Origin of the sequence: Xanthobacter cornucopiae (assembly GCF_043195065.2) — a bacterium.
Lineage (GTDB): Bacteria > Pseudomonadota > Alphaproteobacteria > Rhizobiales > Xanthobacteraceae > Xanthobacter.
Window position 1 is genome coordinate 1,655,811 of the sequence record NZ_CM195531.1, and the last position, 115,343, is coordinate 1,771,153.

The window sequence follows — 115,343 nt, forward strand, 5'->3', positions numbered from 1 at the left end:
AATATGCCGACCGCTTCGACGCCGCCCTGCGCGGCAAGCTCGCCTATCGCGGGCCGGAGCTGCTGGCAGCGGCGCTCACCACCGTGGCGGGGCCCGACCGGCGTTTCCGGCACGCCCTGGACCTGGGCTGCGGCACCGGTCTTGCCGCACCGCTGTTCGCCCCCCGGGTGGACGCGCTGGACGGGGTGGACCTCTCCCCCGCCATGCTGGCGCGGGCGGAGAAGCTCGGGCTCTATGGGCGGCTCGAGGCCGCCGACATGGAGCAGGCCCTGGCGGCGCGGCCGGCCGCCAGCCTCGACCTGCTGATCGCCGCCGACGCCCTGTGCTACCTGGCGGACCTGGCGCCGCTGTTCGCGGCGGCGGCGCGGGCGCTGGCGCCGGGCGGTCTGTTCGCCTTCACTGTGGAAACCCATGCCGGCAGCGGCGTGCTGCTGCGCGACACCCTGCGCTTTGCCCACCCCGCCCCCACCGTGCGCGCGGCCGCCGCCGGCGCCGGCCTTGCCGTGCGACGGCTGGACGAGGCCTCCACCCGCCGGGAAAAAGGCGTGGCCGTGCCGGGCCTGGTCGGAGTGATGGAACGGCCCTAGGTTGTGTCTGCATTTCGCGTAGCCAGATCATTGGGCATGCGAGATGGACGAACCCCATGAATGCGGAGATCGTTTTGTCGCAGCGCAGGGCAATCCGACGGAAGCGTTTGATACCATCGGCCCCGGTCTTCGACCGGTGCCAAGTGGGTCCGCTCAAGCGCCGCGCGGGCTTGACCAAAGGCCCATGAGTCACGCTCATGGGCCTTTGGTTTGAGTTTGTTGAAGAAGCATTCGACCTGATGGCGCTCTTTGTAGAGCCGCCAGTCGATTGTCGGCTTTCGGGTCCGGCTGGGATTGGCCTTGATCTGCGCCGTTGCGCCGAGATCATCGGCAATGAAGATGCGCAGCGGATCGGCAGCGGAGGCAGCATCGGCGATGACGTGACCGACGCCACGCCGGCCTTTCAGGAGATCCAGCGCCTGTGGAGCGTCGCCACGTTGTCCCGGCGTCGGGTGAATACGGATCGGCAGTCCGATGGCATCGACCGCAGCGTGCAGCTTGGTCGTCAGCCCGCCACGCGAACGGCCAATCGCGGCAGCTTCAGCCCCCCTTTTGCGCCACTTGCATCGGCGTGGACCTTCGAGATCGTGCTGTCGATCAGGACGTATTCGAAGTCCGGCGTGTCGGCCATCGCATGGAACAGCTTCTCCCAAACGCCAGCGTGCGACCAACGGCGGAACCGCGCATGGACCCCGCTCCATGTGCCGAACACCTCCGGCAGATCACGCCGGCGTGCTGCATTGCCCGCCATCCACAAAATGGCATCCACGAACAGCCGATTGTCGACCCCGCTGCGCCCACGCAGCCCATCCCGGCCAGGAAGCCGGCCAGGAAGCCGGCCAGGAAGCCGGCCAGGAAGCCGGCCAGGAAGCCGGCCAGGACGATGGTTCGCAATCCGCTCCCATTGATCGTCCCTCAGCGTGCGCCTGCCCATGAACTGGCTCCTTCGCCAGCCTTGAATCAGAACTCACCCATGATCGGAATCATCAAATGCAGACAGGCCCCAGGGCGCGCCGGAGCGAGAACCGGCCTGGCGCGCCGCCTCAGCTCACCGGCAAGGCGAAGGGCACGCCCTCGAACGCATCGCGCCCGCGGCCGATGGAGGAAACCGCCGCCACCATGCGCCCCTCGCGGCCCAGCGCCGCGTCGGCCAGGGCGACAATGCGCGGGTTGGGCGTGGCGGTGGGGGAGGCGTGGCGCAGGCGTCGCGCCAGCTCCAGCTCGTCCTGGTCCGGCAGCAGGGCGCACAGCGAAGCATAGGCCGCCGCCGTCGAGCGCGAGATGCCGGCAAAGCAGTGAATCACCAGCGGCGTCTGGCGCGGCCAAGCATGCACGAAATCGAACAGCTCGTGCATGTGGTGGTTGGACGGCGCCACCATGCCCTCGATCTCCTCGACGATGTCGTTGATGCCGAGGAACAGATGGTTGGTGGGGTCCACATTGCTCGGACGCGTGAACACCGTGCCGCCGTTGATGAGCGAGATGACGTGGCGCGCGCCGGTGGCGGCCACCGTCTCATGCAGCTTGGCGAGGGAGCAGACGTGGATCATGGCTTGAGCTCCTCGAAACGTTGCAGAAACCGCGCCTTGGCGGTTTCCGCCTCCCAAGGGGTGAGATAATCACTTTCCTCAAGGTCGGCTAGGTGCACCGGACGGCCGAAGACGTGCCTCGCCTCCGTCGCCGAAAAGCCCGCCAGCCACACCGCCTCCAGATAGGCCGACGCGCGGTCGGCGGCCTTGACCTGCTTCACCAGGGCCTCCGGCCACAGCGCCGGCAGGGAAAAGCGCAACGAGATGGCCGCCAGGAGGCGCGCTTCCACAGTCTGATAGCTGCCGCCCAGCACCGCCTTGAACGGCGAGATCATGTCGCCGATCACATATTCCGGGGCATCGTGCAGCAGCACGCACAGGCGCCAGCGCGGGTCCATGTCGGGATGGGTCTGGCGCGACAGGCGCTCCGTCAGCAGCGAATGCTGGGCCACCGAGAAGATGTGCCCGCCCCGGGTCTGCCCGTTCCAGCGCGCCACCCGGGCAAGGCCATGGGCGATGTCCTCGATCTCCACATCCAGCGGCGAGGGGTCGAGCAGGTCCAGCCGCCGGCCGGACAGCATTCTCTGCCACGCCCGCGGCGGCGCGCCGCGCTTCGCGCGCGGCCGGCGAGGCGGGGACGCGGGCAAGGCCGCGGCATCCGGCGGCACGGAAGATCGGGAGGTCACGACTCAAGGGCTCCGTTGTCGGAACAGGTCTTAGCCGAGAGGACGGAACGCGGCGATGAACAGGAGCCCGCCCCGGCCCGCGGCTGGTGACACTCTGCCATGACAAAAGGAAGGGGGAAGCGTCGCGATCCACCCCGGCGCGGCCCCGCGGCGCGGTGCTTCCGACCTGGACGCCCCGCGCGGGCCGGGCCCATGCGCGGTCTGCCCGGCGACGCGCGCTCTGACCGCCCTGTCAGGCGCCGAAACCCTTGCTCACCGCCACACGCCACGGACAACCCGCCCCACCTGCAGTTCCGCCGTCGCGCCATCTGCCGCACGCGGCGCGACAGCCAGGCGCGTTGGTCGGCAACACAGCCGCGCATGCTCCCCTTCGGCGACCCCCTCCGATGGGTGCGGAGCGGTTGGCCTCCGCGGGCGCAGTCGCGTCGGCCGGCTCACGCAGGGGCCGCCTTTGTCGCGGTGGCGCATCTGTGCAGACGCGGTTCCATGGCGCATCTTCCATTCCGGCGCAAAGAGTGAACCATTGAGGCTGGGGATCAACGCCCATGCCCCTTTCCGCCGATGCCGCAGGAGACCGCCCGTGACCGCAGGGTCCACCACCGCCGAGTCCGAGGCCATACCGACCAGGGCGACACACGCTACCAGCGTCGGCTCCAACGTCGCGGGGTTGAAGACCGCGCAGGCCAACGCCGAAGGGCCACCGGTGCGCCCCACCCTGGCGGCCAGCGCCGCCGTGTTTCGCGGCCCCCTGGTGCTGCTCGCCCGGCGCGGCGCCGGCCCGGCCAGCGGCCTGTGGAGCCTGCCCGGCGGCCATGTGGAGCCCGGCGAAAGCCTGGCCGACGCCGCCCGCCGCGAGGTGCGGGAGGAGGTCGGCGTGGAGGCGCAGGTGATCGCTGTGGCCGGCACGCGGGAGATCATCCGCCACGACGCCGAAGGCCGCCTGCTGGCACATTATGTGGTGGTCGCCCATGCCGCCCGATGGCGGGCCGGCGAACCCACCCCCGGCGCCGAGGCGGCGGAGGTGGGCTGGTTCCGGCCGGCGGAGGTGGCCAGCCTTGCCGCCACCGACGGGCTGGCCGGCATCGTCGCCGCCGCCGCCCACATCCTTGGCGCCGAATAGGCGCGCTCACGCCATCCACAGGCCGGCCACCGCCCGACGCACCGGCGGCGATCACCCCGCCCCGGGCGCACCCGCGCGGTGCGCCCCACCGCCGAAGGTCCGCCGGTCACGATTCCCCCGGGCGCATTCCCACGGCGCCCTCCCGTAGCGCGTCCATCGGCGCATCCCCGGGCGGCGACGATCCCGTCCGCGGGGGGAGAATAACCTCGCGTCTCCACACATCTCCACATAATGGCACGTTTATTGTTTATAGTGCGGACGATTCCGACCGAGGAGCACGTCCATGGCCTTCGTCCACCGCATTGGCGCGCGGTCCCATGTCTTTTCCGACCTCAAGGACCTGATGGCGAAGGCCACGCCGCCGCGCTCCGGTGACATGCTCGCCGGCATTGCCGCCGCCTCCGCGGAGGAAAACGTGGCCGCCCGGATGTGCCTGGCGGATGTGCCGTTGAAGGCGTTCCTCTCCGAGGCCCTGGTGCCCTACGAGCAGGACGAGGTCACGCGGCTGATCCTGGACGAGCATGACCCGGTGGCCTTCGCGCCGGTTTCTGCCCTCACCGTGGGCGATCTGCGCGACTTCCTGCTTTCCGATCAGGCAACGCCCGAGGGGCTGGCCGGGCTGGAGCGGGGCCTGACGCCGGAGATGGTGGCCGCCGTCTCCAAGATCATGCGCAACCAGGATCTCATCCTGGTGGCGAAGAAGTGCCGGGTGGTCACCCGCTTCCGCAACACCATCGGCCTGCCAGGCACCATGGCGGTGCGGCTCCAGCCCAACCACCCCACCGACGATGCCGCCGGCATTTCCGCCACCATCCTCGATGGCCTGCTCTACGGCTGCGGCGACGCGGTCATCGGCATTAACCCCGCCTCCGACAGCCTGGCCGTCATCGAGCGCCTGTTGAAGCTGATGGATGAGGTGATCCGCCGTTTCGAGATTCCGACCCAGAGCTGCGTGCTGACCCATGTCACCAGTTCCATCGAGCTGATGAACCGCGGTGCCCCGGTGGACCTGGTGTTCCAGTCCATCGCCGGCAGCGAGGGGGCGAACCGCTCGTTCGGCGTCGACCTGAAGGTGCTGCAGGAGGGCTACGAGGCCGCCCGCGCGCTGAAGCGCGGCACCGTGGGCCAGAACGCCATGTATTTCGAAACCGGCCAGGGCTCCGCCCTCTCCGCCGGCGCCCATCACGGCGTCGACCAGCAGACGCTGGAGGCCCGCGCCTATGCGGTCGCCCGCAAGTTCGAGCCTCTGCTGGTGAACACCGTGGTCGGCTTCATCGGCCCAGAATATCTCTACGATGGCAAGCAGATCATCCGCGCCGGCCTGGAAGACCATTTCTGCGGCAAGCTGCTCGGCGTGCCGCTGGGGGTGGACGTCTGCTACACCAACCATGCCGAGGCCGACCAGGACGACATGGATACGCTGCTCACTTTGCTCGGCGCGGCCGGCGTCACCTATGTCATGGGCATTCCCGGCGCCGATGACGTGATGCTGAACTATCAGTCCACCTCCTTCCACGACGCCCTCTACATCCGCGAGGTGCTGGGCCTCCGGCGCGCGCCGGAGTTCGAGGCCTGGCTGGAGCGCATGGGCATCACCGATCCCGCGGGCAAGCTGCTGCCGGCCAGCGGCGCCCACCCCCTTCTCGGCTTCATTCAGGAACAGGCGGCATGATCGCGCGCGACCCCTGGCTCACCTTCGCCCGCCACACGCCGGCGCGCATCGCGCTGGGACGCACCGGCGCCAGCCTGCCCACCGAAGAGGTGCTGCGCTTCGCCCTCGCCCATGCCCAGGCGCGCGACGCGGTGCACATGCCGTTCGATGCCGCCACCGTGGAGACCGAGATCCGCGCCCTCGGCTTCGAAACCCTGCGCGTGGAAAGCGCGGCGCCCGCCCGCGACGTCTATCTTCGCCGCCCCGATCTCGGCCGCCGCCTGAGCGAGCAGAGCCGCACCCGGCTGGCCGCGCGGCAGGGGCCGCCGGTGGACCTCGCCCTCGTCGTCGCCGACGGCCTGTCCGCCGCCGCCATCCATGCCCAGACGGCGCCCTTCCTGGCCGCCTTCAAGCCCTGGATCGAACAGCAGGGCTGGAGCCTCGCCCCGGTGGTGATCGCCGCCCAGGCGCGGGTGGCCCTGGGCGACGAAGTGGGGGAATTGCTGAACGCCCGCGCCCTGGCGGTGCTGGTGGGCGAACGGCCGGGCCTGTCCTCCCCGGACAGCCTCGGCCTCTATCTGACCCTGGCGCCGCGGGTGGGCCGCACGGATGCGGAGCGCAACTGCATCTCCAATGTGCGGGCCGAAGGGCTGAGCCACCCGCTGGCCGCCTTCAAGCTGGCGTGGCACCTCAAGACGGCGCTGCGGCTCGGCCTCACCGGAGTGGGCCTGAAGGACGAAAGCGACCTGCTGCTGATCGAGGGAACGCCCCCCGCGACCCTGCCTGACCTTAGGTAAGTTTCTGGACAGGCATAATATTTGCCTTTCTTAAAGTCAGGCTCGGACCAGGAGCGGTCGCGTGCCGGCAAGCAAAATGGGGGTGTCATGGCTGACGTCAAGACGACTGACGGCAAAAGCGCAGGCGTGACCTACACGAGCGTGGACGTCACCTATTTCGAGCAGCGGGCGTTGAAGCGCCATGCGCGGGTCTGGTCCTTGTGGGCCCTGGGGGTCGGGGCGGTGATCTCGGGTCACTTCTCCGGCTGGAATCTGGGCATTGCCTCGGGCGGCTGGGGCGGCATGTTCATCGCCGCTGTCATCATCGCCATCATGTATCTCGGCCTCACCTTCTCCATCGCCGAGATGTCGCCTGCCCTGCCGCACACGGGTGCCGCCTATTCCTTCGCCCGCACCACCATGGGTCCGTGGGGCGGCTTCGTCACCGGCCTGTGCGAGAACGTGGAATATGTCATCACCCCGGCGGTGGTGGTGTCCTTCATCGGCTCTTATATGGGCTCCATTTTCGGCACACCGCCTGAATTTCAGCCAGTCTACTGGATCTTCGGCTACATCATCTTCGTCGGGCTGAACGTGGTGGGGGTGGAACTCTCCTTCCGCGTGACGCTGGTGGTGACGCTGGCGGCGCTCGCCTGCCTGGTGGCCTTCTGGGTCAGCGCCCTGCCGGTGGCGGACTTCTCGCGCTGGGCGCTGAACATCGGCGTCGGGCCGGACGGCACGGCGGTGGAATTGCCCAACGGCGGCGGCCCATTCCTGCCGTTCGGCCTCGCCGGCGCGTTCGGCGCCCTGCCGTTCGCGGTGTGGCTGTTCCTGGCCATCGAGCAGCTGCCGCTGGCGGCAGAGGAATCGGTGGACCCCAAGACCGACATGCCCAAGGGCATCATGGCCGGCATGGCGACACTGATCGTCTCCGCCTTCATGATCCTGTGGCTGAATTCGTCGGTGGCGAACGGCGCGTTCGGCCTGTCCACCTCGCTGGAACCGCTGCTGGACGGCTTCAAGGCCATCTACGGCACCGGCCTCGCCAAGCTGCTGGCGGGGGTGGCGGTGATCGGCCTGATCGCTTCGTTCCACACCATCATCTACGCCCAGGGGCGGCAGATCTACTCGCTGTCGCGGGCCGGCTACTTTCCGCGCGGCCTCTCCATCACCCACGGCGGCCGCAAGACGCCGCACGTGGCCATGATCGCCGGCGCGGTGGTGGGCCTGCTCATCATGCTGGTGATCTGGTTCGCGCTCGGGGCGGATGCGGGCGCGGCGGCCATCGGCGGCACCCTGCTGAACATGGCGGTGTTCGGCGCCATGCTGTCCTACGTGATGCAGGCCCTCTCGTTCATCCTGATGCGGAAGAACATGGCCCACATCGAGCGGCCCTATAAGAGCCCGTTCGGCGTGCCAGGGGCGGTGGCCACCATCGTCATCGCCCTCGTCACCATTTATTACCAGCTCTCCGACCCGATCTATCGTTCGGGCGTGATCGGGGTCGCCATCTGGTTCGCCGTCGGCATCGCCTATTTCGCGGCGTTCGGCCGGCACAAGCTGGTGCTCTCGCCGGAGGAGGAATTCGCCCTGTCGAAGGGAACCTCCGAATACAAGAGCTACTGATGACACCCCCCGGCCCCGGTCATCGACCGGGGCCGGGGCTCAAACTCCGGATGGCGGCCCCCACTGGTCAGGCGGTCTCGACGGACACCACCCGAAAGGTGTGCATGTCTTCGTCTTCACGCACGGAAATATACTCGCCCACCTCGAACTTTTCGTCGCCGAAGCGATAGCCCGCCTCGTCGTCATCGTCGCCGGAGATGTCATAGCGAAACGCCCAGCTGCCGCCGGGACGGCGCACGAGATGACCCACCTCATCCGGCTCGCCGGGCCGGAACTTCACCACCCGGCACTGATCGCGATGCTTGGACCAGAGCTCGGGATCGATCTTGCCATTGCTCGCCAGCGGGGCGACGAAGGTGTAGCCGAACGCGCGGGACCCTTCCGGAAACCCCTTTTCGCGGGCGAGTTCCATGCGGATCTTGTGCAGGCCGTGCGGAAGCTGGGTCATTGTTTTCTCCCGATACGCATGAGGCACGATTCTTATGCGTTGAGCCTCGTTGTAGAGCGTTTTGCCATGAAGGCGATACCGGTTGGCGCAAACCCGGCCGCGTTTCCGCGCGTCGACGCGCCGGCCTCGCCCCATCTGCGGGAGCCCGGCGTTGCAGCGCCCGCCGGTGGTGATCGGCGCCGGCAAAATGGTGCCCAGGGGTCAGATTGAACCGTTCACAACTGTGGAAAATCAAAAAATTCGGGATCCACCTTGACCTGTCGCAACGCGCCAGCGTTGTAAGTCCGTAATGGTTGATATCTGCCTACCCGTCCGAAGAACGGGAGGCGGAGGGGTGGATACAAAGATAAGGAGAGATGCCATGAACGATTCCGCCATTTTCCAAGGCCTGACCCGCGCCTGGAGCGTCGGCGCCCCGCCCACCGCTTGGCCGGCTGCCGCGTGGAAGAATACGTTCTTCGAGTGCCCGGTTGCCGTGGCCTCTCACCTTCAGCGCTTCCTGGCGCGCCAGGCCCAGGAACAGGTTCAGCTGCTCGCCGAGCTGGCGCGCGACCCTAACCCCGCCACCGCGATTCCCCGGCAGACCGCTTACCTTCAGCAATCGGCCCTGGCGTGGAACACGGAGCTTCTTGAGCTCGCCGAGCTGGTTCAGGGCAAGTTGCTCGCTCCGGTGGGGAATAGCGAGGCGTCGCAGGAAAAGCCGCCCTTCCCGCGCGCGGCCTGAGGCCGGCTTTCCGTCCGGCCGGCTCCACCGGCCGGACCGCCATAAGATGACGACAGGACAGCGCCGCAAGTTCAGAAGCGGCGCGCTGGGTGTTATCTATCTCGGCGTGCACCGGCGTGCCGGAGCCTGGAGAGCGGCGGCGGCCCTACACAGCGGCCAGCAGGCTGGCATTGCCGCCGGCGGCTGAGATGTTGACGGATAGCGAGACCTCCCGCAGGAGCCAGACCAGCGGGATGTCGGTCTCCGCTGGCGCACCCCCCTCCCGGCACGGTACGGCATGGAGCGGGACGATGGCACCGTCACGTGCGGCCAGACGCATGGCGACCGCCGCAGCAGTCGCGCCCTCCCCTTCCACCAGAGCCACGTCGAGCGGCCCGGCCAAGGTGCCGTCGGCCACCGGTTTCACCCGCGCCGCCACTGCCTTGGGCAGGCCTTTGAGCGCTGCAGCGAACGGCGCCGGCCCGGTCTCGGCGACCACGCGGTTGCCGGTGACGAGCGCGGCGGCGATCAGCATCAGCAGGCCGGACACCGTTTGCGCCGAGACCAGCACCGTGCCGCGCGGCACGAGCGCGTAGCGGTTGCTTTCCCCCGCCGGGCCGGGCAGTTCGCGCTGAACGCCCAGCGGCACCGCGGCCCAGCTCCGGATGCGGCTGGCGAGGGGCGCGAAACCCCGCGCCTCCAACCACGCGGCGAAAGCGCGGGCTCCGGCATCCGGCACTGCGTCCGCGGCGGCGGGCAGGCGCGGGTGGCCCCGCACCAGGCGCTGAAGATACAGTGGCCCGCCGGCCTTGGGGCCAGTGCCGGACAACCCGCATCCGCCGAACGGCTGCACTCCCACCACGGCGCCGATGATGTTGCGGTTCACATAGATATTGCCAGCCCTCACCCGCCCCGTCACCGCCGCGACAGTGGCATCGAGCCGGGTGTGAAGGCCGAAAGTCAGTCCGTAGCCGCTGGCGTTGACCGCATCGAGCAGCGCCCCCAGGTCCTGGCGCCGATACCGCAGCACATGCAGGACCGGCCCGAACACTTCCCGCCCCACGTCCGCCCATGCGCCGATCTCGATCAGGGTCGGCGCAACAAAAGTGCCGTGCACGGTCTGCGGCGGCAAGGGCACCTGGAACACGGGGTGACCCCGCCGGGCCATCTCCGCCACATGCGCCTCGATCGCCGTCCGGGCCTCGGCGGTGATGACCGGCCCGACATCGGTGGACAGCCGATCGATGGGGCCAACGCTCAGTTGCTCCATGGCCCCGCGCAGCAGCGCCAGGATGCCGTCCGCCACCTCGTCCTGCACGCAGAGCACACGCAGAGCCGAACAGCGCTGGCCGGCGCTGTCGAACGCCGAGGCGATCACGTCGGCCACCACCTGCTCTGCCAGCGCCGAGCTGTCCACCACCATGGCATTCACTCCCCCCGTTTCGGCGATCAGCGGAACAGGCTGCCCGTCTGCCGAAAGCCGCCCGGCGAGCTGGCGCTGGATGTGGCGTGCCACCGGCGTGGAACCGGTGAACAGGACGCCCGCCACCTGTGGCGCCGCGACCAGCGCCGCGCCCACCGCGCCGTCGCCCGGAATGAGCTGCAGCACGTCGGCAGGAATGCCTGCTCCATGGAGCAGGCGCACCACCTCGGCAGCGATCAGGGACGTCTCCTCTGCCGGCTTCGCCAGCACCGCATTGCCGGCGGCGAGCGCCGCCGCCACCTGGCCGGTGAAGATGGCCAGCGGAAAATTCCACGGGCTGATGCACGCCACCACGCCAAGGCCACCGCGTTCGGGCTCCAGGGTCTGGGCCGCGCCGGCGTAATAGCGCAGGAAGTCGATGGCCTCGCGCACCTCTGCCATCGCATTGGCGGCCGACCGGCCGGCCTCGCGCATCACCAGGCCCATCAACTCGCCCATGCGCGCCTGCATCTCATCCGCCACGGCGAGAAGGGGCGCCACCCGCCGCGCCGCCGGAGCCCGCGCCCAGTCGACGGCCGCAGCCGCCGCCCGCTCGGCCGCGACGCCCACCGCATCGGCCCGGCAGGGGGAAACCGTTCCGACCTCGTCGCGCGCGTCGCCGGGATTGCGCACCACCCTCGTCGCCTGCGCCGCCACCCCCTCGGGCGGGCCCGCACTCCACGCGCGGCCGGCGCTGTCGCGGAAGGCCTGCGCAAGCGCCTGAAGCACATCGTCGCTCGACAGGTCGAGCCCGGCTGAATTGCGCCGGTCCGCGAACAGGTCCACCGGCGCCGCGATGGCCGGATGCGGCAGGCCGGGCCCCGGCAGCCGGCGCGCCTGCGCCACCGGGTCGGCGACCAGCTCGTCGACGGGCACCGCGGGGTCCGCCAGGCGGTGCACGAAGGATGCGTTGGCCCCATTTTCCAGCAGCCGGCGCACCAGATAGGCGAGCAAGGTCCCATGACCGCCCACCGGCGCATAGATTCGGCAGGGTCGGCCCAGCCGCGCCCGGCCCACCACCTCCTCATAGAGGCTCTCGCCCATGCCATGCAGGCACTGGAACTCGTACGACCCCAGGGAGAATTCCGGTCCGGCCAGATGGTGGATCGTGGCCAGCGTCTGCGCGTTGTGGGTGGCGAACTGAGGAAACACGGCATCGCGCGCCGCGAGCAGCTTGCGGGCACCGGCGATGTAGGACACATCCGCATGGGCCTTGCGCGTGAAGACCGGAAAATCCGCGAGACCCTCCACCTGGGCGCGCTTGATTTCCCCATCCCAATAGGCGCCCTTCACCAGCCGCACCATGATCCGCCGCCGGCTACGCCGGGCGAGATCGATGAGCCAGTCGAGCACCGCCGCGCAGCGCCGCCCATAGGCCTGAACCACGAAGCCCAGACCGTGCCAGCCGGCCAGCGCGGGGTCGGCGCACAGCGCCTCCAGCAGGTCGAGACGGTCCTGCTCCTCGGCATCGATGGTGAGGCCGATGCCGTAGCTCTTCGCCAGCAGCGCCAGGGCCGTGAGGCGGGGCAGCAGCTCGCGGCCCACCCGCTCGGCCTGGGCCCGGCCGTAGCGCGGATGCAGCGCCGACAGCTTGACCGACAGGCCAGGCCCGGCATGGATGCCGCGCCCCGCCGCCACCTTGCCGATGGCGTGCACGGCGCCTTCGTAATCGGCGGCATAGCGCGCCGCATCAGCGGCGGTCAGCGCGGCTTCGCCCAGCATGTCATAGGAATAGAGGAAGCCCTGCGCCTCCCGGTCGCGCGCGCGGTCGAGGGCTTCGGCGATGGTCTCGCCCATCACGAATTGCGCACCCATCCGCCCCACCGCCCGCTCGACGATTCTCCGCGTCAGCGGGGCGCCGCATCGCGCCACCAGCGCCGGCACGGCCGCCGCCACACCGCGTGACTCCTGCGCCGCGCTCAGCCGCCCCAGAGCCGCCAGCCCCCAGACCGCGGCATGAAGGAGCAGTGGGCGCCCGGCACGCCCGCGGATATGGGACGCCCAGTCGCCCGGACCGATCTTGTCGCGGATCAGGGCATCGCGGGTGGCCGTGTCCGGAATGCGCGGCAGCGCCTCCGCGAGGGACAACAGCGCCATCCCCTCCCGGCTGGACAGGGAGAATTCCTGAACCAGCTCCGCCACCAGCGCTCCGTGCGGCTTCGCCCGCAGCGTCTCGACCAGCCGACGGGCGGTGGCCGCGCTCTCGGCCCTGAGCCGATCCGGCAGCGTGGCGGCCTGAAGCAGCGGCGCCAGGCAGTCCGGCTCCGGCCGGCGGCCGGCGTCGGCGATGGCGCGGCGCAGCGGCGCGCGCGACGGCAGGACGCCGGCAAAGCCCGCGAAGGGCGCAGGCGGCGTCTCATCCGGCGCCGAGGGAGAGGGATCGCAGATCATGTGCACGGACCCGATGCCTAAGCGGGCCGGACCGACGGCGGCCGGCCGTTTCATGTGCGGAATGCTAGCAGCAGGTGTCGCCGCAAACCGACTTTTAAACCGGGGCCGACCCGCGCATTCTGTCTGAAACTATGGATCAAGCCGAGCAAGATGATGACCGAAAGCCGCATGAACAGCCAGATTGACAGCTTTGACCGGCGCATCCTGGACGCCCTTGCCGACGATGGGCGCATGTCCGTCACCGATCTCGCCGCGCGCGTCGGCCTGTCGCGCACCCCGTGCCAGATGCGCCTGAAACGGCTGATGGAAGAAGGCTATATCCGGGGATTTCGGGCGCTGGTCGATCCGGCCCGGCTCGGGCTCGACCACATCGCCTTCACCGAGGTGAAGCTCTCGGACACCACGGAAGCCGCGCTCCTGGCCTTCAACACGGCGGTGCGCGCCATCCACGAGGTGGAGGCGTGCCACATGATCGCGGGACCGTTCGATTACTTGCTGAAGGTGCGCACGCGCGACATCCGGCGTTACCGGCAGGTGCTGGGAGAGAAGATTTCGAGCCTTCCCCACGTGGCCTCCACCTCCACATATGTGGTCATGGAGCCCGTGAAGGATGTCTCTCCATAGGCAGGCGCGACGGCAGGCTCCGCCCCCTGCTCTCTCACATCTTGAGGTCTAAGGCCCCGTGCGCTCGAACGCGGGCGACGCGCGGGCCAACGCGACCCATCCTGGGACCCCGGCCGCCCTCAGCCGACGCGCAGCAGCGTCACCGCGGCGTCAAACTCCTGCCGGCGCGCCTCGCGGCGGGCGGTGGCGATCTCGTCCTCGCCCCATTGCTCGCGATTCCAGTCCTCGTCCACATGGGCCGCCAGCCAGGCGCTGTCGGCATCGACCACCCCCTCGGCCACCGCCAGCGCCAGCAGCGCCGAGCCGGTGAGGGTGGTGAGGACATGCACCGCCGCCAGCGGCAGCGGCGCCTCCGGCAGCAATGCGCGGATGCGCGCGAGGGCGTCCTGTGGCTGCGCCACATGGCACACGCCCTCGGACAGATAGAACGCCGCCCCGTGGGCCTCCCGCGCCCATGCCAGGACCGGGTCCCAATGCAACGCCTGACGCTCCACCAGCCGCGTCGGCCCCTCGGCGCGGTAGAACAGCATATCGGTGCCGGCATAGCCCAGCACTTCGTCGCGGACCGCCCCGGCCTCTGGCGCGACCCGGTCGAGCGCCACGTTCACCAGGCGCGTCAGGGGCATGGAGAGCGGATCGATGTCCGTGCCCTGGGCCGCCCACTCCGCCGCCAGAGCCTCGGCCAGGGCGCGGGTGGGCACCCGCAGCAGCGCCCGCGCCGGCGTTCGCACCGGGCGCGCGTCGAGCAGCACGGTGAACCCCTCCCCGTCGGCGCCGACGCTCGCCTCCTTGTAGAAGCGCTTGGCCCGCGGCGGGCGCTGCGAGGCCTGCGCCCGCGCCAGAGGATTGGCTTCCGGCTCGGAACCGCCGGCATCGAAGTCACTGAGAAAATCGCGCATGGCCTGTTCCCGCGTTCAGCTCAAGGTCCGGGCATCGGCGAGCAGGCCGGCCACGGCGGCCGGTACCTCCTCGAACCGCGCCACCACCTGCTGGGCCCCGGCGTGCCAGAGCTCGCCGGCGGAGTGATACCCCCAGTCCACACCCAGGGCACCGGCGCCGGCGGCCCGCGCCATCGCCATGTCAAACGACGTGTCGCCCACCACCACGGTGCGGGCGGGGCCGATGCCGGTTTCCATCATGGCCTGCTGCACCATGGCCGGATGCGGCTTGGACGGCGCGTCGTCGGCGGTCTGGATGGTGGCGAACCAGCCCTCCATGTCATGGGCCTCAAGCACCCGCGCCACACCGCGCCGGGCCTTGCCGGTGACCATGCCGAGCACCACGTCGTCCCGCGCGCGCAGCGCCGCCAGCACCTCCCGCGCCCCGGGAAACATGGGCTCCGGCGGATGCGCGTCGCGCAGGCGCATGAAGGCCCGGCGATAGGCCTCCACCATGCCGGCCACCGGGTAGGCCGCGTCACCCGCCGCCAGCACGGTGAACGCCTCCGGCAGCGACAGGCCGACCACCGAGAGCACCCGCCCGCGATCCGGCTGAGGCAGCCCAAGTTCCGCATGGGCGTCCCGCATGGCGGCGACGATCAGGTGCTGGCTGTCCACCAAGGTGCCGTCACAATCGAACAGGACCAGGATCGCGGCGGCATCGGTTACGAACGGGGGGCCTTCGGCTGTCGTCATCTCACGCTCATCTGCTGAGTGGCGATGGTGTAGACCCATGTGGCGCCGGAGGGGTCCTGAAACAAGATCTCCTTGAAGCCGCGCTGCTCGCACTGCTTCGGGAACGGGCCGGCGACGATCAGCTCGGCCGCGGTCTTGGCCGAGAAATTGAACTTGATGACCAGGACCGTGTCCTGCGGCCCCGAGGTGGTCACCTGCAGGTCGAGACCGTTCTGGGCGAAGCTGTCCTGCTTGCTCTTGGCGAACGCGCGGCGGGATTCGGCATCACCCGCCGACGCCGCGTCATGGGCGGGCGGCGCCTGCGTTCCGCCGGCCGGAGCCTCCAGCCCCGCGTGGGCGGGCGGCGGCGCGAACGAGGATGGCGCGGAAGGTGGGGCCGCTGGCGGTGCCGACGGCTCGACCGGCGCTGGCACCGCCACCGCGCGCGGCGGCTCAGCGGGGGCAGCGGGGGGCGGCGACACCACCGCAGCGGGGGGTGGAGCCTCCGCCGGCACCGCCGGCTGCGGAGGCTCGACGCGCGCCGCCACACTGGGTGCGGGCGGGACCTCGGGTGATGCCGCAGCCTGTGGCGCTCCGGAAACCGGCGGGGCGACCGGCGTCGCTGGCGCCGACAGCACCCACCACACGAGGGCGCCCGAAACCAGCGCCACCGCGGTACCAGACAAGCCCACCACCACCGGCAGCATGAAACGCGTGCGCAGGGAGCGACCGCAGAACGGGCACTGCTCCTCTTCCGGATAAACCTGCGCGCCGCAGCCGGGACAGAAGTCGTGCTTTGTAGTCATGCCTTAACGCCTCCGCCGGCCGCCGACCGGACCATCGGTCGGACCTGCCTCTCCCGCTCCTCCGGCCGTTGCGGCCGTTGCGACCGAGACGGACCATCATTTCCGAAAGGGACCAGGAGGGCCCGCTTCTTCCGCCCCGCCCGCGTGTCGGGACGGAAGAAGCAGCTCTAGCAGAGCAATCCGGCGACTCCTACTGCCCTAGTTGGAATTGCCGAAATCGAGCGGTGGCGGCGGCGGGGCGTCCAGGCCCGGCGAAAGGCTGTCGAATTGCTGCTGCACCTGCCCCTGGTCGAGCTGCACGGCGCCCGACTTGTAGTGGGTCACCATCTGCGGGAACAGGATGATAAGCGCCACCATCAGCAGCTGGATCAGCACGAACGGCACGGCGCCCCAATAGATCTGGCCGGTGGTGACCGGCTCGGTCAGCTTGCCGGTCACGCGGTCCACATAAGGCACCTTCGCCGCCACCGAGCGCAGGAAGAACAGGGCGAAGCCGAAGGGCGGATGCATGAAGGAGGTCTGCATGTTCACCGCCAGCATCACGCCGAACCAGATCAGGTCGATGCCGAGCTTGTCGGCCGCCGGGCCCAGCAGTGGAATGATGATGAAGGCGAGCTCGAAATAATCGAGGAAGAAGGCCAGCACGAACACCAGCGCGTTCACCGCGATCAGGAAGCCGGCCTGCCCTCCGGGCAGCGACACCAGCAGCTCCTCGACCCACTTGTGACCGTCCACCCCGTAGAAGGTGAGTGAGAACACGCGGGCGCCGAGCAGGATGAACAGCACGAACGCCGACAGCTTGGCGGTGGAATAGGTGGCCTGCCGCATCAGGTCGAACTTGAGCCGCCCGCGGGCGGCCGCGAGGGCGAGCGCGCCCACCGAGCCCATCGCGCCGCCCTCGGTCGGCGTGGCGACGCCGATGAAGATGGTGCCGAGCACGAGGAAGATGAGCGCCAGCGGCGGCACCATCACGAACACCACCTGCTCCGCCAGCTTCGACAGCAGCCGCAGGTGGAACAGGCGGTTCAGCACGGCGATGACGAAGGCCAGCGCCACCGTCGCCGACATGGCGAGCACCACGTAGTCGGAGCCGAACTTGACGCCGCTCTCGGTCATCAGGGCAATGGCGAGGCCGATCGCCAGCACCAGGGTGATGTAGAGCGAGGGCGTCAGCAGGCGCGCCGTGCCGGCCAGGATGAAATAGAGCACCACGAAGGCCGCGACGCCCCAGGCGACGGTGTTGACGAGGGTCGGCAGCAGGGCCGCCGTCAGGTGAGGCAGGCTACCGGTGGCCACCAGCACCGCGAAGCCGGCCGCCGTGAGGGCGCCGAGCACGCGGGCGAAACCGGGCTTCTCGCCCGGCTCGCGCAGGGTCTGCGCCTCCAGCGGCAAGCCCGGGGCCGCCTGCGGGAACAGCCAGGAGACGATAAAGATATAAGCGGCGTAGAGGGCGGCCAGCGTCAGGCCGGGAATGAACGCCCCTTCGTACATGTCACCCACCGAGCGGTTCAGCTGGTCGGCCATGACGATGAGCACGAGCGAGGGCGGAATGATCTGCGCCAGCGTGCCCGAGGCGGCGATGACGCCGGAGGCCACGCGCCGGTCATACCCATAGCGCAGCATGATCGGCAGCGAGATGAGGCCCATGGAGATCACCGACGCCGCCACCACGCCGGTGGTGGCCGCCAGCAGCGCGCCGACGAAGATCACCGCATAGGCGAGGCCGCCGCGGATGGAGCCGAACACCTGCCCGATGGTGTCCAGCAGGTCTTCCGCCATGCCGGAGCGTTCCAGGATCAGGCCCATGAAGGTGAAGAACGGCACCGCGAGGAGAACCTCGTTGTTCATGGTGCCATAGACGCGCTCAGGCAGCGCCTGGAGGAAATCGGGACGGAACAGGCCCAGCCAGATGCCGATGAGGCCGAATACCAGGCCGTTGGCCGCCAGCGAGAAGGCCACCGGATAGCCCAGCAGCAGGAACACCACCAGCGCCACGAACATGATGGGCGCCATGTTGTGGATGAACCAGCCGCGAAAGCCCGGCTCGGAGGCGAACGCGGTGTCCGGCAGGAAGGCGACCAGGGCAAAGGCGGCGAGACAGACGAGGGCGGCGTGCGCCGGGCGGAGACGGCGCAGCGCCGCGAACGGGGCAGGAATCATGGCCGGCTCCTCAATGCTTGGTCGGGGCCGGGGCGGACGACTGGGCGGGGGCGTCCGGCGCGCCAGGCGCCAGGTCCAGGAGGCGCTCGGCCTCCGCCGCCAGGGCCGCGTGGCTACCGCCGCTCCCCTCGTTGGGGTCCTTCATCCGCCCGGTGAAGATGGCGACGCGCTTGATGAGCTCCGAAACGGCCTGCAGAGTCAGGAAGAAGAAACCCAGCGGCACCAGCGCCTTGGCTGGCCACTGCGGAAGGCCTCCGGCGTTCAGCGACTGTTCGTCGATGCCGTAGGAGTTGAGGAAGAACGGCACCGAGGTCCACAGCAGCACGAGCGAGAACGGCAGCAGGAAGAATACATGGCCGAAGATGTCGATGCCGTCGCGCACCCGCTTGCGGAGATGCGAATTCACAATATCGATGCGGATATGCTCGTTGTCGAGCAACGTCCAGGAGGCGCACAGCAGGAATACCGCCGCGAACAGCACCCATTGCAGTTCGAGCCAGGAATTGGAGCTGATGTCGAACAGCTTGCGCACCACGGCATTGAGCGCCGAGACGAGAATGGCGGCGACGATGAGCCAGGAGGCGAGCTTGCCGATCCGCGCATTGACAGCATCGATGCCGCGGGCGAACGCGAGCAGGGGGGTCATGGGTCTGCGTCCCTCGGGCGACTGATTATCGCGGACCACCCGCATTTGCCGGAACGGCGGTCCATTGAGCCGGCACCATAGGCGAACCACCGCGCACTTCAAGTAGAGGCGCGGTCAAATCCGCATCACCGCGCCCCTCACACACGGGCTGGGGGGGAATACTCGGAAAAAGGCGCTCTCGCGGGCCGACTGTTCTGCGCCGCAACATGCGAATCATCGAACGCCGCGACGCGCGGGAGGCCCTCAGCCGCCCCGGCGCCGGCGGTCCCATGGCGGCGGCCCGGTCAAGGCAGAACCGCGCGCGAAGCGGCCCGCGCCGCCGTCCCACACCACCGCCGCCCCGGTTCCGGCCACCGGGCTTGATCCCACGCACCAGGCCTGGATGTCGGTGCCCCGGCGCGGCAGCAGCGCCACCACCTGGCCAAGCCCCTCCCAGGCGGCGGTGTCCTCCGCCACCTCCCTCGGCTCGGCCCCGCACACGGCCTGGTCCAGATCCTTCGGCCAGACCTTGGCGGTGACCAGATTCCAGCGCCCGGATGCGCGGGAATAGAAGCGCAGGCGCCCGGCGAACGGCCGGCCATCCCTCACCCCCCACTCGCTGAGGCCGACCAGCGGCGCCCCGTCGGCATCGATCCACGCCGCCACCTCAGTGACCATGCCCTGGGCGGACTCGGCGTCGCCCTGATCGGTGATCCGCAGGTAGAAGCGCGGCACGTCGAGGATCAGCGCCACCCGCGCCCGCTCGCCGTAGAGCAGACCGCCGGACGCGGCGGGACCGCGCGGCGAGGGCTTGATCTCATAGGTGGGGAAGCCGTTGGGCTGCGCCACCTGCAACTCACGATAGAGCTCGAGAATATTCAGCCCCTGCGCCCGCGCCGCGGCCGGCACCAGCACGAGAGCCAGAAGCAGGATCGGGGACAGGAGCAGGCGGCGCATCATCCCTCCGGAGCGTCCAGGATCGGATCATACTGGCTGGCATCGAAGCCGAGCACGGCGAACGACTGCGCCATGTGGGGCGGCAGCGGCGCGGACACATCGATGACACCCTGGCCGCGCGGATGGGGAATGACCAGGCGACGCGCCAGCAGGTGCAGCTTGTTCTGCAACCCGCCCGGCAACTCCCAGTTCTCGATGTTGAAATACTTGGGGTCGCCGACGATGGGGTGGCCGATATGGGCGAGATGGGCCCGCAGCTGGTGGGTGCGGCCGGTGACCGGCTTCAGCGACAGCCAGCTCATCTTCTGCGCCGCCTGGTCCACCACCGCATAATAGGTGATGGCGTGGCTCGCCTCGTCCTCGCCGTGGCGGGCGACGCGCATCTTCTCCTCCTCCTCGTCCCGGGCGAGATAGGTGGAGATACGCCCCTGGCGCGGCTTGGGCACACCGGGCACCAGCGCCCAATAGACCTTGCGCGCCTCGCGCGAGCGGAAGCTCTTGGCCAGCACCGAGGCGGCGAGCCGCGTCTTCGCCACCAGCAGGCAGCCGCAGGTGTCCTTGTCGATGCGATGCACCAGCCGCGGGCGCTGGCCATCCTTGTCACGCATGGTGTCCAGCAGGCCGTCGACATGGCGATAGGTGCCCGAGCCGCCCTGCACCGCGAGCCCGAACGGCTTGTTCAGCACCATCACGTCCTTGTCCTCATAGAGGATCAGGGAGCGCAGGAAGGCGAGGTCGTCGCCGCCCTTGGCGGCGGCGCGCGACGCCGGCCGCGCGGCCGCGTCACCCGGAGCGGCGCGGGGCCTGGGCTGGGGCGCCCCGTCGGGCCCCGGCGCCACGGCCGCCGCCTCGCCCTCGCCCAGCGGCGGCACGCGCACGCTCTGGCCGGGATCGAGGCGGGTGGAGGTCTTCACGCGGCCGCCCTCGACCCGCACCTGCCCCGTCCGGACCAGCTTCTGGAGATGGCCGAACGACAGGTCCGGATAATGCAGCTTGAACCACCGGTCGAGGCGCATGCCTGCCTCGTCCTCACTCACCGTCCTCAGCTCCACGGCCATCTTGCGCACATCCTCGCGCGCTGTCTGGCGCGCCTCTCCAACAGGCAATAGTGCATGGCGGGCGCGCCGTCACGTCTTGCCCGCGGCGAGGGCCCGATCAGGTCAGCATCCGCATCAGGGAAATACCCGCGAACACCCCGATGAAGCCGAAGGCCACCGACCCCGCCGCGTAGAGCAGGGCGAGGCCGCTGTCGCCGCGCTCCATCAGGAACAGGAAGTCGAGGGAGAAGGTGGAGAAGGTGGTGTAGCCGCCCAGCACGCCGGTGGTGAGGAACAGGCGCAGGCTCTGGCTCCAGGCCTCGCCGTCGCGGAAGGCGAGATAGCCGGTGATGAGCCCCATCAGCAGGCAGCCGCTGACATTGATGAGGAAGGTGGCGAACGGAAAGCCGGTGCCGAGCAGCTTGGGCAGGGAGATGTTCACCAGATGGCGCAACACCCCGCCGAGGCCGGCGCCAAGAAAGACCACGACGACGGGATGGATGAAAGACGGCATGACACCTCCGCGACTGAGCCGGCGCGGAGCATAGGCCTGATTCCGCCGCCGCCGCCATGGCGCCTCTCCCCCGCGGGTCCCCGCGCACCGTCCGCGCACAGAGCGGGTGGCCGGGAGAGTTGCGCGGACGGCGACCGTGAGGCGCGCTCAGCGCGCCGCTCCGGCCCGCGCGCTGTGCGCCCCCGGCTGGACGCACTGGCAAAAAGAGACATGCCGTCAGGGCTTAGGGTCGGCCGCCCCGTGGGCTTTATGATCCGGGGCGGCGGCAATCCACGTTTACGAATAGGAGAACTCCGGAGGCGCTGAGAGTAGCGGGACTGGCATAGATAAGGAGCAGCCCCCGGGTGAGCAGCCCGGCAACACCACAAGAACAGGAGCGCCCCCGTGTCAGCGGTTTCGAATTCCTCCCGCCTCTCCTCCGCCTCCGACCAGCCGCGGATGGAGCTCGTGATGGACATCGGCGGTGCCCGCGCCCACCTGGAGCCCGACACGGTGGCGCAGGTGGAAGAGATGATCCAGAAGCTGTTCCAGGCCCCCGCGAAGGAGCTGGTGGCGCCCCTGCTCGACGCCGGCGTGGCGGCGGACGTGCTGCTGCAGGCCCTGGACTGCGTGGTGGAACACACCTGTGCGCGGCTCTCGCGGCAGATGTTCATGCTCGGGCGCTCGGCTGCCCTGGCGGATATCGCCCACCGCTATGCCATGGCCGCCGCCGCCGTGCAGTGCGCCGCCGCGGTGCGGCAGGTGACGGCGCAGATGACGAGCCAGGCGCTCGGACGCAACATGGCGAATCTGAAGAATCTCGCCGACACCGTCTCCGACGTGAACGACGTGGCCCTGGAGATCGCCTATCTGTCGCGCAACACCCAGCGCGCCACGGAGGGTGCGCAGAGCGTGGCTTCGGCGGTGGCCGAGCTGGTCAGCAGCGTCGAGGAAATCTCGCGCTCCAGCGACGAGACGCTCCGCGACGCGCAGCGGGCGAGCGCAGCTTCCAGCCATGCCACCAGCGCCGTCGCGAACCTGCGCGAGACCACCGTGGCCATCACCGAATCCACCGACGATACCCGCCAGCGCGCGCGGGAGCTGGTGGGCGCGTTCGACCAGATCGCCGACGTGCTGCGGGTGATCGACACCATCTCCAAGCAGACCAACCTTCTGGCGTTGAACGCCACCATCGAGGCGGCGCGCGCGGGCGAGGCGGGCAAGGGCTTCGCCATCGTCGCGCAGGAAGTGAAGGCCTTGGCCAACCAGACCGGCGGGGCGGCGGAGGAGATCGGCAGGCGCGTCGAGGGCATGCGGCTCGTCATCAGCCGCATGGGCGACACCCTGGCCCGCTCGGAAGAGGCGGTGGGCGCCAGCGCTCAAGCGATCGAGCAGGTGTCGGCGGCGGTGGGCGCCATCGACGGCGCCGTCACCACGGTGGCCGAGCGCATGGAGGTGATCGCCTCCGTGCTGGCGCAGCAGAAGATCGCGAGCGAGGAGATCGGCGCGCGGGTCACCCAGAGCGCGGACCTGTCCACTGAGAATCAGCACCTGCTGATGCGGATCGCCACCAGCCTGCAGAACGGCAATGACCGCTTCACCAGCACGGCGCGGGAATGGTTCGATGCCAAGTCCCCGGAGGCGCTGTGCGAGATGGCGAAGATCGACCACGTGCTGTTCAAGAAGCGGGTGGTGGACGTGCTGATGAACCGCACCACCTGGGAATCGAAGGCGGTGCCCGACCATCACCATTGCCGCCTGGGACAGTGGTACGATTCCATCGACACGCCGGAAGTGCGGGCCATCCCGGCCTTCACCGCCCTGACCGAACCGCACCGGCGGGTGCACGCGGCGGCCCATCAGGTGCTGAAGCTGAGCGAGGAAAATCGCCGGGACGAGGCGATGGACGCCCTCGTGACCTTGGACAAGGAGAGCCGGGAGGTGCTGCGCATCCTCGACGAGCTGGCGCTCGGCCTCCAGGAGCAGCGCCGGGCCCGCGAGGCGGCTCCCGCCCGCCTGCAGTGAGCAGGCCGGCTATCGGCCGGGCAGGACAAAAGGAAGGGGCCGGCCCCATGGAGGCCGGCCCCTTCAGCTTCGGTGCGACGTCACCTCGCGTTCGGGCGGCAGACGTCAGAGCTTGGCGAGGGCCTGATCGAGGTCGGCGATGATGTCGGCCACATCCTCGATGCCCACCGACAGGCGCACCACTTCCGGCCCCGCGCCGGCGATCACCTTGGCCTCGTCGCTCAGTTGGCGATGGGTGGTGGAGGCCGGATGGATGATGAGCGAGCGGGTGTCGCCGATATTGGCGAGGTGCGAGAACAGCTCCACGTTGGAGACGAGCTGCACGCCGGCCTCATAGCCCCCCTTCAGGCCGAAGGTGAACACGGCGCCCGCGCCCTTGGGCAGGTAGTGCTGCGCCAGGGCGTGATAACGGTCGTTCTCCAGGCCCGGATAGCTCACCCACTCCACCTTGGGATGGGCGGCCAGGTACTTTGCCACCTCCAGCGCATTGTCGCTGTGGCGCTGCAGGCGCAGGCCCAGGGTTTCGATGCCGGTGAGAATCAGGAAGGCGTTGAAGGGCGAGAGCGCCGGGCCGAGATCGCGCAGGCCCAGCACCCGGGTGGCGATGGCGAAGGCGAAGTTGCCGAAGGTCTCGTGCAGCACCAGCCCCTGATATTCCGGGCGCGGCTCGGTCAGGAACGGGTAGCGGCCGGAAGCGGACCAGTCGAAAGTGCCCGCGTCCACGATCACGCCGCCGATGGAGTTGCCGTGGCCGCCCAGGAACTTGGTGGCCGAATGCACGACGATGTCGGCACCGTGCTTGATGGGCTGCCACAGGTAGGGCGTGGCCAGCGTGTTGTCGACGATCAGCGGCACGCCGGCCTTCTTGGCAATGGCCGAGATGGCGGCGATGTCCGTCACCACGCCGCCGGGATTGGCGATGCTCTCCACGAAGATCGCCTTGGTCTTGTCGCTCAGCGCCGCCTCGAAGGTCAAAACGTCGTCCGGGTCCGCCCATTTCACGGTCCAGCCGAAGCTCTTGAAGGCGTGGCTGAACTGGTTGATGGAGCCGCCATAGAGCTTGCGCGAGGCAATGAATTCGTCGCCCGGGGTCAGCAGGGTGTGGAACACCAGGTGCTGGGCGGCGTGGCCCGAGGCCACCGCCAGCGCGGCCGTGCCGCCCTCCAGCGCCGCCACCCGCTCCTCCAGCACCGCATTGGTGGGGTTGCCGATGCGCGAATAGATGTTGCCGAAGGTCTGCAGGCCGAACAAGGCGGCGGCATGGTCCACATCGTCGAACACGAAGGAGGTGGTCTGGTAGATGGGCGTGGCGCGGGCGCCCGTGGTCGGATCGGGCTGGGCGCCGGCATGGATCGCCAGCGTCGCGAATCCCGGCTCGTGCACGGCCGGCTGGGGGCTGGTCTCGTCGGTCATCTGGGCTCTCTCCCATGGTGTCGGCCCGAACCGGCCGCGATTAGACTTATAATCTGATCGATTTAGTCAGTGAAACTGATTTTCGGGACCCGCCTCAGGATTGCGAGGCCGGTCCCGGCGGCTTGCGAGAGACAATGGAGAGGCGCTGCACCCCCTCCCCCAGCCGCTTGGGCCGGCGCGACGACAGGGTGCGCGAGTTCACGCCGGTCCAGCCGATCTCCCCGGACAGCCGTCCATACTCGATCTTCGGGCAACGATTCATGACCACCCTGAGGCCCGCCGCCTCGGCCTGGGCCGCCACCGCGTCGTTGCGCACGCCGAGCTGCATCCACAGCACCTTGGGCAGCGGCGCGAGGGCAGCCACCTCCGCCCACACCGCCGGCAGGTGCTCCGGGGCGCGGAACACGTCCACCATGTCGATGGGCTCCGGCACGTCGGCGAGGCGGGCCACGAAGGTGAGACCGGCCACTTCCTTGCCGGCCTGTCCCGGATTGACGGGAAACACGCGATAACCGCGCTCCGACAGGTACTTCATCACGAAATAGGACGGCCGCGCGCTATTGGCGCTGGCGCCAACGATGGCGATGGTGCGCACCTCTTCCAGGATGCCGCGGATATAGCTGTCGGCGTAGTGGTCGTGGTTCATGGCCGCCTCCCCCGTTCGTCTGTCGTTCCGGCCGCGGTGCCGCGGCCGGCTTTCCGCCTGTCCTCGATCACACCCCCGCGCCGGCCCGCCGCCGGAACCCGTTCAGATCCTGGCCTTGCTGAACAGCCGGGTGAAATTGCGGGTGGTGGCCTGCGCCATCTGCTCGGCGTCGACGCCGCGCGCCGCCGCCAGCACCTTCGCGGTTTCCGCCACGAAGGACGGCTCGTTACGATGCCCCCGATGGGGCACCGGCGCCAGATAGGGCGAGTCCGTCTCCACCAGCAGCCGGTCCTCGGGAACCTCGGCGGCGATGGCCCGCAGCGCCTCGGTCTTCTTGAAGGTGATGACGCCGGAGAACGAAATGTAGCCACCGAGGGCGAGCGCCCGCCGCGCCAGATCCGGCCCGGCGGTGAAGCAGTGCAGCAGGAACGGAAAGGCCCCCTTGGCCGTCTCGTCCTCGAGGATGGCCGCCACGTCGTCATCGGCCTCGCGGGCATGGATGACCAGCGGCAGGCCGGTTTCCCGGGCTGCCGCGATCTGGGTGCGGAAGCTCCGCGCCTGGGCCTCCCGCGGCCAGTCGGCATAATGGTGGTCGAGGCCGGCCTCGCCGATGGCCACCACCTTGGGATGCGCGGCCAGCGCCACCAGCTCGGCGACGGTCACGTCAAGCTCCTCGGCGGCATATTGGGGATGGGTGCCCACCGAGCAACTCACCGCGTCGAACCGCTCGGCGATGGCGCGGATGGTCTCGAACCGTCGCACCCGGGTGGAAATGGTGACCAGATGACCGACCCCTGCGGCCCGCGCCCGAGCCACCACCTCGGGCAGCTCGGCGGCGAAGTCGGGAAAATCCAGGTGGCAATGGCTGTCGACGAGCATGATCAATCACGAATGTCCAAAAGGCGCGGAGCGGGCGTGTAAGGGCCGCCCGCGGCGGAGGCCCCCTCCCTTAAGCCCATCGCCGCCGGCCGTCGAGCCGAGGCGACAGCGGGCCGGATCCCATGCCAGGATCGGCGCCCCGACTCGCGCCAGGAGCCAGATGCCCGTGCCGCCCTTCCGCCCCGCCTTCCAGCGCCTTGCCGAAGCCTCCCCGCCATGGGCCGTGGCCCTGGTGGTGATCTCGGTTGCGCTGCTGGCCTGGAGCGCGCAGATCTCCCTTCCGGTGCAGCCGGTGCCGGTGACGCTCCAGAGCTATGTGCTGCTGACCCTCGCGGCCCTGCTCGGCTGGCGGCTCGGCGCCCTGGTCATCACCGCCTACATCGCGCTGGGGCTTGCCGGCCTGCCGGTATTCGCCAATGGCGCCCGCGGCTTCAGCGTGCTCACCGGGGCATCGGCGGGCTTTCTCGCCGGCTTCGTGGTGGTCGCGCTCGGGGTCGGGGGGCTGCAGCAATATTGGGCGCGCCTGCGCCCGTTGCCGCTGTTCGGCGTGCTGGCGCTGGGCCACCTGGTGCTGATGGTGATGGGCGCCGGCTGGATTGCCACCCGCAGCGGCTATGTCGTCGCCTTCGAAAAGGCCTTCCTGCCGTTCGTGCCCGGTGCGGTGGTGAAGTCCATCGCCGCGCTGGCCACAGTGGTGCTGGTGGAGCGATTCGCAGGCACGCCCCGGCGCTGACGCCGGAGCCGCACCCGTCGTCAGGTTGCGTCGGTGATCTCTTTCTTGAGCGCCTCGGCGTCCGGTCCCGGCATGGCGATGGCCCGCACCACCTCGCCCGGGGTGCCGGGATTGGCGACGATGGAGGCCTCCAGCGACACCGTGACCCCGCCGCCGGAGCTGTTGAAGATATAGTCCAGGCGGAAGGCGGCGTTGGACGAGGCACCATTGGTGCGCTTCAGCGCCTCCTCGGGGGGCAGGCGCTTTTCCGCCACCAGCTGCGCCGGCTGGTCGACGGTGATGGTGTAGCCCCGCGCGCGCCGCGCCGTGGCCAGCCGCCCGCGCACCAGCGTCGCATCCGCCGCCGCGAGCCGCACCTCGATGCGCGGAACCGCCGGGCCTTCCGGCGCCGGCGGTGGTCCTTCGGCCGGCATCATCGGGGGAATCGGATCCATGTTGGACGGCCCCGGAGCGCCGCGATCCGACGAACAGGCCGCCACCAGCAGCGCCGCCGCGAGTCCACACAACCCTTTCAGCCTCGTCATCGGCACTGCTCCCGAAGCCTCCCTTGCCGGCCCTGGCCACCGCATGGAACCGCAGCCTAGAGCATTTTGCCGTGCCGTTGAAACACGAAAACACCCTAGCACCTTGAATTCCCACGCCCCGCCGGCCGCCACCCCGCCCGGCCCGCACCCGCGCCGACCCCTCGCCACACGCGGGCCGACCAAGTGCGGCGCCCTGAGCCGGCCGGCCGCCGAGCCTGCCCCGGCAAGACCACATGCCGCCGTCCCGCGCAACGAAAAAGAGCATGCCCGTACCCCATTCGCCGCACCCCGGCGAACGGCCCGCACTTCCAATGGACTCAACGGCAGACATGGATGCAAGCTGGACGAGGAATGAGGTTCCACGATAGTTTCTGGAAAACTTCATTCCAGGGAAGAAACGACCAAAGCCCGTAAGGGAAACCGAATGGAAACCTACAGGGACAATCCGATCACCACGAACGGGGGGACGGCGGCGGTGCTGGCCGGCATCGTCTCGCGGCAGCCTTCCCCGCTTGCGGCGGGCGTCGCCGAGGCGGCGCGGCTGCTGGGAGACCTGAGCTGCCTGCTCGCCTGGGGCAGCGGCAACGCCCAGCGCCTGTCCGGGGAAAGCGTGGCCATTTCGGGAGCGGTGGAGGAACTGGCCCGCACCACCGACAACATCGCCTCGGCCGCCACCTCCACCCACGAGCAATCCACCGAGGCCGCCCGCATCGTGTCGCAGACCGTCGACCAGGCGGCGCAGGCGGCGACCGCCATCAGCGACATCGCCTCGGCCTTCACCGACATCCAGTCGCGGACTGGCCAGCTCGCGGTGGCGATCCGCTCCATCGGCGAGATGGCGCGCGACATCGACATCATCTCCAAGCAGACCAAGCTCCTCTCCCTCAACGCCACCATCGAGGCCGCCCGCGCCGGCGCCGCCGGGCTGGGCTTCGGCGTGGTGGCCTCGGAGGTGAAGGCGCTGTCGGAGCAGACCGCCCGCGCCACCGCCAACATCACTTCCAAGCTGGGGGAGCTCAATCAGGTGCTGGCCGCCGTCTCGCAGGCGGTGGCCTCGGGCGGCGGCCGCGTGGAGAGCGGCACCCGCGCCTTCAACGATGTCTCGCGCAACATGGACCTGGTCTCGGAACGGGTCGGCTTCGCCACCGAGCGCATCGAGAGCATCAGCCATGCCCTGAGCGAGCAGAAGACCGCCACCAACTCCATCGCCGCCTCGCTCTCGGAAGTGGCCCGGCTGGCGACCCAGAACAAGGCCGACGGCGACTCCGCCAGCGCCCTCCTCGGCAAGGCGCAGACGGCGGCCATGCAGGTGCTGGGCGAGCTTGGCGCCGACGGCGATCACTCCCACACGCCGCTGACCTTCGCCGCCGAGCTCACCAACTGGCGCGGCGCCCTGGCACAATGCCTGGTGGGCGCGCGCGCCGACCGCGCCTATGACGCACCGCCGTTCGAGGCCGAACGCGACCTGTCGCCGGCGCTGCGCGAGGCCGTCGGGCCGGCGCTCAGCGCCATCCGCGGCGCGGCCCGCGATCTCGGGCGCCGCCTCCAGGCCAGCGACATCGAAGGCGCCATCAAGGCCTACACCGCCGTCGACGAGCGCATCACCGAGGTCGTCACCCGCCTCCAGCGCTGAGCCGACTCACAAACCGGCGAAGGCGGGCGCGGCAACGCCGCACGCGCGCACCGGGTTTCGCGCCGCCGCCCGCCGTTCGCCCAGGAACCGCGGGCGGCGCCGGCCGAAGCCCGTCAAAAAGCCGCAAGCCGATTGAAAAATCCGTTAAATTTCAGCACGCTTCGGCATACATTCGGGCATCTTGAAACACTCCACCGGTCGCCTTGGGGAGGCCTACGTAGTATCCCTGATGGCGGCTCTTGAGCCTTGCAATGGCGGGAGAGCTGCCTAATACGGAATTCCGATCAGGAAACTTGGGTCACGGGGACACGCCATGCACCGTCGGGATCTTCCGTATACGCACCTCATGGATGAGATCCGCCGGAAGGAGCTCGGGCCCTTCAGCCATTTCCTCGATGGCATCTGGCGTAACGTGATCATCGTCGCGACCGGCACGCTGGTGATCTCGGCGGTGTGGGTGTTGGTGTGGGGCGAATTCGCGCTCTACATGATCCCGGCCAGCATTCTGTTGATGCAGGTGGCCAGCGGCATCCACGGCCTGCGCGACTGGCGCCGGGCCGAGCGCCGTAAGCGCCTTTACGATACCCCCCACTGCCAGGCTTTTCTGCGCTCCGTCGAGGCGCGGGCGCGCGGGGTGATCGCCTCGCAGCGCGGCACCGTCTGGGTGGTGATGGACCCTGACAGCCTCGATCACGTGTCCCGCGTGCGCGTGCTGAGCGACCGTGAATACCAGCAGTACCGCCAGCAGGGCATCGCCTCCGGGCAACCGCTCGACGAGGTGCGCATCGGCCGCCGCTCGCTCGGGCATACCGTGGTGCGCGAAGGGCGTGAGCATTTCCCGCGGCACGTGGATTTCTCGCTGGTCCGCACTCCGGTGCGCGGCGCATCCGGGCGCATCGAGCGGTGGGCGCGGGAAGGCGACGAGCATGGGCGTGGCGGCCGCCGCGGATCGCAGCGCCGCGCCTCTGGAAGCGGCCGTTCGGATGCCGCCTCTCCGCCGGCGAAGACGGGCCACTGAACCCGCGTCCGGCCGCCGTGGCGTCGAAGCGCGAGCACCTGTCCCTGATCGAAGTCCCAACCGCCGGGCCGTTCCTGCCCCGGCCCGCGTGGCCCCTCCTCCTTGGCCAGCCGTTTTCTTCATCTGCAAGGGGCTCAGCGCCGGTCCTCGCTGAGCCCGGCAGGGCACGTCAGGCCGCATCCGGGGCGTGCGCGCGCCACCCCGCCTGAGGCCCCGTCACCGAATCGGGCACCGCCCCAGCCACCGTGCGGCACGGCCCGGCGCGGCATGGCCCGGGGCGGCACATTGTCGTTTGCGATCCGGCAGCCGGTGCGGGACAATGGGACAAGCCGCGTGGGCGGCGTCGGAAACGGGTCTCGCCACGTGAGCACGCGCATCCTGTCCCTTCTCCTCATGGCGCTCCTGCTGGTGGGCGGCCTGCAGGGCGCCACGCCGGCGGCGGCGCAGAGCACCTTCCAGGCGCATGTTCCCGCCGCCATTCTGGTGGATTACGACACCGGCACCATCCTTTACGAGAAGGATGCCGACCGGCCCCTGCCGCCCTCCAGCCTCGTGAAGGTGATGACGGCGGCCGTCGTCTTCGGCCAGATCAAGGCCGGCAAGATCACGCCGGACACCCCCTTCCTCGTCAGCGTCAACGCGTGGCGGCGGGGCGGCGGCCCGTCCGGCGGGGCGGCCATGTTCGCGGAGGTGAACAAGCCGGTGCGGGTGGCGGACCTGCTCGCCGGTGCCCTGGTCGTCTCCGGCAACGACGCCGCCATCGCGCTGGCCGAGGGGGTGTCAGGCACCGAGAGCGAGTTCGCCGGGCTGATGAACCAGACCGCCAGGGCCATCGGCATGACCAACAGCGACTTCCGCAACGCCACCGGCTTCGCCGATCCGGCCCAGGTCTCCACCGCGCGGGACCTCGCGACCCTCGCCCAGCACGTCATCCGCACCTATCCCGACAATTATGCGGTGTTCGCGCAGCCGGGAATCGACTGGAACAAGATCAAGCAGCGCAACCGCAACACCCTGCTCAGCGCCGGGGTCGGCGCCGATGGCCTGCAGCAGGCCTGGCTCAAGGAGGGCGGCTATCACCTGCTGGGCTCGGCGGTGGAGAACGGCCAGCGGCTGGTGGTGGTGGTGCTCGGCGCCAAGACCGAGAAGGAGCGCCTCGACGAGGCGCGGAAGCTGCTGGAGTGGGGGTTCCAGTCGTTCCAGCAGCGCCAGATCTTCGCCGACGGTGCAGAGGTCGGCCGGGCACAGGTGTTCGGCGGCGCCAGCGGCTCGGTGGGGCTGGCGGCGCGCGGGCCGGTGCGGGTGCTCACCTCGCGCCGGGGCGGCGAGAAGATCACCGGCCGGGTGTCCTACACCGGCCCCTTGCGGGCGCCGGTGGCCCGGGGCACGCAGGTCGGGCAGTTGGAGATCACGCGGGGTGACATCAAGGTGCTGGACGTGCCGCTCTACACCACCGCCGACGTGCCGGTGGGCTCGCTGTGGGACCGCGCGTTGGACGGCGGCATGACCTTCCTCGGGGATTCCGCGCGCGATGTCGTGGCGCAGGCGGTCGCGAAGCTGCATAAGTGACGGCCCGAACCCAGGCGCTCCATTCCATGACCCTGCCGCTTTGCTCTCCCCGCCCCTGCCGCGCCGCCCCATGAGTGCGCGCGGCTGGTTCATCACCCTGGAAGGCGGCGAGGGCACGGGCAAGTCCACCCAGGCGCGCCTGCTGGCGGCGCATCTGCACGCGCGCGGCCTGGAGGTGGTGGAAACGCGCGAGCCGGGCGGTTCTCCCGGGGCCGAGGCCGTGCGCCACGTGCTGCTGTCCGGCGCCGCCGAGCCGCTGGGGCCCGGGGTGGAGGCCCTGCTGTTCGCGGCAGCGCGGGCCGACCACGTGGAGACCCGCATCGCCCCGGCGCTGGCGCGCGGCCAGGTGGTGGTGTGCGACCGCTTCATCGATTCGACCCGGGTCTACCAGGGCGCGGTCGGCCGCGTGGAACCGGAGCTGCTGCGACAACTGGAGCGCGTCTGCGTGCGGACGCGGCCGGACCTGACGCTGGTGCTCGACGTGCCGCCCCAGGTGGGGCTGGCGCGCGCGGCCGCCCGGGGCAAGGGCGCGGTGGCGGACCGCTTCGAAAAGGAGGGGCCCGCCTATCACGCCGCCGTGCGCGAGGCCTTCCTGGCGCTGGCCGCCGCCGACCCCGACCGATGCGCCGTCATCGACGCCACGCCGCCCGCCGATGCGGTGGCCGCCGGCATTGCCGCGCTGGTGGACGCGCGCCTCGCCCTCGTCGCCGGCACCGCCGCCGTCGAGGCCGCCCCATGAGCAAGACCCCATGAGCGAAACCCTGGCCGGGGACGCGCTGCCGGGCGCACCCCACCCGCGCGCGCAGGACCGGCTGTTCGGCCACGCCACCGTGGAGGCGGACCTCGCCGCCGACTGGCGGGCGGGGCGGTTGCCGCATGCGCTGCTGCTCGGCGGCCCCGAGGGCGTGGGCAAGGCGACCCTGGCCTATCGGCTGGCGCGGGCGGTGCTGGCGGGGGGAGCCGCGCTGGCGGGGCCGCGGCCGCTGGACCTGCCGGCCCAGCACCCGGTGTTCCGCCAGGTCGCCTCCCTCACCCATCCCGACCTGCTGGCGCTGCGCCGGGTGCCGGAGGCGGGCGAGGAGAAGATTCCCACCGTCATTCCCGCCGAGATGGTGCGCCGGGTGCGCAGCTTCTTCGGCGCCACCGCCGCCGGCGGCGGCTGGCGGATCTGCGTGGTGGACGCGGTGGACGAGCTGAACGCCTTCGGCGCCAACGCCCTGCTGAAAACCCTGGAGGAGCCGCCACCGCGGGCGCTGTTCCTGCTCATTTCCCATGCACCGGGGCGGGTGCTGCCCACCATCCGCTCGCGCACCCGGCTGGTGCGGCTGCGGCCGCTGGCCACCGAGGACGTGCTCGGCGCGCTCGATCACCTGCGCACCCAGGAGGTGGAGCTGGACCCGGCGCTGCTGCCGGCGGCGGCGGAGGCGAGCCAGGGCAGCGTGCGCCGGGCGGTGGTGCTGGCGCGCGGCGAGGGCATGGAGGTGCGCGCCGCCACCCTGCGCGCCCTCGGCCAGCTCCCCGCCCCCCGCGCCGAGGAACTGCACGCCCTGGGCGCCCGGCTCCAGGGCGACCGCGGCGACGGCCTCGCCCTGTTCACCGAGGCGGTGAGCGACTACATCGCCACCCGCGCCACCAGCGGCGAGGAGCCGGTCCATCGCCTTGTCCGGCTCGGCGAGGTATGGGAGAAGGTGCGGCGCGGCGCGAGCGAGGCGGATGTCTTCAATCTCGATCGCAAGGCGCTGGTGTTCCGCATCTTTGCCGACCTTGCCGACGCCGTGCGCTAGACTGGCGCGCCGGCCGGCCTGTCGCCGGCGAACCCGTTCGAGCTGCCCCATGTCGACGAAGCCGCCGTTCTACATCACCACCGCAATCGCCTATCCCAATGGCGTGCCGCACATGGGCCATGCCTACGAAGCCATCGCCTCCGATTGCATCGCCCGCTTCATGCGGCTCGATGGCCATGACGTGCGCTTCCTCACCGGCACCGACGAGCACGGCATCAAGATGCTCCAGACCGCCCAGAAGGCGGGCCTCACCCCGCGCGAGCTGGTGGAGCGCAACGTTCCGCGCTTTGAGGCCATGGTGGAGGCGTTCGGCCTGTCGGTGGACGATTTCATCCGCACCACCCAGGAGCGGCATCGCCACGCCAGCCAGGCCATCTGGGAGAAGATGGCGGCGCGGGGCGACATCTATAAATCCACCTATTCCGGCTGGTATTCGGTCCGCGACGAAGCCTATTACGCCGAGAGCGAGACGGCGCTGAACGCCGACGGCGTGCGCCTCGGCCCCCAGGGCACGCCGGTGGAGTGGGTGGAGGAGGAGAGCTACTTCTTCCGCCTGTCCGCCTACCAGGACCGGCTGCTGGCCCATTACGCGGAGAATCCCGGCTTCATCATGCCGGAAGCGCGGCGCAACGAGGTCGTGAGCTTCGTCTCCGGCGGCCTGCAGGATCTCTCCATCTCCCGCACCACCTTCGACTGGGGCATTCCAGTGCCGGGCGATTCCAAGCACATCATGTATGTGTGGGTGGATGCGCTGACCAACTACATCACCGCGCTGGGCTATCCCGATACCGAGGGGGAGCTGTTCAAGCGCTATTGGCCGGCCGATCTGCACGTCATCGGCAAGGACATCATCCGCTTCCACGCGGTCTACTGGCCGGCCTTCCTGTGGTCGGCGGGGCTGGAGGCGCCCAGGCGCGTGTTCGGCCACGGCTTCCTGTTCAATCGCGGGGAGAAGATGTCGAAGTCGGTGGGCAATGTGATCGACCCGTTCGACCTCGTGGCCAATTACGGCGTCGACGCCATCCGCTATTTCTTCCTGCGCGAGGTGTCGTTCGGCCAGGACGGGTCCTACAGCCACGAGGCCATCGTGGCGCGCATGAATGCCGATCTCGCCAACGATCTCGGCAACCTCGCCCAGCGCTCCTTGTCCATGATCGCCAAGAATCTCGACGGCGTGGCGCCGCAGCCGGGACCGCTGCTGCCCGACGACGAGCTGATTTTGGGCCAGGCCGACGCCATCGTCGAGAAGGCGCGGGAGGCCATGGCCACACAGGCCATCACTGTCTATCTCAACGCGGTGTGGGCGGTGGTGGCCGATGCCAACCGCTATTTCGCCGCCCAGGCCCCCTGGGCCCTGCGCAAGACCGACCCCGCCCGCATGGCCACCGTGCTGTGGGTGACGGCGGAGGTGATCCGGCAAGTGGGCATCCTGGTGCAGCCGGTGATGCCGGAGAGCGCCGCCAGACTGCTCGACCTCGTCGCCGTTCCGGCGGACGAGCGCGGCTTCGACCGGCTCGGCCCGGACGGCCGGCTCCCGGCGGGGCGGACCCTGCCCGCCCCGGTCGGCGTGTTCCCGCGCTATGTGGAACCGGATACCGCTGCCACTTGAGCGGCAGCAGCGGCCACCGGTCGCCCGCCACAGGCCTCGGCGGCATGACTGGGCCTTATGCCTGGAAGGCCGGCTGGATCGACTGACCGTTCCAGCCGGAAACCGCCGCGCGCGGACACCGCGACCGACCGCGCCACCGGTGCGTCCGGCTCCCGCCCACAAGGGCCGCCCGGGCCCCGGCGGGACGCGGTGGAGCCGAATGCGGCGAAGCCAGGCGCGTGGCAGATCCCCCGGCCACGGGCGGCCACCGACCCAAGTCCGGCCTGCCGTCATCGCGAATCGCACCACACGACCCGCCGCGCTGCGGCCGGCCGTGCGGGGGAAGGTGGACACGGTCCGGCCCAATGGGCCGGACGCGCCGCCCTGCTCCCGGCGGCGCCCTGAGGCGCGGCGATGCCCCCTCCCCGCTCCGGCGTCGGCGACAAACGCGAGGCGGAAGAGCCTGGGACACCACGATCCGCGAAAGCTGCGGCCCGAGCCCCGCCCCGGCGGCACGGACGGCGGGCTGCCCCCACCGCGCCAACCGGGCGCGGCGGGGCGTCGCGCATGAGCGCCTCAGGCGCCCGCCAGCGCCTCGCGCCGCACAGTGGCGCCCAGCGGACCGTCCGCGAGATTGAGCGTCAGGCGGCGGAGCAGCCAGGCGGTCTGCTCCAGGTGGTCCATGGTGGACCAGAGCTGCTGGCGCTGCTCGGCATTGAGGTCCGGCGCGCGGCTCAGCAGATCCTGGCGCATCTTGCGCAGAACGTCGGACCGTTCGCCGGTAAGCGCCCGGATGGTGGTGATGGAATGCCGGTCGAAGCTCTCCAGCTCGGCGATGACGGATGTCAGCATCGCGTGGGTCGCCTCGGACAGGCTCGCGGCGGTTTCGGCGAGCTCGGGCACCTTGCCGAGATCGAGCAGGTTCTTCCCCATGGCGCCGAGGGCCGCATGCAGGCCGTGCAGGCTCTGGTTGGAATTCCACAGGCCCATGAGCGCGTCCTGCTCGGCCTGGGTTCCGGGGTTTTGCAGGGCCCGCTTCAGGAAGGTGTCGATGTCCCGGGCCAATTCGTCGCCGGCCTTGCGCAGATCGGCGGGGGAGGCATTGACCGCGTTGGTGATGGTGTCGTCATCGTCGGGCGTCGGGCCGGGGTTGTTGCGCGCGCGATCAAGGAAATGCGGCAGCCGCCGCACCAGCCGGCGCTGTTCCTGCTCCGCCAGGGTCACCGCGGTGACCGACTGCCCCTCCACCAGGCTGTTGATGTAAAGCGGCTTGCTCAAGCTCTCCTCGGCGGTCGGCGGGCTCCAGCGCTCCACCAGGGCGAACAGAGGCCCGTTCATGGCCGAGGCGGTCACGGCGGAGACGATCTGGAACAGCCAATGCATCGCCGTCACCTGCAGCGCCGCATCGCTGGTGACGCCGGTGATGAGCGCGCGGACGAGCGGTACGCCGGTATAATGCTCGAAGGTGAGGAGCGGCAGCAGGATGACGGTCCCGATCAGCTTCAGCACCAGCTGGTAGAGGTTCAGTTGGCGCGCCGTGCCCTTCAGGTTGGCGCCCTGGGCCACGGTCATGATGCCCGAGCCGAGGTTGGCGCCCACCACGATGAGGAAGGTCTGGTCGATCGCCAGCACGCCGGCGGCCGCGAGCGCCACCGCGATCACCGACACCGTCTGCCCCTGCACCACGGAGGCCAGCGCCGTGCCGGCGATGAAGCCCCAGAAATAGAAGCTGTCCGCGAACGCCAGCACGGCGCGCAGCGTCTCGGACTCCCGCAGCGCCGTGGAGGACTGGACCGTCATCTGCACGCCGTAAAGCAGCAGGAACAGGCCCAGCATGGCCGCGATCAGGTTGCGGTAGCGGGCATCGCGATCGTAGCCCACCAGAAAGGCGAGGCCGATCACGGCGATGCCGGTGAGGATGGCGAGATCGAGGTCGAACGAGGCCAAGAGCAGGCGCAGCGTCGCGCCGGCATAGGACCATGTCACGATCGGCATCGCGCTGCGGACCGTGGCCGCGCCCGCCGAGACAAGGCCGATGACGATGAAGGTGACGGCGTTGGTGCTCTGGATCGTGGCCCCCGCCACGATGCCGACGAGGGAGGCCCGCAACGGATGGCCGGTGGCCCGCGCCACGATGCGCTGAAATCCAGGCCCAACCACCTGCTTCATGTTGGCGGTCAGATATTGGGTGCCGATGAAAATGAAGCCGAGGCCGGCAAGCAGCCCTATTATGACGGCCATGAACACTCTCCCCCAGGAAACTGCGGACTGGGCAAACGGCCGCCCCTCCCCCGGGTGGAACGTCCGCGCGCCCTTGGAGCGACGCTGCGGTACGCACCGGCGCGGACCTTACCCCATCCTCTCCATCGGGTCTGGATTTTTGCCGCCGGCGAAGCCTCCGTCACGCGCGCCGTCCGTCCCCCTCGCCGGGGCCGTGAACACATCCGGCGCCTGCGATCACCCCTACCGGGGATCGCCTGGGATCGGGCCCCGTTGGCGCCGCACGACCCGGGTGCGGATGGGTCGCCGCGCTCCGCGATGACCGTATCGGCGCCGGTCCGCGCCATCCGCGAAATGCCATCCGCTTGTGCGCGAACTCTCAGGTTCTTGCTTGAGGTCACGCCCGGCCCCGCATCTGAGCGCGGACGATTGCCCGCGACCCGCGCTTCAGTGCTTTGCTGAAGGCTTCCCCATGCAAACGGGCGTGCCGCGCGCCATGACGGAATCTCAATTGGAGCCCAAGGCGCGGACAGCCGATCTTCCGCGCCTTGGGGCTTGTCCAGAGGGGGATGTTCGCTCTTCACCCGTGGTCGCGCAGGACCACCGGAGCTTGGGGGGCTTCATCGACCCGCAAGGTGAAAAGATCCGGCCGCGCGTAGTGGCCGACGGGATCGAAGTCCAGGCGCGCGCCCAGCAGATCGTCGAGGTCGATCTCTGCGGTGAGGATGCCTTCCTCGTCCACCAGGGGGCCGGCCAGCAGTTCGCCCAGGGGGCCGACGATCACCGAGCGGCCGTGCATCATCCACGCGTCGGGCTCCGCCTCGATGCGGCTCGCGTAGTCTTCCGGGAAGTCGGAGCGGCGCATCACCTGGCAGGCGCCGATGACGAAGCAGCGGCCCTCCATCGCCACGTGCCGCATGGTGGAAATCCAGGTCTCGCGGTCGTCGGCGGTGGGCGCGGCCCAGATCTGCACACCCTTGGCGTAATAGGCCGCCCGCATCAGCGGCATGTAGTGCTCCCAGCAGATCGCCCCGCCGAGCTTGCCGAACGGCGTGTCGACCACGCTCAGGGTGGAGCCGTCGCCGAAGCCCCAGACCAGACGCTCGGAGCCGGTGGGCATCAGCTTGCGATGCTTGCCCAGCAAGGCGCCGGGACCGACATACAGCGCCGTGCAATGGAGGGTCCCGCCGTCGCGCTCGATGACGCCGACCACGGCGTGGATGTCATGTTCCGCGCAGGCCGCCACCAGTTGGTCCACCTCCGGCCCCGGCACGGTGATCGCGCCTCGCACATAGCGGGCGAAGTCCGCCCGGCCCTCGGCCGTGCGCCGGCCGATGCTGCAGCCGAAATCGAGCCCCTTGGGATAGCCGCCGATGAAGGCTTCGGGGAACACCGCGATCTTCGCCCCGGTGGCGGCGGCCTCGGCGATCAGCGCGACGGTGCGCGCGGTTGCGGCGGGGCCGTCGAAGGGAATGGTTGCGGCCTGAACCGCGGCCACCTTGATCTTGGACATTTCCGGTCATTCCTTGTGGTGGGACGCGACGCCTGCGGCCGCGCCGTTCCAGAGCGGGCGATGCAGGTCGAACAGGTCGCGCGTGCGGGTATAGGCGGTGGGGCCATGCATGCGGCCCACGAGGTCGAGGGCGACGCCGTCGACCCTCGGCCGCGCGGGATCGCCGGTCAGCACATGGGCGGCGTAATGGGCGTGCAGCACCTCGCCCACCACCAGCAGCTGGCCGGGACCGGTGTCCAGCATATGGGTCATGCGGCATTCGAGGCCGACCGGGGATTCGGCGATGCGCGGCGGCCGCACGGCGATGCTGGGCCGGGTGTGCAGCCCCGCGAGCGCGGTCTCATCCACCTCCGGGGGCGCATCCACGCAGGTGAGGTTCATGGCTTCCGCGAGCGCATGGGGCACGAGATTAACCACGAACTCCCCATTGGCGCGGATGTTGGCCGCGGTGTCCTTCGCTCGTCCGGGCCGCGCCAGGATCCCCAGCGCCACCACCGGCCGGTCCGCCCCGAAGAGGTTGAAGAATGAATAGGGAGCAGCATTCACCCCCCCGTCCACGTCACAGGTGACGACCCACGCCACCGGGCGCGGCAGGATGGTGGACGCCAGCAGCCGGTAGCGCGCCTCGGCGGACAATGCGCTGAAGTCGAAATGACGCGTCGGCGGCGCGGGGTTGCCCGCGTCATCGCCCTCCGCCGTCGTCCCCGGCGCGGCGGGCGCGCCGGCGGCAGGGTTCGGCGTGCCGGTTTTCGGTATATCGGTTGTCGGTGTGCCGGTCATGGGTGCCCCACGAACCCGTCCCCGGCTGGCCGGGGCGGGCGGATGCCGATGGCGCCTGGCGCCATCGGTTGGATCAGGAAGCGGAGCGAAGGGCGATCAGGCGCGCAGGATCTTCACGCTCTTGACGTCGAAGCCGCCGGCCGCGATCTCCTTGTCCACCTCGCCGGCGATGGCCGTGTTGATGAACTTCGGCACATCGGGAAGGCGCGGCAGGAGCTTGGCCTCGACGCCCCACTTGGCGAGCGTCTCCATCTGCGCGATCTGGGCGGGCGAGAGCGCCACCTTGATGTCGGTGAAGGTCTTCGCGCTCCAGGCGGGGTCGTAGCTGGAGGCCTTCTGGAGCACCGGCTCCGGGATGTTCTTGGCGGGTTCGAGCGAGCGGAACCAGCTGTTGGCCAGATCGTTGTTCTGCGCCGCGAAGAACAGGGCCTGCGCATTGGCCAGCAGCAGGCGCCGCAGCACGTCCGGCTTCTGCTGGAGGAAGCGGTTGTTGGCGGCGAGCACGATCACCGGGCTCAGATTTTCGGAGACGACCACCGCGTGGCCCGAGCTCTCGAAATAGCTGACGAACGGATCGTAGGTGAAGAAGGCGTCGATGCGCTGCGACCCCACCGCATCGGCCAGCTCCGCCGGGCCGACATTGACAAAGGTCATGTCCTTGCCGGGCACGAGGCCCGCCTTCAGCACCGCGTCCTGCGCGTTCTGGAAGGCGGTGATGCCGAAGGTGCCGTAGACTTGCTTGCCGCGCAGGTCCTCCATCTTGGTGATGCCGGATTTCTTCGTCGCCAGCACCGCCGAGCGGAAGCGCGCCTGCGAGGAGACGGTGGTCACCGGCGCGCCGATGGCCATGGTGGTCACGGCTGCGAAGTCGGACAAGGTGCCCACGTCGCCGGCACCGGAGACCAATGCTTCGGTGATGGCGGGCGAGGCGGCAAGCTGGATCATCTCCATCTTGAGCCCGTTGCGGGCCGCGATGTCCGTGCGCATCAGGACATGGGCGATCTGGGCCGACACGGTGGTCGTGTTGAACCAGCACATGCGGACGACGTCACCCTCCTGGGCCCGCAGGACCGAGGGAGCGGCCAACGGAAGAGTGGCGGCGAAGCCTGCGGCCAATTGGCCGAAGCGGCGGCGCGAAAGTCCTGAGGTCACGGTTATTCCCCTTTCTGCCATTCCGGCTTGAGCGTCTCCCACAGGTCGTTGACCGTGGAGACGAACCATGGATCGGACCGCATCTCGGCCGTTCGCGGCCTTGGAAGCGGCACCAGAACCTCCTCGCGCACCCGTCCGGGCCGGGGGCTCATCACCACCACGCGGTCGGCCAGGAACACCGCCTCGTCGATGCCGTGGGTGACGAAGATCACCGTCTTGCCGGCCTCCGAGGAGATGCGGGCGATCTCTTCCTGCAAGAGCACGCGGGTCTGGGCGTCGAGCGCGCCGAACGGCTCGTCCATCAGCAGGATGTCGGGGTCCGGCGCCAGCGCGCGGGCGATGGCGGCGCGCTGCTTCATGCCGCCCGACATCTGGTGCGGGAACTTGTCCTCGAACCCGCTCAGATGGACGGTGGCGATGAGCGCGCGCGCCCGCTCGGCCCGCTCGGCCTTCGCCATGCCCTTCGCCTTCAGGCCGAACTCGACGTTCTGCTGCACCGTCATCCAGCCGAACAGCGCATAGTCCTGGAACACCACCGTGCGCGAAGGATCGGGGCGGGTGATCGGCCGGCCATCCTGAAGGAGCTGGCCGGTGGTGGCGGCCTGAAACCCGGCGATGATGCTAAGCAACGTGGACTTGCCGCACCCGGACGGACCGAGCAGCGAGACGAACTCGCCACGGCGGATGCGCAGCGTCACGCCGTCCAGCGCGACGACAGGATCGTCCGAGGCCTTGGTGCCGTAGACCTTGCCGACGTTGCGGATATCGATCTGCACGTCGTCCAGGGACGGCTGGGCCGCCTGGCCCAGGGGGCCTTGGGAGATGAGAGCTGTGGCTGCGGACATGGCTCGTTCCTCAATTGCGCTCGGAGGGCGCCCAGGCGTTCACGCGCCGCTCGATCCGCTCGAGAATGACGGACATGGCGAACCCGACCAGGCCGATGGTCACCATGCCGGCCACCACGTTGTTGATCTGGAACAGCATGCGCGACTGCTGGATCAGGTAGCCGAGCCCGGTCTGGGCGGCGATCAGCTCCGCCGTGACAACGCACATCCAGCCGACGCCGAGCGCGATCCGAAGGCCAGGCAGGATGATCGGCAGCGAGGCGGGGATGAGCACGTCCCAGAACAGCTGCCAGGGCTTGGCACCCAGGCATAGCGCCGCGTTCATCTGGTTGCGGTCGAGGCCGCGGACCGCGGTGTAGGTGGCGACGAACGCCGGGAACACGGCGCCGAGGAAGACCAGGAAGTAGGACGAGGCATCCCCGAGCCCGAACCACAGGATGGTGATGGGAATCCAGGCCAGCGGCGGGATCGGCCGCAGGGCCTCCACCACCGGCCGTACGAAATCCGAAACGGAGCGCCACCAGCCGCAGACCAGGCCGAGCGCCAGCCCGACCACGCACGCCAGCAGGAAGCCCACGGCGACGCGCTGGAGGCTGGCGCCGAGATGAATCCACAGGGAACCGTCCACGGCCAGCTCCCACAGCGCCTGCGCCACGGCCAGCGGCGACGGCAGCAGGAAGCCATCCACCAGGCCCAGCCCCGACACCGCCTGCCAGAAGGCGAAGAACGCGAAAAGACCCAGGCCGGCGCGTACCGACTTGTCGGCCAGAAGCCTCGCCAGGAACATGCTCCTGGCGGCAGGACTGCGCTGGCCGGGCGCGGCCACCAACACGCCAGCATCGGCTTTCGTTCCCATCGGAACACCCTCCTTCGCCCCACCAGCGGGGGCCTCTTTCGCGTATCGAGACATGGGCTAACGATAATTTATGTCGGGAAAATCCGTCAATCTGACTCCCGGCCTCAGCTGGCGATTTAACTGGCAAAATCGCCATTCTACGGCTCAATTCGTTCGCATCACGCCCATTATTTGGGCGTGAGTGGAAAAATTTATCGGTATAAACCGACGGTAGACCCCGCGAAAGAGATCGGACATGCTGGGGCTATCGGGGGGAGCCACAGTGACGGCGGACATCGAAGAGAAACTGGCCCGGATCGGCATCACCGGGACGCTCTACAAGCTCTATCTGACGACGGTCGGCCTGGGCGGGGCCTCGATCACGGACGTGGCGGCGAAGGCGGGGCTCGCGCGCACCACCGCGCACGATGCGCTGGCCAAGCTGGAGGCCGAGGGGCTCGTGCGGTTCGTGGATCACGGCAAGCGACGCTTCGTGGTCGCCCAGGACCCCGGCGTCCTGCTGGAACGCATCGAGGCCCGCCGGCAGATGCTGGAAGACGTCATGCCCCAGTTGCGCTCGATGTATCACCACGAGACCGGCAAGCCGAACGTGCGCTTCCACCCCGGGCCGGACGGCATCCGCACGACGCTGTGGGACACCCTGTCCGGCGGCGCCAAGGTCTTGCGCGCCACGCTTTCCATGAAGGAGCTGATGGCCGAACCGGGGCTCGACGAGATGGAACGCTATCTCAACGAGCGCGCCCGGCGGGGAATCTGGCTGCACGTGATCCGATCGGCGGAACGCGACATCGTCCCCATCTGGCCCTCCAGCCAGGAGCAGCGGCGCGAACTGCGGCATGCTCCCCCTGAGCACAAGCTGGCGATGACCTGCTTCATCTACGGCAACAAGGTCGCCCTGATCTCCTCCGCGCGTGAAAGCTACGGCATGATCATCGACAGCGCCGAGTTCGCCGCGTTTCAAGCCTCCATGTTCGATGCCATGTGGAGCCTGAGCACTCCCGCATCGACCCAACCATAATCCCTCAACCGCCGACCCCACACTGTCGTCACGCGACCCGGCAGGCAGCAACCGTGGCCGAGATGGCCCGGCTCCGTCGGACAGGCAGGCGATTTTGTGAGGCTTGGCTCTGGTGGCCATCACACCGCGCCCTCGACGCCGTTGCCGCCCCTGCGGGCCTTCTCCGGCGTCTTCGTCGAAGGTCGAGCAGGCTGCGCGCGGCTGTGACAGGCGATCGACAGGCCGATCGCGGGCCGCCCCTCGGAACCGGCCTCGAAGGCGACGCACGGGTACTTGAACGAGCGCCAGACAGCCGCGCGATGGAGCCCCTCACGTCGTCCGGCCCTTCCTTCCGCCGAACCGAATCAAGATCAACGCCCTGTCAAGGCTTCGGGGACCGCCTCGCGACGGCACAAGTGGGTCCGGGCCCATGATGCCCGGCACTCGGGTCTTGACCGGCAGATGGCGCAGAAGGCGGCGGAGCTGCGGTCGGTGAAGGCGGTGATCGCCAGGGGCGAGGCGCTGCCATCCCTGCCGAGGGCACAGCTCGCCATGCGCAAGACGTTGATGAGCAAGGGGTTGGGCACAAAGACGCTGCATCTGGAAGCGCGGCGGCTTATGGTGATCGTGCCCATGGGTGGCCGTCTGGAGATCGAGGCGGAGCTGGCGAACCGGGACGCGGACTTCGTGCATGCGGGCCAGGAAACGGAGGTGAAGGTTGAAGCTTTCACCTCCACGCGCTACGGGCTGCTGCACGGCACGGTTGAGAGCGTGAGCCGGGATGCGGTGACGGGCGACGGGTGCGCAGAACGGGCGGGCTCGGGCGAGGCCCCGGCGGGGGACGAGGCGCACCATGCCCGGCAGCCGGGTGATGTGGCGCGGCTTTCGGTGCGGGAGGCGGGCCTTAAGACGGAACACGGCTCCTACCCGATCGAGGCCGGCATGGCGGTAACGGCGGAGATCAAGACTGGCCGCCGCCGCATCATCGACGTCCTCCTCTCCCCATTGCTCAAATATGCCCACGAAGGGGGAAGGGAAAGGTGACGCAGCCCGTGTGCATGGCATGAGGAGGGCATTGAAAATTACGGCCGGCACCCATTGGCGAACATCAGAGGCAGGGCAATGAGATGAGGCTTCTTCGTATACTTTTCATATTTCTTGCGATTATCGTCGCCACTCCCATTGTCGGCGTCATTGTGCTGATGATTATTGCCAGATACGATCAGGGGCCTCATCCCGATGGCACGCGGTGGCCGGTGTTCGGCTCGCGCCCGGCCGGCGCGAGGGCGGCCAGCGGGCCCGCATACAAGGACGTCTGGTTCGGCCGCACCTTGTACCGCCTTCCCGTGCGGAAATACTGGATCTGGGTGCAGCAATATAATGCGGAGCGCGACTACGCGGCCTTCGGCTTCGACGCCCTGGTGCCGGATGCCACCCCCATGGCGGACGACCCTGCCGAAGTCGCCGTTTGGGGAAAGGGCCAGGGCTGGCACCGCAACCTTCATGTCATGGTCGAATATGGAAGGAACCTCATTTCACAGTCGCAAATTCTTGAAAACGCATTTAATGATAACAATGAAATGAAGATTACACTTGAAAAAATGGCAGATGAGCGAGGAATAAAGAATATTCAGAACATCAGTTTTTTAGATTCATCAAAATATACACTTTTATCAAATGGATGTAAAAGATATGATGGGTCATTTATTTCTAGAAATATTATTCAAGCATGTGGAAATGGTGAAGAATTGATATTATTTTCATGCCATACTGTGATGTTTGGAGATATAATTAAGATACCATACCCAGGATGTTCGGTCAGCTTTAAGCTTGATGACAAGGTTGCTGTAGATTATAGTTTTGGATACGACAATTTTGATTTAGCTCCGGACATACACAGGAACCTTGTTGCGTTACTGACTTCATTTCGGGTTGAGGCCAGGGGTGGGATTGAGCTTGAAATGGGTTCGGGTTCTGTCAACTAGGTGTTTGATCCCAGGTTTTGCTGGTGCAGTCTTTTCGCAGGACTGGAAGGATGCGCTCTGGGCCAGGTTCTGCACGGGTGCGCCATAACGACAGAGGCGGTCCGTCGAGCGATACAAGAGAGTCAAGAGAGCCTGAGGGCGCTGGCGAAGCGCTATGGCATCAACCCGAAAACCGTCGCCAAATGGAAGAAGCGGACGTCCTGTGCTGACCTGCCAACCGGACCTGATACCATCGGCCCCGGTCTTCGACCGGTGCCAAGTGGGTCCGCTCACGCGCCGCGCGGGCTTGACCAAAGGCGCCGAGGTCCAGCGTTCTGGCACCGGAGGAAGAGGCGATCATCGTCGCCTTCCGCCGGCATACGTTGCTGCCACTTGACGACTGCCTTTACGCCTTGCATGAACCGCCCCGGCTTCACCGGAGGCCATTTGGTTTAAGTCACGCTGCCATTTTCTGCTCATCGAGCAGCACATAGTAGCGTTCCTCGGCTTCGGCCGGCGGAATGTTGCCGATGGGCTCCAGCAGCCGGCGATGGTTGAACCCGTCGACACAGGTCAGCTTCGCGAACTCGACAGCCTCGAAGGATCGCCAGGGACCCCGCCGATGGATGACCTCGGCCTTGTAGAGGCCATTGATCGTCTCGGCCAAGGCGTTGTCATAGCTGTCACCGACGCGGCCGACGGAGGGCTCGATGCCGGCCTCAGCCCGCCGCTCGGTGTAGCGGATGCTCACATATTGCGAGCCGCGGTCGCTATGGTGCACCAGGCCGCCGCGATGAACAGGGCGGCGCTCATGCAGGGCCTGCTCCAGCGCATCCAGCACGAAGCTGGCATGGGCTGTCCTGCTCACCCGCCAGCCAACGATGCGGCGGGCATAGACGTCGATCACGAAGGCTCGCGTTGTCGAAGCCTGACCAGGTCGACACAGAGGTGAAGTCCGACAGCCACAACCTGTTCGGTGCCGGGGCATGGAAGACCCGGTTCACATGATCGAGCGGGCATGGCGCCGCCTTGTCCCGCACAGTGGTGCGGACCGGCTTGCCGCGGATCACGCCGGCGAGGCCCATCCCCTGCATCAGCCGCTCGACGGTACAACGGCCCACGTCGACCCCGTCGCGCACCATCTGCCGCCAGACCTTGCGTGCCCCGTACACCTCGAAGTTCTCGGCGAACACACGCTCGATCTGGGGCCGCAAGGCCGCGTCCCGCCGCGCCCGTGCCGAACGCTTCGAGGGATCAAGCCGCCGGGCGACATGCGCATGGTAGGTGGATGGGGCGATCGGCAGGACCTTGCAGATCGGCTCTCCCCCATAGGCACCGCGATGATCGTCGATGAACGCGATCATGTCTTCGACCGCAAGTGTTTACAATCTTGCGATCTCCGCCAGGGCGAAATATGCCGACGCCTTGCGCAGGATCTCGTTTGCCTGCCGCAGCTCCCGGTTCTCGCGCTCGAGGGCCTTCAGCTTCGCGGCCATGTCCGTCGATACACCGGCCCGCGTGCCGGCATCCACCTTAAGCCGTCTTCACCCACTCGTTCAGCGAGTGCCCCGGGCAGCCAATCTTCGCCGAGATCGACAACATCGCCTGCCCGCGGGACGGATACGCATGCGCGCGATCCAGCACCCGCCGCACGGCCCGCTCGCGCACCTCGGGGGAGAACTTGTGCGTCGTCTTGCCCGTCATGGCTCCACTCATGGCTCCACCTTCGCAGGCGTTGGAGCCTCCGGCAAACCCGGGGCGGTTCAGTCCGCGGAATGGCGAGCACCTCACACTAGGTCCTGAGCCTCGGCGCGAAATCAACCGTGGAGCATCCAAAAACCGGTTGCACAATCTTTGGTTGATGGTATCAATCAGATGCAACCAACATTGATGTGTGCGGTTGCGAGGCAGCCAATATTCAAACGCAATCAATGGCTCATCAACTGGGAGGATGGTCATGGTCGTAGCGGTTTCCGACGCCTTGTCGTTTATCAAGGATGTGAAGCTTCCGTCGGATGACGATCTGGAAGTTTTCCTCGATAAGCTGAAAAACATTCCGAACGCCTCCTCTTACGCGTTCCGGCTGAACGACAGCGAACAGAGCGCGCAGGTGAATGCCGGCAGCCTCACCTCGTTCACCGAAAAGCTTTCCGGTCAGAACAAGGCGGATGTGCAGAATTCCACCCTGTTCGCCCAGCTCGCGGCCAACAAGGCTTTCGACCGCACCTTGCAGGCCATGGACTGGTACAAGAAATACACGGAGGTTCTGGGCATCATCGGCTGGAACCAGCCCGCCTTCGCGTTCGACACCTACAAGTCTGGCGGCACGACCGTGAGGTTGGACGAGGCGGTTCTCGGCATCCTGGCGGCCATCGCGACCGCTAACGAGGTCGCCATGGTGAAGGCGACCATGGTGGGGCTTGAAGGCCTCAAGGACGATTCGAAGCAGATGTTGATCTGGGATTCGAATGCGAACAGCGGCAGCAATGGCAATTTCCAGATCTTCCCGGTCGACGCCCTTCCCAATGGCGACGTCGTGATGGTGCTCGACGGCATGCAGTTCACCGCGTCCAGCAGCCACTACCGCTTCCTGTGGTGGACCTGGAATTCCAACAGCATCCAGATCCAGCGGGCGGCGAACAAGTTTGTCCTCAACGAATCCGTCTACGCGCGCGTCCGCCAGTCGATCATCGACAAGCTCGGCGACCGCGCGGAGCAGCTCGTCGCCGAAATCGAGATCTGACGCCCCGGTCGCCGCGGCGGCTGCCTCCACGGCATCGGCAAGCGCCGCGTGCCGTGGGCTGCCGGGCGGGTCGGGCCGTCGTTGTCTTCAATCCCGCGCACCGTGCGCCGCCTCGCGGCATACGGTGCGCGATGGTCGCTGATCAGGAGACGAGCATGCCGGGGGACGCAGACATCTCTTCCATTCTCTTGCCCATTTTCGTACCGGGCCGCCTTGCAGGCGCGGGCGCGGCGTCCTTGAGCGCGGTGCCGGACGGCGACCGCGTTCAGGTGAACGAAGGCGCGCTTCTATCCTTCGGGGGATCGGTCTCCAGCCAATCCCTTGAGGACGTGTCCAATTCGATCCTCTTCGCCCAACTGGCGGCGGACCATAAGTTCGATCGCAAGACTTCCCCCCAGGATTGGTCGGGAACCTTTTCCAACACCCTGTCGACCGTGGGCTGGATCAGCCAGAGTGCTTCGGCGGACACCCAGACGTTCGGCGGAGACGTGAACTGGGCCGACGTGGTCACATCCGGGATGCCTGCGGCCGTCGTCGGGCTGGTGCGGAAAAGCATTGGCGCGTGCGACCGGCTCCCTGCCGACAGCAAGGCGGTCGGCATATGGAACGACGCCGTCTCGGGCCCCGCGGACAGCTTCTTCCTCATAGGATCGGCCCGCCGCGCCAATCAGGCCCTCACGCTCAGCCTGGCCCGGGCGAGCTTCCAGTCCACGATCGAGAAGCCGAGCTTCCTGGCCTGGGGCATCCGTTACCCGACCGCCCTGACCTGGACCGAGCTGGAGTTGAACGAGGACATCTACAAGCGTGTCCGTCAGTCCATCATCGACAAGCTCGGCAACCGTCCCGACTACCTCACGGCGTTCGTGCCGCTGGAACAATAGGACCGAAAGCGCCGGCCCCGGTTCAGAGCCCAGACTCACAACCCGTCGCAGACGGTGGCGGCGATGCAGAGGGCGGTGGGGAAGGTGACGGCGAAGGGGTCGTGGCGGGTGGCGACACGCCGGAAGTCCTTCAGCCGGCAGGACATGCGTTCGATGGCGTTGCGATCCCGTAGAGCGCTGGAAAGGCGCAGGGTCTCCAGCGCCGCTTGGCCTTGGGCGGGATGTTCGGCAGGGTGCCCGCCTGTTCCACCTGACGGCGGACCGCGTTGCTGTCGCAGCCTTTGTCCCCATGCAGGATGCGGGCGTTCGGCATCTGCCGGAGCAAGCTCGCCGCGGCTGTGCGGTCGGCCACCTGGCCGCCGGTGAGCAGGAAGGCGATGGGCCGGCCGCTGCGGTCGGTCAGCGCGTGGATCCTGGCGGCGCGGGCGTTCCGGGAGCGGCCGATGGCCTGGGCCCGCTCCCCCCTGTCCCGCCCGAGGCCGAGCCGGGGCCTTGACGGCGGAGCTGTCGATCAGCACCTGCGCGGGCGGCCCGCCGGCTCCGGCGAGCGCCTGGAAAGCGCCTGGAAGAGGCCGCTCCCCCCTTGGCGGCCCCCGCGGACATGGCGATTGTAAAGGGTCTTGCGCGGACCATGGTCGGCCGGCGCATCGATCCAGCGTCCGCCGGACTTCAGCGCATGGATGATCCCGCCGATCACCCGGCGGTCATCCACACGCGGCTTGCCGCGCATGTCATTTGACGTTGCCCCCTCCTTCCACCCAGCGGCACCAATGGGGCGCGGCCAAACGTCAGGCATTTGATCCTGCGACACGAGCTGACTTCGCAATCCTTGCCGTGCCGAACATGCCCGAATCGGCGGGGCCCGGCGCAGCCCCTCCGCCTGGCCGGTGCCAGCCATCTGCTTCAAGTTCCCATGTGGCGTTCTCGCTGCGCCCTGTGCCATACCTTGAGGGAAGCGGCGCACATCGCCGAACGTTTGGGGAATTGCGTTCCGTGAACCAGCAAGCGCTGTCCAGTTTCATCTGGTCCGTGGCCGACCTTCTGCGCGGGGATTTCAAGCAGTCCGAATACGGTAAGGTCATCCTGCCCTTCACCGTGCTGCGGCGTCTCGATTGCGTGCTGGAGCCCACCAAGGCGGCGGTGCTCGCGGAATTCGAATTGCGCAGCAAGGCGGGGCTGAACCCGGCGCCGTTCCTGGTGAAGAAGGCGGGGCAAGGATTTTACAACACCTCGCCCTTCGACATGAAGCGCCTCATGGGCGATCAGGATCATATCGCCGCGAACCTCTACGCCTATGTCCAGGCGTTCTCGCCCACGGTGCGGGACATTTTCGAGCATTTCAGCTTCCAGCAGCAGATTGACCGGCTGGCCAAGGCGGGGCTGCTCTATCAGGTGGCGGAGAAGTTCGCCCATATCGACCTGCACCCGGACAAGGTCAGCAACAGCCAGATGGGGCTGGTGTTCGAGGAGCTGATCCGCAAGTTCGCGGAAATCTCCAACGAGACGGCGGGCGAGCACTTCACCCCGCGCGAGGTCATCCGCCTGATGGTGAACCTCCTGTTCGTGGAGGATGATGCGGTCCTCTCGAAGCCTGGCGTGGTGCGCTCGATCTATGACCCCACGGCGGGCACCGGCGGCATGCTGTCGGTCGCTGGCGAGCATCTGGAGGAGCTGAACCCGAAGGCCCGCCTCACCATGTGGGGCCAGGAGCTGAACCCGGAATCCTACGCCATCTGCAAGGCGGACATGCTCATCAAGGGGCAGAATGCCGACAACATCGCCTTCGGCAACACCTTCTCCGATGACGGCCACCCCAACGCGACCTTCGATTACATGCTTTCCAACCCACCGTTCGGCGTCGAGTGGAAGAAGGTGGAGAAGGAGATCCGCAGGGAGCATGAGACGCAGGGCCACAATGGCCGCTTCGGTCCCGGCCTGCCGCGTGTCTCCGATGGCTCGCTGCTGTTCCTGCTGCACCTCATCTCGAAGATGCGCCCCGCCAAGGATGGCGGCAGCCGCTTCGCCATCGTGCTGAACGGCTCGCCGCTGTTCACGGGCGGGGCCGGGAGCGGGGAAAGCGAGATCCGCCGCCATGTGCTGGAGAATGATCTGGTGGAGGCCATCATCGGCCTGCCCACGGACATGTTCTACAATACCGGCATCTCCACCTATGTCTGGGTGCTGACGAACCGCAAGCCGGAGCACCGCAAGGGCAAGGTGCAGCTCATTGATGCGTCCAGCTTCTGGCAGAAGATGCGCAAGAGCCTCGGCTCCAAGCGCAAGGAGCTGAGCGACGAACACATAGCGGACATCACCCGCCTGTTCGGCGATTTTGCCGAGGCGCGGCTGGCCACCGTTCTGGATGCGCAAGGCAAGGAGGTGGCCCGTGCCATCTTGCGCGAAGGGGATGCGGAGCCGGTGGCGCCGGAGGGCGGCAAGGTGAAGCTGGCGCCGCTCTCGCGCATCTTCGCGAATGGGGATTTCGGCTATCGCACCCTCACGGTGGAGCGGCCGTTGCGGGATGCGGCGGGCAAGGTCGTGCTGGGCGAGCGCGGCAAGCAGAAGGGCAAGCCGCAGCCGGACAGCGCCTTGCGCGATACGGAAAATGTGCCCCTGGCGGAGGATGTGGAAACCTATTTCCGCCGGGAGGTGCTGCCCCATGCGGGCGATGCCTGGATTGATCCCGAGAAGACCAAGGTGGGCTATGAGATCCCCTTCAACCGGCACTTCTACGTGTTCGAGCCGCCCCGCCCGCTGGCCGAGATCGATGCCGAGCTGAAGGCGGTGACGGACCGCATCAAGGCCATGATTGAAGGGCTGGCGGCATGAGCGTTCCGCGCTACGACAGCTATAGGGACAGCGGCGTGGAATGGCTGGGCGAGGTGCCGAGCCATTGGGCAGTGATGCGCCTGAAACGGCTTTGCGACATACGCCCCAGCAACGTGGATAAGAAAGCACATGAGGGCGAGGAAGCGGTTCGGCTGTGCAATTATACTGACGTCTATTACAATGAAAAAATCACGGCTGACTTTGATCTCATGGAGGCGACCGCGAGCCTCGATCAGATAGGCCGATTTCAGCTTATGGCTGACGATGTGATTATCACCAAGGACTCGGAGACTGCTGACGATATCGCCATTGCCGCCTATGTCCCCGAAGACATGCCCGGCGTCGTGTGCGGATATCATCTCGCGCTGCTGCGCCCTTCAAGGGACACCAGCGGAAAATTTCTGAAGAGGTATTTTGATAGCATCTTCGCCAAGAGCTGCTTTGCGGCGCGGGCCAATGGACTGACGCGTGTTGGGCTGAGCCAATATTCCCTTTCTAATGTTGAGGTGCCGCTCCCGCCCCCGTCCGAACAAGCCGCCATCGCCGCCTTCCTCGACCGCGAGACGGCGAAGATTGATGCGCTGGTGGAGGAGCAGCGGCGGCTAATCGCCTTGCTGGGGGAGAAGCGGCAAGCCGTCATCTCCCATGCGGTCACCAAGGGCCTCGACCCCACTGTTCCGATGAAGGACTCCGGCGTGGAATGGCTGGGCGAGGTGCCGGCGCATTGGGAGGTATTGACCCTTGGAAGGGTGATTCAATGTATCGAGCAAGGCTGGAGCCCAGCAGCTCATGAGCGAGCCCCCGAGCCTGGAGAGGCAAGTGTGTTGCGTTTGTCAGCTATAAAAGACGGTGTTTTTTGGCCGAACGAGCGAAAGGCCCTTCCGGATCTCTCGGAAAGCGCTTTAGCAAGCGCTCCAAAAGTGCGTGAGGGCGATTTCTTTTTCACCCGCGCCAATACTCCTGATCTCGTTGGTGATTGTGCCATAGCGTATGGTGTTTGGGGCACCATATTTTCTGATTTAATCTATAGGTTGTATTTTGTAGATCGGCTTGTTTTGCCTGAATATATGATTTATTTGTTTAGATCGCCAATTGTGCGCTCTCAGATTAAGAGAGATGCACGAGGTTCAAGCATGAGCATGGCAAAAATTTCACACGGCCATATAAAAAGCTGGTGGATCGCTCTCCCGCCGATCGATGAGCAGAAGGACATTATCAAGCGCATTTCGACTGAGGTGGCAGCGAATCTCGATTTACTGAGAGAGGCCCAATCCGCCATCACCCTCCTCCAAGAACGCCGCGCCGCCCTCATCTCCGCCGCCGTCACCGGCAAGATCGATGTGCGCGGCCTTGTGCCCGCCGTGGAGGAGGCCGCATGAGCGCCATCGGTGAGGGGCGATCCCTGGAGCTGTATTTCATCGATGGGCGGCCGGACGGCATGCTGACGGCGGAGGTGTTCAACTGGACTGGCCATGTGCTCATGGCGCCCCGCACCCAGATCACCGCCGCCCTTGCCCGCAAGGAGGCCCGCTATACCGGCGTCTACCTCCTGCTGGGGGAGAAGGACGGCGCCCCCTGCGCCTATGTGGGCGAGGGCGAGGACATTTCGGACCGCATCCGCAACCACGACACCCGCAAGGACTGGTGGACCACGGCCATCCTCGTCACCTCCGCCGCCAACAACCTGCACAAGGCCCATGTGAAATATCTGGAGGCCCGCCTTGTGGAGGAGGCGCGCTCGGTCGGCCGCGTCCTCTTGGACAATGGCAACACGCCGCCACGCCCCGGCCTCTCCGAGGCGGCGCAATCCAACATGGAAGCCTTCCTCAACTATCTGTTTTTGGTGCTGCCCGCCCTGCGCATCGACATGTTCATCCGCTCCACGCGCCCCGCGCCCAAGGCCGCGCCGGCGTCTGGCGAGCCGCTCGCTCCGCATTTCGAACTGGAGAACCGCAAGCACAGCCTGACCGCCAGCGCCGTGCTGGAAGACGGCGAATTCGTGGTGCAGGCCGGCTCGCTGGCCCGTGCCCGCTGGGAGGGGCAGAACACGCAGGACAGCGGCTATGCCCAGCTCCATGGGGAGTTGAAGCGCATGGGTGTGCTCCAGGAGCAGAACGGCCATTGCGTCTTCACCCAGAACTACGCCTTCAAAAGCCCCAGCGCCGCCGCCGCCGTGGTCCACGGCCGTCCCGCCAACGGGACCATCGAGTGGAAACTGAAGGGCGGCCCTCAAACCTACAAGGACTGGGAAGCCAACCAGCTTGCGCGGCAGGAGGGGGCATGAGCGAGGGTGGGGCGGGCGTCGCGACGCGCGAAATCCTCGAACGACTGCGCTTCGAAAAAGACGAAGCGGCGATGACCGATGAGGCGCCCGCTTATGTGGTCGACCTCGGGAACATCAGATTCACGGTCGCGCGGAACATGAACCGCTTCTCCCGGCCGGTCTTCGCCGTCACCGGCGCCGCTTTCGATCAGCGCACCTCGAAGATGATCAGTTTTGATTTGCCGCTCCGGGTGGACAGCTACGAACAGGGCGTGGCCCTGCTGGCCCACGCCATCGGCTCGGACTACGAGCCCCAGCAGCCCGCCCCCTGGCTGGATCAAGGTCGCAGCTGGAGACACCTCCTGCCGTGGGAGCAGGAGAAGGCCGCCTATGCGACACGTCCCGTCTGCACTGTGGCGCGGGATTGGTTCCGCGTCGCCGGGAACAGATTGCGGACCCTTGCTGAGGTGGCCGATACCTCAGATGTCGCGACCTTCAGCTTTGATGGCCAAGTGCTGAAAATCAATGCAGCGGGCGAGATCCTGGCCATGCCCGCCTCAGGTGCGGCATGGGACATGGTGTTTGCCCTCTCGCTCTGCGGCCTTCGCGCCCTTCCCAAACGCCTGGCGTCCGATCGAGTCTTCGTTGAGGTCTGGACGGGGCGCCTGTCCATCGCGCGGCTGAGCCTGCCGCTGGTCGATCCTGATACCGGGGAAGCACGCGGATGACCCTTCACAAGGAGATCAGCTTCGAGGGCGAGATCTGCGCCTGGCTGTCTGCCCATGGCTGGCTCTATGCGGAGGGCGATGCCGCCCGCTATGACCGTGCCCGCGCCCTGTTTCCGCCGGACCTCATCGCCTGGGTGCAGGAGACGCAGCCGGATGCGTGGGAGGCACTTGCCAAGACTCACGGCGCCGCCACCGAGGCCGTGATCCTGGACCGGGTGCGCCAGCAGATGAATGGGCGTGGCACCCTGGACGTGCTGCGCCACGGGGTGGAACTGATCGGCGTGCGACAGCCCTTGATGCTGGCGCAGTTCAAGCCGGCGCTGGCGCTGAACCCGGACATCCTCGCCCGCTATGGCGCCAATCGCCTGCGGGTGGTGCGGCAGGTGCGCTATTCCCTCGCCAATGAGAACGCCATCGATCTGGTGCTGTTTCTCAACGGCCTGCCCGTGGCGACGGTGGAGCTGAAAACCGACTTCACCCAGTCCATCACGGATGCCATCGACCAATATCGGTACGACCGCGACCCCAAGCCCAAGGGCGCGGCGAGCGAGCCTCTGCTGACCTTTCCAAGCGGGGCGCTGGTGCATTTCGCGGTCAGCAACAGCGAAGTGCATATGGCGACCCACCTCAAGGGCATCGTCACGGGCTTCCTGCCCTTCAACAAGGGCAATGACGGCGGCGCCGGAAATCCGCCGAACCCCCATGGCCATCGCACCGCTTATCTCTGGGAGGAGATCTGGGCACGGGAGAGCTGGCTTGAGATCCTCGGTCGCTACATGGTGCCCCAGCGCGACAAGAAGAAGCAGATTACCAAGGTCCTGTTCCCGCGTTACCACCAGCTTGACGCCACGCGCAAACTGCAAGCCGCCGTGCTCGCGGACGGGCCGGGCGCCAAATATCTGATCCAGCACTCCGCCGGCTCGGGTAAGACAAACTCCATCGCATGGTCCGCACACTTCCTCGCCGACCTGCATGATGGCGAACACCGCAAGATTTTCGACACGGTGCTGGTGGTGTCCGACCGCAGCGTGATCGACAACCAGTTGCAGGACGCCATCTTCGCCTTCGAGCGCACCACCGGCGTGGTGGCCACCATCAAGGGCGAAAGCGCCAGCAAGAGCGGTGAACTGGCGAAGGCCCTGGAAGGCGGCAAGAAGATCGTCGTCTGCACCATCCAGACCTTCCCATTCGCCCTCCAGGCTGTGCGGGAACTGGCGGCCACCAAGGGCAAGCGCTTCGCCGTCATCGCCGACGAGGCACACAGCTCACAGACCGGAGAGGCGGCGGCCAAGCTCAAGGAAGTGCTGTCCGCAGATGAGGTGGCGAGCCTGGGCGATGGCGGCGAGGTGAGCGCGGAAGACATTCTGGCGGCACAGATGGCCGCCCGCGCCAGTGACGCCGGCATCACCTATGTGGCCTTCACCGCGACGCCCAAGGGCAAGACCATGGAGTTGTTCGGCCGTCGCCCGAACCCGGATGAACCGGCGAGCGACACCAACAAGCCGGAGGCGTTCCACGTCTATTCCATGCGGCAGGCGATCGAGGAGGGGTTCATCCTCGATGTGCTGAAGAACTACACCCCCTATCGGCTGGCGTTCCGCCTCGCCAGTGCTGGCGAGGAGTGGGACGAAACACAGGTGGAGCGCAGCGCGGCGCTGAAGGGGATCATGGGGTGGGTGAAGCTCCACCCCTACAACATCTCCCAGAAGGTCCAGGTGGTGGTGGAGCACTATCGTGGGCTGGTGGCCCCCCTGTTGGAGGGCAAGGCCAAGGCCATGGTGGTGGTGGCCAGCCGCAAGGAGGCGGTGCGCTGGCAATTGGCGATCCAGAAGTACATCAAGGATCAGGGATACAAGATCGGCACCCTGGTGGCGTTCTCCGGCGAGGTGGAGGACCCCGCGTCCGGAGAGGAGCCGTTCACCGAAGCGAGTGCCCTTCTGAACCCCGGCCTCAACGGGCGCGACATTCGCGACGCCTTCAATACCGGCGACTTCCAGATCCTCCTGGTGGCCAACAAGTTCCAGACCGGCTTTGATCAGCCCTTGCTGTGCGGGATGTATGTGGACCGCCGCCTTGCGGGCATCCAGGCTGTGCAGACCCTGTCCCGGCTCAACCGCGCCCATCCCGGCAAGGACACCACCTATGTGGTGGACTTCGTCAACAGCGCCGACGACATCCTGGCGGCCTTCAGGACCTATTACGAGACGGCGACACTGGCGGACGTCACCGACCCCAATCTGGTGTTCAACCTCCGTGCCAAGCTTGATGGCGCTGGGCATTACGACGACTACGAGGTGGAACGGGTGGTGCGGGTGGAGATGAACCCCACATCACGACAAAGCGACCTCGTGGCCGCACTCGAGCCTGTCGTGGATCGCATCCAGAGGCGCTATCGGGACGCGCTGGAGGCTCTCAACGCGGCTCGGGCGCAGGGTGTGAAAGAGGCCGTATCCGAGGCCAAGGACGAACTGGACGCCCTGATTCTGTTCAAGTCCGACATGGCCGGCTTCCTGCGCCTGTACGCTTTCCTGTCTCAGATTTTCGACTACGGCAACACTGAGATCGAGAAGCGCTCCCTCTTCTTCCGCCGCCTCTTACCGCTGTTGGAGTTCGGGCGGGAACGGGAGGGCATCGACCTATCGAAAGTCACCCTGACCCATCACAGCCTAAAGGGGCAAGGTCCCCGGACGTTGGCCCTGGGCACCGGCGACAGGCCGAAACTTCAGCCGATCACAGACACCGGCTCGGGCTCTGTGCAGGAGAAGGAGCGGGCGCGCCTCGCTGAGATCATTGCGAAGGTGAATGACCTTTTCGAAGGCGACATCACGGACAACGATCAACTCGTGTACGTCAACAACGTGCTGATGGGTAAACTGCTCGAATCCGAAACCCTTGCGCAACAGGCGACCAACAACACCAAGGAGCAATTCTCCAATTCGCCAGATCTGTCCAACGCAATCCTGAACGCGATCATGGATGCCCTTGATGCCCACAGCACGATGAGCCGACAGGCGCTGGACTCGGAGCGGGTGCGGGCGGGGCTGAAGGACGTGTTGCTGGGACCTGCACAGCTTTACGAAGCGCTGCGCCAGCAGGCGGGCGAAGGCCGTGGTTCGGCTGCCTGATTGACTGCTCCACACGCTGGGGGCGTCGGTAGATTTGAGATAACGATGTCAGGCCCAATCTAAGTTACGTGCCCTCACCTCTCTGTAGTTGCGCCGGCGACATCGTACCTGAATTCTTGGGAGAGCCAGCCATGGTGGTTCCACCCCCAAGCTGGCCAGGGGGAGGCTTCGCCTGCCCCCGTGGACCCCCACCGCTCCCGGAGCGGGAGAACGAACGCATGTATTCCCCGAAGCTGAATCGCCGGACCAGAAGCGCGCATGTCCGCCTGTCCCCGGCGCCGGGAACCGCGCTAGAGCGATTTCCGTTCATAATGGCTCATATCCTGCGGCCATGAAGAAGTTCTGGCATTCCTTTGGCGTGAAGCAGTCGATGAGGCGACCGATGGTGTCCCACAGGCCGGCGACGGAGCGCTCGGCGGCTTTGCGCAGGAGCGCCTTGAGCTTTGAGAATGCCTTCTCGATGGGATTGAAGTCGGGGCTGTAGGGCGGCAGATAAAGCAGACCGGCGCCGGCAGCCTCGATGGCGGCGCGGACCTGTGGCCCCTTGTGGGAGCCGAGATTGTCCATCACCACCATGTCGCCTGGGATGAGCTCGGGAATGAGAACCTGTTCCACATAGGCCTGGAATGCCACGGCGTTGATCGGGCCGTCGAGTACCATGGGTGCGACCATGCCGGTGGATCTCAGGCCGGCGACGAAGGTGGTCGTCTTCCAGTGGCCGTGCGGCACGCCGACCCGCAGGCGTTTCCCGCGCCGGCAACGGCCGTGGCGGCGCGCCATGTTGGTGGAAGCCCAGGTCTCGTCGATGAAGACGAGCCGCTCCGGGTCCAGGTCCAGTTGGCCGTCGAACCAGGCTTGGCGCTGTTTCAGGATATCGGGGCGGTCCTGCTCGGCCGCGTGCGCGGTCTTTTTTTCCAAGTGATGGCGTGACGGTCGAAGAAGCGCCAAAGCGTGCCGATGGCAAAGCGGTGCCCGTGGGCGGCCAGCTGATGCTGAAGCTCCATCAGGGTGATGTCGCTTGTCTCCTCCACCAGCCTCAGGATCAGGTCGGCCTGCGCCTCGATCCGGGCGGAGAGGGTGTCACCGCCGCGCGGCTTGGCCGCGACGCTTCCGGTTTCCCGTACCCTGGCGCACCAGCGCACGGCGCTGGCGATACTCACCCCGAAGCGCTCGGCCGCCTGCCGCCGCGACATCCCGCCCTCGACGGCGGCAACCACCCGCTCCCGCAGGTCCAAAGACAGCGTCCTGGCCATGCATGTCGGCCTCCCTCTCCGACACGAAGCGTGAATCAGAACGCAGCTGATTTGGGAATCCCAGACGACTCAAAACGCGAGGAAATCGCTCTAGGCTCAGGACCCATTGATTGGCAGGCGTCGATGTGATTCAGGCTCCATAGGGAGACTGAGCATGAGTGACCTGTATTGGCTGACGGACGAGCAGATGGCGCGGCTTGCACCGTATTTTCCCAAGAGCCACGGCAAACCACGGGTCGATGACCGGCGGGTGCTGAGCGGGATCATCTTCGTCAACCGGAACGGGCTGCGCTGGCGGGATGCGCCGCGGGAATACGGGCCGAGCAAAACATTGTATATGAGCTGCGCCGAGTTAGCAAGACACCGAACGTCGTCCGCTTCGGGTCCGGAGGGAAAGAACCGTAGCGAAGACTTGGCCTTTCAAGGCCGCCGGCCATTCGGATACCGTTACTGACCCAGCTTTGGTACAAGACGAGAAGAACGGGTCAGTCTGATCCCTCGAGATTCGACGTTACCCAAGAGCATCCAGAATCGATCCAGCTGAAGTTCAGCTCGTCCGTACATATCCTCCGAAAGCCGACGATCGCGCTGGGGCAGATGCTGGGGCAACCATTTTCCCGGGACGAAATTTTTCTTAAATACCAGCCACATAAGGCAGATAGAATGGCGGAGACGGAGGGATTCGAACCCTCGAGACCCTTTTGGGGGTCTGCTCATTTAGCAAACGAGTGCCTTCAGCCTCTCGGCCACGTCTCCCGCTGCCTCTCCTATGCCGAACCGAAGACGGCTTTGCAAGGTGTCCGATCGGGTTTTCCAGTGAAACGAACATCGCCTGCCCGCCTGACACCCCGGCGCGGCTCGCCGGCCCGCCCCGCTCCCTCATGCCAGCAGGGCGCCGGACAAACGCGCCCAGCCGATCGCCCGCCCAATCCGCCGGCGCGGACGCGATCCGGCGGGAGGAGGAAGACCGCTTCAGCCGTCTCCAGCCGTCCATGCCCCAGGGGCAAGCTTCGACCGGGACCGCGCGGGTGTGCTTCGCAGGTCAGGACACCCGCGAACCGGCGCGCCGTGCAACGCCTGTGGAAAGGAGCCGCGAATGGCGCTCCTGCGCCACAGAACCCACGGAGCCAGGGCGATCGGCGCCCGCCCTACGCCGCCGGACCATCTCCGTAGGATTTCTCCTCCACAAGGCGCGATCCGGACGCGAGGTTGATCCGCCGCTTCAGCGCCGCCCGCTCGTCATTCAACCGGTACACCGACCGGGCGGCGGCGATGAAGTCGGCATCGAAGCGCTGCTCCGCCTCCAGGCGCCGCAAGTCGTCCTCGACCCGCCACAGGCGCCCGTTCACCTCACGCAGGGCCGTGAACAGATCCTCGAAGCGGCCGCCCAGCCCCGCGGAGAGTCGCACCGCCTCCAGCGCCTCAAGCTCCAGCGCCACGTTGGCAACCTGCCCGCCGTCGGCAAGGTGCGCCTGCTTCAGCATCAGGATGGAGATCTTGTCGAACAATTCGCCGACAGCAATGGGCGCCAGGATGACCACGCCAGCCGGGCTCATGCGCTCCCCTTCTGCCGCAGCAGGGCCTGAACCGCATGGGCGATGCGGGCGAACACCTCGTCCCAGTCGCCCGCGCGCTGCTGGCGGAACAGGCGCACGGTGGGATAGAGCGCAGTGCGCTCGCCCTCGCGGCCCCACCGCCAGTCCGGCACCGCCCGAAGCGCCAGGAAGGCCGGGCGCCCCCGCGCGCCAGCCAGATGAACCAGCGAACTGTCGCTGGTCACCACCACGTCCAGATGCTGCAGGATGCCGGCGGTATCGACGAACGTGCCCTCGGCGTCACGATCGGCGGACAGGCGCACGATGCGGGCACCGAACGGCACGGTATCGAGCTGCTCCTCACCATGGCCCCATTGCAGGCTGACCAGTTCCACGTCCTCCAGTTCCGCCAGCGGCGCGAACGCGGCCAGCGGCACCGAACGCCCCACATCCACCGATGGCGAGGGGTTGCCCTGCCAGGCAATGCCGATGCGCAGGCGCGGCTGCCGCTCCTCCACCGGCTCGAACGGATCCTCCAGCGGCGGCGCGGCCTCCTCCGGCTCGCTCGCCTCCCCCTCCAGCGGCTCGGGCGCGGGGTCCGGGGGCGGCGGCTCGGCGAGGCGCCAGCGCCGCCAGCGGGCCACCCGCTCGGGATCGGCGGTGAGGTAGGGCGCGCCTGGCCAATGGGCCGGATCCGGCGCGATCAGCCCCGGCAGGCTGGCGAGCGGCACCCAGCGCACCCGCGGATGGCCGGCATCCACGAGGGCAAGGTCGCTGATCACCGGCACCCGCGCGTCGATGCGCGCCAGAAGCGGCGCATGCCGGGCATGGGTGAGAATGCGGGCGCGAATGCCCCGGTCCGCCAGCACCCGCACCAAGCGGCCGAACTGGATGAGATCGCCAATGCCCTGCTCGCCGAGGACGATCAGGTCGTCCACCGGCTCGCGGCCGTCCCAGCGCTGGAAGGCGAGCGGAACGTAGGACGGCGGCAGCATGCGGGCGCGGCTCTCATAATCCGCCCATCCCTGGTCCCAGCGCCCGTGCGCCAGATGCTCCGACCCGCTCATATAGCGCGCCAGCGGCAGATCCGGGTCGGCGGCGAGGGCGAGGGCGAGGGCCGCGGCGGCGCCGTCCGCATCACCGAGGTCCCGCTTCAGCGTCGCCACCGAGACATGGCCCAGCGCCAGATCCGGCTGCAGCGCCAGCGCCGCCTCGGCATCCGCCAGGGCGGCCGCCAGTTCGCCGCGCGCCCGCTTCACCTCCGCCCGCTCCTGCAGCACACTGAAGCAGCTCGGATCGCGCGCCAGCGCCGCGTCGCAGACGTCCAACGCCGCGTCAAGATCGCCCTGCTGGCGCAGCACGCGGGCGAGGTGGCCGGACCAGGCGACCTGATCGGGCGCCGCCTTGATCGCAGCGGCGAAGGCCGCGCCCGCTTCCGCGCCATGGCCAAGGCCGAGCAGGCCCTGCCCCCGCATGAAATGCGCGTCGGCCAGATGGGAGTCGAGGCGCAGCGCCTGGTCGGCGGCAGCGGTCGCCTCCTCGAACCGGCTCAGCTCCAGCAGCGTCCCGGCGGTGGAGATCCAGTGGCGGGCATCCCACGGCTGCATGGAGGTGAGCGCCTCGCAATCGCGCAGCGCCTCCTGCGACCGGCCGATGCGCGACAAGGCGGTGGCCCGGTTGGCCAGCGCCTCGGCGGCGCGCGGGTCGAGGGCCAGCACCCGGTCGAAGCGGGCCACCGCATCGGCGTGGCGCCCCAGCGAGACCAGCACGTTGCCGGCGAGATAATGGGCCTCAGCCAAGGCCGGATCGAGCACCGCCGCCGCTTCATAGGCGGCCAGCGCCTTGTCCCAGGTGCGGCCGGCCTGCAGCGCGGCGCCCAGCAGCACATGGGCATCGGCCAGCGAGGGAAAGGCGTCGCGGGTCTTGCGCGCCACCACCAGAGCGTCCTTGAAGCGACGGGTCTGCAGCAGCGCGAACACCAGGAGCCGCTGCACCTCGAACACCGGCTGCGCCTTCGACAACCTGCGGTAGATATCGATCGCCTCGTCCAACTTGCCTTGACGATGCAGCTCAGTCGCCCGGCTGAAGGCAGCGCGTGCATCGATCGACATGGGTCGGCGGCTCCTGGCGTCCGGTGGGGCTTTCCGCGAGAGTCTTAGAGCACCTTAGGGTTGGATGGAAACGCAATCCGCACGCGCCGCCGCCGCAAAACAGCCCGCAAAGCGTCACACTTCCGGCGGCGGGACGGTTCTTCAGCGCCCGGCGCGCTGGCCGAACAGCACCGCCTGGGCGTCCTTGTCCTTGGCGAGATCCAGCTTGGAGCGCTCCTCGGCGCTCAGCGACAGGCCGCGCTGCACCGCCGGCCGCGCCAGCAGCCGCGACAGCCACGCCTTAAAGTACGGGAACTCCTCGATATTCTGGCCCTGCCGCTCCCACAGCTTGGCCCATCCCACGCAGGCGATGTCGGCGATGGAATAGTCCCCCGCCAGGAACTCGCGGTCCTTGAGGCGCGTGTTCATAACGCCGTAGAGCCGATGCACCTCGTTGGTGTAGCGCTCGATGGCATAGGGGATCTTCTCCGGGGCATAGATCCGGAAGTGATGCGCCTGCCCGGCCATGGGGCCAAGGCCGCCCATCTGCCAGAACAGCCACTGGTCCACCTCGACCCGGCCGCGCTCGTCGGCGGGGTAGAACAGGCCGGTCTTGCGGCCGAGATACTGGAGGATCGCCCCCGATTCGAACACCGAGATGGGCTGCCCGTCCGGCCCCTCGGGATCGACGATGGCTGGCATCTTGTTGTTGGGGGAAATGGCCAGGAACTCCGGCCTGAACTGGTCGCCCTTGCCGATATTGACCAGCTTCACCGTATAGGGAAGCCCGCATTCCTCCAGCATGATGGAGATTTTCCACCCGTTGGGGGTCGGCCAATAGTGAAACTCGATGGGCTGGGTCTGGACCTGTGCCACGATTCGCTCCCCGAAACTCTGCCGTTCCAGCCGATCATGGCGGCCGCGGGCCCTGCCCTGTCGCGACCCGGCCGAACCCGCCGGGCGCTTCCTCCCGCCCGGCCGGTCGAACCCCGGTGCGCGCCCGCATCGCCGGCGCGCCTCGCCGACCACCGATGCGCGGCTAACAGGTAACCATCAGGCACGAAATCAGCAAGAGCAGCCCGGTTGCGCCCATCCCCGCCGGTGCCAGGTCCGGAGCCGGCGCCTCCGCTGCCGCACCGGTGGACGCGAAAGGCATGACGTCTCAAGGCTCTGGCCCCACCGCTCCGCAGGAGCTGCCGGCACCGATCTCACCGCGCCCCAATCCGCGCCGGACAGGTCAGAGGGCGATCTTGAAGCCGAGGTGGGAGGAGGAGAAGCCCAGGCTCTCATAGAATCGGTGCGCCGCCTCGCGCCGCCGGCTGGAGGTGAGCCCGAGGCTGGCCGCCCCGGCGGCGCGTGCTTCCGCCATGGCATGGCGCACCATGCGGGCACCGATGCCGCGCCCGCGCAAATCGGGCGCCACCTGCACCGCCTCCAGGATGGCGCGCCGGGCGCCACGGCCGGGCAGGCTGTGGGCGAGCACCAGCTCGAAGGTGCCCACCACCCGGCCATCGAGCTCGGCCACATAGAGCCGGGTGCCCGGATGGGCGGCGATGGCGTGGAACGCCGCCACGTAATCGGCGAAGGCCTCGCCATCGGTGGTGTCGCCGTGCCCGCCCAGCGCGTCGGCGGCGAAGATGGCCACCAGCGCCGGCAGGTCCGCCTCGCGGGCGGCGCGGAACGAGAGGCCGTCGTCGGGCACGGTCAACGGCATAGCGGGTCATCCGGCGGCAGGGGCGTGAACTGCCAGTCGCTCCAGCGATGGGGATTCATCAGCGGCGACGACCATTTCACCGACAATTCGATGGTGTTGAGCCCCGGCGGCGGCAGCAGGCGGAACGGCAGTCCATTGACGATGCCGGTGATGCGCGCGCACCCGGTGCTCGGGCGCGACGGCGGCCGATATTGCGGCTCGTTGACGATCACCACCCGGGCCTCGGGAATGGCGGCGCGCAGCCGCCCGGCAGAGGTGCGGTCGTCGGTCACCAGGGTCGGCGCCGGGCCCAGGGCCTGCAGCACCGTGGGCGCCAGGCGGTGCAGCGGCTCGGCGGCCACGCAGCGCCCGCACAGGCGCGGGTCCGGCCACAGGGGAATGGCCACGCGCACCGCCAGCACCCCCACCACCAAAGCCAGGAGGATGCCCAGATAGGCCGGCAGCCGCGCCCGCCAGCCGCCCACCCGCTCCAGCTCGGCGAACACATAGACCGGCAGCAGCAGCAGGAACACATGGAAATAACGATCGCGCAGATTGGTGGTGCCCATCGCCACCACCGCGACCAACGTGACCAGCAGGCCGATGACGATGATGCTCCGCAGCACCCGTCGCGCCCCGTCGCGCTCGGCATCCGGCACCACCAGCGCGCCCTCGCCCCGGTTCCAGGGCAGGAACACCAGCCCCACCAGGGCGACGAACGGCAGGGCATAGCCCACCAGCGCCACCACATAGCTTTGCACCACCGCGTCCCAGCCGAAGTGGGTGGCGCCGATCGTCTCCGCCGTGGCAGCGACCACGTTCTGCTTCAGCAGATGCAAGGCAAGGCCATAGATGGCGAGCGGCACCGCCGCCACCGCCGCCGTGAGCAGGATGCGGCGATCGATGAGCGCGCGGCGATAGCCCGGCTCCAGCAGGCACGCCACAACCAGCACACCGAGAAACGCGGCAAAGCCGAACTTGCCCAGCAACCCCACCGCGATCCAGGCGCCGAGCCCGGCATAGAGCTTCGCACTGGGCTGCCGCACGATGGCGATGAGCGTCAGCATGGCCCCGGCGATGGCCACGATCATCACGTTGGAATGGGTCAGGATGCGGTGGCTATGGTACCCCACCACCCACAAGGCCGAGAGCGAATAGACCGCCGCCGCCTGCAGCCGGGGATCGGCGATGACGCGCCGCGCCACGCGATAGACCAGCGCCGCGCAGGCGAACAGCAGCGCATAGCGCAGGATGGCGAAGCTCAGCCGACCGGAGCCGACCACCTGCTGCAGGCCGTAGAGCAGCCAGTCGAAGAACGGCGGATTGCGCGGGACGTAGCTCAGCTCCAGCGACTGGACGAGGTAGCTTTCCACCGCGTCATCGACATTGATCGCCGATTCCAGGACAGCGCCGATGATGGCGTGCAGCAGGCACCAGAGGCCGATAATAAGGACGACGCCGTTCGGCCGCGCCCACGCCGGCAGCCCCGCGCCGGCCCGCCCCGACCCCTCGTCCGCATAAGGCTGCTGCGCGGCACGCGCTGGACTCTCGATCACGGGGAGACGCCTCCGGGAACCTGCGACGCCTGCTCTATAGCCAGCAATGGAGGCAGGCGCCACACGGCCGCCGCGGCGCCGGTCGAACGCCGGGCAGGTGGCGCAAATCGGTCACAGGGTGTCGAGGATGACGAACGCCGCGCGGTCGCGCTCCGAACCGCCGGCGCCAGCTGTGGCCAGAGCCGTCTCGGCGGCATCGTGCAACAGCAGATCGTCCACCCGCGCGCCCGGCGGTCCGGCGCGGCAGGCATCCACCAGCGCCGCCACCAGGGCCTCGTCGCCGGCAGCCACCAACTCCACCGCGCCGCTGACGCGGTTGCGCACCCAGCCCCGCAGGCCCCGCGCCCGCGCCTCATGGGCGCACCAGGCCCGATAGCCAACCCCCTGCACCCGGCCCCGAAGGGTGATGTGGACCACGCGCATCCCGATTCTCCCCCTGGCGGCACCGGCGCCGCGCCGCCCGTGCCGCGGCGGTCGTCCTATGGCTTGCAGTCGCCGCCCGGCAGGGCCTCGAAGGACGACATGGAGCCGATCAGCGCGAACCGGCCATAGTCGATCTTCAGGGCCCCCACCACGCCGTTGTCGTAGAGGGTGAAGTTCATCACATAGGCCGGCCCCTCGTCCATGGAGCCGGGCTCGTAATAGCTCACCGCCACCGGATAGGAGAGATGCCCGGCCAGCGCCGCCTCCGCCGCCGGGGCGAGGCGCGCGCCGCCGCTGCGCGGGCGCCCGATCACCGCCAGCGTGTCGTAGACCTTGTCGGGGTCGCTGGCGCCGTCATAGACCTTGGCCGCGAGGGTGCCCGCGCCGGCCGCCGCCGCGTCCAGCACCTTGAGCACATGCTGGGTCGGCATCAGAATCGCGCCCTCCAGGGTCAGCACCTGATCGGCGGGCTTGGTCACCACCACCTTCAGCCGGTCGGGCCCGGGGCGGGTGACGCTGGCCTCCACCTCGTCCGTGTCGGTGGCGGTCTCGGTGGTGCTCAGGAAGCGATACGATTCGCCGTCGCCCGCTTCCCAGGCCTTCGAGGTCACGGTCTGGCGCAGCGGGCCGCCCTCCCCGCCCCGGCTCTCACTCGCCTGGCGGGTCAGCGTGCTGTAGCCGGCGCAGGCGTCGCCGGTCATCTGGTAGTCGATGCGGCCGCTCATGTCCTCGAGCTGGCCGGTGGGCCGGGAGCCGTCGAGGGTGAGGGCATAGCTGGCCCGGTGCGGCAGCAGCGCCAGCGCCGACGCCGGTCCGCACAGGCCGAGCAGCATCGCCAGCCCGACGCCGGCACCCGCCAGCGCCTCGGCACCCGATCGAAGCCTCATGCTCACCCCTCCTCGCCTGTTCGCGCCGGCGCGCCGGCGTGTGATACGCTTGCGCGCCGCTGCGCCTTCGGCGAAGAGGAAGGCTCAATTGCGCACACTGTGTGGCAGGAGCCCGCAAGGAGTCCCGATGACCTCGTCCGTTGAACTGAAGCTCGCCGAACTCGGAATCACCCTGCCCACACCGAATCCGCCGCTGGCCAATTATGTGCCCGTGGTGCGCACCGGCAACCTGCTGTTCATCTCCGGCCAGGTTTCCATCGACGCCACCGGGCAGATCATCACCGGCAAGCTCGGCGGAGGGGTGGAAATCGCCACCGGCCAGGCCGCGGCGAAACTGTGCGCCATCAACCTGCTGGCCCAGACCAAGGCGACCATCGGCGACCTCGACAAGGTGGTGCGAGTGGTGAAGCTGGTGGCGTTCGTGAACTCGACGCCGGATTTCGTGGACCAGCCCAAGGTGGTCAACGGCTGCTCCGACCTGCTGGTGGAAGTGCTCGGCGACAAGGGCCGGCACGCGCGCTCGGCGGTGGGCATCGCCGCCCTGCCGTTCGACGCGGCAGTGGAGGTGGAAGCCGTCATCGAAGTGGCCTGAGGCCGGACCGATGGGCGGCCTGTCCTGGCTTACCGCGCGGCCGGTCGCCCATCGGGGTCTCCACGATGAGCGCGCCGGCATCATCGAGAACACGACCTCCGCGGTCCAGGCGGCCGTGGCGGCGGGATTCGCCGTCGAGGTGGACCTTCAGCTGGCCGCCGACGGCGTGCCCGTGGTGTTCCACGATTCGACCCTGGAGCGCCTGACCACCGCCCATGGCCCGGTGGCGGCGCGCACCGCCGCCGAGCTCCAGGCGGTGGCGTTCCGCGCCACCGCCGACCGCATGATGCGCCTCGACGACCTGCTGGCGCTGGTGGACGGCCGGGTGCCCCTCGTCATCGAGCTGAAGAGCGGACGGGAGGCCAACACCACCCTCGCCGCCCGGGCCGCGGAGCGCATCGCCGCCTATGACGGGCCCGCGGCGCTGATGTCGTTCGACCCCCGCCTGCTGCCCACGGTGCGCGCCGTGGCGCCGCTGGTGCCGCGCGGCATTGTCGCCGAGCTCGCCTTCAACCCAGCGGAATGGCCCGACCTGTCCACCCTGCAACGCCTGGTGCTTGGCCACCTGCTGCACTGGCCGGCCTCCCGTTTCCAGTTTGTCGCCTATCGGGTGGCCGACCTCGGCGCGCTGGCGCCGCGCATCGCCCGCCGCCTCGGCGTGCCGGTCCTTACCTGGACCGTCCGCACCATCGATGATCGCGCCCGGGCCGCACGCGCCGCCGACCAGATGATCTTCGAGGGCTTCCGCCCCTGAGCACCACCCCGCCGCGCCGAGGGGTGCGACCGTCAGTCGCGCTTTCGGCGTCCGGGTGCGGTGCACACTGTAGAGGCCATGCCCGACGCCCGCATCCGCATCCTCTCCGCCCTCTCCGAAATCCCCGCCGCGCAGTGGGACGCCTGTGCCGCCGGCGCGGCGAATCGGCCTGAGCCGTTCGTCAGCCATGCCTTTCTCTCCGCCCTGGAGGAGACCGGCTGCGTCAGCGCCAAGACCGGCTGGCTGCCCCAGCACCTGGTACTCGACGGTCCGGACGGCCTGCCGCGCGCCGTGGCGCCGACCTATCTGAAGGGCCATTCGCGGGGCGAATACGTGTTCGACCAGGGCTGGGCGGATGCCTACCACCGGGCCGGCGGGCACTATTACCCCAAGCTGCAGGTGGCGGTTCCCTTCACCCCGGTCACCGGACGCCGGCTGCTGCTGCGCGACCCCGCCGACGCCGCCGGCCGCCCGGCGCTCGCCGCCGGCCTGAAGGAACTGACACGGCTGCGCGAGGCCTCATCGGCCCACACCACCTTCGCCACCGAGGAGGAGTGGGAATGCCTTGCCACGCAGGGCTTCCTGAAGCGCACCGACCGCCAGTTCCACTGGACCAACGCCGGCTATGCCAGCTACGAGGACTTCCTCGGCGCCCTTGCCTCGCGCAAGCGCAAGGCCCTGCGGAAGGAGCGGCGCGAGGCGCTCGCCCCCGGCATCACCATCGAATGGCTGACCGGCGGCACCCTCACGGAGGAGGCCTGGGATGCCTTCCACACCTTCTACATGGACACCGGCGCCCGCAAATGGGGCACGCCCTATCTCAACCGCGCCTTCTTCACCCGGGCGGCGGAGCGGCTCGCCGACCGGATGCTGCTGGTGATGGCCCGCCGCAACGGACGCTACATCGCCGGCGCCCTCAATTTCATCGGCGCAGAGACCCTCTACGGCCGCTACTGGGGCGCCATCGAGGAGCATCCCTTCCTGCATTTCGAGATCTGCTACCATCAGGCCATCGACTTCGCCATCGTCCACGGCCTCAAGGTGGTGGAAGCCGGCGCCCAGGGCGAGCACAAGCTGGCGCGCGGCTATCTGCCCACCACCACCTATTCCGCCCACTACATCGTCCATCCCGGCCTCCGGGCGGCGGTGGCCCAGTATCTGGAGCACGAGCGGGCGCACGTGGCGGAAGACGACGCCGTGCTGACCGATCTCGGCCCTTTCCGCCGTAGCGAGGGAATCGAGCAGGACTGACCCCGCCACGGCAGGAACGCCACACCTCGGCGCCGAATGCCATTCCCGGTTTTCCCGACGTTGCGGGACGTGAGCGGCCCTCGCTATAGTCCGGCTCCCGCAATGAGGGGGTGGAAATGACGTATTGTTGTGGAGTGCTCGTTCGTGACGGTCTGGTGTTGATCGCGGACACCCGGACCAATGCGGGACTCGACAACATTTCCACCTTCCGGAAACTCCAGATTTTCGAGGAGCCGGGACGGCATGTGATCGGCATCGCCTCGGCCGGCAATCTCTCGGTCACCCAGTCGGTGCTCAGCCTGCTGCATGAGGGCGTCGAGGATGCCGAGAGCGGCGAGCGGCATCAGCTGCGCGAAGCGCGCACCATGTTCCAGGCGGCCCAGCTTGTCGGGCGCGCCATCCGCCAGGTGCACCGTATGAACGGCCTTGTCATGGAGCAGTCGGGCAGCATCAATTTCGAGGTGTCGTTCCTGCTCGGCGGCCAGATCGCCGGCGGCCCCATGCGCCTTTACATGATCTATACCGCCGGAAATTTCATCGAGTGCACGCAGGACACGCCCTTCCTGCAGATTGGCGAGCATAAATACGGCAAGCCGGTGCTGGACCGCGCCGTATCCTACGAGATGGAAATCGCCGACGCGCTGAAGACCAGCCTCATCTCGATGGATTCCACCATGCGCTCGAATCTCGGCGTGGGGCTGCCCATCGACGTGCTGGTGGCCTGCCCGGACAAGCTCCAGGCCGAGCTGAACTACCGCATCGAGCCGGGCGAGCCCTATTTCCACGATCTGCGCGAGCGCTGGTCGGCGGCGCTGCGGGCCGCGCACAGCTCCATTCCGCGTCCGCCCTATCTGAAGGACGTGCGGACCTATGTTCCGCCCCGGCCGACCGAGGAGGCCTGAGCTGCCGGGCCGCCGGAAAACTGCCGGCCACCAGCAAAAAGGGCGCCCCGCGGGGCGCCCTTTTCAATCCAGCCGGCCGCGCCGACGCCCATGGTCATCGCCCGCCGCGGCGGGCGTGTCAGGCCTTCGGCTCGAGCTTGGCGGACACGATCTTGTCGGGGTCCTTGACCGGCTCGCCGCGCTTGATCTTGTCCACGTTCTCCATGCCCGAGATCACCTCGCCCCACACCGTGTACTGGCGGTCGAGGAAGCGGGCGTCGGTGAAGCAGATGAAAAACTGGCTGTCGCCGGAATCCGGGTTCTGGGCGCGGGCCATGGACACGGTGCCCCGGCGGTGCGGCAGATCGTTGAACTCGGCCTTCAGCTTCTTGCCCGAGCCGCCCATGCCGGTGCCGGTGGGATCGCCGGTCTGCGCCATGAAGCCCTCGATGACGCGATGGAACGGCACGCCGTTATAGAAGCCCTGGGACACCAGCTCCTTGATGCGCGCCACATGGCCCGGCGCCGCATCGGCGCGGAAGGCGATGGTCACCGGCCCCTGGGTGGTTTCGAGAACCAGAATCTCTTCACTCATGGAATATCCTTTCGGTGCGTGGCGCGCGCGCCGCTGCGCGCCGCCCGGACTCAGCGCTGCCAAACCAGCGCGTGAGGAAAGCAAATCCCGGTCCCCCGGCGCGGCGAAGCGGTGCGATCCGCCCCTGCCGCGCCTCGGGCTCCGGTTACTTGGCGTCGGCCGCCACCTGCATCTTCACGATACGGTCAGGGTTCGACACCGCGCCGTTGGCCGACGCTGCGCCCTTCTTGATCTTGTCCACCGCCTCCATGCCCGACACCACCTGGCCGACCACGGTGTACTGGCCATTCAGGCTCGGGGTCTCATCGAGCATGATGAAGAACTGGGAATTGGCGCTGTTGGGGTTGGACGAGCGCGCCATGCCCACCACGCCACGCTTGAACGGCACATTGGAGAATTCCGCCGGCAGGTTGGGATACTTGGAACCGCCCGTGCCGTCGCCGCGCTGGCCGTCGCCGGTCTGCGCCATGAAGCCGTCGATGACGCGGTGGAACGGCACGTTGTTGTAATAGCCCTCGCGGGTGAGCAGCTTCAGGCGCTCGGCGTGCTGCGGAGCGAGATCGGGCCGCAGCAGGATGACCACCCGCCCGTGGGGCGTGTCGAGATAAAGCGTGTTCTGCGGGTCGCTCTTCGGCTGCGCCGCCGCCGGCAGGGCGAAGGCGAGGGCGATGAGCAGTCCGGCACACAAGCGTCCCACGACTGACAGCATGAGGTTCTCCTCAAAAAGGCCCCGGAAGGGCGATGGGCGCGCGCGGATCAGCGCGGAAAGCGGACGGACAGCCGCGCCAGCACCCCCGCCGGCACGAAGGCGGAGACATCCCCGCCCATCGCCGCGATCTGCCGCACGAGCGTGGCGGTGATGGGGCGGACCGACGGCGAGGCCGGCAGGAACACGGTCTGGATGTCGGGTGCCATGGCCGCGTTCATGCCGGCCATCTGCATTTCATAATCCAGGTCGGTTCCGTCGCGCAGCCCCCGAATCAACAGGCTGGCGCCCACGTCGCGCGCCGTGGCGACGATGAGACCGTCGAAGGTGATGGCCTCGATGCGGGCGTTCTCCACCGCCGCGACCGGCGCGCACACCTCGACCAGCATGGCGAGGCGCTCCTCGGCGGAGAACAGCGGCGCCTTGCCCGGATGGACGCCCACCGCAAGCACCAGCCGGTCCGCCAGCCGGCAGGCCGCACGCACCACGTCGAGATGGCCGTTGGTGAGGGGATCGAACGAGCCGCCGTAGATGGCCGTGCGAGCTTTCATGGACCTGCCCCCGTGTTCGCTGACACGACTTGGATGCTGCCCCGGTCAGCGCCGAAGCGCCCCACGGCATTGGTGGCGAAGCGTTAGCCGCCCGCGGGCGCCGACGCAACAGCGGCCATCGACACCGGCCGCCCCGGTTCCCCCCTGCCGGCGGCGGCAAGGCACGTCCCGCGCCCGCCGCCCCTGAGCCCCATGCCCTGCCCCCCATGCCCTGCCCCCAGGCACCGAGCCCCGAAGGCCGCGCCCGCGACGCCGGACAGGGCTTCGCATGCACACATGGAGTGCATCCATGGAAAGGCGCCCATCCCGCACGCCCCAGCGCGCGGGGCCGCCGTGTCCCCCCCTGTCTATTGGATCTGTGAGAGAGTGATGAAGCGGAAGGGAGCCCGCCCCCCCCGAGGGGGTGCAGCCCGTGTGGGAGCAAGGGTCCCTTCCGTTGTCGCTGAACCCTGAACAATTGCTTGGGACGACCGATCCCGCACGACATGGGCCGGAGCCATCACCACGCCACAGCCCGTCGTCGGCTGCGATCGTCGCGCCTTCCGCGACCTCTGCGCCCTGCCGTCCGGCCGGACCCAGAGAATCCCCAATACGTCCGATGCCATCGCCGCCTCGGCCGCCGCGATCGAGGCGGATGCCCTCGTCGTGTTCGAGGCCACCAGCGGCTGCGACGGTGAGCTCATCGCCGCCCTCGCCGAACGCGGCCAGCCCTTCTGCCGCGTCAATCCCCGCCAGGCCGCGAGTTCGCCCGGGCCACAGGCCCTCGCCAAGACCGACAGGGTCGACGCCCGCGCGCTCGCCCAGATGGGCCGCACCCTCAGCCTGCCGGTCACCGTCCCCGTCAGCGCCGCCCGCGTCCAGCTCTCCGACTTCCTGCGCCGCCGCAGGCCATGGGTCGAGATGCGCAAAGCCGAAAAGCTGCGCCGCCACAGCGCCGGCCAGGACGAGATCGCCACCATGATCGTCCTGTTCGGTGGACAGATCACGGCTCTCGACCGGCGCATCGCCGGCCTGATCGCCGCCGATCACACCCTCTCGGCCCAGGCCCGCCTGCTGGCGGCGGTGCCGGGCATCGGCCCCACCGTCCTGGCCACCCTGCTCGGCGAACGTCCCGAACTGGGCACCCTCTGCCGACGCCGCCGCATCGCCTCCCTGGCCGGCCTTGCGCCCCACGCCCGGGAAAGCGGCATATGGCGAGGGGACCGGCGCATCTGGAGCGGACGCCGCAAGGTTCGCGAGGTCCTCTACATCGCCGCGCTCTCCGCCTCCCGGCGCGTGCCCGCCCTCACCGCCATGCGCGACCCCATGCGCCTCAAGGGCAAGGCACCAAAGACCATCCTCATCGCCGTCGCGCGCCAGTTCCTCGTCATCATCAACGCCATGATCCGGAAAACTCAGCCCATCGCGATCCCTCGAACAACACAGGTGCCCCCGCTCAACGCCGCTCATGCGCTCCAAGCGGCTAGGCTCAGGACTCACTAATCAGAGCCAGAAGATGACGGTGGCTGCGATGCAGATGGCTGAGAAGAAGGTGTGGGCGCACCGGTCGTAGCGTGTGGCGATGCGGCGCCAGTCCTTGAGTTTGGCGAATAGGTTCTCGACCTTGTGTCGCTGGCGGTAGAGGGCCTTGTCATAGGCGAAAGGCCGCTTGCGGCTCCTGGATGATGGAATGCAAGGCGCGATCCCCTTGGCGGCGAGCGCGTCCCGAAACCAGGCGCTCTCATAACCCCAATCGGCGATCAGACTCTTGGCCGGCGGCAAGGCATCAAGGATAAGGCGGGCGCCCTTGTGGTCGCTCATCTGGCCTTCCGACAAGAGCATGATGATCGGCCGGCCTTTATCGTCGCAGACAGTGTGGAGCTTGGAGTTCAGGCCCCCCTTGTGCGCCCGATACGACGGGGAACAGCCCCTTTTTTAGGAGGCTCGCCGCAGTGCGGTGGGCTTTGAGATGGGTGGCATCGATCATGACCCGATCGGGTTTGGGCCCTTCGCCGGCGAGGCTGGCGAAGATGCGGCCGAACACCCCGAGCCGGCTCCAGCGGATGAAGCGGTTGTAGAGCGTCTTGTGCGGACCGTAGTCCTTCGGCGCATCCTTCCACTGCAGGCCGTTGCGGATCACGTAGACGATGCCGCTCACCACCCGCCGGTCATCCACCCGCGGAACCCCATGGGCCAGAGGAAAGAACGGCGAGATCCGCGCCATCTGACGCGCGCCCAACAGGAACAAATCACCCATCGCAGCCTCCTCAACGGAAACTGTGAATCACACCCGCAGCTCAATTAATAGGTCCTGAGCCTAGACTTTGCCCGTTGCAGCAAAGACCTGCCCAAGTGCGCCGTCACGCCCCCATCGCCCGTTGCGGCATCGAAAATTCAGAGCATCTCGGCAAGCACTGTTGGTGGTCGGACGCACCTTCACCCGGATCAACCCGTTCCGCCGCCGCGCCATCCGCAACGGGCGCACCGCCGATCTCTACCGCGCCTTATGCGGCCGCGCCGCCGCAATCATCTGCTTCTGAGCCATCAGTCGGTTTTGTGAGGTGCTCTAAACACTCACCGGCGGCCAGCCGCCAGCAGCACGGCCGCGCCCCCCACCAGGATGCCCGCAGACACACGGTCCGCGGTGCGGGCGAACCGCCCCGACAAAGCCGACCGGGCACGATCCGCCGCAACCGCCCACAAGACGTCGCCCGCCAGGGCCACCGCCGCGAACACCACGGCCAGAACCGCGATCTGCGGAACGGGATTGGTCGCCTCAGTGACGAACTGCGGCAAGAAAGCGGCATGGAATAACAAGGTCTTAGGGTTTGCAAACGCTACCGCGAACCCCCGCGCGAAGGCCGCGTGGGCGGTCGGGGCGGCGGTCGCCGGTCCAGCCCCAGCGCTGCGCCACTGGCGAATGGCAAGCACAACCAGATAGGCCGCGCCCGCATAGCGCACCAGATCGAAATGATGGGAGAACGCTTCCACCAGATAGGCGAGGCCCGCCGCCACGCCTGCCAACTGAGCCATCAGGCCCACATTGACCCCAGCGGCGGTGAGCAAGCCCACCCGCCGGCCGTATCTCAAGCTGGTCCCGACGATCAATGCCACGTTGGGCCCTGGCGTAGCCGCCAGGGCCACACAGGCTGCTATAAACAGAGTCAAGCTCTGCAAGGGAATCATGCCTGCGGCGTCCCCTCGTCGCCACCCGCGTCCTCTCCGGACACGGCCTCCTCACCAGCGGTGTCCTCGCTGATGTGTTCCACCGATACCACCCGCTCTCCATCCGCCGTGTTGAAGACGATGACACCCTGACTGGCGCGGCCGACGATGCGGATGCCGTCCACCGGGCAGCGGATGAGCTGTCCCCCATCGGTGACAAGCATGATCTGGTCCTGTTCCTCCACCGGAAAGGACGCCACCAGCCGCCCGTTGCGCTCGTTCACCGCCATGGCGACGATGCCCTTGCCGCCGCGCCCTGTCACCCGGTACTCGTAGGACGAGGTGCGCTTGCCGTAGCCATTCTCGGAAACGGTCAGGATCCACTGCTCAGCAGCGCTCATCTCGCCATACTTGGCGCCGAGCTGGGTGCTGCCGCTGGCGCCTTCCTCCTCGTCCAGCTCACCCGCCTCCAGCGTCTCGCCCCGCAGGGCCCGCCGCATCTTGATATACGCGAGGCGCTCCTCGGCGGTGGCGTCCACATGGCGGATGATCGCCATGGAGATCACGTGATCGTCATCCTCCAGCCGCATGCCACGCACGCCGACGCTGTCGCGCCCCTTGAACACGCGCACCTCGGTCACCGGGAAGCGGATGCACGCCCCCGCCGCGGTCGTGAGCACGACGTCGTCTTCCTCGGTACACAGGCCGACATCCGCAATGGCCTCGCCATCGCCGAGCTTCATGGCGATCTTGCCGTTGCGGTTGACCTGCGCGAAGTCGCCCAGCGCATTGCGGCGCACCGTACCGGAGGTGGTCGCGAACATGATCTGCAGCCGGCCGTTCTCCGCATCGTCCTCCGGCAGCAGCACCACTGAGGTGATGCGTTCATCGGCTTCCAGCGGCAGGATATTGATAAGCGCCTTGCCGCGCCCCTGCGGCGCCGCCGCCGGCAGGCGCCACACCTTCAGCTTGTAGACCTTGCCCTTGGACGAGAAGAACAGCACCGGCGCGTGGGTGGAAGCCACGAACAGACGGGTGACGAAATCCTCGTCTCGGGTCTGCATGGCGGAGCGACCCTTGCCGCCGCGCCGCTGCGCCCGGTAGGTGGAGAGCGGCACGCGCTTGATATAGCCGGCATGGGAAACGGTGACCACCATCTCCTCGCGCTGGATGAGATCCTCGTCGTCGAGATCGCCAAAGCCCTCCACGATTTCGGTGCGCCGCGGCGTGCCAAACTCCGACTTGATGGCGATCAGCTCGTCGCGGATGATGGCGCGCATGCGCGCCCTGCTCGCCAGAATATCGAGATAATCTGCGATCTCCGCAGCCAGCGCATCCAATTCCTCGGCGATCTCGTCACGGCCGAGCGCGGTCAGGCGCTGCAGGCGCAGATCCAGGATGGCGCGAGCCTGCTCCAGGGACAACCGATAGGTGTCATCCGCGTTCAGCTTGTGACGGGGATCGGCGATCAGCGCTATGAGCGGAGCCATGTCCTTGGCCGGCCAGTCGCGACCCATCAGCGCCTCGCGGGCACTGGCGGGGTCCGGCGCCGTGCGGATCAGGCGGATCACCTCGTCGATATTGGCGACGGCAATGGCAAGGCCCACCAACACATGGGCCCGGTCCCGCGCCTTGCGCAGGAGATACTTCGTCCGCCGACTGACCACCTCCTCGCGGAAAGCGATAAAGGCGGTCAAGGTATCGTGCAGCGTCAGCAGGCCCGGCTTGCCCCCCGACAGAGCGACCATGTTCACGCCGAACGAGGTCTGCAGCAAAGTGAGGCGATAGAGGTTGTTGAGCACCACGTCCGCCTGGGCGTCGCGCTTGATTTCGATCACCACGCGCATGCCATCGCGATCGCTCTCGTCGCGAATCTCGGAAATCCCCTCCACCCGCTTGTCCCGCACCAGTTCGGCGATCTTCTCGATCATCGTCGCCTTGTTCACCTGATAGGGGATTTCGGTGACGATGAGCGCTTCCCGATCCTTGCGCAGGCTCTCGATGGCGACCTTGGCCCGCATCAGGACCGAGCCCCGACCAGTAAGATAGGCTTGGCGGATTCCAGTGCGCCCGAGAATCAGGGCGCCGGTGGGGAAGTCCGGCCCTGGCAACAGATCGAGCAGCGCCTCCGGCTCCAGCGTCGGATCATCAATCAGCGCCACGGTCACGTCGATGATCTCGCCAAGGTTGTGCGGCGGGATATTGGTGGCCATGCCAACGGCGATGCCACCCGCCCCGTTCACCAGCAGATTCGGAAACTTGGCAGGAAGAACACTTGGCTCACGCTCGGTATTGTCGTAATTTTCCTGGAAGTCGACGGTTTCCTTGTCGAGATCGTCGAGCAATGCGTTGGTGATCTTTTCGAGACGCACCTCCGTATAGCGCATGGCCGCCGGCGCATCGCCATCGACCGAACCGAAATTGCCCTGACCATCCACCAAGGGCACACGCATGGCAAAGCTCTGCGCCATGCGCACCAGCGCATCATAGACCGACTGGTCGCCGTGCGGGTGATACTTACCGATAACATCGCCCACCACGCGAGCGGACTTGCGGTATTGCTTGTTCCACTCATAGCCGTTCTCGTGCATCGAGAACAGAATGCGACGATGCACCGGCTTCAGACCATCGCGCACATCCGGCAACGCGCGCGCGACAATGACGCTCATCGCATAGTCGAGGTAGGAGCGCGACAACTCCTCGGTGATGGACACCGGCATGATGTCCGAAGGCGGCTCGCCACCGGGCTTCGGCGTCTCAGGATCGGCCAAAAGTCTACACTCTCGTCATGATTTGAGCTCTCGACTTCTAGCCGATTCACCCGCCGGATGCCAGCGAAAGCCCCTCCCTTGAGCGAATTTTAATCATTTATTTTCAACATCTTAGAAGATCAAACCGAGGGTCGCCCGAACATTTTGGCCTTTTTGGGTCCAAACCACCCCTCCAGGCGCCGCGAAGGACGCCCCTCCGCCCTGCGGGAACACACCCACCGAACACCCCTTCTCTCCGATGCGAAGACGGGCCGACACATCATCCGCCCGGCGCATCCAATGCCGACGCCCCGAAACTCACAATCGCCACCCTCAAAAGGCGCCGCAACCACACGCCCCCCTGTCTGTTGGATCTGTGAGAGAGTGATGAAGCGGAAGGGAGCCCGCCCCCCGAGGGTGTGGAGCCCGTGCGGGAGCAAGGGTCCCTTCCGTTGTCGCTGAACCCTGAACAATTGCTTGGGACGACCGATCCCGCACGACATGGGCCGGAGCCATCACCACGCCACAGCCCGTCGTCGGCTGCGATCGTCGCGCCTTCCGCGACCTCTGCGCCCTGCCGTCCGGCCGGACCCAGAGAATCCCCAATACGTCCGATGCCATCGCCGCCTCGGCCGCCGCGATCGAGGCGGATGCCCTCGTCGTGTTCGAGGCCACCAGCGGCTGCGACGGTGAGCTCATCGCCGCCCTCGCCGAGCGCGGCCAGCCCTTCTGCCGCGTCAATCCCCGCCAGGCCCGCGAGTTCGCCCGGGCCACTGGCCCTCGCCAAGACCGACCGGCTCGATGCCCGCGCGCTCGCCCAGATGGGCCGCACCCTCAGCCTGCCGGTCACCGTCCCCGTCAGCGCCGCCCGCGTCCAGCTCTCCGTCTTCCTGCGCCACCGCAGGCCATGGGTCGAGATGCGCAAAGCCGAAGAGCTGCGCGGCCACAGCGCCGGCCAGGACGAGATCGCCGCGCAGATCGCCGCCATGATCGAGCTGCTGAGCGGGCAGATCCTCGCCATCGACCGGCGCATCGCCGGCCTGATCGCCGCCGATCACACCCTCTCGGCCCAGGCCCGCCTGCTGGCGGCGGTGCCGGGCATCGGGCCCACCATCCTGGCCACCCTGCTCGGCGAACGTCCCGAACTGGGAACCCTCCGCCGACGCCGCATCGCCTCCCTGGCCGGCCTTGCGCCCCACGCCCGGGAAAGCGGCATATGGCGAGGGGCTCGGCGCATCTGGGGCGGACGCCGAAAGGTCCGCGAGGCCCCCTACATCGCCGCCCTCACCGCCATGCGCGACCGCATGCGCCTCAAGGGCAAGGCGCCAAAGACCATCCTCATCGCCGTCGCGCACCAGTTCCTCGCCCTCATCAACGCCATGATCCGGAAAGGTGCCCCTGTCGCCCTCGCAGGAACAATACAGGTGCCCCCTTGCAACCTCGCCAACCGGCACGGTGAGCACTCGCCCTGCGCCGATCACCGCCCGGATGACAAAGGCCTCTACAGCTTCGCGCACTCGCTCCCGCGAGCCGAAGCCCCTCCCCTCAGCCCAACATCGCCCTTAGCCCACGCCCTCGGACTGCCGCACCGAAAGCGAGGTCCGGATACAGCCTCAGAACGGGATCTCATCGTCCAAGTCGTTGGACGGGCGCCCGCCGCCACCCGAGGCGCCACCACCTCCCGAAAAGCCGCCACCTCCCGAGCGTCGCCCACCGCCGGACCCGCCACCGTAACCGCCGCCCATGGGCCCCTGCGATCCAAAATCGGAACCGCCACCGTAATCCTCGACACCCTCGCCACCAGACCGGCCGTCAAGCAGGGTCAACTCACCCCGGAAAGGCCGCAACGTCACCTCCGTGACATAGACGTCACGGCCCTCCTTCTCGTACTTCCGCGTCTCAAGTTGACCCTCAAGATAGACCTTGGAGCCCTTCTTCAAAAACCGCTCGGCCACGTTGACCAAATTTTCATTGTAGATCGCCACCGAATGCCATTCCGTGCGGTCCTTGCGCTCGCCAGTCGCCTTGTCGCGCCAACTCTCGGAGGTTGCAATGCGCAGATTGCAGACCCGCCCGCCGCTCTGGAAACTGCGGATTTCCGGGTCGCGGCCCAGATTACCGATCAGAATCACCTTGTTGACGCTGCCGGCCATCGCCGCACCTCCCGTTCCTCGCTCCCTCTGGAGCACTGCACTGAGCCGCGCACCCTATCCCGGTCACCGCGCCGGACGAACCCCGCGCGGCGTTGTCCACCACAGAAAGACAGGACACGCCCACTCATCGCTTTGATCACAGCTAATGTTCTTATTTCGTTCTACACATCACACTGCCCCGGCACAAGTCTGTTTTCCGTCTCTGCCAGAACTTTTTGACTCGCAAGCCCCATAAGTTCTCGATATGTTCGCAGCCACGTCGCGCGTGCCTTACGACAGTCGGGGACGGGCGGGAGGAGAGAAGCATGAAGTCGCGCTTTCCAGGGAACGCCGCCCGCCTTCAGGCCGCTCGCTGGGAGCGAAGGACGTTTGGAGCTATATCTTTGCGAGGCAGGCTTCTGCGAAGCGGGCATGAGGCAGGTCATTTGTACGCCTTGGGTCGTCAGGTGACGGGCTTCGCTTCCGTGGCGCATGCCGGCTTTACCGAAGACACCCATCCTTTATCCTAAATATGTCACGCACGCTTGGCGGCGGCGCATGGTTGGAACTTGATGTCGGATCGCGCTTTTGTCCCTCGGGACACCCACTCCGCCCCGGCACCGGAGGCGTCCGCGCGCCGGGATGCCCGGATCCTCAGTGTCCGTGGAGCCCGCGAGCACAATCTGAAGAACGTGGACCTTGAGGTTCCGCGCGATGCCCTGGTGGTGTTCACAGGCCTGTCTGGCTCTGGCAAGAGTTCATTGGCTTTCGACACCATTTATGCAGAAGGCCAGCGCCGCTATGTGGAGAGCCTCTCCGCTTACGCCCGGCAATTCCTGGAGATGATGCAAAAGCCAGACGTCGACCAGATCGACGGCCTGTCGCCAGCGATTTCCATCGAGCAGAAGACCACCTCCAAGAATCCCCGCTCTACGGTCGGAACGGTCACCGAAATCTACGATTACATGCGCCTGCTCTGGGCGCGTACCGGGGTGCCGTATTCCCCTGCGACCGGCCTGCCGATCGAGAGCCAGACCATATCCCAGATGGTGGATCGCACCCTCGCCCTGCCTGAGGGCACACGGCTGTATCTGCTGGCGCCGGTGGTTCGCGGACGCAAGGGCGAGTACCGCAAGGAACTCGCGGAATGGATGAAAAAGGGCTTTCAGCGGGTCAAGATCGACGGCGCCTTCCACGAGATCGCGGATGCCCCCGTGCTCGACAAGAAGATCAAGCATGACGTCGATGTGGTGGTCGATCGCATCGTCGTGCGGAGCGACCTTGCCTCGCGCCTGGCGGACAGCTTCGAGACAGCCCTCGGCCTTGCCGACGGGATCGCGATCGCCGAATTCGCGGATGGGACGGACGATGCGGGCGGACCGCGCCGCATCCTGTTCTCCGAGAAATTCGCCTGCCCCGTCTCCGGCTTCACCATCTCGGAGATCGAGCCGCGGCTGTTTTCGTTCAACAATCCCTTCGGCGCCTGCCCTGCCTGCGACGGCCTTGGCGTGGAGCAGACGATCGACGCCGAGCTTGTTGTGCCCGACAAGCTGCGGTCCCTTCAGCAAGGCGCCATCGCACCATGGGCGAAATCCACCTCGCCGTATTACGGCCAGACGCTGGAGGCGCTGGCCAAGCACTATCACTTCAACCTTTCGGTGTCCTGGGACGATCTGCCTGAGAAGGCGAAGACCGTGCTTCTCTATGGCTCCGACGGCGAGAAGATCACCTTCTCCTATAATGACGGCACCCGTGCCTACGACACGCAGAAGAGCTTCGAGGGCGTGGTGCGCAATCTGGAGCGGCGCTGGAAGGAGACCGACAGCGACTGGGCGCGGGAGGAGATTTCCAAATACTTCTCAACTGTGCCGTGCAAAGCCTGCGGCGGCTATCGGCTGAAGCCGGAGGCGCTGGCGGTGAAGATCGCCGGTCGGCACATCGGCCAGGTTGGGGAGCTGTCGGTGAAGGCGGCGGCGCGCTGGTTCGAGGCTTTGCCGGGCGAGCTCAGTCCCAAGCAGAACGAGATTGCCGGACGCATCCTGAAGGAAATTCGCGAGCGCCTGCGCTTTCTCCTGGACGTGGGCCTTGAGTACCTGACCCTGTCGCGCGCGTCGGGCACGCTCTCCGGCGGCGAGAGCCAGCGCATCCGGCTCGCCTCGCAGATCGGCTCCGGGCTCACCGGAGTGCTCTATGTGCTGGACGAGCCCTCCATCGGCCTGCATCAGCGTGACAATGCCCGCCTGCTGGAAACGCTGAAGCATCTGCGCGACCTCGGCAACACGGTGATCGTGGTGGAGCACGACGAGGATGCCATTCTCGCAGCCGACTACGTGGTGGACGTGGGCCCTGGCGCCGGCATCCATGGCGGGCGCATCGTCGCCCAGGGCACGCCGCGCGAAATCCTCGCCGACCCGGCATCCCTCACCGGGCAGTATCTGTCGGGGGCCCTGTCCGTCGGAGTGCCGGCGCGGCGGGCGCCGAACCCCAAGCGCATGCTGCGCCTGGTGGGCGCGCGGGGCAACAACCTGAAGACTGTCACCGCGGACATCCCGCTTGGCCTGTTCACCGCCGTCACCGGCGTTTCGGGCGGCGGCAAGTCCACCTTGCTGCTGGAAACCCTCTATAAGGCGGTGGCGCGCCGCCTCAACGGCGCCAGCGAAGCCCCGGCCCCGTTCGACCGGCTGGAAGGGCTGGAGCATCTCGACAAGGTCATCGACATCGACCAGTCGCCCATCGGCCGGACTCCACGCTCCAATCCAGCCACCTATACCGGCGCCTTCACTCCCATCCGGGAGTGGTTCGCCGGCCTCCCGGAGGCCAAGGCGCGCGGCTACGGCGCCGGGCGTTTCTCCTTCAACGTGAAGGGGGGGCGCTGCGAGGCCTGCCAGGGGGATGGCGTCATCAAGATCGAGATGCACTTCCTGCCCGATGTGTACGTCACCTGCGACGTCTGCAAGGGCAAGCGCTACAATCGCGAGACGCTGGAGGTAACATTCAAGAACAAGTCTATTGCCGACGTGCTGGACATGACGGTGGAGGAGGGCGCGCAGTTCTTCAAGGCTGTGCCCTCGGTGCGCGAGAAGCTGGAAACGCTAGAGCGCGTGGGCCTCGACTATGTCAAGGTGGGCCAGCAGGCCACAACCCTGTCCGGCGGCGAGGCCCAGCGGGTGAAGCTGTCCAAGGAGCTCTCGCGCCGGGCCACCGGCCGCACCCTTTACATTCTCGACGAGCCGACCACCGGCCTGCATTTTCACGATGTGAAGAAGCTGCTGGAAGTGCTCCATGAACTGGTGGAGCAGGGCAATACGGTGGTGGTGATCGAGCACAATCTCGAAGTCATCAAGACTGCGGACTGGGTGATCGATCTCGGCCCGGAGGGTGGCGACGGCGGCGGGGAGATCGTCGCCGCCGGCACGCCGGAAACGGTGGCCGCCAACCCGCGTTCACACACCGGGCACTTTCTCGCCGAGGTCCTGGCGCGGCGCCCCAACCCCGACGCGGCAAGGCCCCCGACAGACGGGCCGCAGCCGCGAACCGAACCCGCGCCGGAGATCACGGCGGAAGCCACGGACGTCCAGGCCATGCGTCCGGTCGGGGGCAAGCGCGCCGCTCCCCCGGCCCGCGCGCAAGCCCCGGAGCCAGCCCCGCCACCGGCGGCCGAATCGGCCAAGCCCGGAGAGCCGAAGGCCCAGGCTCCACGGCGCAGGATCCGCCGAACCTCCTGAGACCCTTCCGGCCTGGGCCACGCCGGGGCCCGGACGTGACAGAAAAGCGGGAAGCCGTCGAGCCCTCCCGTTTGGGCAGGAGCGCCGGGCCTCAGGGCGCCCCGGCGCGAAGCGACCGGGAGCGGCGTTCCACTTCGTCCGGCAAGGGAGCACGGATCACGGCATAGCGACGGCGGACCGGAGCGTCCCTCCCGGGTGCCGATGGCGGTGGACGTCCTCAACGTATTGAGGGCTGAGCATAGGTCATCGAGCGCGGGCTCTTGCGCCAGTATCCAACGCCGCGCAATCCAATGCCGCGCATCAAGGGCTGAGCCAGCGACGCCCATGCCTCTGGCCATCGGCCCCGGTCTTCGACCGGAGCCAAGTGGGTCCGTTCAAGCGCCGCGCGGGCTTGACCAAAGGCCCATGAGTCACGCTCATGGGCCTTTGGTCTCGGGCCATCGCCCAGTGTCCACTCCGTAAAGCTGTGGGCCCAGGATGGCACGGAAGGGAGTCCGCTCCACCAAATCCATCGATGCCCGAGAGACCTTTCCGGTATCGTCGCATGCCGGTCAATTGCTCGCCCCTTCAGTCCCATGCGCCCTGGACGAGCGCGCCCTCCCACAGCCATCGTCCGCCGCGATCTGCCCGCGCCGCCCTCGGCTCCCGCCGTCCACTTGAACGCAGAACAACACGGGCGTTCCCGACGCCCACGCGGCGGGAGCCGCCAGGCGGACAGTGAGGCGCATCGCTTCGGGACCGGCAGCGGCGACCGTCGCCTCACCCCGCGCCGAACGTGGCCATTCTTCAGCCAGCCCGCTCACCGGTTAAGGCCTCCTCCCGGGCCGTGCCTGCCCCAGGCTCTTCCAGCCCCATGAATTTCATCATCGCGATGCCCTCCCCGCAGTCCGGCGCCTGATTGAACCCGCCGGGGCGACCGCTCGTCCCGGCTCGCCACTGGCGTTTCACCGAATGGGCACACATCGCCGCAACCAGCCCCTGTGTTCGAGCGGTCCCGAGCCGCTTCGCCGCGCGCGGCACAGGCCAGCCCCGGAGCCGTCAGCCTATCTCCATGCGGGATTGTCCAGACCTTCAGCACCTCCGCCGCTTCCCGGCCACTGACCAGTACCGCCGCAGGTGCCCACCCGCAGGCCCGCTCGCCCCACCCGGTCGGGGCAGATCGAATCCCACGCCATCACCTGGGCCAAACGACCGCTCTCCCCCGCTCCACCCCGCTGGCGGCGCTGGCGGCGGACCGCTCGGGAGCGCACCTGCTGCACATGAGTTAGGCGCAGGACTTTTCAGTGCATTGAAAATGCTGTCTTTAACCAATGACCGAAAAATCAGCAGCTGCATGAGGCTTGCGCATTGCTGCAATGCAAAAACCCCAGTTTTGCCGGACGCAGCCGATGGCTATCTTCCAGCGCAACATCCGGGACGCGCCGGCGGCGCCAGTCCCGCAGTGGTTGTCAAGGAGATGTATCATGTTTCTCTGGGGCCTTCTCGCGCGCCAGATCCGCCGTTGGCAGGTATATAATCGTACCGTATCCGAGCTGTCCGGGCTCGATGATCGCAGCCTTGCCGACATCAATGTTCCGCGCAGCGAGATTCGCTCGGTGGCGCGAGAGGCCGCGCTGCGCGTGGCCTGAGCTGAGACACCGTTCCGCTCGTGATGCAAGATGGCCCCTGCACGGGGCCATTTTCGTTTGCGCAGCCGCATGGCGGCGCCAGCGAGGCTTGCGGCACGGGCGACCGCAGCGGGCTTGAAGCTGCCTTTGTCCCTATGGCACACAGCGCGTTCACGCCGCACGCAAGGCCGGCCGTTCCCGGCGGGGCGCCGCGCGCTCCCTCACCGGCGACAGAAGGAAGAGACGCCCATGGAACCCGTTCACGTGGTCGGCGCCGGCCTCGCCGGCTCGGAAGCGTCATGGCAGCTCGCGCAACGCGGCGTGCCGGTTGTGCTGCACGAGATGCGCCCGGTGCGGACCACCGAGGCCCATCAGACCGATGGCTGCGCCGAACTGGTCTGCTCCAACTCCTTCCGCTCCGATGACCCGGCCGGCAATGCCGTGGGCGTGCTCCACGCGGAGTTGCGCCGCGCCGGCTCGCTCATCCTCTCGGCCGCCGATGCCCATCAGGTGCCGGCCGGCGGGGCCCTGGCGGTGGACCGCGACGGCTTCTCCCAGGCCGTCACCCAGGCCCTCGCCGATCATCCGCTCATCGAGATCCGCCGCGAGGAGATCACCGCCCTGCCGCCGACCGAATGGGACAATGTCATCATCGCCACCGGCCCGCTCACCTCGCCCGACCTGGCCGCCGCGGTGCTGGAGCGGACGGGGGAGGATGCCCTCGCCTTCTTCGACGCCATCGCCCCCATTGTCCATTTCGACAGCATCGACATGGACAAGGCATGGTTCCAGTCGCGCTACGACAAGGTGGGTCCTGGCGGCACCGGCGCCGATTATATCAACTGCCCCCTGAGCGAGGAGCAGTACCAGGCCTTTGTCGATGCCCTGCTGGCCGGCGAGAAGGCGCCATTGCGGGAGTTCGAGCGCAAGACCCCCTATTTCGACGGCTGCCTGCCCATCGAGGTGATGGCGGAGCGCGGCCGCGAGACCCTGCGCTTCGGCCCCATGAAGCCGGTGGGGCTGACCAATCCGCACACGCCGGGGGTGAAGGCCTACGCGGTGGTGCAGTTGCGGCAGGACAATAAGCTCGGCACGCTTTATAATATCGTGGGTTTTCAGACCAAGCTGAAGCATGGCGAGCAGGTGCGGGTCTTCCGCACCATCCCGGGCCTGGAGCGCGCCGAGTTCGCGCGGCTGGGGGGGCTGCACCGCAACACCTATCTGAATTCTCCGCGCCTGCTGGACAAGACCCTGCGCCTGAAGGCGGAACCGCGCCTGCGCTTCGCCGGCCAGATCACGGGGTGCGAGGGCTATGTGGAAAGCGCGGCCGTAGGGCTGATCGCCGGCCGCTACGCCGCCGCCGAACGGCGGGGCGACGCCCTGGTGCCACCACCGCCGACCACGGCGCTGGGCGCTCTCATCGGCCACATCACCGGGGGCCACCTGGAAGCGGAGCCGGACCCGGAAGGCAAGGGTCCGCGCTCGTTCCAGCCCATGAACATCAATTTCGGTCTGTTCCCGCCGCTGGCGGAGGCGCCGAAGGGCGAGGCCGGCAAGCGGCTGCGCGGCGCCGAGAAGGCCCTTGCCAAGAAACAGGCGCTGGCCGCCCGGGCGCTGGCCGATGTAGCGGTCTGGCTCGACAGCACCGCCGTGGCGGCTTAAGAGGCGGGCATGGCGCGCACCATCTGTTCCGTTCCGCCCGTCGAGTATGACGCCGAGCCGTCCCGCTTCGCCGTGGACACGGTGCTGAAGCGCGACGTGTTCTCCACCGTCGAGCGTGGCATCTGGACCGACCGCCACGGCCGCCCCTGGCCTGCCGTGCGCCGGCGCTGGAACGCGGTGTCGCCCTGGCTCGCCCCCATCGCCCGCCAGCTCGCGGCTCATGAGGTGAAGGCGCTGGAGCAGGTGACCGCCACCGGCGTCACCACGCCGCTGCTGGCGGTGGGCCACCGCTTCCTGGTGCGCGGATGGGTGGAGGGTGTGCCGCTGCAGATCGCCCGTCCCACGGGCGACAGCCATTTCTTCCACTCCGCCCGCCGGGCGCTGCGCACCCTGCATGCCGCCGGCTATGTGCATAACGACCTTGCCAAGCAGCAGAACTGGTTGCGCGGCGCGGACGGTGAGGCCTGGCTGATGGATTTCCAGCTCGCCCTGCCGATCAGCCGGCGCTGGAAGCTGGGCCGGGTGCTGGCCTATGAGGACCTGCGCCACCTCCTGAAGCACAAGCGCACCTATTGTCCGGACGAGCTGACCCCGCGCGAAAAGGCCATGCTCGCCAAGAAGAGCGTGCCGACCCGGGTGTGGATGGCCACCGGCAAGAAGGTGTACCGCTTCGTGACCCGGCGCCTGCTGTCCTATTCAGATACCGAGGGGCGGGGCCCCCGCGTGACGCAGGTCGGCCCGCGCATCATCGCCGCGCTGCGGGCGCATCCCGCCGTCGCCGATGCCCATATGGCAGACTTCCAGACCCTCGGCGGCAAGGTGGGGCTTTACGCCTTCGTGGAACCCGCGGCACCCCTGACCGTGGAGGACCTGCGCACCTATCTCGCCGCCGCGCTGCCGGACCGGCCGCACCTCGACCATCTCCAGATCGTGCCGGCACTGCCCCGCGCCGCTGACGGCGGTGTGCGCGACGACCTGCTGCTGCTGATCGCCCGCAACCAGATCGAGATGCTCGACGCGCTTGCCGGCTCAGAGACCCAGCGCGTCGCGGTGGCGGAAATCGCCCGCGCCCGCCTCAATCTCACCGACCGCATCACCCGGCCGGCGGCCTGAGGGCGAAACCCGGGCTCACCCCAGAGCAAGGTCCGCTGACGAGGCCCCGCAGCCTCGCACCACGGAACCTGCTGTGCTCGCCGACGCTCCGCCTCCGGCCACCGTCTTTTCCCGACGGATGCCTTTAATGAATGCCATGCGTCAGCCTTGATACGACCGCCGGCCCCGGTCCCCCTCCGATCTATCAGGCCGGCTTCACCCACGCTCTGCCGCGCGCCGCGCGCCGCGCCGCGCGCCACAAGGCGAAGGTGCGCCACATGGGAGCGAGCCCGGCCACTTCCCCGAACGGATTGTGCTGGCGTGCCAGCGCCTTCAGATCCCCCGGGACCAGGGCGAGGGTGAGATAGGGCGCGGCCACCGCCTTGCGCGTCGCCTCGGGCAGTGCGGCCAGCGCCGCCCCGGCATGCGCCAGATGCCGGCGCGCCTCGACCCGCAACTCAGCCAGCGCCGCCCTCAACTCCGCCGTGTCCCGCCCCGCCACCGCAGCGTCTCGATCCAGCCCGTGCCGGGCCAGGAGATCAAGCGGCAGGTAGCACTGGCCGCGCCCGGCGTGAATCGGAAAGGCCCGCATCAGCCCGGTGAGCGCCAAGGCCACCCCGCCGTGGCCGGAGGCATCCGCCGTCTCCCCCGCACCCGCGCCGGCGAGAATCAGCGCAGACAACTGGAGCAGGGCTCCCGCGGTTTCTCCCGCATAGCCCTCAAGATCACCCAGGCTGGGCATCGGGTCGTCGTACAGGTCGAAGATGCGCGCGTCGATCAGGTTGATCAGGCTCGCTTTCGGCAAGGCCGCCTGTTCCAGCGTATCCAGCAACGCCACCGCCACCGGATGGCCATCCACCGCGCCGCGGCCCTCGCCCTCGATCACCTCCCGCCACCAGGCGAGCCGCACCTCACCCGGCAAGGGTTCGCGCACCAGCTCCCGCACCCGCGCCACGTCCAGGTTGAAGGCGTAGAGCGCCATCAGATGCCGCCGCCTCGCCTCCGGCGCGAACAGGGCCGCGAGAAAACGGTCGCGATCCTGGGCTCGGACCAGATCGGCGCAATAGGCATAAGCCGCGTCAATGCGGCTGGCGGATGAGGCTGCGGCGGACATCGGCGTTGCATACGCCGAGACACCGCCTCGCGCCAAGGGCGAATACGTGCCCGGACCGCTCGCCCCCCACACCTCACCCCGGCGCGCGGCTGCGACACCTGATCCTTGCCCCGGCGCCCCCTCAAGCCGCCGGCCACCATAGCGCCCGGGGTGGCTCCGGCGCCCGCCGAGCGCTCAAAGCGCGATCAGCGCCGCGCCGACAGGACGGCCTTCCTCCAGCAGGACATTGTAAGTCGAAGCCGCCGCCCCAGTGGGCATCAGCTCGAACCGCAAGCCGGCATCGCGCAAGAGCTGCTTCAGCGGCTCCTTCAAATGCGCCGGATCGCGACCGGTGCCGATGAACAGCAACTCGAACGCCGCCGCCTCGGCCAGGATCGGCGCGAACGCCGCGCTGTCGAGGTCACCCCACGCGGCCACGCCCCACGGGCGGATGCCGGAGGGCAAAGCCAGAAGCGAGCCCGAATGGGACATGCCCGCGAAATGGAAGAACCTTGCCCCATAGCCGTCGATCGGCACTTGCCGGGGGAGGAACGGCGCATCCGGCGACGAGACCATCTGCTCAGCGCCTCTTGCCGCCGCCCTTGCCGCCGCCGCCTTTGCCTCCACCTTTTCCACCCCTGCCCGAGGCCCGGCTTTGAACGGACCCGGTGAGTGCAGGCGTCGACACCGGCGCGGCCTTGCCCGCGGCGACATCCTCCGCCTCGATGAACGCTGCGGCCTCCGGCAGCGGCAGCACGTCCTCCACCTCAGGCTTGGCTTCCTCGGCCTTCGGCTCCACCGTGCTCGCGCGCAAGCCCAGGTGAATGAGAATGGGTGCCGCCACGCAGATGGTGGAATAAGTGCCGATCACCACGCCCACCGTCATCGCCAGCGAGAAGCCGCGCAGCACCTCGCCACCGAAGAAATACAAGGCCAGCGTAGCGAAGAAGGTGGTGGTGGACACGATGATGGTACGCGAGAAGGTCGCGTTCACCGCCGTATCGAGCAGCTCCGGCAACGGCATCTTCTTGTACCGCCGCAGCATCTCGCGGATGCGGTCATAGACCACCACCGTGTCGTTGAGCGAATAGCCCATGATGGTGAGAATGGCGGCGATGGAGGTCAGGTCGAAGTCGATGCCGAGGATCGAATAGATCATCAGCGTGACGAAGATGTCGTGCATCGTCGTCACGATGGCGCCGACCGCGAACTGCCACTCGAACCGGAACCACAGGTAGCATAGAACCGCGACAGCGCCCAGAACCATGGCCAGGATGGACTGGCGCACCAGTTCCCCCGACACGCTCGGGCCCACGGATTCCACGCGGCGAATGGTGTAGTCGGCGCCAAGCGCGTCCCGCACCTCGGCGACGATGGCCTGCTGCGCGGCGTCGGTATCCCCAACCTCACCCAGGCGGATGAGCACGTCGCGCGGCGACCCGAACTCCTGGATCTGCACGTCGCCGATCTCCAGATCGACGAGATGCTCGCGCAGGGCCCCCACATCCGCGGCCGCCTGCGAGGTCTGGGCCTCGATCAGGGTGCCGCCGCGGAAATCGATGCCGAGGTTGAAACCCACGGTGGCGAACAGCACCACCGCGAGCACGGACAGCACCGCCGAGAAGGGGAAGCTGTAACGGCGCAGCTTCATGAACCCGATATGGGTGTGCGCCGGGATATAGTCGATCAAAGGCATGGGCGGCGCACCTTCAAATGGGCAGCTTGGCTGGACGCTGCCACTTCACCCACCAGGCGATCATCAGGCGGGTGAGGGTGTAGGCCGTGAACATGGTGGTGAGCAGGCCCAGGATATAGGTGACGGCAAAGCCGCGCACCGGGCCCGACCCACCCATGAGGAACAGGATGACGGCGGTGGCCAGCGACGTAACGTTGGCATCCAGGATGGTGCCGAGCGCGTTCACGAACCCCTTGTCGATGGCAGAGATCGCCGCGCGTCCCTCGCGCGCCTCGTCGCGGATGCGCTCGAAGATCACCACGTTGGAATCCACCGCCATGCCGATGGTGAGAACGACGCCGGCAATGCCGGGCAGGGTCAGCGTCGCCCCCAGCAGGGACTGGAGCGCGAACATCAAGGTCACATGCACGGCCAGCGCGATCAGGGCGAACACGCCGAACAGCCCATACACGGCGATCATGAACACCGCCACCAGGGCCGTGGCCACATAGGCCGCCACCTTGCCCGCCTGGATGGAATCGGCGCCAAGGCTCGGGCCCACGGTGCGCTCCTCCACCACCTTCAGCGGCGCGGGCAGGGCGCCGGCGCGCAGCAGGATGGCCAGATCATTGGCCTGCTGCACCGTGAAGGAGCCAGAGATCTGACCCGAGCCGCCGAGGATCGGCTCGCGGATCACCGGCGCGGAGATCACCTGATTGTCGAGCACGATGGCAAACGGCCGACCAACCGCATCCTGGGTGGTCGCGGCGAACCGCCGGGCGCCGTTGGAATTGAAGCGGAAGGAGACGATCGGCTCGCGATTCTGCGAATCGAAGCCGGGCTGGGCGTCCACCAAATCCTCGCCTGAGACGCGGACCTGCTTCTCCACCAAATAAGGCCGGCCGTCCTGGCCCTGCAGCACTTCGGAATCCGCCGGGGCGCGACCTTCCTGCGCCTGCTCCGGCGACATGGACTGATCCACCATCCGGAACGACAGCTTGGCGGTCTGGCCCAGCAGCGCCTTCAGCCGCTGCGGGTCCTGCAGGCCGGGCACCTGCACCAGGATGCGGCTGAGGCCCTGGCGCTGGATATTGGGCTCCACCGTGCCGAGCTGGTCGATACGGCGGCGGATGATCTCGATGGACTGGTCCACCGCCGAGCGCATCCGCGCGTCGAGGCCCACCTGGGTGAGTTGCAAGGAGACCTGCCCCTCCCCGGCGGAAGACACCAGCAGGTCCATCTCCCCCGATCCGCCACCGAACACGGCGCTGGACACCGGCGCGGCAAGCTTGCGCAGTTCGGCGAGCGCCTTCTCGGTGTCCGCGGGGTCGCGCAGGCGCAGCGTGATGGTGGTGTCGCGGATGGCCAGGTTGCTGTAGCCGATCTTCTGGTCGCGCAGCACGCGCCGCGCCTCGTCGCGCACCTGCTCGGCCCGCTCCTTGCGCAGCGCGTCGCCGTCCACCTCCAGCAGGATGTGCGAGCCACCCTGCAGGTCGAGGCCGAGGGTCACGCGGCTCGACGCCAGCCAGTTCGGCAGGTGCGCGAGCACGCTCTGCGGCAGCACGTTGGGCAGCGCGAACAGAATGCCGAGGGCGACCGAGATCAGGATCGCCGCTGTCTTGATTCGGGAGAAATGCAGCATGTCGCGCTATCTATAAAAGCGAATCAGGAGGCGGAGGCCTCTCCGGGGGCCGGCTCGCCCTTGGAGCGGACGGTGGCGATCTGCGTGCGGAGCTGGCGAACGCGCACATTGTCGGCGATCTGCAACTCGATCTCGTTCTCGTCCACCACGCGGGACACCTTGCCCACGAGACCGCCAGCGGTGACCACCACGTCGCCGCGGCGCAGCGCGGTCACCATTTCCTGGTGCGCCTTGGCCCGCTTCTGCTGCGGCCGCAGGATCAGGAAGTACATGACCACGAAGATGAGCAGGAACGGGGCGAGCTGAATGAGCATGTCAGCCCCGCCGCCGGCGGCCGGAGCGCCCTGGGCGAAAGCAGGCGTGATGAACATTTGCGTCCTCGTTCGTCTGTGGGGGTCGAAGGAGCGAAGCCGGCCGGACCGGCGAATCCCGCGCGATGCCGATGGCAGCGAAGTGGCCGGACTATACCCAGCGGCCCGTCGAATGCAAACGCGACCTGAAACGAAAGGCCGCCACCCTTCCCTTGGGGCAGAAGGTGTGGCGCATGGGTACCACACCCGGGCCCGGCCGACGCCGGCCCCGGAAATCCCGCTTATTGCGGATGCGACGGCGCCACCGCCTGGGCGCCGGAATTGGCGGTGTCGGTGATGCTGGTGCCGAGCTGGTTCACATGGGTGGAGTAATGGTCGCGGGTCTCGGGATCGATCACCGCCACCGGCGCGGCGATCACGAGGCCGGCGGCGGTGCCCACCGTCGAGGCGGCATCGCTGGAAAACTGCACGATGCGCTCGCCAAGGCCGACCCGGGAATCGGTCATGGTCTGGCCCTGTGCGAGGCGGGCGCCGATGGATTGCACCACCTCCGGGCTGGCCGCGAACTTGCCGTGATTCAGCGGATCGTCGGTCTTCAGCTTGGTGAGATCGAGCACCGTGATCTGGTTCTTCTCGAACTCGCTGCGGTAGGGCTCCTGGCTCGGATCCACCTGGCCGATGCGGGGCACGTCGCCCCACACCCGCTTCGAAACCGCGAGCGCCTTGTCGTCCTGCGACACGAACAAGGTGAAATGCGGCCGCGGCTCGCCCAGCTCGTTGAAGATCACGCGGAACACGTCGGAATCCACATCCGGCGCCGCCAGCATCACATTCTTGATCTTGGGCAGGATGCGACCGTTGCGGATGGCCATCTGCCGCAGCGCCTCCAGCGTCACCACATTGCCCATGGAGTGGGCGAGAATGGAAATCTCACCCACGTTCGGGTCCTTGGCCATGAAGGTCAGGAGACGCTCCAGCGCGTCGCGGGAATAAGAGGTGCTCTCGCGGTCGTAACCATAGGCCAGCAGGCTGCCGCGCGAGGGCCAGGTGAACAGCACCGGCGTCACGTCCGCCCCCGAATCGTGGACGATCTGGGCGAAGCGGAACACCGCATCGTCGAAGCGCTGATTGTAGCCGTGCACGAACACCAGGGCTTGGCGCCCGGGGGTGCGCTTGATGCGGGTGTTGAACCACTTGATGGCCTCCGGCTGGGTCAGGTCCTCCAGCCGGGTGGTCACGAAATCGGTGGCCGGGTTGCCGGGAATGGTCTTCGGCCACTGCACCTCGCCGGGCGCCCGGGCGCTGTCGGGGGGAATCGACACGTCGATCTCGACGAACGTGGGCGTGAGGCCACGCTCGCCAGTGTACACGTCCGGCCCCTCGGTGCGGGCGCGGACGGTGGCGGCGATCATGTTGACGCGCGAGGTGCCCGGAACCTCATCGAGCACAGGTATCAACGCACCATTCGGTCGCCCGCCGCATCCGGCGAGGAGAAACAGCACCAGGACGCACCCGAGAATATGGCGCCAGCGCAGCGCAGCAAGAGTCCGCAACGTCTCAACCCCGCACACAAACCTTGCCATGTGGATAGGCCATGGCGGACGCATCCGCAATCGGCCCATCGACGGGCACACGGCGCGCGCGCGTTTTCTCGTCAGAGTGTGGCCGCCGCGCCCGGAATGAGCGGCAGGAAGCGCACCGGCATCAGCTCCCGCACCTGGTTGCCCGACAGCTCCTTCACCACCCGGACCAGCATCTGCACCTCGTCGGCCTTCCCCAGCGGCATGATAAGCACGCCGCCGAGCTTGAGCTGATCCAGCAGCGGCGGCGGAATCTCGCGCGCGCACGCGGTGACCATGATGCGGTCAAACGGCGCCCGCGAGGCCATGCCCAGCATGCCGTCGCCCACATAGGCCGTGAGGTTGCGCAACCCCAGCACCTCGTAGCGGGCCTGCGCCTCCGACACCAGCGTGCGGTAACGATCCACCGTCACCACCCGTGCCGCCAGATGCGACAGCACCGCCGCCTGATAGCCGGAGCCGGTGCCGACCTCCAATGCCGCATGCTGGGCGGTCACCCCCAGCGCCTCGGTCATGGTGGCGACGAGGCTCGGCTGGGACATGGTCTGCCCGCAGGGAATGGGCAGCGAGACGTCGTCATAGGCATGGCGCCGCAACTGCGGGTCCACGAACAGCGGGCGCGGCACCAGTTCCATGGCCCGCAGCACCGCCACGTCGCGGATGCCGTGCTGGCGCAGAGCCAGGATGAAGGCCATCCGCTCGGCCTTTTCGCCCTCGCCGTCCTCGCCGCTCATGCACATATTCCGCTTTTGAGTGTGAGCCATTGAAATAATAGGAAAATCAGCGATACCTCAAGTTGAACTTTAACTTTAAGTTCTTGCGCCACATTAAGAGATCGACCACCCTCCCCTCCGCCATGCGTCCGGCCTCGCTCGATCCGCTTTTCGCAGCCCTCGACAGTCTTCCCGGCATCGGGCCCAAGCTGCTGCGCCCGTTCGCGCGCCTGCTCGGGCGCGAACCGCCGCGGGTTCTCGACCTCGTGTTCCACATGCCGTCGCAGTTCGTGGACCGGCGCGCCCGCCCGACCATCGCCGAGGCGATCCCGGAAACCGATGTGACGCTGGAAGTGCAGGTGGAAGGCCACCAGCACCCGCCCCAGGGCAGCCGGGCGCCCCACCGCACCTTCGTTTCGGATGCCAGCGGCAGCCTGGTGGTGGCGCATTTCAAGATGGATCGCGCCCGGCTTGAGCACATGCTGCCCGTGGGCGCGACCCGCTGGCTGTGCGGGCGCATCTCGCTCTACGACGGCATGCGGCAGATGACCCATCCCGACCGGGTGCTGGACGCCGCCGGGCTCGCCCGGCTGCCGCAGGTGGAGCAGGTCTACCCGCTGGTCGAGGGTCTTGCCGCCGGCCACCTGCGCCGCGCCATCGACGCGGCGGTCGGGCGGGTGCCGCAGCTCGCCGAATGGATCCCGCCGGCGGTGGCGGCGGCGCGCCAGTGGCCGGCCTTCCACGAGGCCGTCGCCCGCCTCCACCGCCCGGCGACGCCGGAAGAGGCCGGACCCACCGGCGCCCCCTGGCGACGCCTCGCCTTCGACGAGATGCTGGCCCACCAGCTGACCCTCGCCTTTGTCCGCGCCCGGGAGGAGAAGGCCGGCGGGCGGCCCACGCATGGTGACGGGGCGCTGTCGCGGCGAATCCTGGCGGCGCTGCCGTTCGCCCTCACGGGCGCCCAGGAACAGGCGCTGGCCGCCATCCGCGCCGACCTTGCCGCCGACACCCGCATGCTGCGGCTGCTGCAAGGCGACGTCGGCTCCGGCAAGACGGTGGTGGCCCTGCTCGCCGCGGCCACCGCCCTGGAAGCCGGCCGCCAGGCGGCGCTGATGGCGCCCACGGAAATCCTCGCCCGCCAGCATTACGAGACCCTCGCGCCATTGGCCGCCGCCGCCGGCATCGAGGTCGCCATTCTCACCGGGCGGGAGAAGGGCAAGCCCCGCGCGGCGCTGCTGGCCGGCCTCGCCGAGGGGCGCACCGGCCTTCTCATCGGCACCCATGCCCTCATCCAGGACGACGTGGCGTTCCGCGATCTGGCCCTGGCGGTGGTGGACGAGCAGCACCGGTTCGGCGTCGAGCAGCGCCTGGCGCTGGCCCGCAAGGGCCCCGGGGTGGACATGCTGGTGATGACCGCCACCCCCATTCCCCGCACCCTGGTGCTGACCCTGTTCGGCGACATGGACTCCTGCGAGCTGCGGGAAAAACCGCCGGGCCGGCAGGAGGTGGACACCCGCGCCCTGCCCATGGAGCGGCTCGACGAGGTGGTGGCCGGGGTCGGCCGGGCGCTGGCGCGGGGCGCCCAGGCCTACTGGATCTGCCCCCTGGTGGAGGAGAGCGAGACCAGCGACCTCACCTCCGTCACCGAGCGGTTCGAGGATCTCAAGGCCCACTTCGGCGCCCGGGTGGATGTGGTGCACGGGCGCATGTCGGGTGCGGCCAAGGACGCCGCCATGAGCCGGTTCGCCGCCGGCGAAACCCGCCTTCTGGTGGCCACCACGGTGATCGAGGTGGGGGTGAACGTGCCCGATGCCACGCTGATGGTGATCGAGCACGCCGAGCGGTTCGGCCTCGCCCAGCTCCACCAGCTGCGCGGACGGGTGGGGCGCGGCGAGAAAGCCTCCACGTGCCTGCTGCTCTATCGCGGCCCGCTGAGCGAGACCGCCAAGGCCCGCCTCTCCATCCTGCGCGAGAGCCAGGACGGCTTCCGGCTGGCGGAGGAGGACCTGCGGCTGCGCGGCGAAGGCGACGTGCTCGGCACCCGGCAGAGCGGTATGCCCGGCTTCCGCGTCGCCCGCTTGGAGGTCCACGGCGCCGAGATGGAGGCGGCCCGCGCCGCCGCCGCCGCCCTCATCGGCGCCGACCCGGACCTGACCCGCCCCGAGGCGGCGCCTCTGCACACCCTGCTGTATCTCCACGAGCGCGACGCCGCGGTGCGGTTGCTCTCCGCCGGCTGAGCCCCCGGGGACGCCGGCCCGCTCCGCCCCTGACCTTCACCCCTGACCTCCGTCCCCGACCTCCGCTCCCTTGCCCTCCGCTCCCTTGCCCTTCGCCGGTGGAGACGGCATGGTCGGGTCATGAGTCCCCCACCGCGCCAGCCCCCCGAGCCTTCGGCCCCAGGCGTCCCCGGTGGCGCAGGCGGGCCGGCGTCGCACCCGGACACCCCGGGAGAACGCCCCCTCCATCGTTCGCAGGCTGATCGCACCAGCAGGGCCCGCGGCGTGCGGGCGGCGCTCTACCGGCAGGCGCTGTTCGCCGCCGGGGTGGTGTTCCTGGTGGTCGGCGCCATCGGCATGGTGGTTCCCATGCTGCCGGGAACCGTGTTCCTGATCCTGGCGGCGTGGTGCTTCACCCGCTCGTCGCCGCGCTTCGAGGCCTGGCTGCTCACCCATCGCTACCTCGGCCCCAGCGTCCGGCGCTGGCGCGAGACCGGGGCGATTCCGCTGGCCGCCAAGCTGCTTGCCCTCTCGAGCTTCGTCGGCACCTTCAGCGGCTCCTGGTATTTCGGCGCGCCGCCGGGGGCGCTGATCGCGCTCGGCGTGCTGTTCGCCGCCCTCGCCGTCTTCATCCTCACGCGTCCGAGCCAATAGCGCCAACCCTTGACTCTTCACGTGAAGAATTAACCATAATCATTTGATTTTAAAATAAAATTTATCACATCTTAAAGTTAAGCCGAAACCATATCGACCGGCTGCGGGGGCGCGCAGGCGACGCGATCGCGGCCAGCGGTCTTCGCGGCATAGAGCGCCGTGTCGGCGCGAAAGGCCGCCTCCTCCAGATCATAGGATGGGCCGATCTCTGCGACGCCGATGCTGACCGTGAGGGGGGGCGCTCCGTCCTCGATGCAGGTGGCCGTCGCCAGCCGAAGGGTTTCCGCATGGAGCCGCCCCGCCTCCACCCCGGTGCGCTCGAGCAGCACGGCGAATTCCTCGCCGCCGATCCGCGCCGCCAGCGCCGATTGCGGCACGGTGCGCAGCAGCATGGCGCCGAAGGCGCGAATGGCGGCATCCCCCATCGCATGGCCATAAGTGTCGTTGACCGCCTTGAAATGATCGAGGTCCAGCAGCAGCAGGCAGGCCGGGCGGCGCTGCGCGGCAGCCCGAGCCAGCAACAGGCGGGAGCGCATCTCGAATCCGCGCCGGTTGGCGACACCCGACAGGGGGTCGGTCTCCGCATCCGCCTGCTTTTCCAGAATCACCGTCTGCAGGGCCTTGATGAGCAGCACCAGGCCGGTGGCCACCAGCAGGATGCCGGAGCTGACCTGGGAGATCAGGGCATAGGTGCTGGCGATATAGTCCGTGGCCTTGGCCCCGGTCCCCACCTGGACCGCGACCACTGCCTTCACCGGGAAATGCAGCCCCAGCAGCGCGAACATGCCGGCCAGCAGCCGGTCGCCGACCGCCCGGGGGCTGTATCGCAGCACAACCCCCACGCAGGCCAGCATCGCCAGCGCGAAGGGCGATTGGTACGCCAGCTCATAGGCCAGCGAGTTACGCCGGAGCACGGCCAGCAGCGGCACCGCGAGCACCGCATAGGCCGCCAGGGCCAGCGCCAGCCGCCAGGGCGGCGGACGGCGATAGAACACCGCCAGCGCAGGCACCATCAGCAGCAGGGCCGCCGCGAAGCTGAAATAGACCAGGGCTCCGAAGAGGGTGGCCCAGCCGCTGTAGGCAAGCCCCAGCTGCGCGGTGGGCGTCAACATGCCGACACCGTAGCTGGCCGCGAACCAGATCGGCGCGCGATTGCCGGGGTTGAGCAGCGCAATCGTCACATAGCTCGCGGCGAACAGCCCGGCGACGGCCATGTTCATGACGAGCGTGAATCCCGCGGGCTGCATCTGGCCTCGTCTTCCCCCTGAAGGCGCCCGGGGGCGGGACGGCCCAGGATGCCACCCGCCGCCGGGACCCATCCGTCCGGACAGGAAGCATGCCCGGGGCATCCCGATCACCGCGCCGCTGCCACCCGTGGTGCGCAAGAATGAAAATCAGCGCCCCCCGGGCGGCAACCGCCGGGGCGTGCCGGCTATTCCACCGTCACCGATTTGGCGAGGTTGCGCGGCTGGTCCACGTCGGTGCCCATGATGACGGCGGTGTGGTAGGCGATGAGCTGCACCGGGATGGCATAGACCATCGGGCAGACCGCAGGGGACATCTCCGGCAGGATCAGCTTTTGCGCCGCGTCCACATGGGCCGCCTCCGCCCCCTTGGGGTCGGTGACGAGGATGATCCTGCCGCCGCGCGCCGCCACCTCCTCCATGTTGGAGACGGTCTTCTCAAAGATGCGGTCGTGGGGTGCGATGACCACCACCGGCATCTTCTCGTCGATGAGGGCGATGGGGCCATGCTTCAGCTCGCCGCCGGCATAGCCCTCGGCGTGGATGTAGGAGATTTCCTTCAGCTTCAGCGCGCCCTCGAGCGCGAGCGGATAATTGCTGCCGCGCCCGAGGTAGAGCACGTCCCGCGCCTTGGCCAGCGTGCGCGCCAGAACCTCGATCTCGGGGGCGAGCTTGAGCGCCTCGGTCATCAGCCGGGGCACCTCCATGAAGGCGCGCACCAGCCGGCGCTCGTCGTCCTCCGCCAGGCGCCCGTTGGCGCGGCCGAACGCCACCGCCAGGCAGGCCAGGGTCGCCAGCTGACAGGTGAAGGCCTTGGTGGACGCGACCCCGATCTCCGGCCCGGCCAGGGTCGGCAGCACCATGTCCGCCTCCCGGGCGATGGTGGAGGTCGGCACGTTCACCACCGCCACCACCTTCTGGCCGCAGGCCTTGGCATAGCGCAGCGAGGCCAGGGTGTCGGCTGTCTCGCCCGACTGGGAGATGACGATGGTCACCCCGCCCGGCTCCAGCGGGGTCTCGCGATAGCGGAACTCGGAGGCGATATCGATGGAGACCGGGATGCGGGCGAACTGCTCGATCCAGTATTCCGCCACCGCCCCCGCATAGAGCGCGGTGCCGCAGGCGGTGATGGAGATGTGCCGCACCGCGTTGAGATCGAACGGCAGCTCGGGCACCGCCACCTTCTCGGTGGCAAGGTCCAGATAATGGCCGAAGCTGTAGGAGATGACCTCCGGCTGCTCGTAGATCTCCTTGGCCATGAAGTGGCGGTGGTTGCCCTTGTCCACCAGCAGGGCGCCGGCGGGCACCTTCTGCACCGTGCGTTCCACCACCCGCCCGTCCTCGTCGCGAATGGTGACCCCGCCCCGGGTCAGCACCGCCCAGTCGCCCTCCTCCAGATAGGCGATGCGATCGGTGAGGGTGCCGAGCGCGATGGCGTCCGAGCCGAGGAACATCTCCCCCTGGCCATAGCCGATGGCGAGCGGCGAGCCGCGCCGGGCCGCGATCAGCAGGTCGGTTTCCCCGTCGAACAGGAAGGCCAGGGCGAACGCCCCCTTGAGCCGCGGCAGCACCGCCGCCACCGCCGCCACCGGATCGCGGCCGGCCAGCAGCTCGCGGTCCACCAGCTGGGCCACGACCTCGGTATCGGTGTCGCTGCGAAACGACACGCCGAGATCGGCCAGGTCCTGCTTCAGCTCGCGGAAGTTCTCGATGATGCCGTTGTGCACCACCGCCACGCGCTTGGTGGCGTGGGGGTGGGCATTGCGCTCGGACGGCTTGCCATGGGTGGCCCAGCGGGTGTGGCCAATGCCGATAGGGCCGGTGAGCGGGTGCTTGTGAAGCTTCTGCTCCAGGTGGCGCAGCTTGCCCTCGGCACGGCAGACCTCCAGGTGACCGTTCTCGAGCGTCGCGACACCGGCGGAATCATAGCCGCGATATTCCAGCCGCTTCAGCGATTCCAGCAGGTGATCCGCCACAGCGCTCTTGCCCAGGATGCCGACGATGCCACACATGCACACAAGCTCCACGTTCCGTTGCGCACCCCCGCCGCGCGGGAATCAGGGTGCACGGCAAAGCTGAATCCTTACCTACCCCTCTCCCGGGGCAGGCACGGAATCACTTCCCCTTTCCGTTCTTATCCCGCCGGGCGCTCACTCCTTCGGATCGCTCCGGCGGGCGCGGAACGCGCGGGCCCAGCCTTCCTTCACCAGCTGGCGGCTGCGGGCCAGCGCCAGGGCGTCCTCGGGCACGTCCTCGGTCACCACCGCGCCGGTGCCCACGAACGCCCCCTTGCCGATGGTGACCGGCGCCACCAGCGCCGAATTGACGCCGATGAAGGCGCCCTCCCCGATCTCGGTGCGGTACTTGCCGAAGCCGTCATAATTGCAGGTGATGGTGCCGGCGCCCAGGTTGGCGTTCGCCCCCACATGGGCGTCGCCCACATAGGAGAGGTGGTTGATCTTGGCGCCGCTTTCAACGTGGGCCGCCTTGGTCTCCACGAAATTGCCGATGCGCACGCCGCTTTCCAGCCGCGTGCCGGGACGCAGCCGCGCGAACGGGCCGATGTTGACCCCCTCCGCCACCGAGGCGCCCTCCAGATGGCTGAAGGCGTGGATGGTGACATCGTCGCCGACGCTGACACCGGGGCCGAACACCACGTTCGGCTCCACCACCACGTCGCGGCCGAGCCGGGTGTCGGCGCTCAGGAACACGGTCTCCGGCGCCACCAGGGTGGCCCCCGCCGCCATCGCCGCCCGGCGCAGGCGCCCTTGCAGGATGGCTTCCGCCTCGGCCAGCTGGAGGCGGCTGTTGACGCCCGCCACGTCATCCACCTCGGCCTCGGCCGCAACCGCGCAGAGGCCGTCGGCGCGGGCGAGCTCCACCGCATCGGTCAGGTAGTACTCGCCCTTGGCGTTTGCATTGCCGATGCGCTCCAGCAGCCCGAGCGCAGTGGCGCCCGAGAGCGCCATCAAACCGGCATTGCAGAAGCCCACCCCCCGCTCGGCGGCGCTCGCATCCTTTTCCTCGCGGATGGCGAGCAGCGCGTCGCCCTCGGTCAGCAGCCGGCCATAGCCGGTGGGGTCGGCCGGCCGGAAGCCCAGCACCGCCACGGCAGCCCCCTCCGCCAGCGGCGCGCGCAGCCGCTCCAGGGTCTGCGGACGCAGGAGCGGGGTATCCGCATAAAGCACCAGAACGTCGTCGGCGCCCTCCTCCAGGGCGGCGCGGGCGGCGAGCACGGCGTGGGCGGTGCCGAGCCGCTCGCGCTGCACGAATACCCGCGCCTGGGGGCTCACCCGCAGCGCCTCCATCGCCACGTCCTCGCGATCGGGGCCGACGACGACGGCGGTGCGGGTGGCGCCGGCGGCGCGGGTGGCTTCCAGCACATGGTGCAGCATGGTGCGGCCGGCGATCTTGTGCAGCACCTTGGGCAGGCGCGAGGCCATGCGGGTGCCCTCACCGGCGGCCAGCACCACGACGAGCAGGTTCCGTTCAGTCATGACCCTCTCTCCTTGCGCGCAGTCCTTATCGCGCCCCAGGCCGCGCGGGAAGTGCGGGCCGCGCGGCCCTGCGCGCCCTTGCCTCTGGACGGCGCCCGCGCCACCTCTTAAGCCAGCGGCCGAACCCTCAAGGCCCCGGACCCCGCGCCATGACCGACCTTCCCTATGCCGAACGGCCCTTGTTCCGGCCCGGCCCGAAAAGCCTCAACTGGCTGATTCCCCTGGGCATGGGCGCGGTCGGCTGGGCGCTCTACATGCGCTACATGGTGGTCGAGCCGGCGCTGGTCGGGCTCGCCTGCGAGGCCGGGCTGGAAAGCATGGGCTGCTCCGGCCGCGCCGCCGTGCTCACGCTTTCGCTCTGGAACGTGTTCGGCGCCCTGGCCCTGGGCGGCGCGCTGATCCAGCTGCTGACGCCCTCGCTCGCCGCCTTCGCCATGACGATGGTGTTCGCCGCCTTCGCCCTGGTGTTCCACAACGAACTGGCCGGGGCGCTGGCGGCGATGGGCCTCATCCTTTCCTTCGCACGGCCTGGACCCGCCACAGCGTGAAGGCCAGCACCAGGCAGAGCGCACCGAACCAGACGGCCTGCCAGTTGGCGAGGCTCTCGTTGAGCGGCACATAGATGCCGCCGGCGAGCATCACCCAAGCCGCCACGCTCTCGCCGAGGCCGGCGCCCTCGCGCTCCGCCCGCCGCGCCAGCAGCGGCGCGAACAGCGCGGCGACGATGCCGGTGAGCGCGAACACCGGAAAATCCTTGTAGCGCGGATCGAACACCAGCTCGAACGCCACCGAGCCGACCGCCACCACCCCCAGCACCAGGATCAGCGCCGCCGCCACGCTCGCCGTGGACGAGCGCGCCCGGAGACGGCCGTCGAGGACCACCGAGAACGGCGCCAGCCCCTGCCCGGCGCCGATCACCGCCGGCATCACCACCACGGCGGCGGCGGAAACCGCGAGCAGCGCGCCGTTGCGCAGCCATCCCACCAGGCCGAGGCTCTCCAGCGGCAGGGCCGAGAGCGCCGCCCCGAGGGTGGCGCCGCCGCCCAGCGCCACCAGCGCCACCGCGCCCCATTCGGCCGGCGTCACCGCGCGGCCGCGCCCGGCGCGCCAGGCGGCGCCGAACGCCGCCGAAACCGCCAGCAGACCGACCGCGATGTGCATCCGCCAGCCGGGGAAGTCCTCCACCGGCCGGCCCCATTCGAACTTGGGCGCGCGGGTGGAGGCGTCGATGATGCCCCAATGGCCGCCCACCGTGCCCTCGCTGCGCCGCTTCCAGGGCTGGTCGAAGGCCTCGATGACATTGACCCGGTAGCCCCGCTTCTGCGCCAGAGCCATCACGTCGTGCATCACCCGCGCCTGGTTGGAGGGCGAGGGCAAGGCCTCCTCGCGCATGCGGCCGGCGCTGGGCCAGCCGGTTTCGCCGATCAGGATCTCCTTGCCGGGAAACGCCTCCGCCATCTTCTGGCGAATCTCGTCCACATGCGGCCCGGCCTCGGCGGCGGAAACCGGCAGGTCCTCCCAATAGGGCAGGATGTGGATGGTGACGAAATCCACGGTCTCGGTGAGGCCCTTGTTGCGCTCCCAGAACTCCCACACGTCGGCATAGGTGACCGGCACCTGGCCCACCTGCGCCTTCACCCAGCGCAGGGTGGCGGCAAGGTCGGTGGCCGACATCTCGCCGCGCAGCAGCACCTCGTTGCCCACCACCACCGCCTTGACCACGTCGGGATTGTCCCGCGCCAGCTTGACGCCGGTGTCGAGCTCGACCCGGTTGCGATCCACGTCCGGCCCCAGCCAGATGCCGAGCAGCATGGTGAGCCCGTGCTTGCGGGCGATGGCCGGCGCCTTGTCCAGCCCCATCTCGATGGAATAAGTGCGCACGCAGCCGGTGATCTTGGCCAGCTGGGCGAAATCCTCCTCGATCTGCGCCTCGGGAATCGTCAGCCCCTTCACGAACGGCGACTGGCCGTCGCGGAACGGCGCGTAGGACACGCAAGGCAGCTTTTCCCCCGGCGCCAGCGGCGAGGGCGGCATGGCCACCGGCCGGCCCAGGACGGCCCACAGGCCGGTGATGAGCACCGCGACGATGAACGCGAGAACGAGCGGCAGCCGCGCGGATCGGGACATCGGAACTCCAGAAGCAGCGTCGGGGCGCGGCATCGGCGCGCCGGCGCGGGGCCGCGACCCGCGCCGGGCCCCGGTCCCCGAGGGAACCTCCGCGGCACATAGAGCTTCGCGGCGGCGGTGTGAAGCCTGGGGCCGCCGCGACCGCCTCCGAGACGGCGACCGTCGCCGTTCGCGACGCCGTCATGCTGACAAAATCGCCGCCTTCACCTAACGTGTCGCAGCGGATCGCTCCGCGCCTTCCTTCTGAAGATCATGGCCCTCATGCAACGCTTTAAGATTTCGGCCCTGGCGGGCGCCCTCGCCCTCGCGTGCAGCATCGGCGCGGGTATCATCCCGGCGGCGGCCCAAAGCCAGCCCACCGAGCAGAAGCCGGCCCAGGAGCCGCAGATGACCCCCGAGCAGAAGGCCGCGCTAGACGCGCAGCGCCGCTCCGTGGAGGAATTCAACGAGGCGGCCAAGCTGCCCGGCACCGCCGGCCTGCCGGAATGCGTCTGGACGGGGCGGCGGATTGCCGCACTGCTCTGGAACGACGACATCGACACCGCCCGGCGCCACCTGGAGCTTTACGAGCGGTTCGGCTGCCCCACCGAGCACCTCAAGCTCGCGTTCCGCTGCCTTGTGCGGCAAGGCAAGCTCGACCCCAAGGCCCGCGAGCGGGTGGATGCGCGCACGCACCAGTGCTGGATCAATCCGGACTATATCGCCACCCTGCCCGCCGCCGCGCCGCCGGCGCCGGCGCAACAATAAGATCATGCACGGGACATGGCCGTGACGCAGCGGCGTCCCATGCCCGCCACGATCGGGATTTATCTCCAATCCTGAGCATGTTAGTGTCTCGACGCATTGCAGCGTAGACTTGATCTAAAGGCTGAGATGCCGACCGTGGGGCAGGTCGAAAGGGTGCCCCGCAACCCGTTTTCCGGAACCCTTCACCTCGGCTTGGTGTTCAGGGTTCGAGATTTCCCCGATTTGGGTGGGCATCGCCATGCGTCCCGGTCTTGCTGCTGCGGCAGCGGTCATTGCGGTTGTGACCTCCATTCACGCCGCGATGTGGCTTTCCCTGCGACCCGAGGTAAGCGCTCCGAACATCACGGACCGCTTCCAGAGCCTGTCGTTCGCCCCCTTCAGCCGCAGCATGAGTCCGGAGGGAGAGGCGCCGACCAACGCGGCGCAGATCCGCTCGGACATGCAGGTGGTGGCGCCCTACAGCCGTGGGGTCCGAACCTATTCGTCCACCAACGGCAAGGAGCTGATCGCTCCCATCGCCGCCGAGCAGGGCATCAAGGTAACCGCCGGCGCCTGGCTGAACCGCCAGCGCGACAAGGACAGCGGCGAGGTCATCGAAAAGGCGAAGGCGGCCAACGACCGCGAGATCGCCGGCGTGATCGAGGTGGCGCGCAAGAACCGCAACGTGCAAGCCGTGGTGGTGGGCAACGAAACCCTGCTGCGCGGCGACATGGACGACACCGAGCTCGCTGAGCTGATCCGCCAGGTGAAGCGCCAGGTGAACGTGCCGGTCACCTCCGGCGAGATCTGGAACACCTGGCTCGATCATCCCGAGGTGGCGGCATCGGTGGACTTCATCCTCGCCCATATCCTGCCCTATTGGGAGGACGTGCCGGCAGACAAGGTGGTGGACTACACCATCAACGCCTACAATCGCCTGCGCGCGGCCTATCCGGGCAAGCGCATCGTCATCGGCGAGTTCGGCTGGCCCTCGCACGGCTTCAACCGCGGCGCCAGCGTGCCCGACCCCATCGAACAGGCCAAGATCATCCGCGAGTTCGTGGCCCGCGCCGATGCGCTGGGCATCGAGTACAACATCATCGAGGCGTTCGACCTGCCCAAGAAGCAGAACGAAGGCTCGGTGGGCCAGTACTGGGGCGTGTTCGACGCCGACCGGAACCTGAAGTTCCCCCTCACCGGCCCCATCTATGAGCACACCTTCACCCAGACCGCGGTGCTGGCGCTGCTGCTGGGCGTGCTGTTCACCCTGCCGCTGCTGCGCATGCGCGAGCTGACCGTGCCGCAGGGCTTGGCGCTGGCCGGCACCGCCAACGGCGTCGCCGCGTGGCTGGCGACGGTGGTGGACTATTGGATGAACCATTACGTCACCGGCGGCGACTACATCACCCTTGCCCTCAGCGTGGTGATGCTGGTGCCCCTGGTGTTCGTGCTGCTGTACCGGGTCGAGGAAATGGCGGCGATCGCCTTCGGCAGCGGCCCCCAGCGGCTGGTGGAAGCCCTGAAGCCGGGCGCACCCACGCGCTTCCCCAAGGTCTCCATTCATGTTCCGGCCTATCGCGAGCCGCCGGAGATGCTGATCGAGACCATCGACGCCCTGGCGAAGCTCGAATATCCCAATTTCGAGGCCATCATCATCGTCAACAACACGCCGGACCCGGCGATGGTGGAGCCGGTGCGCGCCCATTGCGCCACCCTTGGGCCGCGCTTCAAGTTCATCAATGCGGAGAAGGTGGCGGGCTTCAAGGCCGGCGCCCTTCGCATCGCCCTGGAGCAGACCGCCCCCGACGCCGAGATCATCGGCGTGATCGACGCCGACTATGTGGTGACGCCCGACTGGCTGAAGGACCTGGTGCCGGTGTTCGAGGACCCGACCGTGGGCCTCGTCCAGGCGCCGCAGGACCATCGCGACGCCGCTCGCAGCCCGCTGCACGAGGCGATGAACGCCGAATACGCCGGCTTCTTCGACATCGGCATGGTCCAGCGCAACGAGGACGATGCCATCGTGGTGCACGGCACCATGTGCCTCATCCGCCGCGCCGCCATGGTGGAAGCGGGCAACTGGTCGTCGGACACCATCTGCGAGGATACCGACCTCGGCCTGACCATCGCCGAGAACGGCTGGAAGACCCATTACACCCGCAAGCGCTATGGGTTCGGCCTGCTGCCGGACAATTTCGAGGCGTTCAAGAAGCAGCGTCACCGCTGGGCCTATGGCGGCTTCCAGATCATCAAGAAGCACTGGCGGCGGTTCCTGCCGGGGCGCTCGCGCCTGACCACGGCCCAGAAGCGCCACTTCGTGCTGGGCTGGATCTCCTGGCTCGGCTCGGAATCGGTGGGCGCCTTCATGGCCATCGCCTCGCTGGCCTTCGTGCCCTTCGTGCTGCTGTTCGGTGTGTCGGTGCCGGCCTATGTGCTGACGCTGCCGATCCTGATGACCTTCCTGGTCTATCTGCTGCACTTCGTCAGCCTGTACCGGCTCCGGGTGGAAACCACGCCGATCCGCATGGTCGGCGCGGCGGTGGCGGCGAGCGCGGTGCAGTTCACCGTCGCCAAGGCGGTCCTGGACGGCTTCCGCTATAAGGACCTGGCGTTCGCCCGCACCGCCAAGGGCAAGAACTGGCTGGCCGGCGCCGCCCACCATTTCCCGGCGCTGCCGGAAGCCACCCTGGGCGGGCTGCTGCTGCTCGCCGGCATCGCCCTGCTGGTGCTGAACAACTGGCCGGGCGTGGCGCTCACCAAGAACGACTGGCGCCACATCCGCGAGATCAATCTCTACGGCATCGCCCTCATGGTGCAGAGCCTGCCATTCGTGGCGGCGGCGCTGATCGGCATGTTCGAAAACTCGCGCCTCAACGACTTCGTCCTGTGGCGGGCGATCGGGGCGCGGATCTCGGCTGTGCTGCCGCGCCGCTTCACCTCCCGGCCCACGGCGCTGGTGGATTGATCGCGCCGCCGGCCATCGACAATGGCGCACCCGGCCCCCAGGCCGGGTGCGCGCTCGTCCCGGTCGGCGCATGAACGGCCCGCCCCTGCCCTACGGCCTTATTCTCGCCGGCGGCCACGGCCGTCGCATGGCGGATATGGCCGGGCCACCGAAGCCGCTGGTGATGCTGGCCGGACAACCGCTGCTGGCCCATGTCGTCGGCCGCCTGCGACCGCAGGTGCGCGCGCTGGCCCTCAACACCAACGATTCGCCCGCCTTGTTCGCCAGCTTCGGCCTGCCGCTGCGCGCCGACACGGTGGCGGACCGGCCCGGTCCGCTCGCCGGCGTGCTGGCGGGGCTCGAATGGCTGGCCCTGGAATCAGTCGACGCTCCACTGCTGACGGTGCCCGCCGACACGCCCTTCCTACCGGCGGACCTGGCCGCGCGCCTCGGCGAGCGACACGCGAAAACGGGGGGCGTGGTCTGTGCCGCATCCGCCGGACGGACCCATCATGTGGTCGCCCTGTGGCCGCAATCGGCGCGCGCGCCACTGGCCGAGGCCCTGGCGGCCGGGCAGCGGAAAGTCGGGCTTCTCTTGTCCACCCTTGGCGCCGTAACAGAAAGCTGGGACACGGCGAACGGCGACCCCTTCTTCAACGTGAACACCCCGGAAGACCTTGCCGCCGCTGAATCCCGCTCCCCTGCCTCGCGATGAAGCATGGTCATGCTTGCGGCAGGATTGGGGAGGGTTTAGGACTGCGCTGCGGCGGCTTCGCATTCGCGAAGGCGCCCAGTCCGCCCAAAGGATGAGGGATCCATGGACGCCACCAATAACTCCGGGGCCAAAGCCGCCAAGTTCAGCTTGGGCGAAAAGAGCTGGGATCTGCCGGTCCGCGGGGGAACTATCGGGCCTGACGTAGTCGATATCTCGAAGCTCTACGGCCAGACCGGGCTGTTCACCTACGACCCCGGCTTTACCTCGACCGCCTCGTGCGAAAGCAAGATCACCTACATCGACGGCGATGAGGGCGTCCTGCTGCACCGCGGCTACCCCATCGAGCAGCTCGCCGAGAGCGGCGACTTCCTTGAGACCTGCTACCTGCTGCTCTACGGCGAACTGCCGACCGCGTCGCAGAAGGCTGAGTTCGATCATTCGGTGACCCATCACACGATGGTTCACGAGCAGATGACCCGCTTCTTTAACGGCTTCCGCCGCGACGCCCACCCCATGGCGATCATGGTGGCCTCGGTTGGCGCCCTGTCAGCCTTTTATCACGACTCGACCGACATTTCCGACCCGAACCAGCGCCTCATCGCATCCATCCGCATGATCGCGAAGATGCCGACGCTGGCGGCCATGGCCTACAAGTATTCCGTTGGCCAGCCTTTCGTTTTTCCAAAGAATGAATTGGATTATACGGCCAACTTCCTGCACATGTGCTTCGCGGTTCCCTGCGAAGAGTACAAGGTGAACCCAATTCTTGCTCAGGCGATGGATAAGATCTTTATCCTCCACGCCGATCACGAGCAGAACGCATCCACCTCCACCGTACGTCTCGCCGGCTCCTCGGGCGCCAATCCCTTCGCCTGTATCGCCGCCGGCATCGCCTGCCTCTGGGGTCCCGCCCATGGCGGCGCCAACGAGGCGGCCCTCAAGATGCTGGCCGAGATCGGCTCGGTGGACCGCATCCCCGAATACATCGCCCGCGCCAAGGACAAGAACGACCCGTTCCGTCTGATGGGCTTCGGCCACCGGGTGTACAAGAACTACGATCCGCGCGCCAAGATCATGCAGCAGACCTGCCACCAGGTTCTGGGCGAGCTCGGCATCAAGGACGACCCGCTGCTCGACGTCGCCGTGGAGCTGGAGCGCATTGCGCTGCACGATGAGTATTTCATCGAGAAGAAGCTCTATCCGAACATCGACTTCTACTCGGGCATCACCCTGAAGGCGATGGGCTTCCCCACCACCATGTTCACGGTGCTGTTTGCCCTGGCCCGCACGGTCGGCTGGATCGGCCAGTGGAAGGAAATGATCGAGGACCCGAGCCAGCGCATCGGCCGTCCGCGCCAGCTCTACACCGGCGCCGCGCGCCGCGACTACGTGTCGATCTCCCAGCGCAAGTGAGCGCCGACGCGCGGCCCCACGGACGCGCGGCACCTGAGCCCGACAGCAAGGAGGCGAAGCCCAATGGCTTCGCCTCCTTTTTTATGTGCACAGACGCGTGCAAGAAGACTCAGCCGCACACCAGGACACCATCGAGAAGAAACCCGCCCGCGACGCAGCTTGAAGCCCTGCCCTACTGGTCACGCCACGCGGCCCCCCGCGGCCGCTGGCATGGCCCAGCGCACGCCCGCCGGCCCGAAGGCCCATCGGCACCCTCGGCTCCAACCTGAGGATAAGCATACAAAGGATTGCCCCGCGCCGCGCCCAAGAGCGGGGGGCTTTGATGCGGCAGCGGGGGCGTGAGAACGCGCGGAGGCGTACCTTCGGCCAGCGTCGACCCAGCCGGGGAGGGTTGCGTGCATAGGGGAGGCGCGCACCTGACAAGGCGCATGTTCCAGGAGACAGCCCTCACGTGGACGGCCCCGGCCAGTCGGGGCCCCGATATGGCCTCGCCGTAGCTATATGGCCGGGGCCGGCAAGGCGGCCGTGCGGCCGGCCCGGGCGAGGCGCAGCACCACCTCGGCGGCCCGCGCGCTGGGGCCGGGCCCGGCGATCCCGAAGATATCGTCCAGTCGGGCGAAAGCCGCATCCTGACGCCGGCGAGCTGGAGTATCCGCGATCACCTCGCGCAGAGCGCCGACCAGGACCGGCACGGTGCAGAACTCCTGCAGATATTCAGGCACCACGTTCTCGCCAAGAACCAAGTTGGCGAGAATAACGGTGGTGCCCTTCAACACCCGCCGCGCGATCTGCGCCTCCAGCCATCCCATGCGATAGGCCGCCACCTGGGGAATGCCGGCGAGGGCAAGCTCAAGCGTTACGGTACCCGATGCCGCCAGCGCCGCCCGCGCCGTGCGGAATGCGGCATATTTCTCCGCCTCGCCGACAACGATGCGGGGCCGCACCGGCCATGTGGCGACCGTCCGCTCCACCAGATCCTTCAGATGCGGCAGGGTTGGCAGCACGAGGTCCAGGGGTTGCGTCGCCGCCACCTGCCCCAGAGCGGCGCCGAAATCGGCTCCAAGGCGCGTGATTTCGCGACGTCGGCTGCCGGGCAGCACCAGGATGCGGGGCGGAACAGCGCCGCGGCGCGCGACCTCGCCCGCATCGGGACGCAGTTCGGCCAGATGCTCCAGCAACGGATGCCCGACATAAAAGGTGGGAGGCCCGCCCAGGCGCCGGTGCACGTCCGGTTCAAACGGCAGCAGGGCCAGGAGCGCATCCACATAAGGCCGCATGGCGCGGGCGCGCCCCTCGCGCCACACCCACACCGTCGGCGAGACATATTTCACAATTGGAATGCGCGGGTTCGCAGCCCGCACACGGGCCGCCACGCGGTGCGTGAAATCCGGCGCATCCACCAGCACCAGCACATCTGGCGGGTCGGCGAGCACCGCCGCCACCGTCTCCCGCAACCGCCGCAGCAGAACCGGCAGCTTGGCCAGCACCGCGGTGACGCCCATGGCGGTGAGGTCTTCCATGGGGTAGAGGCTGTCCAGCCCCGCGGCCGCCATTCGCCTGCCGCCCACGCCGCGAAACGCTACACCTTCCGGCGCCGCCTGCAGCAGCCGCTCCATTAGGGCGCCCCCGAGCTGATCGCCGGACTCTTCTCCCGCCACGATAAAGATGCGTCGCGACGCGCTCATGGCGCCAGCTCCCGAACACCCACCACGAACAGGCCGGTCCGATCCGCCTCCGCCACCAGGGCCGTCGCATCGGGCACGATGGCGCCACCGGCCTCGAATGCGATGCCCGCGAGCCCCGCCTCCGCCGCCCGCGCCACGGTGGCCGGCCCGAGAGACGGCAAGTCGATGCGCCGGTCCTGCCCCGGCTTCGGAGCCTTCACCAGCACCCCGCGCCCAGCCGGAAAACGCAGACGGCCGGTGCGCCGCAGCTCGCCATATCGGGCGAGCATCTGGTCGGTGCCCTCCGCCGCCTCCACCGCCGCCACCAGCCCGTCCACCACGATCACCCCCTGGCCGACGTCAAACGGTCCGAGCGTCCGGATGAGATCGAGGCCGAGGACGATGTCGCGCTGCGCCTGCGCCGTCGGTCCATGGGTGCCCAGCACGCCTTCCGGCAGCAACAGGCTCGGCGCAACTTCATGGGCGCCGGACAGATGGAACCCCTGCTCGGCCACCAGTTGCAGCACCCCGGACAACAGATGATTGTCGCCACCCCGGAACAGGCGGGCGATGCGCGGCAACAGCCGCACCATGGTCCAGTCCAGGCCCAGGTCACGCACCCGCGGACGCGTGAGGCCCCCGACCATCACCACCTGGCGAATGCCGCGTGCCCTGGCATGCGCCGACACGCTGCCCAGGGAGCCGAGCCGAAACCAGCGATGCTCGTAACGTTCCAGCGCCGGATCGGCGAAGCCCCGGATCAGCAGCAGCACAACGTCCCGCCCCTGCGCCCGCACCGCTTCCGCCACCGCGGAGGGAAAAGCGCCGCTCCCGGCGACGATTCCAAGCGGGCCCTCCGCCCAACGCGCCGGCTGCGACGACGGACCGTCGTTGCCTTCAGCCGCCATGGCCGGCGGGGTCACGCGCAAGACTCAGGCCTCACCGCTCACCCCCCGCGAGGGGTGGCAGATGGCGCGTTTGCGGTCCGCGTCGATGAAGGCGAGAACCTGAGCCGCGAACTCCGACGTCTCCACCTTGTCCCGCAGTCGTTCCAACCGCGCGTCGAACGTGCCGTCGCCGAAAAACAGCTCTCGATACACCACGCGCGCTTCATGAAGCTGCGCCTTGGTGAAGCCGCGACGGCGCATGCCCACCACGTTGAGCCCCACCAGCTTGCCGGCCTGTCCCAGCACATTCGCGAACGGGATGATGTCCTCGCGCACGCCAGTCAGGCCGGAAATCATGCACTGCGCGCCGATGCGGGTGAACTGGTGCACCGCGCACTGGCCGCCCAGAAACGTGAACGCGCCGACGCTCACATGCCCGCCCAGCACCGCGTTGTTGGCGAAAATAACGTTATCATCCACGGTGCAGTCATGGCCCACATGCGAGCCCGTCATCATCATGACCTGATTGCCAATGCGGGTGACGCCACGACCGCCGGCGGTGCCGATGTTGGCGGTGGCGTGCTCCCGGATAAGGCAGTCGGAACCGATCTCCAGACGGGTGCGCTCGCCCTTATAGTGCACCGATTGCGGCGGCGTCCCCAGCGAGGCGAAGGGATAGACCTGCGTGCGCGCGCCGACGGTGGTGTCGCCCTGGATATTCACGTGGGCATGGAGGCGCACGCCCGCGCCAAGCGCCACATGAGGGCCCACGATGCAATAAGGCCCGATCTCCACGTCGTCGGCCAGCCCGGCGAGGTTCTCAACACGGGCGGTGGGGTCGATCCTCGACACGCTCAATTCTCCACGATCATGGCGCCGACCTTGGCCTCGGCCACCAGCTCGCCCTTCACTCTCGCCTCACCTCGATACCACCACATATTACGTCGGCGCGAAATGCGCGTCATATGGTATTCGAGCACATCGCCCGGAACCACCGGACGCCGAAACTTGGCCTCGTCGATCGTCATGAAATAGACCAGTGAAGGCTTTTCTGGATTTTCCTTGCCCAGCACGCAGATGACGCCGGCCGTCTGGGCCATGCCCTCGATGATGAGGACCCCCGGCATGACCGGATTGCCCGGAAAGTGGCCCTGAAAATGGGGCTCGTTGGCGGTGACGTTCTTGACGCCGACGCAACCCGTGTCCCCGTCGATCCGCTCCACCCGATCCACCATCAGGAACGGGTAACGATGGGGCAGGCACGCCAGAATGCGTTGAATATCCGCGGTCCGCAGCACCTTTTCTTCCTGCGCGGCATCCGGCGGCAGCGTCTCGCTCATGCGTTCGATCCTTCCCCATCG

Annotated in this window: 93 protein-coding genes, 1 tRNA gene, 8 pseudogenes and 1 other annotated feature (2 of these 103 cut by a window edge); of the genes and pseudogenes, 44 read left to right on the top strand and 58 right to left on the bottom strand. The window is 68.0% G+C overall.

Going from position 1 to position 115,343, the window contains the following annotated elements:
- Positions 1-587: the 3' portion of a class I SAM-dependent DNA methyltransferase gene (locus tag V5F53_RS07440; RefSeq protein WP_393996594.1), read on the top strand. It extends 337 nt beyond the left edge of the window; the window shows 587 of its 924 coding nt (coding positions 338-924); its start codon lies beyond the left edge, outside the window; the stop codon is at positions 585-587.
- Positions 588-603: 16 nt separating this feature from the next.
- On the opposite strand, the pseudogene V5F53_RS07445 reads toward V5F53_RS07440, so the two are convergent.
- The 4 genes and pseudogenes from V5F53_RS07445 to V5F53_RS07460 all read right to left on the bottom strand — a co-directional run.
- Positions 604-696: pseudogene (locus V5F53_RS07445) on the bottom strand (IS5-like element IS711 family transposase); the annotation flags it as partial.
- A gap of 103 nt (positions 697-799) precedes the next feature.
- A pseudogene (locus tag V5F53_RS07450) lies at positions 800-1,410 on the bottom strand (IS5 family transposase); the annotation flags it as partial.
- A gap of 220 nt (positions 1,411-1,630) precedes the next feature.
- Positions 1,631-2,137: a tyrosine phosphatase family protein gene (locus V5F53_RS07455; protein WP_393996593.1), complete on the bottom strand. Its 507-nt coding sequence runs from the start codon at positions 2,135-2,137 to the stop codon at positions 1,631-1,633.
- Entirely contained in the window at positions 2,134-2,697 is a 564-nt protein-coding gene (locus tag V5F53_RS07460) for an HD domain-containing protein (protein ID WP_393996592.1), read from the bottom strand. Before V5F53_RS07460 ends, V5F53_RS07455 begins: the two co-directional genes overlap by 4 nt.
- Positions 2,698-3,382: 685 nt before the next feature.
- Between V5F53_RS07460 and V5F53_RS07465 the strand changes: the two genes are divergently transcribed.
- From V5F53_RS07465 to V5F53_RS07480, 4 genes are all read left to right on the top strand, one after another.
- Entirely contained in the window at positions 3,383-3,922 is a 540-nt protein-coding gene (locus V5F53_RS07465) for an NUDIX hydrolase (protein ID WP_393996591.1), read from the top strand.
- Positions 3,923-4,205: 283 nt separating this feature from the next.
- The gene (locus tag V5F53_RS07470) at positions 4,206-5,594 is read left to right on the top strand and encodes an ethanolamine ammonia-lyase subunit EutB (RefSeq protein WP_393996590.1); all 1,389 of its coding nucleotides are present in this window, start codon (positions 4,206-4,208) and stop codon (positions 5,592-5,594) included.
- Positions 5,591-6,370 carry an ethanolamine ammonia-lyase subunit EutC gene (gene eutC / locus V5F53_RS07475; RefSeq protein ID WP_393996589.1) on the top strand — a complete coding sequence of 260 codons (780 nt, stop codon included), beginning with the start codon at positions 5,591-5,593 and terminating at the stop codon, positions 6,368-6,370. Before V5F53_RS07470 ends, eutC begins: the two co-directional genes overlap by 4 nt.
- An 87-nt stretch (positions 6,371-6,457) precedes the next feature.
- Positions 6,458-7,975: an amino acid permease gene (locus V5F53_RS07480; protein WP_393996588.1), complete on the top strand. Its 1,518-nt coding sequence runs from the start codon at positions 6,458-6,460 to the stop codon at positions 7,973-7,975.
- A 67-nt stretch (positions 7,976-8,042) separates the two neighbouring features.
- Here V5F53_RS07480 and V5F53_RS07485 read toward each other — a convergent pair whose 3' ends face one another.
- Positions 8,043-8,423 (bottom strand): hypothetical protein, encoded by a 381-nt coding sequence (locus V5F53_RS07485; protein ID WP_393996587.1) that lies wholly within the window; start codon positions 8,421-8,423, stop codon positions 8,043-8,045.
- Between the two features lie 361 nt (positions 8,424-8,784).
- On the opposite strand from V5F53_RS07485, the gene V5F53_RS07490 reads away from it, so the two are divergent.
- The gene (locus tag V5F53_RS07490) at positions 8,785-9,147 is read left to right on the top strand and encodes a hypothetical protein (protein WP_393996586.1); all 363 of its coding nucleotides are present in this window, start codon (positions 8,785-8,787) and stop codon (positions 9,145-9,147) included.
- Positions 9,148-9,292: 145 nt separating this feature from the next.
- Here the strand turns inward: V5F53_RS07490 and putA are convergent, their stop codons facing one another.
- Entirely contained in the window at positions 9,293-12,979 is a 3,687-nt protein-coding gene (gene putA, locus V5F53_RS07495) for a bifunctional proline dehydrogenase/L-glutamate gamma-semialdehyde dehydrogenase PutA (RefSeq protein WP_393996585.1), read from the bottom strand.
- Between the two features lie 150 nt (positions 12,980-13,129).
- On the opposite strand from putA, the gene V5F53_RS07500 reads away from it, so the two are divergent.
- Entirely contained in the window at positions 13,130-13,603 is a 474-nt protein-coding gene (locus V5F53_RS07500) for an Lrp/AsnC family transcriptional regulator (protein WP_393996584.1), read from the top strand.
- Positions 13,604-13,722: 119 nt separating this feature from the next.
- On the opposite strand, the gene V5F53_RS07505 is transcribed toward V5F53_RS07500, so the two are convergent.
- The 8 genes from V5F53_RS07505 to crcB all read right to left on the bottom strand — a co-directional run bounded on the left by V5F53_RS07505 (position 13,723) and on the right by crcB (position 21,315).
- Positions 13,723-14,502 (bottom strand): ATP12 family chaperone protein, encoded by a 780-nt coding sequence (locus V5F53_RS07505; protein ID WP_393996583.1) that lies wholly within the window; start codon positions 14,500-14,502, stop codon positions 13,723-13,725.
- Between the two features lie 15 nt (positions 14,503-14,517).
- Positions 14,518-15,237 (bottom strand): HAD-IA family hydrolase, encoded by a 720-nt coding sequence (locus tag V5F53_RS07510; protein WP_393996582.1) that lies wholly within the window; start codon positions 15,235-15,237, stop codon positions 14,518-14,520.
- On the bottom strand, positions 15,234-16,022 hold the full coding sequence (locus V5F53_RS07515; protein WP_393996581.1) for a hypothetical protein: 789 nt from the start codon (positions 16,020-16,022) through the stop codon (positions 15,234-15,236). The genes V5F53_RS07510 and V5F53_RS07515 overlap by 4 nt, the downstream gene beginning before the upstream one ends.
- A gap of 198 nt (positions 16,023-16,220) precedes the next feature.
- Positions 16,221-18,035, bottom strand: coding sequence for a TRAP transporter large permease (locus V5F53_RS07520; RefSeq protein WP_393996807.1), 1,815 nt, complete (start codon positions 18,033-18,035; stop codon positions 16,221-16,223).
- Between the two features lie 157 nt (positions 18,036-18,192).
- Positions 18,193-18,828 (bottom strand): TRAP transporter small permease subunit, encoded by a 636-nt coding sequence (locus V5F53_RS07525; RefSeq protein ID WP_393996580.1) that lies wholly within the window; start codon positions 18,826-18,828, stop codon positions 18,193-18,195.
- Positions 18,829-19,071: 243 nt separating this feature from the next.
- Complete coding sequence (locus V5F53_RS07530) at positions 19,072-19,764, bottom strand: hypothetical protein (RefSeq protein ID WP_393996579.1); 693 nt, start codon at positions 19,762-19,764, stop codon at positions 19,072-19,074.
- Entirely contained in the window at positions 19,764-20,822 is a 1,059-nt protein-coding gene (locus V5F53_RS07535) for an RluA family pseudouridine synthase (protein ID WP_393996578.1), read from the bottom strand. The genes V5F53_RS07530 and V5F53_RS07535 overlap by 1 nt, the downstream gene beginning before the upstream one ends.
- Positions 20,823-20,919: 97 nt before the next feature.
- Entirely contained in the window at positions 20,920-21,315 is a 396-nt protein-coding gene (gene crcB / locus V5F53_RS07540; protein ID WP_393996577.1) for a fluoride efflux transporter CrcB, read from the bottom strand.
- A 384-nt stretch (positions 21,316-21,699) separates the two neighbouring features.
- On the opposite strand from crcB, the gene V5F53_RS07545 reads away from it, so the two are divergent.
- On the top strand, positions 21,700-23,319 hold the full coding sequence (locus V5F53_RS07545) for a methyl-accepting chemotaxis protein (protein WP_393996576.1): 1,620 nt from the start codon (positions 21,700-21,702) through the stop codon (positions 23,317-23,319).
- Positions 23,320-23,424: 105 nt separating this feature from the next.
- Here V5F53_RS07545 and V5F53_RS07550 read toward each other — a convergent pair whose 3' ends face one another.
- The 3 genes from V5F53_RS07550 to V5F53_RS07560 form a co-directional block, all read right to left on the bottom strand.
- Positions 23,425-24,732, bottom strand: a complete 1,308-nt coding sequence (locus V5F53_RS07550) for an O-acetylhomoserine aminocarboxypropyltransferase (RefSeq protein WP_393996575.1) — start codon at positions 24,730-24,732, stop codon at positions 23,425-23,427.
- Positions 24,733-24,826: 94 nt separating this feature from the next.
- Positions 24,827-25,378: a CoA-binding protein gene (locus V5F53_RS07555; RefSeq protein ID WP_393996574.1), complete on the bottom strand. Its 552-nt coding sequence runs from the start codon at positions 25,376-25,378 to the stop codon at positions 24,827-24,829.
- A 102-nt stretch (positions 25,379-25,480) separates the two neighbouring features.
- A complete protein-coding gene (locus V5F53_RS07560) occupies positions 25,481-26,257 on the bottom strand; it encodes a TatD family hydrolase (RefSeq protein ID WP_393996806.1) in 777 nt (258 codons plus the stop codon).
- A 160-nt stretch (positions 26,258-26,417) separates the two neighbouring features.
- On the opposite strand from V5F53_RS07560, the gene V5F53_RS07565 reads away from it, so the two are divergent.
- Positions 26,418-26,990 carry a biotin transporter BioY gene (locus V5F53_RS07565; RefSeq protein WP_393996573.1) on the top strand — a complete coding sequence of 191 codons (573 nt, stop codon included), beginning with the start codon at positions 26,418-26,420 and terminating at the stop codon, positions 26,988-26,990.
- A 20-nt stretch (positions 26,991-27,010) separates the two neighbouring features.
- On the opposite strand, the gene V5F53_RS07570 is transcribed toward V5F53_RS07565, so the two are convergent.
- Positions 27,011-27,514 (bottom strand): hypothetical protein, encoded by a 504-nt coding sequence (locus tag V5F53_RS07570; RefSeq protein WP_393996572.1) that lies wholly within the window; start codon positions 27,512-27,514, stop codon positions 27,011-27,013.
- Positions 27,515-27,938: 424 nt separating this feature from the next.
- Here V5F53_RS07570 and V5F53_RS07575 point away from each other — a divergent pair, with 424 nt between their 5' ends.
- The 6 genes from V5F53_RS07575 (at position 27,939) to metG (ending at position 35,127) form a co-directional block, all read left to right on the top strand.
- Positions 27,939-29,147 (top strand): methyl-accepting chemotaxis protein, encoded by a 1,209-nt coding sequence (locus tag V5F53_RS07575; protein WP_393996571.1) that lies wholly within the window; start codon positions 27,939-27,941, stop codon positions 29,145-29,147.
- A gap of 346 nt (positions 29,148-29,493) precedes the next feature.
- Positions 29,494-30,165, top strand: coding sequence for a hypothetical protein (locus V5F53_RS07580; protein ID WP_393996570.1), 672 nt, complete (start codon positions 29,494-29,496; stop codon positions 30,163-30,165).
- A gap of 363 nt (positions 30,166-30,528) precedes the next feature.
- Positions 30,529-31,734: a D-alanyl-D-alanine carboxypeptidase family protein gene (locus V5F53_RS07585; protein ID WP_393996569.1), complete on the top strand. Its 1,206-nt coding sequence runs from the start codon at positions 30,529-30,531 to the stop codon at positions 31,732-31,734.
- A 70-nt stretch (positions 31,735-31,804) separates the two neighbouring features.
- Positions 31,805-32,473, top strand: coding sequence for a dTMP kinase (gene tmk / locus V5F53_RS07590; protein WP_393996568.1), 669 nt, complete (start codon positions 31,805-31,807; stop codon positions 32,471-32,473).
- 10 nt (positions 32,474-32,483) lie between these two features.
- On the top strand, positions 32,484-33,518 hold the full coding sequence (locus V5F53_RS07595; protein WP_393996567.1) for a DNA polymerase III subunit delta': 1,035 nt from the start codon (positions 32,484-32,486) through the stop codon (positions 33,516-33,518).
- Positions 33,519-33,567: 49 nt separating this feature from the next.
- Positions 33,568-35,127 carry a methionine--tRNA ligase gene (gene metG, locus V5F53_RS07600; RefSeq protein ID WP_393996566.1) on the top strand — a complete coding sequence of 520 codons (1,560 nt, stop codon included), beginning with the start codon at positions 33,568-33,570 and terminating at the stop codon, positions 35,125-35,127.
- 555 nt (positions 35,128-35,682) lie between these two features.
- Here metG and V5F53_RS07605 read toward each other — a convergent pair.
- The 6 genes from V5F53_RS07605 to V5F53_RS07630 form a co-directional block, all read right to left on the bottom strand.
- Positions 35,683-37,347, bottom strand: coding sequence for a Na/Pi symporter (locus V5F53_RS07605; RefSeq protein ID WP_393996565.1), 1,665 nt, complete (start codon positions 37,345-37,347; stop codon positions 35,683-35,685).
- A gap of 559 nt (positions 37,348-37,906) precedes the next feature.
- Positions 37,907-38,839 (bottom strand): carbon-nitrogen hydrolase family protein, encoded by a 933-nt coding sequence (locus tag V5F53_RS07610; protein WP_393996564.1) that lies wholly within the window; start codon positions 38,837-38,839, stop codon positions 37,907-37,909.
- A 6-nt stretch (positions 38,840-38,845) separates the two neighbouring features.
- Positions 38,846-39,619 (bottom strand): flavin reductase family protein, encoded by a 774-nt coding sequence (locus V5F53_RS07615; RefSeq protein WP_393996563.1) that lies wholly within the window; start codon positions 39,617-39,619, stop codon positions 38,846-38,848.
- Positions 39,620-39,715: 96 nt separating this feature from the next.
- Positions 39,716-40,771, bottom strand: coding sequence for an ABC transporter substrate-binding protein (locus V5F53_RS07620; RefSeq protein ID WP_393996562.1), 1,056 nt, complete (start codon positions 40,769-40,771; stop codon positions 39,716-39,718).
- Between the two features lie 2 nt (positions 40,772-40,773).
- A complete protein-coding gene (locus V5F53_RS07625) occupies positions 40,774-41,616 on the bottom strand; it encodes an ABC transporter ATP-binding protein (protein WP_393996561.1) in 843 nt (280 codons plus the stop codon).
- Between the two features lie 10 nt (positions 41,617-41,626).
- The gene (locus V5F53_RS07630; RefSeq protein WP_393996560.1) at positions 41,627-42,472 is read right to left on the bottom strand and encodes an ABC transporter permease; all 846 of its coding nucleotides are present in this window, start codon (positions 42,470-42,472) and stop codon (positions 41,627-41,629) included.
- Positions 42,473-42,734: 262 nt separating this feature from the next.
- On the opposite strand from V5F53_RS07630, the gene V5F53_RS07635 reads away from it, so the two are divergent.
- The 4 genes and pseudogenes from V5F53_RS07635 to V5F53_RS07650 all read left to right on the top strand — a co-directional run.
- Positions 42,735-43,490, top strand: a complete 756-nt coding sequence (locus V5F53_RS07635; RefSeq protein WP_393996559.1) for a TrmB family transcriptional regulator — start codon at positions 42,735-42,737, stop codon at positions 43,488-43,490.
- A 441-nt stretch (positions 43,491-43,931) separates the two neighbouring features.
- Positions 43,932-44,513 (top strand): beta-barrel domain-containing protein, encoded by a 582-nt coding sequence (locus V5F53_RS07640; protein ID WP_393996558.1) that lies wholly within the window; start codon positions 43,932-43,934, stop codon positions 44,511-44,513.
- An 83-nt stretch (positions 44,514-44,596) separates the two neighbouring features.
- Positions 44,597-45,454, top strand: coding sequence for a hypothetical protein (locus V5F53_RS07645; protein WP_393996557.1), 858 nt, complete (start codon positions 44,597-44,599; stop codon positions 45,452-45,454).
- A 57-nt stretch (positions 45,455-45,511) separates the two neighbouring features.
- A pseudogene (locus V5F53_RS07650) lies at positions 45,512-45,849 on the top strand (hypothetical protein); the annotation flags it as partial.
- A gap of 41 nt (positions 45,850-45,890) precedes the next feature.
- Here the strand turns inward: V5F53_RS07650 and V5F53_RS07655 are convergent.
- Positions 45,891-47,137: pseudogene (locus tag V5F53_RS07655) on the bottom strand (IS3 family transposase).
- Positions 46,723-46,852: a sequence feature (AL1L pseudoknot), on the bottom strand. (Overlaps the previous pseudogene by 130 nt.)
- 253 nt (positions 47,138-47,390) lie before the next feature.
- Here V5F53_RS07655 and V5F53_RS07660 point away from each other — a divergent pair.
- Both V5F53_RS07660 and V5F53_RS07665 read left to right on the top strand, forming a co-directional pair.
- Positions 47,391-48,176 carry a hypothetical protein gene (locus V5F53_RS07660; RefSeq protein ID WP_393996556.1) on the top strand — a complete coding sequence of 262 codons (786 nt, stop codon included), beginning with the start codon at positions 47,391-47,393 and terminating at the stop codon, positions 48,174-48,176.
- A gap of 155 nt (positions 48,177-48,331) precedes the next feature.
- The gene (locus tag V5F53_RS07665; protein WP_393996555.1) at positions 48,332-49,057 is read left to right on the top strand and encodes a hypothetical protein; all 726 of its coding nucleotides are present in this window, start codon (positions 48,332-48,334) and stop codon (positions 49,055-49,057) included.
- Between the two features lie 35 nt (positions 49,058-49,092).
- Here the strand turns inward: V5F53_RS07665 and V5F53_RS07670 are convergent.
- A pseudogene (locus V5F53_RS07670) lies at positions 49,093-49,853 on the bottom strand (IS5 family transposase).
- A 197-nt stretch (positions 49,854-50,050) separates the two neighbouring features.
- Between V5F53_RS07670 and V5F53_RS07675 the strand changes: the two are divergent.
- Genes V5F53_RS07675 through V5F53_RS07695 form a run of 5 tightly spaced genes read left to right on the top strand, consistent with a single transcriptional unit; the run spans position 50,051 to position 58,002 of the window.
- Positions 50,051-51,886 carry a type I restriction-modification system subunit M gene (locus tag V5F53_RS07675; RefSeq protein ID WP_393996554.1) on the top strand — a complete coding sequence of 612 codons (1,836 nt, stop codon included), beginning with the start codon at positions 50,051-50,053 and terminating at the stop codon, positions 51,884-51,886.
- Positions 51,883-53,265 (top strand): restriction endonuclease subunit S, encoded by a 1,383-nt coding sequence (locus tag V5F53_RS07680; protein ID WP_393996553.1) that lies wholly within the window; start codon positions 51,883-51,885, stop codon positions 53,263-53,265. The genes V5F53_RS07675 and V5F53_RS07680 overlap by 4 nt, the downstream gene beginning before the upstream one ends.
- Positions 53,262-54,170: a GIY-YIG nuclease family protein gene (locus tag V5F53_RS07685; protein ID WP_393996552.1), complete on the top strand. Its 909-nt coding sequence runs from the start codon at positions 53,262-53,264 to the stop codon at positions 54,168-54,170. Before V5F53_RS07680 ends, V5F53_RS07685 begins: the two co-directional genes overlap by 4 nt.
- A complete protein-coding gene (locus V5F53_RS07690; RefSeq protein ID WP_393996551.1) occupies positions 54,167-54,877 on the top strand; it encodes a hypothetical protein in 711 nt (236 codons plus the stop codon). Before V5F53_RS07685 ends, V5F53_RS07690 begins: the two co-directional genes overlap by 4 nt.
- Positions 54,874-58,002 carry a type I restriction endonuclease subunit R gene (locus tag V5F53_RS07695; RefSeq protein WP_393996550.1) on the top strand — a complete coding sequence of 1,043 codons (3,129 nt, stop codon included), beginning with the start codon at positions 54,874-54,876 and terminating at the stop codon, positions 58,000-58,002. Before V5F53_RS07690 ends, V5F53_RS07695 begins: the two co-directional genes overlap by 4 nt.
- Positions 58,003-58,308: 306 nt before the next feature.
- Here the strand turns inward: V5F53_RS07695 and V5F53_RS07700 are convergent.
- A protein-coding gene (locus tag V5F53_RS07700; protein WP_509212974.1) for an IS630 family transposase occupies positions 58,309-59,255 on the bottom strand; the annotation gives its coding sequence in 2 pieces (ribosomal slippage) (positions 58,309-58,916 and positions 58,916-59,255; 948 coding nt in all).
- A gap of 154 nt (positions 59,256-59,409) precedes the next feature.
- Here V5F53_RS07700 and V5F53_RS07705 point away from each other — a divergent pair.
- Positions 59,410-59,592 (top strand): annotated as a pseudogene (locus V5F53_RS07705) (transposase); the annotation flags it as partial.
- Between the two features lie 327 nt (positions 59,593-59,919).
- Here the strand turns inward: V5F53_RS07705 and V5F53_RS07710 are convergent.
- The 8 genes from V5F53_RS07710 to V5F53_RS07745 form a co-directional block, all read right to left on the bottom strand.
- Positions 59,920-60,011 (bottom strand) — tRNA-Ser (locus V5F53_RS07710).
- Positions 60,012-60,403: 392 nt separating this feature from the next.
- Positions 60,404-60,811 (bottom strand): DUF6165 family protein, encoded by a 408-nt coding sequence (locus V5F53_RS07715; protein WP_393998795.1) that lies wholly within the window; start codon positions 60,809-60,811, stop codon positions 60,404-60,406.
- On the bottom strand, positions 60,808-62,901 hold the full coding sequence (locus V5F53_RS07720; protein ID WP_393998794.1) for a tetratricopeptide repeat protein: 2,094 nt from the start codon (positions 62,899-62,901) through the stop codon (positions 60,808-60,810). Before V5F53_RS07720 ends, V5F53_RS07715 begins: the two co-directional genes overlap by 4 nt.
- A 141-nt stretch (positions 62,902-63,042) precedes the next feature.
- Positions 63,043-63,756 (bottom strand): glutathione S-transferase N-terminal domain-containing protein, encoded by a 714-nt coding sequence (locus V5F53_RS07725; RefSeq protein ID WP_393998793.1) that lies wholly within the window; start codon positions 63,754-63,756, stop codon positions 63,043-63,045.
- Positions 63,757-64,117: 361 nt separating this feature from the next.
- Positions 64,118-64,594 carry a GNAT family N-acetyltransferase gene (locus V5F53_RS07730; protein ID WP_393998792.1) on the bottom strand — a complete coding sequence of 159 codons (477 nt, stop codon included), beginning with the start codon at positions 64,592-64,594 and terminating at the stop codon, positions 64,118-64,120.
- Complete coding sequence (locus tag V5F53_RS07735) at positions 64,585-66,129, bottom strand: glycosyltransferase family 39 protein (protein ID WP_393998791.1); 1,545 nt, start codon at positions 66,127-66,129, stop codon at positions 64,585-64,587. The genes V5F53_RS07730 and V5F53_RS07735 overlap by 10 nt, the downstream gene beginning before the upstream one ends.
- 111 nt (positions 66,130-66,240) lie before the next feature.
- Positions 66,241-66,552: an acylphosphatase gene (locus tag V5F53_RS07740; RefSeq protein ID WP_393998790.1), complete on the bottom strand. Its 312-nt coding sequence runs from the start codon at positions 66,550-66,552 to the stop codon at positions 66,241-66,243.
- Positions 66,553-66,608: 56 nt separating this feature from the next.
- Entirely contained in the window at positions 66,609-67,439 is an 831-nt protein-coding gene (locus V5F53_RS07745) for an EipB family protein (protein WP_393998789.1), read from the bottom strand.
- A gap of 127 nt (positions 67,440-67,566) precedes the next feature.
- Here V5F53_RS07745 and V5F53_RS07750 point away from each other — a divergent pair, with 127 nt between their 5' ends.
- The 4 genes from V5F53_RS07750 to V5F53_RS07765 all read left to right on the top strand — a co-directional run bounded on the left by V5F53_RS07750 (position 67,567) and on the right by V5F53_RS07765 (position 70,938).
- Complete coding sequence (locus V5F53_RS07750; protein ID WP_393998788.1) at positions 67,567-68,031, top strand: RidA family protein; 465 nt, start codon at positions 67,567-67,569, stop codon at positions 68,029-68,031.
- Between the two features lie 10 nt (positions 68,032-68,041).
- Entirely contained in the window at positions 68,042-68,785 is a 744-nt protein-coding gene (locus tag V5F53_RS07755) for a glycerophosphodiester phosphodiesterase family protein (protein WP_393998787.1), read from the top strand.
- Positions 68,786-68,863: 78 nt separating this feature from the next.
- Entirely contained in the window at positions 68,864-70,036 is a 1,173-nt protein-coding gene (locus V5F53_RS07760; RefSeq protein ID WP_393998786.1) for a GNAT family N-acetyltransferase, read from the top strand.
- Between the two features lie 116 nt (positions 70,037-70,152).
- Positions 70,153-70,938, top strand: a complete 786-nt coding sequence (locus V5F53_RS07765) for a proteasome-type protease (protein WP_393998785.1) — start codon at positions 70,153-70,155, stop codon at positions 70,936-70,938.
- A 118-nt stretch (positions 70,939-71,056) separates the two neighbouring features.
- On the opposite strand, the gene V5F53_RS07770 is transcribed toward V5F53_RS07765, so the two are convergent.
- The 3 genes from V5F53_RS07770 to coaD form a co-directional block, all read right to left on the bottom strand.
- Complete coding sequence (locus V5F53_RS07770) at positions 71,057-71,512, bottom strand: peptidylprolyl isomerase (protein WP_393998784.1); 456 nt, start codon at positions 71,510-71,512, stop codon at positions 71,057-71,059.
- Between the two features lie 145 nt (positions 71,513-71,657).
- Complete coding sequence (locus V5F53_RS07775) at positions 71,658-72,221, bottom strand: peptidylprolyl isomerase (protein ID WP_393998783.1); 564 nt, start codon at positions 72,219-72,221, stop codon at positions 71,658-71,660.
- Between the two features lie 47 nt (positions 72,222-72,268).
- Positions 72,269-72,769 carry a pantetheine-phosphate adenylyltransferase gene (gene coaD / locus V5F53_RS07780; protein WP_393998782.1) on the bottom strand — a complete coding sequence of 167 codons (501 nt, stop codon included), beginning with the start codon at positions 72,767-72,769 and terminating at the stop codon, positions 72,269-72,271.
- Positions 72,770-73,351: 582 nt separating this feature from the next.
- Here coaD and V5F53_RS07785 point away from each other — a divergent pair.
- On the top strand, positions 73,352-74,251 hold the full coding sequence (locus V5F53_RS07785) for a transposase (RefSeq protein ID WP_509213010.1): 900 nt from the start codon (positions 73,352-73,354) through the stop codon (positions 74,249-74,251).
- Here the strand turns inward: V5F53_RS07785 and V5F53_RS07790 are convergent.
- From V5F53_RS07790 to gyrA, 3 genes are all read right to left on the bottom strand, one after another.
- A protein-coding gene (locus tag V5F53_RS07790) for an IS5 family transposase (protein WP_509212986.1) occupies positions 74,252-75,005 on the bottom strand; the annotation gives its coding sequence in 2 pieces (ribosomal slippage) (positions 74,252-74,651 and positions 74,650-75,005; 756 coding nt in all).
- A 317-nt stretch (positions 75,006-75,322) separates the two neighbouring features.
- Entirely contained in the window at positions 75,323-75,934 is a 612-nt protein-coding gene (locus V5F53_RS07795; RefSeq protein WP_393997037.1) for a LysE family translocator, read from the bottom strand.
- Positions 75,931-78,684 carry a DNA gyrase subunit A gene (gene gyrA, locus V5F53_RS07800; protein ID WP_393997038.1) on the bottom strand — a complete coding sequence of 918 codons (2,754 nt, stop codon included), beginning with the start codon at positions 78,682-78,684 and terminating at the stop codon, positions 75,931-75,933. The genes V5F53_RS07795 and gyrA overlap by 4 nt, the downstream gene beginning before the upstream one ends.
- Before the next feature lie 965 nt (positions 78,685-79,649).
- Between gyrA and V5F53_RS07805 the strand changes: the two are divergent.
- Positions 79,650-79,904: pseudogene (locus tag V5F53_RS07805) on the top strand (transposase); the annotation flags it as partial.
- Between the two features lie 372 nt (positions 79,905-80,276).
- On the opposite strand, the gene ssb reads toward V5F53_RS07805, so the two are convergent.
- Positions 80,277-80,816 (bottom strand): single-stranded DNA-binding protein, encoded by a 540-nt coding sequence (gene ssb, locus V5F53_RS07810; protein WP_393997039.1) that lies wholly within the window; start codon positions 80,814-80,816, stop codon positions 80,277-80,279.
- A gap of 551 nt (positions 80,817-81,367) precedes the next feature.
- On the opposite strand from ssb, the pseudogene uvrA reads away from it, so the two are divergent.
- From uvrA to V5F53_RS07830, 4 genes and pseudogenes are all read left to right on the top strand, one after another.
- Positions 81,368-84,283 (top strand): annotated as a pseudogene (gene uvrA, locus V5F53_RS07815) (excinuclease ABC subunit UvrA); the annotation flags it as partial.
- Between the two features lie 1,700 nt (positions 84,284-85,983).
- The gene (locus V5F53_RS07820; protein ID WP_393997041.1) at positions 85,984-86,148 is read left to right on the top strand and encodes a DUF1127 domain-containing protein; all 165 of its coding nucleotides are present in this window, start codon (positions 85,984-85,986) and stop codon (positions 86,146-86,148) included.
- A 228-nt stretch (positions 86,149-86,376) separates the two neighbouring features.
- On the top strand, positions 86,377-87,789 hold the full coding sequence (gene trmFO, locus V5F53_RS07825; RefSeq protein WP_393997042.1) for a methylenetetrahydrofolate--tRNA-(uracil(54)-C(5))-methyltransferase (FADH(2)-oxidizing) TrmFO: 1,413 nt from the start codon (positions 86,377-86,379) through the stop codon (positions 87,787-87,789).
- A 9-nt stretch (positions 87,790-87,798) separates the two neighbouring features.
- Positions 87,799-88,902, top strand: a complete 1,104-nt coding sequence (locus V5F53_RS07830; protein WP_393997043.1) for a serine/threonine protein kinase — start codon at positions 87,799-87,801, stop codon at positions 88,900-88,902.
- A gap of 184 nt (positions 88,903-89,086) precedes the next feature.
- Here V5F53_RS07830 and V5F53_RS07835 read toward each other — a convergent pair whose 3' ends face one another.
- The 7 genes from V5F53_RS07835 to V5F53_RS07865 form a co-directional block, all read right to left on the bottom strand.
- A complete protein-coding gene (locus tag V5F53_RS07835) occupies positions 89,087-89,995 on the bottom strand; it encodes a phytoene/squalene synthase family protein (RefSeq protein ID WP_393997044.1) in 909 nt (302 codons plus the stop codon).
- A 174-nt stretch (positions 89,996-90,169) separates the two neighbouring features.
- Positions 90,170-90,550, bottom strand: a complete 381-nt coding sequence (locus V5F53_RS07840; RefSeq protein ID WP_393997045.1) for an Mth938-like domain-containing protein — start codon at positions 90,548-90,550, stop codon at positions 90,170-90,172.
- A 4-nt stretch (positions 90,551-90,554) separates the two neighbouring features.
- Positions 90,555-91,670: a protein translocase subunit SecF gene (gene secF, locus V5F53_RS07845; RefSeq protein ID WP_393997046.1), complete on the bottom strand. Its 1,116-nt coding sequence runs from the start codon at positions 91,668-91,670 to the stop codon at positions 90,555-90,557.
- Positions 91,671-91,683: 13 nt separating this feature from the next.
- Positions 91,684-93,291: a protein translocase subunit SecD gene (secD, locus tag V5F53_RS07850; RefSeq protein WP_393997047.1), complete on the bottom strand. Its 1,608-nt coding sequence runs from the start codon at positions 93,289-93,291 to the stop codon at positions 91,684-91,686.
- 23 nt (positions 93,292-93,314) lie between these two features.
- Positions 93,315-93,662, bottom strand: a complete 348-nt coding sequence (gene yajC, locus V5F53_RS07855) for a preprotein translocase subunit YajC (RefSeq protein ID WP_393997048.1) — start codon at positions 93,660-93,662, stop codon at positions 93,315-93,317.
- A gap of 221 nt (positions 93,663-93,883) precedes the next feature.
- Positions 93,884-95,185, bottom strand: a complete 1,302-nt coding sequence (locus V5F53_RS07860; protein ID WP_393997049.1) for an alpha/beta hydrolase — start codon at positions 95,183-95,185, stop codon at positions 93,884-93,886.
- 71 nt (positions 95,186-95,256) lie between these two features.
- Positions 95,257-95,916, bottom strand: coding sequence for a protein-L-isoaspartate(D-aspartate) O-methyltransferase (locus V5F53_RS07865; protein WP_393997050.1), 660 nt, complete (start codon positions 95,914-95,916; stop codon positions 95,257-95,259).
- A gap of 122 nt (positions 95,917-96,038) precedes the next feature.
- Between V5F53_RS07865 and recG the strand changes: the two genes are divergently transcribed.
- Positions 96,039-98,132, top strand: a complete 2,094-nt coding sequence (recG, locus tag V5F53_RS07870; protein ID WP_393997194.1) for an ATP-dependent DNA helicase RecG — start codon at positions 96,039-96,041, stop codon at positions 98,130-98,132.
- 264 nt (positions 98,133-98,396) lie between these two features.
- Positions 98,397-98,765, top strand: coding sequence for a YbaN family protein (locus tag V5F53_RS07875; protein WP_393997051.1), 369 nt, complete (start codon positions 98,397-98,399; stop codon positions 98,763-98,765).
- A gap of 77 nt (positions 98,766-98,842) precedes the next feature.
- On the opposite strand, the gene V5F53_RS07880 is transcribed toward V5F53_RS07875, so the two are convergent.
- From V5F53_RS07880 to glmU, 3 genes are all read right to left on the bottom strand, one after another.
- Positions 98,843-100,012 carry a GGDEF domain-containing protein gene (locus V5F53_RS07880; protein WP_393997052.1) on the bottom strand — a complete coding sequence of 390 codons (1,170 nt, stop codon included), beginning with the start codon at positions 100,010-100,012 and terminating at the stop codon, positions 98,843-98,845.
- Between the two features lie 185 nt (positions 100,013-100,197).
- Entirely contained in the window at positions 100,198-102,021 is a 1,824-nt protein-coding gene (gene glmS, locus V5F53_RS07885; protein WP_393997053.1) for a glutamine--fructose-6-phosphate transaminase (isomerizing), read from the bottom strand.
- A gap of 138 nt (positions 102,022-102,159) precedes the next feature.
- Positions 102,160-103,506 carry a bifunctional UDP-N-acetylglucosamine diphosphorylase/glucosamine-1-phosphate N-acetyltransferase GlmU gene (gene glmU / locus V5F53_RS07890; RefSeq protein ID WP_393997054.1) on the bottom strand — a complete coding sequence of 449 codons (1,347 nt, stop codon included), beginning with the start codon at positions 103,504-103,506 and terminating at the stop codon, positions 102,160-102,162.
- Positions 103,507-103,655: 149 nt separating this feature from the next.
- Between glmU and V5F53_RS07895 the strand changes: the two genes are divergently transcribed.
- On the top strand, positions 103,656-104,054 hold the full coding sequence (locus tag V5F53_RS07895) for a hypothetical protein (RefSeq protein WP_393997055.1): 399 nt from the start codon (positions 103,656-103,658) through the stop codon (positions 104,052-104,054).
- On the opposite strand, the gene V5F53_RS07900 is transcribed toward V5F53_RS07895, so the two are convergent.
- Positions 104,014-105,633 (bottom strand): glycoside hydrolase family 17 protein, encoded by a 1,620-nt coding sequence (locus V5F53_RS07900; protein WP_393997056.1) that lies wholly within the window; start codon positions 105,631-105,633, stop codon positions 104,014-104,016. The two genes, V5F53_RS07895 and V5F53_RS07900, sit on opposite strands and share 41 nt — an antisense overlap.
- A gap of 261 nt (positions 105,634-105,894) precedes the next feature.
- Here V5F53_RS07900 and V5F53_RS07905 point away from each other — a divergent pair, with 261 nt between their 5' ends.
- From V5F53_RS07905 to gltA, 4 genes are all read left to right on the top strand, one after another.
- A complete protein-coding gene (locus tag V5F53_RS07905) occupies positions 105,895-106,380 on the top strand; it encodes a hypothetical protein (RefSeq protein WP_393997057.1) in 486 nt (161 codons plus the stop codon).
- Between the two features lie 238 nt (positions 106,381-106,618).
- Positions 106,619-109,324 (top strand): glycosyltransferase, encoded by a 2,706-nt coding sequence (locus tag V5F53_RS07910; protein ID WP_393997058.1) that lies wholly within the window; start codon positions 106,619-106,621, stop codon positions 109,322-109,324.
- Positions 109,325-109,394: 70 nt separating this feature from the next.
- Positions 109,395-110,018 (top strand): molybdenum cofactor guanylyltransferase MobA, encoded by a 624-nt coding sequence (gene mobA / locus V5F53_RS07915; protein ID WP_393997059.1) that lies wholly within the window; start codon positions 109,395-109,397, stop codon positions 110,016-110,018.
- A 102-nt stretch (positions 110,019-110,120) separates the two neighbouring features.
- A complete protein-coding gene (gene gltA, locus V5F53_RS07920) occupies positions 110,121-111,431 on the top strand; it encodes a citrate synthase (RefSeq protein ID WP_393997060.1) in 1,311 nt (436 codons plus the stop codon).
- 497 nt (positions 111,432-111,928) lie between these two features.
- Here the strand turns inward: gltA and lpxB are convergent, their stop codons facing one another.
- The 5 genes in view from lpxB to lpxD are tightly spaced (at most 9 nt apart) and all read right to left on the bottom strand, a layout consistent with a single transcriptional unit that may run on beyond the window.
- Positions 111,929-113,116 carry a lipid-A-disaccharide synthase gene (gene lpxB / locus V5F53_RS07925; protein ID WP_393997061.1) on the bottom strand — a complete coding sequence of 396 codons (1,188 nt, stop codon included), beginning with the start codon at positions 113,114-113,116 and terminating at the stop codon, positions 111,929-111,931.
- Positions 113,113-114,018 carry an LpxI family protein gene (locus V5F53_RS07930; RefSeq protein ID WP_393997062.1) on the bottom strand — a complete coding sequence of 302 codons (906 nt, stop codon included), beginning with the start codon at positions 114,016-114,018 and terminating at the stop codon, positions 113,113-113,115. The genes lpxB and V5F53_RS07930 overlap by 4 nt, the downstream gene beginning before the upstream one ends.
- A gap of 9 nt (positions 114,019-114,027) precedes the next feature.
- A complete protein-coding gene (gene lpxA / locus V5F53_RS07935) occupies positions 114,028-114,834 on the bottom strand; it encodes an acyl-ACP--UDP-N-acetylglucosamine O-acyltransferase (protein ID WP_393997063.1) in 807 nt (268 codons plus the stop codon).
- Positions 114,835-114,836: 2 nt separating this feature from the next.
- Positions 114,837-115,322: a 3-hydroxyacyl-ACP dehydratase FabZ gene (gene fabZ, locus V5F53_RS07940; protein ID WP_393997064.1), complete on the bottom strand. Its 486-nt coding sequence runs from the start codon at positions 115,320-115,322 to the stop codon at positions 114,837-114,839.
- Positions 115,319-115,343, bottom strand: the end of a protein-coding gene (lpxD, locus tag V5F53_RS07945) for a UDP-3-O-(3-hydroxymyristoyl)glucosamine N-acyltransferase (RefSeq protein WP_393997065.1). Its footprint extends 1,061 nt past the window's final position; 25 of the gene's 1,086 nt are visible here — the last part of the coding sequence; its start codon lies beyond the right edge, outside the window; it ends in the stop codon at positions 115,319-115,321. Before lpxD ends, fabZ begins: the two co-directional genes overlap by 4 nt.

Bases quoted from the DNA above. Each gene is read 5' to 3' on its own strand.
- V5F53_RS07455 (WP_393996593.1), bottom strand. From the start codon at position 2,137: ATGATCCACGTCTGCTCCCTCGCCAAGCTGCATGAGACGGTGGCCGCC.
- V5F53_RS07460 (WP_393996592.1), bottom strand. From the start codon at position 2,697: ATGCTGTCCGGCCGGCGGCTGGACCTGCTCGACCCCTCGCCGCTGGAT.
- V5F53_RS07470 (WP_393996590.1), top strand. From the start codon at position 4,206: ATGGCCTTCGTCCACCGCATTGGCGCGCGGTCCCATGTCTTTTCCGAC.
- eutC (WP_393996589.1), top strand. From the start codon at position 5,591: ATGATCGCGCGCGACCCCTGGCTCACCTTCGCCCGCCACACGCCGGCG.
- V5F53_RS07480 (WP_393996588.1), top strand. From the start codon at position 6,458: ATGGCTGACGTCAAGACGACTGACGGCAAAAGCGCAGGCGTGACCTAC.
- V5F53_RS07485 (WP_393996587.1), bottom strand. From the start codon at position 8,423: ATGACCCAGCTTCCGCACGGCCTGCACAAGATCCGCATGGAACTCGCC.
- V5F53_RS07490 (WP_393996586.1), top strand. From the start codon at position 8,785: ATGAACGATTCCGCCATTTTCCAAGGCCTGACCCGCGCCTGGAGCGTC.
- putA (WP_393996585.1), bottom strand. From the start codon at position 12,979: ATGATCTGCGATCCCTCTCCCTCGGCGCCGGATGAGACGCCGCCTGCG.
- V5F53_RS07500 (WP_393996584.1), top strand. From the start codon at position 13,130: ATGATGACCGAAAGCCGCATGAACAGCCAGATTGACAGCTTTGACCGG.
- V5F53_RS07505 (WP_393996583.1), bottom strand. From the start codon at position 14,502: ATGCGCGATTTTCTCAGTGACTTCGATGCCGGCGGTTCCGAGCCGGAA.
- V5F53_RS07510 (WP_393996582.1), bottom strand. From the start codon at position 15,237: ATGACGACAGCCGAAGGCCCCCCGTTCGTAACCGATGCCGCCGCGATC.
- V5F53_RS07515 (WP_393996581.1), bottom strand. From the start codon at position 16,022: ATGACTACAAAGCACGACTTCTGTCCCGGCTGCGGCGCGCAGGTTTAT.
- V5F53_RS07520 (WP_393996807.1), bottom strand. From the start codon at position 18,035: ATGGCGCCCATCATGTTCGTGGCGCTGGTGGTGTTCCTGCTGCTGGGC.
- V5F53_RS07525 (WP_393996580.1), bottom strand. From the start codon at position 18,828: ATGACCCCCCTGCTCGCGTTCGCCCGCGGCATCGATGCTGTCAATGCG.
- V5F53_RS07530 (WP_393996579.1), bottom strand. From the start codon at position 19,764: ATGCGCCGCCTGCTCCTGTCCCCGATCCTGCTTCTGGCTCTCGTGCTG.
- V5F53_RS07535 (WP_393996578.1), bottom strand. From the start codon at position 20,822: ATGGCCGTGGAGCTGAGGACGGTGAGTGAGGACGAGGCAGGCATGCGC.
- crcB (WP_393996577.1), bottom strand. From the start codon at position 21,315: ATGCCGTCTTTCATCCATCCCGTCGTCGTGGTCTTTCTTGGCGCCGGC.
- V5F53_RS07550 (WP_393996575.1), bottom strand. From the start codon at position 24,732: ATGACCGACGAGACCAGCCCCCAGCCGGCCGTGCACGAGCCGGGATTC.
- V5F53_RS07555 (WP_393996574.1), bottom strand. From the start codon at position 25,378: ATGAACCACGACCACTACGCCGACAGCTATATCCGCGGCATCCTGGAA.
- V5F53_RS07560 (WP_393996806.1), bottom strand. From the start codon at position 26,257: ATGCTCGTCGACAGCCATTGCCACCTGGATTTTCCCGACTTCGCCGCC.
- V5F53_RS07565 (WP_393996573.1), top strand. From the start codon at position 26,418: ATGCCCGTGCCGCCCTTCCGCCCCGCCTTCCAGCGCCTTGCCGAAGCC.
- V5F53_RS07570 (WP_393996572.1), bottom strand. From the start codon at position 27,514: ATGACGAGGCTGAAAGGGTTGTGTGGACTCGCGGCGGCGCTGCTGGTG.
- V5F53_RS07575 (WP_393996571.1), top strand. From the start codon at position 27,939: ATGGAAACCTACAGGGACAATCCGATCACCACGAACGGGGGGACGGCG.
- V5F53_RS07580 (WP_393996570.1), top strand. From the start codon at position 29,494: ATGGATGAGATCCGCCGGAAGGAGCTCGGGCCCTTCAGCCATTTCCTC.
- tmk (WP_393996568.1), top strand. From the start codon at position 31,805: ATGAGTGCGCGCGGCTGGTTCATCACCCTGGAAGGCGGCGAGGGCACG.
- V5F53_RS07595 (WP_393996567.1), top strand. From the start codon at position 32,484: ATGAGCGAAACCCTGGCCGGGGACGCGCTGCCGGGCGCACCCCACCCG.
- metG (WP_393996566.1), top strand. From the start codon at position 33,568: ATGTCGACGAAGCCGCCGTTCTACATCACCACCGCAATCGCCTATCCC.
- V5F53_RS07605 (WP_393996565.1), bottom strand. From the start codon at position 37,347: ATGGCCGTCATAATAGGGCTGCTTGCCGGCCTCGGCTTCATTTTCATC.
- V5F53_RS07610 (WP_393996564.1), bottom strand. From the start codon at position 38,839: ATGTCCAAGATCAAGGTGGCCGCGGTTCAGGCCGCAACCATTCCCTTC.
- V5F53_RS07615 (WP_393996563.1), bottom strand. From the start codon at position 39,619: ATGACCGGCACACCGACAACCGATATACCGAAAACCGGCACGCCGAAC.
- V5F53_RS07625 (WP_393996561.1), bottom strand. From the start codon at position 41,616: ATGTCCGCAGCCACAGCTCTCATCTCCCAAGGCCCCCTGGGCCAGGCG.
- V5F53_RS07630 (WP_393996560.1), bottom strand. From the start codon at position 42,472: ATGGGAACGAAAGCCGATGCTGGCGTGTTGGTGGCCGCGCCCGGCCAG.
- V5F53_RS07640 (WP_393996558.1), top strand. From the start codon at position 43,932: ATGGCGCAGAAGGCGGCGGAGCTGCGGTCGGTGAAGGCGGTGATCGCC.
- V5F53_RS07645 (WP_393996557.1), top strand. From the start codon at position 44,597: ATGAGGCTTCTTCGTATACTTTTCATATTTCTTGCGATTATCGTCGCC.
- V5F53_RS07660 (WP_393996556.1), top strand. From the start codon at position 47,391: ATGGTCGTAGCGGTTTCCGACGCCTTGTCGTTTATCAAGGATGTGAAG.
- V5F53_RS07665 (WP_393996555.1), top strand. From the start codon at position 48,332: ATGCCGGGGGACGCAGACATCTCTTCCATTCTCTTGCCCATTTTCGTA.
- V5F53_RS07680 (WP_393996553.1), top strand. From the start codon at position 51,883: ATGAGCGTTCCGCGCTACGACAGCTATAGGGACAGCGGCGTGGAATGG.
- V5F53_RS07685 (WP_393996552.1), top strand. From the start codon at position 53,262: ATGAGCGCCATCGGTGAGGGGCGATCCCTGGAGCTGTATTTCATCGAT.
- V5F53_RS07690 (WP_393996551.1), top strand. From the start codon at position 54,167: ATGAGCGAGGGTGGGGCGGGCGTCGCGACGCGCGAAATCCTCGAACGA.
- V5F53_RS07695 (WP_393996550.1), top strand. From the start codon at position 54,874: ATGACCCTTCACAAGGAGATCAGCTTCGAGGGCGAGATCTGCGCCTGG.
- V5F53_RS07715 (WP_393998795.1), bottom strand. From the start codon at position 60,811: ATGAGCCCGGCTGGCGTGGTCATCCTGGCGCCCATTGCTGTCGGCGAA.
- V5F53_RS07720 (WP_393998794.1), bottom strand. From the start codon at position 62,901: ATGTCGATCGATGCACGCGCTGCCTTCAGCCGGGCGACTGAGCTGCAT.
- V5F53_RS07730 (WP_393998792.1), bottom strand. From the start codon at position 64,594: ATGCCGTTGACCGTGCCCGACGACGGCCTCTCGTTCCGCGCCGCCCGC.
- V5F53_RS07740 (WP_393998790.1), bottom strand. From the start codon at position 66,552: ATGCGCGTGGTCCACATCACCCTTCGGGGCCGGGTGCAGGGGGTTGGC.
- V5F53_RS07745 (WP_393998789.1), bottom strand. From the start codon at position 67,439: ATGAGGCTTCGATCGGGTGCCGAGGCGCTGGCGGGTGCCGGCGTCGGG.
- V5F53_RS07750 (WP_393998788.1), top strand. From the start codon at position 67,567: ATGACCTCGTCCGTTGAACTGAAGCTCGCCGAACTCGGAATCACCCTG.
- V5F53_RS07755 (WP_393998787.1), top strand. From the start codon at position 68,042: ATGGGCGGCCTGTCCTGGCTTACCGCGCGGCCGGTCGCCCATCGGGGT.
- V5F53_RS07760 (WP_393998786.1), top strand. From the start codon at position 68,864: ATGCCCGACGCCCGCATCCGCATCCTCTCCGCCCTCTCCGAAATCCCC.
- V5F53_RS07765 (WP_393998785.1), top strand. From the start codon at position 70,153: ATGACGTATTGTTGTGGAGTGCTCGTTCGTGACGGTCTGGTGTTGATC.
- V5F53_RS07770 (WP_393998784.1), bottom strand. From the start codon at position 71,512: ATGAGTGAAGAGATTCTGGTTCTCGAAACCACCCAGGGGCCGGTGACC.
- V5F53_RS07775 (WP_393998783.1), bottom strand. From the start codon at position 72,221: ATGCTGTCAGTCGTGGGACGCTTGTGTGCCGGACTGCTCATCGCCCTC.
- coaD (WP_393998782.1), bottom strand. From the start codon at position 72,769: ATGAAAGCTCGCACGGCCATCTACGGCGGCTCGTTCGATCCCCTCACC.
- V5F53_RS07795 (WP_393997037.1), bottom strand. From the start codon at position 75,934: ATGATTCCCTTGCAGAGCTTGACTCTGTTTATAGCAGCCTGTGTGGCC.
- ssb (WP_393997039.1), bottom strand. From the start codon at position 80,816: ATGGCCGGCAGCGTCAACAAGGTGATTCTGATCGGTAATCTGGGCCGC.
- V5F53_RS07820 (WP_393997041.1), top strand. From the start codon at position 85,984: ATGTTTCTCTGGGGCCTTCTCGCGCGCCAGATCCGCCGTTGGCAGGTA.
- trmFO (WP_393997042.1), top strand. From the start codon at position 86,377: ATGGAACCCGTTCACGTGGTCGGCGCCGGCCTCGCCGGCTCGGAAGCG.
- V5F53_RS07830 (WP_393997043.1), top strand. From the start codon at position 87,799: ATGGCGCGCACCATCTGTTCCGTTCCGCCCGTCGAGTATGACGCCGAG.
- V5F53_RS07835 (WP_393997044.1), bottom strand. From the start codon at position 89,995: ATGTCCGCCGCAGCCTCATCCGCCAGCCGCATTGACGCGGCTTATGCC.
- V5F53_RS07840 (WP_393997045.1), bottom strand. From the start codon at position 90,550: ATGGTCTCGTCGCCGGATGCGCCGTTCCTCCCCCGGCAAGTGCCGATC.
- secF (WP_393997046.1), bottom strand. From the start codon at position 91,670: ATGCCTTTGATCGACTATATCCCGGCGCACACCCATATCGGGTTCATG.
- secD (WP_393997047.1), bottom strand. From the start codon at position 93,291: ATGCTGCATTTCTCCCGAATCAAGACAGCGGCGATCCTGATCTCGGTC.
- yajC (WP_393997048.1), bottom strand. From the start codon at position 93,662: ATGTTCATCACGCCTGCTTTCGCCCAGGGCGCTCCGGCCGCCGGCGGC.
- V5F53_RS07860 (WP_393997049.1), bottom strand. From the start codon at position 95,185: ATGGCAAGGTTTGTGTGCGGGGTTGAGACGTTGCGGACTCTTGCTGCG.
- V5F53_RS07865 (WP_393997050.1), bottom strand. From the start codon at position 95,916: ATGAGCGGCGAGGACGGCGAGGGCGAAAAGGCCGAGCGGATGGCCTTC.
- recG (WP_393997194.1), top strand. From the start codon at position 96,039: ATGCGTCCGGCCTCGCTCGATCCGCTTTTCGCAGCCCTCGACAGTCTT.
- V5F53_RS07880 (WP_393997052.1), bottom strand. From the start codon at position 100,012: ATGCAGCCCGCGGGATTCACGCTCGTCATGAACATGGCCGTCGCCGGG.
- glmS (WP_393997053.1), bottom strand. From the start codon at position 102,021: ATGTGTGGCATCGTCGGCATCCTGGGCAAGAGCGCTGTGGCGGATCAC.
- glmU (WP_393997054.1), bottom strand. From the start codon at position 103,506: ATGACTGAACGGAACCTGCTCGTCGTGGTGCTGGCCGCCGGTGAGGGC.
- V5F53_RS07895 (WP_393997055.1), top strand. From the start codon at position 103,656: ATGACCGACCTTCCCTATGCCGAACGGCCCTTGTTCCGGCCCGGCCCG.
- V5F53_RS07900 (WP_393997056.1), bottom strand. From the start codon at position 105,633: ATGTCCCGATCCGCGCGGCTGCCGCTCGTTCTCGCGTTCATCGTCGCG.
- V5F53_RS07905 (WP_393997057.1), top strand. From the start codon at position 105,895: ATGCAACGCTTTAAGATTTCGGCCCTGGCGGGCGCCCTCGCCCTCGCG.
- V5F53_RS07910 (WP_393997058.1), top strand. From the start codon at position 106,619: ATGCGTCCCGGTCTTGCTGCTGCGGCAGCGGTCATTGCGGTTGTGACC.
- mobA (WP_393997059.1), top strand. From the start codon at position 109,395: ATGAACGGCCCGCCCCTGCCCTACGGCCTTATTCTCGCCGGCGGCCAC.
- gltA (WP_393997060.1), top strand. From the start codon at position 110,121: ATGGACGCCACCAATAACTCCGGGGCCAAAGCCGCCAAGTTCAGCTTG.
- lpxB (WP_393997061.1), bottom strand. From the start codon at position 113,116: ATGAGCGCGTCGCGACGCATCTTTATCGTGGCGGGAGAAGAGTCCGGC.
- fabZ (WP_393997064.1), bottom strand. From the start codon at position 115,322: ATGAGCGAGACGCTGCCGCCGGATGCCGCGCAGGAAGAAAAGGTGCTG.